The organism is Pseudomonas fluorescens, from assembly GCF_902497785.1.
GTDB classification, from domain to species: domain Bacteria; phylum Pseudomonadota; class Gammaproteobacteria; order Pseudomonadales; family Pseudomonadaceae; genus Aquipseudomonas; species Aquipseudomonas fluorescens_BO.
Genome location: NZ_CABVHK010000005.1, coordinates 1 through 113,387 on the forward strand (window position 1 = coordinate 1; position 113,387 = coordinate 113,387).

The 113,387-nt window shown below is 59.9% G+C and carries 107 protein-coding genes and 2 pseudogenes (1 of these 109 running past the window's edge); 39 read left to right on the top strand and 70 right to left on the bottom strand.

From position 1 onward, the window contains the following. Positions 1-26 precede the first annotated feature (26 nt). Together F8N62_RS08620 and F8N62_RS08625 are read left to right on the top strand one after the other, a co-directional pair. Positions 27-728 (top strand): response regulator transcription factor, encoded by a 702-nt coding sequence (locus F8N62_RS08620; RefSeq protein WP_084321554.1) that lies wholly within the window; start codon positions 27-29, stop codon positions 726-728. Positions 729-732: 4 nt separating this feature from the next. Further along, positions 733-2,034, top strand: a complete 1,302-nt coding sequence (locus F8N62_RS08625) for an ATP-binding protein (protein WP_150710558.1) — start codon at positions 733-735, stop codon at positions 2,032-2,034. A 115-nt stretch (positions 2,035-2,149) separates the two neighbouring features. Here F8N62_RS08625 and F8N62_RS31495 read toward each other — a convergent pair whose 3' ends face one another. From F8N62_RS31495 to F8N62_RS08650, 5 genes are all read right to left on the bottom strand, one after another. After that, positions 2,150-2,356, bottom strand: a complete 207-nt coding sequence (locus F8N62_RS31495; protein ID WP_191632364.1) for a hypothetical protein — start codon at positions 2,354-2,356, stop codon at positions 2,150-2,152. Between the two features lie 236 nt (positions 2,357-2,592). Then, complete coding sequence (locus F8N62_RS08635; protein WP_150710560.1) at positions 2,593-3,546, bottom strand: D-2-hydroxyacid dehydrogenase family protein; 954 nt, start codon at positions 3,544-3,546, stop codon at positions 2,593-2,595. A 13-nt stretch (positions 3,547-3,559) separates the two neighbouring features. Beyond that, entirely contained in the window at positions 3,560-4,582 is a 1,023-nt protein-coding gene (locus tag F8N62_RS08640) for an alpha/beta fold hydrolase (RefSeq protein WP_150710561.1), read from the bottom strand. 85 nt (positions 4,583-4,667) lie between these two features. Beyond that, positions 4,668-5,102, bottom strand: a complete 435-nt coding sequence (locus tag F8N62_RS08645; protein WP_150710562.1) for a YqaA family protein — start codon at positions 5,100-5,102, stop codon at positions 4,668-4,670. Next, positions 5,102-5,548, bottom strand: coding sequence for a DUF411 domain-containing protein (locus tag F8N62_RS08650; protein WP_150710563.1), 447 nt, complete (start codon positions 5,546-5,548; stop codon positions 5,102-5,104). Before F8N62_RS08650 ends, F8N62_RS08645 begins: the two co-directional genes overlap by 1 nt. Before the next feature lie 389 nt (positions 5,549-5,937). Between F8N62_RS08650 and F8N62_RS08655 the strand changes: the two genes are divergently transcribed. Then, positions 5,938-6,126: a hypothetical protein gene (locus F8N62_RS08655; protein ID WP_150710564.1), complete on the top strand. Its 189-nt coding sequence runs from the start codon at positions 5,938-5,940 to the stop codon at positions 6,124-6,126. An 18-nt stretch (positions 6,127-6,144) separates the two neighbouring features. On the opposite strand, the gene F8N62_RS08660 is transcribed toward F8N62_RS08655, so the two are convergent. Continuing rightward, positions 6,145-6,516, bottom strand: coding sequence for a fe2+ zn2+ uptake regulation protein (locus F8N62_RS08660; protein WP_150710565.1), 372 nt, complete (start codon positions 6,514-6,516; stop codon positions 6,145-6,147). A gap of 313 nt (positions 6,517-6,829) precedes the next feature. On the opposite strand from F8N62_RS08660, the gene F8N62_RS08665 reads away from it, so the two are divergent. Then, on the top strand, positions 6,830-9,175 hold the full coding sequence (locus F8N62_RS08665; RefSeq protein WP_150710566.1) for an acylase: 2,346 nt from the start codon (positions 6,830-6,832) through the stop codon (positions 9,173-9,175). Positions 9,176-9,223: 48 nt separating this feature from the next. Here the strand turns inward: F8N62_RS08665 and F8N62_RS08670 are convergent, their stop codons facing one another. Then, entirely contained in the window at positions 9,224-10,225 is a 1,002-nt protein-coding gene (locus tag F8N62_RS08670; protein WP_150710567.1) for a FecR family protein, read from the bottom strand. 142 nt (positions 10,226-10,367) lie between these two features. Further along, complete coding sequence (locus F8N62_RS08675) at positions 10,368-15,191, bottom strand: dermonecrotic toxin domain-containing protein (protein ID WP_150710568.1); 4,824 nt, start codon at positions 15,189-15,191, stop codon at positions 10,368-10,370. Positions 15,192-15,409: 218 nt separating this feature from the next. Here F8N62_RS08675 and F8N62_RS08680 point away from each other — a divergent pair, with 218 nt between their 5' ends. After that, complete coding sequence (locus tag F8N62_RS08680) at positions 15,410-16,450, top strand: Ldh family oxidoreductase (RefSeq protein ID WP_150710569.1); 1,041 nt, start codon at positions 15,410-15,412, stop codon at positions 16,448-16,450. Between the two features lie 152 nt (positions 16,451-16,602). Here F8N62_RS08680 and F8N62_RS08690 read toward each other — a convergent pair whose 3' ends face one another. Next, the gene (locus tag F8N62_RS08690; RefSeq protein ID WP_064677549.1) at positions 16,603-16,920 is read right to left on the bottom strand and encodes a DUF883 family protein; all 318 of its coding nucleotides are present in this window, start codon (positions 16,918-16,920) and stop codon (positions 16,603-16,605) included. Between the two features lie 164 nt (positions 16,921-17,084). Between F8N62_RS08690 and F8N62_RS08695 the strand changes: the two genes are divergently transcribed. Continuing rightward, on the top strand, positions 17,085-17,336 hold the full coding sequence (locus F8N62_RS08695) for a hypothetical protein (RefSeq protein ID WP_150710570.1): 252 nt from the start codon (positions 17,085-17,087) through the stop codon (positions 17,334-17,336). A gap of 9 nt (positions 17,337-17,345) precedes the next feature. Here the strand turns inward: F8N62_RS08695 and F8N62_RS08700 are convergent, their stop codons facing one another. Beyond that, complete coding sequence (locus tag F8N62_RS08700) at positions 17,346-18,254, bottom strand: LysR family transcriptional regulator (RefSeq protein ID WP_150710571.1); 909 nt, start codon at positions 18,252-18,254, stop codon at positions 17,346-17,348. An 84-nt stretch (positions 18,255-18,338) separates the two neighbouring features. Between F8N62_RS08700 and F8N62_RS08705 the strand changes: the two genes are divergently transcribed. Next, positions 18,339-19,262 carry a carbon-nitrogen hydrolase family protein gene (locus F8N62_RS08705; protein WP_150710572.1) on the top strand — a complete coding sequence of 308 codons (924 nt, stop codon included), beginning with the start codon at positions 18,339-18,341 and terminating at the stop codon, positions 19,260-19,262. A gap of 164 nt (positions 19,263-19,426) precedes the next feature. Here the strand turns inward: F8N62_RS08705 and F8N62_RS08710 are convergent, their stop codons facing one another. The 3 genes from F8N62_RS08710 to F8N62_RS08720 all read right to left on the bottom strand — a co-directional run bounded on the left by F8N62_RS08710 (position 19,427) and on the right by F8N62_RS08720 (position 22,497). After that, positions 19,427-19,900, bottom strand: a complete 474-nt coding sequence (locus tag F8N62_RS08710) for an LEA type 2 family protein (protein ID WP_150710573.1) — start codon at positions 19,898-19,900, stop codon at positions 19,427-19,429. A 59-nt stretch (positions 19,901-19,959) separates the two neighbouring features. Next, complete coding sequence (locus tag F8N62_RS08715; protein ID WP_150710574.1) at positions 19,960-21,432, bottom strand: nucleobase:cation symporter-2 family protein; 1,473 nt, start codon at positions 21,430-21,432, stop codon at positions 19,960-19,962. A 171-nt stretch (positions 21,433-21,603) separates the two neighbouring features. Next, positions 21,604-22,497: a LysR family transcriptional regulator gene (locus F8N62_RS08720; RefSeq protein ID WP_150710575.1), complete on the bottom strand. Its 894-nt coding sequence runs from the start codon at positions 22,495-22,497 to the stop codon at positions 21,604-21,606. A gap of 101 nt (positions 22,498-22,598) precedes the next feature. Here F8N62_RS08720 and F8N62_RS08725 point away from each other — a divergent pair, with 101 nt between their 5' ends. Both F8N62_RS08725 and speB read left to right on the top strand, forming a co-directional pair. Further along, entirely contained in the window at positions 22,599-23,690 is a 1,092-nt protein-coding gene (locus F8N62_RS08725; protein ID WP_150710576.1) for a polyamine ABC transporter substrate-binding protein, read from the top strand. A gap of 21 nt (positions 23,691-23,711) precedes the next feature. Beyond that, on the top strand, positions 23,712-24,671 hold the full coding sequence (speB, locus tag F8N62_RS08730) for an agmatinase (protein ID WP_150710577.1): 960 nt from the start codon (positions 23,712-23,714) through the stop codon (positions 24,669-24,671). A 185-nt stretch (positions 24,672-24,856) separates the two neighbouring features. On the opposite strand, the gene F8N62_RS08735 is transcribed toward speB, so the two are convergent. Continuing rightward, entirely contained in the window at positions 24,857-25,909 is a 1,053-nt protein-coding gene (locus F8N62_RS08735) for an aldo/keto reductase (protein ID WP_150710578.1), read from the bottom strand. 149 nt (positions 25,910-26,058) lie between these two features. Here F8N62_RS08735 and zapE point away from each other — a divergent pair, with 149 nt between their 5' ends. Continuing rightward, positions 26,059-27,177, top strand: a complete 1,119-nt coding sequence (gene zapE, locus F8N62_RS08740) for a cell division protein ZapE (protein ID WP_150710579.1) — start codon at positions 26,059-26,061, stop codon at positions 27,175-27,177. A 16-nt stretch (positions 27,178-27,193) separates the two neighbouring features. Further along, on the top strand, positions 27,194-27,775 hold the full coding sequence (locus F8N62_RS08745) for a DinB family protein (RefSeq protein WP_150710580.1): 582 nt from the start codon (positions 27,194-27,196) through the stop codon (positions 27,773-27,775). A gap of 155 nt (positions 27,776-27,930) precedes the next feature. Here the strand turns inward: F8N62_RS08745 and F8N62_RS08750 are convergent, their stop codons facing one another. The 3 genes from F8N62_RS08750 to F8N62_RS08760 form a co-directional block, all read right to left on the bottom strand. Beyond that, the gene (locus tag F8N62_RS08750) at positions 27,931-28,131 is read right to left on the bottom strand and encodes a hypothetical protein (protein WP_150710581.1); all 201 of its coding nucleotides are present in this window, start codon (positions 28,129-28,131) and stop codon (positions 27,931-27,933) included. A 158-nt stretch (positions 28,132-28,289) separates the two neighbouring features. Continuing rightward, positions 28,290-30,035, bottom strand: a complete 1,746-nt coding sequence (locus F8N62_RS08755; protein WP_150710582.1) for a phosphoethanolamine transferase CptA — start codon at positions 30,033-30,035, stop codon at positions 28,290-28,292. Between the two features lie 197 nt (positions 30,036-30,232). Further along, the gene (locus F8N62_RS08760; protein WP_008029917.1) at positions 30,233-30,415 is read right to left on the bottom strand and encodes a DUF6026 family protein; all 183 of its coding nucleotides are present in this window, start codon (positions 30,413-30,415) and stop codon (positions 30,233-30,235) included. A 270-nt stretch (positions 30,416-30,685) separates the two neighbouring features. On the opposite strand from F8N62_RS08760, the gene gnd reads away from it, so the two are divergent. From gnd to F8N62_RS08775, 3 genes are read left to right on the top strand one after another with little or no spacing between them, the layout of a single operon-like run. Beyond that, positions 30,686-31,666 (top strand): phosphogluconate dehydrogenase (NAD(+)-dependent, decarboxylating), encoded by a 981-nt coding sequence (gene gnd / locus F8N62_RS08765; protein ID WP_150710583.1) that lies wholly within the window; start codon positions 30,686-30,688, stop codon positions 31,664-31,666. Further along, positions 31,663-33,186 carry a glucose-6-phosphate dehydrogenase gene (gene zwf / locus F8N62_RS08770; protein ID WP_150710584.1) on the top strand — a complete coding sequence of 508 codons (1,524 nt, stop codon included), beginning with the start codon at positions 31,663-31,665 and terminating at the stop codon, positions 33,184-33,186. Before gnd ends, zwf begins: the two co-directional genes overlap by 4 nt. Next, positions 33,183-34,004 carry an HAD family hydrolase gene (locus F8N62_RS08775; RefSeq protein WP_150710585.1) on the top strand — a complete coding sequence of 274 codons (822 nt, stop codon included), beginning with the start codon at positions 33,183-33,185 and terminating at the stop codon, positions 34,002-34,004. Before zwf ends, F8N62_RS08775 begins: the two co-directional genes overlap by 4 nt. A gap of 108 nt (positions 34,005-34,112) precedes the next feature. Here F8N62_RS08775 and nhaB read toward each other — a convergent pair whose 3' ends face one another. From nhaB to F8N62_RS08790, 3 genes are all read right to left on the bottom strand, one after another. Next, positions 34,113-35,615: a sodium/proton antiporter NhaB gene (gene nhaB / locus F8N62_RS08780; protein WP_150710586.1), complete on the bottom strand. Its 1,503-nt coding sequence runs from the start codon at positions 35,613-35,615 to the stop codon at positions 34,113-34,115. A 79-nt stretch (positions 35,616-35,694) separates the two neighbouring features. Then, positions 35,695-36,978, bottom strand: a complete 1,284-nt coding sequence (locus tag F8N62_RS08785) for a hypothetical protein (RefSeq protein ID WP_150710587.1) — start codon at positions 36,976-36,978, stop codon at positions 35,695-35,697. Positions 36,979-37,253: 275 nt separating this feature from the next. Then, complete coding sequence (locus tag F8N62_RS08790) at positions 37,254-37,520, bottom strand: hypothetical protein (RefSeq protein ID WP_150710588.1); 267 nt, start codon at positions 37,518-37,520, stop codon at positions 37,254-37,256. A 344-nt stretch (positions 37,521-37,864) separates the two neighbouring features. Here F8N62_RS08790 and F8N62_RS08795 point away from each other — a divergent pair, with 344 nt between their 5' ends. After that, entirely contained in the window at positions 37,865-39,190 is a 1,326-nt protein-coding gene (locus F8N62_RS08795) for a sigma-54 dependent transcriptional regulator (protein WP_150710589.1), read from the top strand. Positions 39,191-39,353: 163 nt separating this feature from the next. Here F8N62_RS08795 and F8N62_RS08800 read toward each other — a convergent pair whose 3' ends face one another. From F8N62_RS08800 to F8N62_RS08840, 9 genes are all read right to left on the bottom strand, one after another. Continuing rightward, entirely contained in the window at positions 39,354-40,634 is a 1,281-nt protein-coding gene (locus tag F8N62_RS08800) for a transporter (protein ID WP_150710590.1), read from the bottom strand. Positions 40,635-40,680: 46 nt separating this feature from the next. Further along, positions 40,681-41,427 (bottom strand): hypothetical protein, encoded by a 747-nt coding sequence (locus F8N62_RS08805; RefSeq protein ID WP_150710591.1) that lies wholly within the window; start codon positions 41,425-41,427, stop codon positions 40,681-40,683. Positions 41,428-41,460: 33 nt separating this feature from the next. After that, positions 41,461-42,144, bottom strand: a complete 684-nt coding sequence (locus F8N62_RS08810) for a C39 family peptidase (RefSeq protein ID WP_150710592.1) — start codon at positions 42,142-42,144, stop codon at positions 41,461-41,463. A gap of 62 nt (positions 42,145-42,206) precedes the next feature. Next, positions 42,207-43,670, bottom strand: coding sequence for a heme utilization protein (locus tag F8N62_RS08815; protein WP_150710593.1), 1,464 nt, complete (start codon positions 43,668-43,670; stop codon positions 42,207-42,209). A gap of 51 nt (positions 43,671-43,721) precedes the next feature. Continuing rightward, the gene (locus tag F8N62_RS08820; protein WP_150710594.1) at positions 43,722-44,294 is read right to left on the bottom strand and encodes an adhesin; all 573 of its coding nucleotides are present in this window, start codon (positions 44,292-44,294) and stop codon (positions 43,722-43,724) included. Between the two features lies 1 nt (position 44,295). Then, on the bottom strand, positions 44,296-44,733 hold the full coding sequence (locus tag F8N62_RS08825; protein WP_150710836.1) for a hypothetical protein: 438 nt from the start codon (positions 44,731-44,733) through the stop codon (positions 44,296-44,298). Between the two features lie 333 nt (positions 44,734-45,066). Then, positions 45,067-45,591 (bottom strand): AAA family ATPase, encoded by a 525-nt coding sequence (locus tag F8N62_RS08830; protein WP_150710595.1) that lies wholly within the window; start codon positions 45,589-45,591, stop codon positions 45,067-45,069. Continuing rightward, a complete protein-coding gene (gene pnuC / locus F8N62_RS08835) occupies positions 45,588-46,151 on the bottom strand; it encodes a nicotinamide riboside transporter PnuC (protein WP_150710596.1) in 564 nt (187 codons plus the stop codon). The genes F8N62_RS08830 and pnuC overlap by 4 nt, the downstream gene beginning before the upstream one ends. Before the next feature lie 141 nt (positions 46,152-46,292). After that, positions 46,293-47,927, bottom strand: coding sequence for a methyl-accepting chemotaxis protein (locus F8N62_RS08840; RefSeq protein ID WP_150710597.1), 1,635 nt, complete (start codon positions 47,925-47,927; stop codon positions 46,293-46,295). Positions 47,928-48,221: 294 nt separating this feature from the next. Here F8N62_RS08840 and F8N62_RS08845 point away from each other — a divergent pair, with 294 nt between their 5' ends. Then, a complete protein-coding gene (locus F8N62_RS08845; protein WP_150710598.1) occupies positions 48,222-49,052 on the top strand; it encodes an undecaprenyl-diphosphate phosphatase in 831 nt (276 codons plus the stop codon). Then, complete coding sequence (locus F8N62_RS08850; protein WP_150710599.1) at positions 49,049-49,477, top strand: DUF1294 domain-containing protein; 429 nt, start codon at positions 49,049-49,051, stop codon at positions 49,475-49,477. The genes F8N62_RS08845 and F8N62_RS08850 overlap by 4 nt, the downstream gene beginning before the upstream one ends. On the opposite strand, the gene F8N62_RS08855 is transcribed toward F8N62_RS08850, so the two are convergent. Further along, positions 49,474-49,833 carry an MmcQ/YjbR family DNA-binding protein gene (locus F8N62_RS08855; RefSeq protein ID WP_150710600.1) on the bottom strand — a complete coding sequence of 120 codons (360 nt, stop codon included), beginning with the start codon at positions 49,831-49,833 and terminating at the stop codon, positions 49,474-49,476. The two genes, F8N62_RS08850 and F8N62_RS08855, sit on opposite strands and share 4 nt — an antisense overlap. Beyond that, entirely contained in the window at positions 49,830-50,738 is a 909-nt protein-coding gene (locus tag F8N62_RS08860) for a LysR substrate-binding domain-containing protein (protein ID WP_150710601.1), read from the bottom strand. The genes F8N62_RS08855 and F8N62_RS08860 overlap by 4 nt, the downstream gene beginning before the upstream one ends. A 130-nt stretch (positions 50,739-50,868) precedes the next feature. Here F8N62_RS08860 and F8N62_RS08865 point away from each other — a divergent pair, with 130 nt between their 5' ends. Then, positions 50,869-51,480, top strand: coding sequence for an FMN-dependent NADH-azoreductase (locus F8N62_RS08865; RefSeq protein ID WP_150710602.1), 612 nt, complete (start codon positions 50,869-50,871; stop codon positions 51,478-51,480). 256 nt (positions 51,481-51,736) lie between these two features. Next, entirely contained in the window at positions 51,737-52,774 is a 1,038-nt protein-coding gene (locus F8N62_RS08870) for an alpha/beta hydrolase family protein (RefSeq protein WP_150710603.1), read from the top strand. A gap of 101 nt (positions 52,775-52,875) precedes the next feature. Here the strand turns inward: F8N62_RS08870 and F8N62_RS08875 are convergent, their stop codons facing one another. Beyond that, positions 52,876-54,063, bottom strand: a complete 1,188-nt coding sequence (locus F8N62_RS08875) for an MFS transporter (protein WP_150710604.1) — start codon at positions 54,061-54,063, stop codon at positions 52,876-52,878. Between the two features lie 213 nt (positions 54,064-54,276). Beyond that, on the bottom strand, positions 54,277-55,866 hold the full coding sequence (locus tag F8N62_RS08880) for an ABC-F family ATPase (RefSeq protein ID WP_150710605.1): 1,590 nt from the start codon (positions 55,864-55,866) through the stop codon (positions 54,277-54,279). A 414-nt stretch (positions 55,867-56,280) separates the two neighbouring features. Between F8N62_RS08880 and lpxO the strand changes: the two genes are divergently transcribed. Next, on the top strand, positions 56,281-57,180 hold the full coding sequence (gene lpxO, locus F8N62_RS08885) for a lipid A hydroxylase LpxO (RefSeq protein ID WP_150710606.1): 900 nt from the start codon (positions 56,281-56,283) through the stop codon (positions 57,178-57,180). A 144-nt stretch (positions 57,181-57,324) separates the two neighbouring features. On the opposite strand, the gene F8N62_RS08890 is transcribed toward lpxO, so the two are convergent. Next, positions 57,325-58,197, bottom strand: a complete 873-nt coding sequence (locus F8N62_RS08890; RefSeq protein ID WP_150710607.1) for a Ku protein — start codon at positions 58,195-58,197, stop codon at positions 57,325-57,327. 185 nt (positions 58,198-58,382) lie between these two features. Between F8N62_RS08890 and F8N62_RS08895 the strand changes: the two genes are divergently transcribed. Beyond that, a complete protein-coding gene (locus F8N62_RS08895) occupies positions 58,383-58,739 on the top strand; it encodes a hypothetical protein (protein WP_150710608.1) in 357 nt (118 codons plus the stop codon). Positions 58,740-58,790: 51 nt separating this feature from the next. Beyond that, positions 58,791-59,936, top strand: coding sequence for a PQQ-dependent sugar dehydrogenase (locus F8N62_RS08900; RefSeq protein WP_150710609.1), 1,146 nt, complete (start codon positions 58,791-58,793; stop codon positions 59,934-59,936). A 99-nt stretch (positions 59,937-60,035) separates the two neighbouring features. Here F8N62_RS08900 and F8N62_RS08905 read toward each other — a convergent pair whose 3' ends face one another. After that, positions 60,036-60,353, bottom strand: coding sequence for a DUF2834 domain-containing protein (locus F8N62_RS08905; RefSeq protein ID WP_150710610.1), 318 nt, complete (start codon positions 60,351-60,353; stop codon positions 60,036-60,038). 341 nt (positions 60,354-60,694) lie between these two features. Here F8N62_RS08905 and ilvA point away from each other — a divergent pair. From ilvA to F8N62_RS08940, 7 genes and pseudogenes are all read left to right on the top strand, one after another. Next, positions 60,695-61,696, top strand: a pseudogene (gene ilvA, locus F8N62_RS08910) (threonine ammonia-lyase, biosynthetic); the annotation flags it as partial. A gap of 217 nt (positions 61,697-61,913) precedes the next feature. Beyond that, a complete protein-coding gene (locus F8N62_RS08915) occupies positions 61,914-63,416 on the top strand; it encodes an aldehyde dehydrogenase family protein (protein WP_150710612.1) in 1,503 nt (500 codons plus the stop codon). Between the two features lie 344 nt (positions 63,417-63,760). Next, positions 63,761-64,057 (top strand): helix-turn-helix domain-containing protein, encoded by a 297-nt coding sequence (locus F8N62_RS08920; RefSeq protein WP_150710613.1) that lies wholly within the window; start codon positions 63,761-63,763, stop codon positions 64,055-64,057. Between the two features lie 364 nt (positions 64,058-64,421). Next, positions 64,422-65,051: a glutathione S-transferase family protein gene (locus tag F8N62_RS08925; protein WP_150710614.1), complete on the top strand. Its 630-nt coding sequence runs from the start codon at positions 64,422-64,424 to the stop codon at positions 65,049-65,051. A 129-nt stretch (positions 65,052-65,180) separates the two neighbouring features. Then, complete coding sequence (locus F8N62_RS08930; RefSeq protein ID WP_150710615.1) at positions 65,181-66,101, top strand: LysR family transcriptional regulator; 921 nt, start codon at positions 65,181-65,183, stop codon at positions 66,099-66,101. Beyond that, positions 66,101-67,012: a LysR family transcriptional regulator gene (locus tag F8N62_RS08935; protein WP_150710616.1), complete on the top strand. Its 912-nt coding sequence runs from the start codon at positions 66,101-66,103 to the stop codon at positions 67,010-67,012. Before F8N62_RS08930 ends, F8N62_RS08935 begins: the two co-directional genes overlap by 1 nt. 119 nt (positions 67,013-67,131) lie before the next feature. Beyond that, positions 67,132-69,201, top strand: a complete 2,070-nt coding sequence (locus F8N62_RS08940) for a pyridoxamine 5'-phosphate oxidase family protein (protein ID WP_150710617.1) — start codon at positions 67,132-67,134, stop codon at positions 69,199-69,201. Positions 69,202-69,225: 24 nt separating this feature from the next. On the opposite strand, the gene F8N62_RS08945 is transcribed toward F8N62_RS08940, so the two are convergent. The 5 genes from F8N62_RS08945 to F8N62_RS08965 form a co-directional block, all read right to left on the bottom strand. Continuing rightward, a complete protein-coding gene (locus tag F8N62_RS08945; protein ID WP_150710618.1) occupies positions 69,226-69,528 on the bottom strand; it encodes a hypothetical protein in 303 nt (100 codons plus the stop codon). Positions 69,529-69,649: 121 nt separating this feature from the next. After that, positions 69,650-69,979: a hypothetical protein gene (locus F8N62_RS08950; RefSeq protein WP_150710619.1), complete on the bottom strand. Its 330-nt coding sequence runs from the start codon at positions 69,977-69,979 to the stop codon at positions 69,650-69,652. 520 nt (positions 69,980-70,499) lie between these two features. Continuing rightward, positions 70,500-71,003 carry a GNAT family N-acetyltransferase gene (locus tag F8N62_RS08955; RefSeq protein ID WP_150710620.1) on the bottom strand — a complete coding sequence of 168 codons (504 nt, stop codon included), beginning with the start codon at positions 71,001-71,003 and terminating at the stop codon, positions 70,500-70,502. Between the two features lie 31 nt (positions 71,004-71,034). Beyond that, on the bottom strand, positions 71,035-71,664 hold the full coding sequence (locus tag F8N62_RS08960) for a glutathione S-transferase family protein (RefSeq protein WP_150710621.1): 630 nt from the start codon (positions 71,662-71,664) through the stop codon (positions 71,035-71,037). Positions 71,665-71,743: 79 nt separating this feature from the next. After that, positions 71,744-73,693, bottom strand: coding sequence for a DNA topoisomerase III (locus F8N62_RS08965; RefSeq protein ID WP_150710622.1), 1,950 nt, complete (start codon positions 73,691-73,693; stop codon positions 71,744-71,746). A gap of 266 nt (positions 73,694-73,959) precedes the next feature. On the opposite strand from F8N62_RS08965, the gene F8N62_RS08970 reads away from it, so the two are divergent. Then, positions 73,960-74,328 carry a DUF427 domain-containing protein gene (locus F8N62_RS08970; protein ID WP_150710623.1) on the top strand — a complete coding sequence of 123 codons (369 nt, stop codon included), beginning with the start codon at positions 73,960-73,962 and terminating at the stop codon, positions 74,326-74,328. A 49-nt stretch (positions 74,329-74,377) separates the two neighbouring features. Here F8N62_RS08970 and lldD read toward each other — a convergent pair whose 3' ends face one another. From lldD to F8N62_RS08985, 3 genes are all read right to left on the bottom strand, one after another. After that, the gene (gene lldD / locus F8N62_RS08975; protein WP_150710624.1) at positions 74,378-75,520 is read right to left on the bottom strand and encodes an FMN-dependent L-lactate dehydrogenase LldD; all 1,143 of its coding nucleotides are present in this window, start codon (positions 75,518-75,520) and stop codon (positions 74,378-74,380) included. Between the two features lie 195 nt (positions 75,521-75,715). After that, the gene (locus tag F8N62_RS08980) at positions 75,716-77,338 is read right to left on the bottom strand and encodes an MFS transporter (protein WP_150710625.1); all 1,623 of its coding nucleotides are present in this window, start codon (positions 77,336-77,338) and stop codon (positions 75,716-75,718) included. A gap of 229 nt (positions 77,339-77,567) precedes the next feature. Beyond that, positions 77,568-79,214 carry a GMC family oxidoreductase gene (locus F8N62_RS08985; protein WP_150710626.1) on the bottom strand — a complete coding sequence of 549 codons (1,647 nt, stop codon included), beginning with the start codon at positions 79,212-79,214 and terminating at the stop codon, positions 77,568-77,570. Positions 79,215-79,335: 121 nt separating this feature from the next. On the opposite strand from F8N62_RS08985, the gene F8N62_RS08990 reads away from it, so the two are divergent. Further along, positions 79,336-80,232 carry a LysR family transcriptional regulator gene (locus F8N62_RS08990; protein ID WP_150710627.1) on the top strand — a complete coding sequence of 299 codons (897 nt, stop codon included), beginning with the start codon at positions 79,336-79,338 and terminating at the stop codon, positions 80,230-80,232. Positions 80,233-80,332: 100 nt separating this feature from the next. Here F8N62_RS08990 and F8N62_RS08995 read toward each other — a convergent pair whose 3' ends face one another. After that, positions 80,333-81,433: a DNA alkylation repair protein gene (locus tag F8N62_RS08995; protein ID WP_150710628.1), complete on the bottom strand. Its 1,101-nt coding sequence runs from the start codon at positions 81,431-81,433 to the stop codon at positions 80,333-80,335. 157 nt (positions 81,434-81,590) lie between these two features. Next, positions 81,591-83,399, bottom strand: coding sequence for a monovalent cation:proton antiporter-2 (CPA2) family protein (locus F8N62_RS09000; RefSeq protein WP_150710629.1), 1,809 nt, complete (start codon positions 83,397-83,399; stop codon positions 81,591-81,593). Between the two features lie 187 nt (positions 83,400-83,586). Here F8N62_RS09000 and F8N62_RS09005 point away from each other — a divergent pair, with 187 nt between their 5' ends. Further along, positions 83,587-83,892 carry an RcnB family protein gene (locus F8N62_RS09005; protein WP_150710630.1) on the top strand — a complete coding sequence of 102 codons (306 nt, stop codon included), beginning with the start codon at positions 83,587-83,589 and terminating at the stop codon, positions 83,890-83,892. A gap of 39 nt (positions 83,893-83,931) precedes the next feature. On the opposite strand, the gene F8N62_RS09010 is transcribed toward F8N62_RS09005, so the two are convergent. Together F8N62_RS09010 and F8N62_RS09015 are read right to left on the bottom strand one after the other, a co-directional pair. Then, positions 83,932-84,255 carry a protealysin inhibitor emfourin gene (locus F8N62_RS09010; protein WP_150710631.1) on the bottom strand — a complete coding sequence of 108 codons (324 nt, stop codon included), beginning with the start codon at positions 84,253-84,255 and terminating at the stop codon, positions 83,932-83,934. Beyond that, complete coding sequence (locus F8N62_RS09015) at positions 84,252-85,316, bottom strand: M4 family metallopeptidase (protein WP_150710632.1); 1,065 nt, start codon at positions 85,314-85,316, stop codon at positions 84,252-84,254. The genes F8N62_RS09010 and F8N62_RS09015 overlap by 4 nt, the downstream gene beginning before the upstream one ends. A gap of 144 nt (positions 85,317-85,460) precedes the next feature. On the opposite strand from F8N62_RS09015, the gene F8N62_RS09020 reads away from it, so the two are divergent. Next, on the top strand, positions 85,461-85,799 hold the full coding sequence (locus tag F8N62_RS09020; RefSeq protein WP_150710633.1) for an FKBP-type peptidyl-prolyl cis-trans isomerase: 339 nt from the start codon (positions 85,461-85,463) through the stop codon (positions 85,797-85,799). Between the two features lie 94 nt (positions 85,800-85,893). On the opposite strand, the gene F8N62_RS09025 is transcribed toward F8N62_RS09020, so the two are convergent. Both F8N62_RS09025 and F8N62_RS09030 read right to left on the bottom strand, forming a co-directional pair. Next, positions 85,894-86,229, bottom strand: a complete 336-nt coding sequence (locus tag F8N62_RS09025; RefSeq protein ID WP_150710634.1) for a hypothetical protein — start codon at positions 86,227-86,229, stop codon at positions 85,894-85,896. Next, a complete protein-coding gene (locus F8N62_RS09030; RefSeq protein WP_150710635.1) occupies positions 86,226-87,467 on the bottom strand; it encodes an S-type pyocin domain-containing protein in 1,242 nt (413 codons plus the stop codon). Before F8N62_RS09030 ends, F8N62_RS09025 begins: the two co-directional genes overlap by 4 nt. Before the next feature lie 113 nt (positions 87,468-87,580). Here F8N62_RS09030 and F8N62_RS31830 point away from each other — a divergent pair. After that, positions 87,581-87,721 (top strand): annotated as a pseudogene (locus F8N62_RS31830) (FKBP-type peptidyl-prolyl cis-trans isomerase); the annotation flags it as partial. Between the two features lie 19 nt (positions 87,722-87,740). Here F8N62_RS31830 and F8N62_RS09035 read toward each other — a convergent pair. Both F8N62_RS09035 and F8N62_RS09040 read right to left on the bottom strand, forming a co-directional pair. Then, entirely contained in the window at positions 87,741-88,484 is a 744-nt protein-coding gene (locus F8N62_RS09035; RefSeq protein ID WP_150710636.1) for an SDR family NAD(P)-dependent oxidoreductase, read from the bottom strand. A gap of 222 nt (positions 88,485-88,706) precedes the next feature. Beyond that, positions 88,707-89,738 carry a D-cysteine desulfhydrase family protein gene (locus tag F8N62_RS09040; protein WP_150710637.1) on the bottom strand — a complete coding sequence of 344 codons (1,032 nt, stop codon included), beginning with the start codon at positions 89,736-89,738 and terminating at the stop codon, positions 88,707-88,709. Positions 89,739-90,019: 281 nt separating this feature from the next. Between F8N62_RS09040 and F8N62_RS09045 the strand changes: the two genes are divergently transcribed. Both F8N62_RS09045 and F8N62_RS09050 read left to right on the top strand, forming a co-directional pair. Next, positions 90,020-91,240, top strand: coding sequence for a putative DNA modification/repair radical SAM protein (locus F8N62_RS09045; RefSeq protein WP_150710638.1), 1,221 nt, complete (start codon positions 90,020-90,022; stop codon positions 91,238-91,240). Next, a complete protein-coding gene (locus F8N62_RS09050) occupies positions 91,237-92,079 on the top strand; it encodes a TIGR03915 family putative DNA repair protein (protein ID WP_150710639.1) in 843 nt (280 codons plus the stop codon). The genes F8N62_RS09045 and F8N62_RS09050 overlap by 4 nt, the downstream gene beginning before the upstream one ends. A 54-nt stretch (positions 92,080-92,133) precedes the next feature. On the opposite strand, the gene F8N62_RS09055 is transcribed toward F8N62_RS09050, so the two are convergent. From F8N62_RS09055 to F8N62_RS09075, 5 genes are all read right to left on the bottom strand, one after another. Beyond that, on the bottom strand, positions 92,134-93,153 hold the full coding sequence (locus F8N62_RS09055) for a branched-chain amino acid aminotransferase (RefSeq protein WP_150710640.1): 1,020 nt from the start codon (positions 93,151-93,153) through the stop codon (positions 92,134-92,136). A 187-nt stretch (positions 93,154-93,340) separates the two neighbouring features. Beyond that, positions 93,341-94,723 carry a dihydrolipoyl dehydrogenase gene (gene lpdA, locus F8N62_RS09060; protein ID WP_150710641.1) on the bottom strand — a complete coding sequence of 461 codons (1,383 nt, stop codon included), beginning with the start codon at positions 94,721-94,723 and terminating at the stop codon, positions 93,341-93,343. A 16-nt stretch (positions 94,724-94,739) separates the two neighbouring features. Next, positions 94,740-96,014, bottom strand: a complete 1,275-nt coding sequence (locus F8N62_RS09065) for a dihydrolipoamide acetyltransferase family protein (RefSeq protein ID WP_150710642.1) — start codon at positions 96,012-96,014, stop codon at positions 94,740-94,742. Then, on the bottom strand, positions 96,015-97,073 hold the full coding sequence (locus F8N62_RS09070) for an alpha-ketoacid dehydrogenase subunit beta (RefSeq protein ID WP_150710643.1): 1,059 nt from the start codon (positions 97,071-97,073) through the stop codon (positions 96,015-96,017). A gap of 1 nt (position 97,074) precedes the next feature. Beyond that, complete coding sequence (locus tag F8N62_RS09075; RefSeq protein ID WP_150710644.1) at positions 97,075-98,310, bottom strand: 3-methyl-2-oxobutanoate dehydrogenase (2-methylpropanoyl-transferring) subunit alpha; 1,236 nt, start codon at positions 98,308-98,310, stop codon at positions 97,075-97,077. 186 nt (positions 98,311-98,496) lie between these two features. On the opposite strand from F8N62_RS09075, the gene bkdR reads away from it, so the two are divergent. Then, entirely contained in the window at positions 98,497-98,985 is a 489-nt protein-coding gene (gene bkdR, locus F8N62_RS09080; RefSeq protein ID WP_150710645.1) for a Bkd operon transcriptional regulator BkdR, read from the top strand. A gap of 89 nt (positions 98,986-99,074) precedes the next feature. Here the strand turns inward: bkdR and F8N62_RS09085 are convergent, their stop codons facing one another. Beyond that, positions 99,075-99,938 (bottom strand): MBL fold metallo-hydrolase, encoded by an 864-nt coding sequence (locus tag F8N62_RS09085; RefSeq protein ID WP_150710646.1) that lies wholly within the window; start codon positions 99,936-99,938, stop codon positions 99,075-99,077. A 162-nt stretch (positions 99,939-100,100) separates the two neighbouring features. Between F8N62_RS09085 and F8N62_RS09090 the strand changes: the two genes are divergently transcribed. Beyond that, positions 100,101-100,901, top strand: coding sequence for a sulfite exporter TauE/SafE family protein (locus F8N62_RS09090; protein WP_150710647.1), 801 nt, complete (start codon positions 100,101-100,103; stop codon positions 100,899-100,901). Between the two features lie 3 nt (positions 100,902-100,904). Here F8N62_RS09090 and F8N62_RS09095 read toward each other — a convergent pair whose 3' ends face one another. From F8N62_RS09095 to copC, 9 genes are all read right to left on the bottom strand, one after another. Next, positions 100,905-101,768 (bottom strand): aldose 1-epimerase, encoded by an 864-nt coding sequence (locus F8N62_RS09095; RefSeq protein WP_150710648.1) that lies wholly within the window; start codon positions 101,766-101,768, stop codon positions 100,905-100,907. A 111-nt stretch (positions 101,769-101,879) separates the two neighbouring features. Continuing rightward, positions 101,880-103,160: a TRAP transporter large permease gene (locus tag F8N62_RS09100; protein WP_150710649.1), complete on the bottom strand. Its 1,281-nt coding sequence runs from the start codon at positions 103,158-103,160 to the stop codon at positions 101,880-101,882. Next, the gene (locus tag F8N62_RS09105; RefSeq protein WP_150710650.1) at positions 103,161-103,688 is read right to left on the bottom strand and encodes a TRAP transporter small permease; all 528 of its coding nucleotides are present in this window, start codon (positions 103,686-103,688) and stop codon (positions 103,161-103,163) included. Positions 103,689-103,766: 78 nt separating this feature from the next. Beyond that, positions 103,767-104,738 carry a TRAP transporter substrate-binding protein gene (locus tag F8N62_RS09110; protein WP_150710651.1) on the bottom strand — a complete coding sequence of 324 codons (972 nt, stop codon included), beginning with the start codon at positions 104,736-104,738 and terminating at the stop codon, positions 103,767-103,769. 72 nt (positions 104,739-104,810) lie between these two features. Next, entirely contained in the window at positions 104,811-105,698 is an 888-nt protein-coding gene (locus tag F8N62_RS09115; protein WP_150710652.1) for an SMP-30/gluconolactonase/LRE family protein, read from the bottom strand. Positions 105,699-105,751: 53 nt separating this feature from the next. Further along, the gene (locus F8N62_RS09120) at positions 105,752-106,570 is read right to left on the bottom strand and encodes an NAD-dependent epimerase/dehydratase family protein (protein WP_150710653.1); all 819 of its coding nucleotides are present in this window, start codon (positions 106,568-106,570) and stop codon (positions 105,752-105,754) included. 258 nt (positions 106,571-106,828) lie between these two features. Next, positions 106,829-108,127 carry an OprD family porin gene (locus tag F8N62_RS09125; protein ID WP_150710654.1) on the bottom strand — a complete coding sequence of 433 codons (1,299 nt, stop codon included), beginning with the start codon at positions 108,125-108,127 and terminating at the stop codon, positions 106,829-106,831. A gap of 317 nt (positions 108,128-108,444) precedes the next feature. Then, complete coding sequence (copD, locus tag F8N62_RS09130; RefSeq protein WP_150710655.1) at positions 108,445-109,302, bottom strand: copper homeostasis membrane protein CopD; 858 nt, start codon at positions 109,300-109,302, stop codon at positions 108,445-108,447. Positions 109,303-109,305: 3 nt separating this feature from the next. Continuing rightward, positions 109,306-109,671 carry a copper homeostasis periplasmic binding protein CopC gene (copC, locus tag F8N62_RS09135; RefSeq protein WP_150710656.1) on the bottom strand — a complete coding sequence of 122 codons (366 nt, stop codon included), beginning with the start codon at positions 109,669-109,671 and terminating at the stop codon, positions 109,306-109,308. 129 nt (positions 109,672-109,800) lie between these two features. Here copC and F8N62_RS09140 point away from each other — a divergent pair, with 129 nt between their 5' ends. Continuing rightward, the gene (locus F8N62_RS09140) at positions 109,801-110,421 is read left to right on the top strand and encodes a TetR/AcrR family transcriptional regulator (protein WP_150710657.1); all 621 of its coding nucleotides are present in this window, start codon (positions 109,801-109,803) and stop codon (positions 110,419-110,421) included. A gap of 29 nt (positions 110,422-110,450) precedes the next feature. Here the strand turns inward: F8N62_RS09140 and F8N62_RS09145 are convergent, their stop codons facing one another. The 4 genes from F8N62_RS09145 to F8N62_RS09160 form a co-directional block, all read right to left on the bottom strand. Next, positions 110,451-110,927: a hypothetical protein gene (locus tag F8N62_RS09145; protein ID WP_150710658.1), complete on the bottom strand. Its 477-nt coding sequence runs from the start codon at positions 110,925-110,927 to the stop codon at positions 110,451-110,453. 121 nt (positions 110,928-111,048) lie between these two features. Continuing rightward, positions 111,049-111,381: a hypothetical protein gene (locus tag F8N62_RS09150; RefSeq protein ID WP_150710659.1), complete on the bottom strand. Its 333-nt coding sequence runs from the start codon at positions 111,379-111,381 to the stop codon at positions 111,049-111,051. 207 nt (positions 111,382-111,588) lie between these two features. Beyond that, positions 111,589-112,863: an NAD-dependent dihydropyrimidine dehydrogenase subunit PreA gene (gene preA / locus F8N62_RS09155; protein WP_150710660.1), complete on the bottom strand. Its 1,275-nt coding sequence runs from the start codon at positions 112,861-112,863 to the stop codon at positions 111,589-111,591. After that, positions 112,864-113,387, bottom strand: the 3' portion of a protein-coding gene (locus tag F8N62_RS09160; protein ID WP_150710661.1) for an NAD(P)-dependent oxidoreductase. 844 nt of this gene lie beyond the right edge of the window; 524 of the gene's 1,368 nt are visible here — the last part of the coding sequence; its start codon lies beyond the right edge, outside the window; the stop codon is at positions 112,864-112,866.

Consider the following 113,387-nt stretch of genomic DNA (forward strand, 5'->3'; position numbering starts at 1 on the left):
CGCCATCGCACTTTCTGGACACCTCCATGCCCAACATCCTCCTGGTCGAAGACGACACCGCGCTCTCCGAGCTGATTGCCAGCTACCTGGAACGCAACGGCTATAGCGTCAGCGTGATCAGCCGTGGCGACCACGTGCGTGAGCGGGCGCGGGTCAATCCGCCGGACCTGGTGATCCTCGACCTGATGTTGCCCGGGCTCGACGGCCTGCAAGTCTGCCGCTTGCTGCGCGCCGATTCGGCGACGCTGCCGATCCTGATGCTCACCGCCCGCGACGACAGTCACGACCAGGTCCTGGGCCTGGAAATGGGCGCCGATGACTACGTCACCAAACCCTGCGAACCCCGCGTGCTGCTGGCCCGCGTGCGCACGCTGTTGCGCCGCAGCAGCCTCAGCGAACCGCAGACCGCCAACGACCGCATCCTCATGGGCAACCTGTGCATCGACCTGTCCGAGCGCACCGTGACCTGGCGCGAGCAGTTGGTCGAGCTGTCCAGCGGCGAATACAACTTGCTGGTGGTGCTCGCGCGGCATGCCGGTGAAGTGTTGAGCCGCGACCAGATCCTGCAGCGCCTGCGCGGCATCGAATTCAACGGCACCGACCGCTCGGTGGACGTGGCGATTTCCAAGTTGCGGCGCAAATTCGACGACCACGCCGGCGAGGCGCGCAAGATCAAGACTGTGTGGGGCAAGGGTTACCTGTTCAGCCGTTCCGAGTGGGAATGCTGAGGTCATGTTCAGGATCCTCTTCCGCCTGTACCTGGTGACGATCGTCTCCTACAGCGCGGCCATTTACCTGGTGCCGGACGTGGTGATCAGAATCTTCCACGAGCGGTTCACCACCTACAATCTCGATTACTCCCGGGGTCTGCGGAACCTTGTCGTCAAACAGTTTCACGCCGTGCCCGAAGCGCAGTGGCCGGCGCTGGCGATTGAGCTGGACAAGGCGTTCGACCCGCTGCATATCGTTCTCAGCCGCAATGACGACGCCGGCTTGACCGCGAACGAACAGCAGCGTTTGCAGCGCGGCGAAGACGTTGTGCGCATCGGCGACTGGGGCGGCCACACGTTGTCGGTGGCGCCGCTGAACGCGCAGTCCGTGGTGCAAATGGTCGTGCCGCCGGACCCGCTGGACGTCAATTTGTTGTACTGGAGCATCAACGTGCTGATCGGCGCGACCATGCTCGCGTGCCTGTTGTTGTGGCTGCGCCCGCACTGGCGCGACCTGGAACGTCTCAAAGGCACGGCAGAACGCTTCGGCAGGGGGCACTTGAGCGAGCGCACCGAAATCCCCGCGAACTCCAACATCGGCAGCCTGGCCAACGTCTTTGACACCATGGCCGGCGACATCGAGAACCTGCTCAACCAGCAGCGCGATTTGCTCAACGCCGTTTCCCACGAACTGCGCACGCCGCTCACGCGCCTGGATTTCGGCCTGGCCCTGGCGCTGTCCGACGACTTGCCCGCCGCGAGCCGCGAGCGTTTGCAAGGTCTGGTCGCGCACATTCGCGAACTGGACGAGCTGGTGCTGGAGTTGCTGTCCTACAGTCGGTTGCAAAACCCGGCGCGGGTGCCGGAGCAGGTCGAGGTGTCGCTGGATGAATTCATCGACAGCATCCTGGGCAGCGTCGATGAAGAACTGAACTCCCCGGAGATCGTCATCGATGTGCTGCTGCACGGCCAACTCGAACGCTTCAGCCTCGACCCGCGCCTGACTGCCCGCGCGATCCAGAACCTGCTGCGCAACGCGATGCGTTATTGCGAGAAGCGCATTCAGATTGGCGTGCAGGTGTGTGCGAAGGGGTGTGAAATCTGGGTCGATGACGATGGTATCGGCATCCCGGATGACGAGCGCGAGCGGATTTTCGAGCCGTTTTATCGGCTGGATCGCAGCCGAGACCGGGCCACGGGCGGGTTTGGCCTGGGGCTGGCGATCAGTCGTCGCGCACTGGAAGCCCAGGGCGGCACGCTCACGGTCGAACCGTCACCGCTGGGCGGCGCGCGGTTCCGGTTGTGGCTGCCGACCCCGAATTAAGATCACCTGTGGCGAGGGAGCTTGCTCCCGCTCGGCTGCGAAGCAGTCGTGATTCTCCGGGGCCGCTTCGCAGCCAGCGGGAGCAAGCTCCCTCGCCACAGGAGCGCTGTTGCAGCTAGCGTATTTGTTCGATGCGCTCAGTGATCGGCTCCAGACGGCTGGTTTGCATGACGCATCGCTGCGATTTGCTGTCCCAGACATGGCCTTTGGGGCAGTTGGGTTTGGCCGGTTCTTCTTTCTCATCGCTGGCCAATGCGAAGGAACTCGATAACGCGACGGCGAGCAGCAGCGGCGCGGTAAAAACAGCAAGACGGCTATTCATGGCGATGCTCCGGAGAGTGGGTACATTTCTCGGCTGATCAAGATTGGGACAGCGGTTCGGCTGGAAAAGTCGAATGGCTTTGAAGGCGGGCGAGCATGGTTCTGTGGGAGCGAGCCTGCTCGCGAAAAACTTCTGGAGAACGTGTTCTTTCAGACAGCACGCGTCATCGTTGTCGTCCTTCGCGAGCAGGCTCGCTCCCACATGGATCGGCGTCCGGTTTTGCATTTCACCATTGATCAGCCTAACAATCGGACCGGTTCTCCGTCTGACCACGCCCGAATGTCCTCAATCATCTGCGAAAAGAATTGATGATAGTTCTGCTGGCTGACATAGCCGACATGCGGGGTCGCCAGTACGTTCTCCAGCGTGCGGAACGGGTGATGAGCCGGCAGGGGTTCCTGGTCGAACACGTCCAGCGCCGCGCCGGCCAGGCGTTGTTTTTGCAGCGCCTTGATTAGCGCCGCTTCGTCGACAATCGGCCCGCGCGCGGTGTTGACCAGCAACGCCGTCGGCTTCATCCAGCCCAGCGCCTCGGCGTCGACCAGCCCACGGCTGCGGTCGCTGAGCACCAGGTGCACGGAGAGCACGTCGGCCTGCTCGAACAACTGCTGTTTGCTGACGCAGGTCACCCCGACTGCGGCGGCGCGTTCGGCGGTCAGGTTTTCGCTCCAGGCGATCACCCGCATGCCGAACACCTGGCCGAACTGTGCGACCCGTTGGCCGATGCTGCCCAAACCGAGAATCGCCAGGGTCTTGCCATGCAGGTCGCCGCCCAGCCCTTGTTGCCATTTCCCTGCACGCAAGGCATTGGCTTCGGCGACAAGGTTGCGCGTCGCGGCCATGATCAGCGCCCAGGTCAGTTCCGGTGCGGCGTGCTTGTAACTGTCGGTGCCGCTGACGTGAATCCCTAGCGCCGCTGCGGCTTTGAGGTCCAGTGCCGCGTTGCGCATGCCGCCCGTGACCAGCAATTTGAGTGTCGGCAGCCGGCGCAACAAGTCTTCGTCGAACCGGGTGCGCTCGCGCATCACGCAAATCACTTCAAACGCGGCGAAGCGTTGTGCCAGCGTGTCGTTATCGGCAGGGTAGTCATGGACAAAATGCACCTGACCAATGTCGTCCAGCACCGACCAATCCACCACATCCCGCGCGACATCCTGCCAATCATCGATTACTGCGATCTGCAACGTCATCAGCCTTACCTCATCAACGAACAGGATGGTTTGTGTTCAGCCAGGCGAGCAGGGCCTGGTGGAATTTGTCCGGTTCCTCCATTTGCGGCGCGTGGCCCATGCCGGGGAACTCCACCAGCGTCGACTGTGGAATCAGTTTGGCGACGTCCTTGCCCAATACCTCGTAGTGGCCGATTTTGGCCTTCACTTCAGGCGAGGCAATGTCCTTGCCAATGGCGGTCGTGTCGGAGGTGCCGATCAGCAGCAGCGTCGGCATCTTCAGGTCCTTGAACTCGTAATACACCGGTTGCGTGAAGATCATGTCGTAGATCAGCGCCGAGTTCCACGCGACCTGGGTTTTGCCCGGGCCTTTGCTCAGGCCGGCGAGCATGTCCACCCAGCGATCGAATTCGGGTTTCCAGCGGCCGCCGTAATAGGTGTTGCGTTCATAGTCGCGAATGCCTTGCGCGGTAACTTTCAGCTCGCGTTCATACCATTGGTCCACGGTGCGATAGGGCACGCCGAGGGCTTTCCAGTCTTCGAGGCCGATAGGGTTGACCAAGGCCAGTTGTTCAACCTGCTCCGGGTATTGCAGGGCATAGCGGGTGGCGAGCATGCCGCCGGTGGAATGCCCGAGCAGCGTCGCTTTCTGGATGCCGAGGGCTTTGAGCAGTTGTTGGGTGTTGCTGGCCAGTTGCTGGAAGCTGTACTGATAGCTCTCCGGTTTGCTCGAGGTGCAGAAGCCGATCTGGTCCGGGGCGATGACCCGGTAACCGGCGTCGCTCAAGGCTTTGATCGAGGTGTCCCAGGTGGCGCCGCAGAAATTCTTGCCGTGCATCAACACGACGCTGCGCCCGTTGGCCTTGCCGTTCGCCGCGACGTCCATGTAGCCCATCTCCAGGGATTTTCCCTGGGATTCAAAGGCAAAGTGTTTAACCGTGTAGGGATATTCGAAGCCTTGCAACTGCGGCCCGTATTCCGGACCGTCGGCAGCGATGACGGGCAGGGCAGCGGTCAGCAGCAGGCTGGGCAGCCAGCGGGAGAGTGCGAGGGGCATGGGTAGACTCCAGAGGAAATCGGCCGATGCTGGATCGGCTTGATTAGGACGACATTAAACACAGGCAATGGCAGCGAGTGATGGTTCAACCCATCCAGCCCAGGGTTGCCAGCGCCAACACGCCATAGCGGGCGCCCTTGGCCAGGGTCACGATCAGCAGAAAGCGCCCGAGCGGCTCACGCATCACGCCGGCCACCAGCGTCAGCGGATCGCCGATCACGGGCAGCCAACTCAGCAACAGTGACCAATGACCGTAGCGCTGATAATGAACCCGGGCTTTTTCGAGGTGGGTCGGGCTGACCGGAAACCAGCGCCTGTCGCGAAAACGTTCGATGCCACGCCCCAGCCACCAGTTCAGCAGCGAGCCGAGGACATTGCCCAGGGTGGCGACCGCCAACAGCGACCACAGCCAGTACCTGTCGCTGAGCAACAACCCCACCAGTAGCGCCTCCGACTGCAACGGCAGCAGTGTCGCCGCCCCGAACGCGGCGAAGAACAGCCCGATGTAGGCACCCGGCATCAATGGGCAGGGTAGTCCGCCACCACCACGTCAGTGCCGTCTTTTTTCAGGCCGATCACCTGATAGGCATCGCTCATGCCATCCATTTCCATGCCCGGCGACCCCATGGGCATGCCGGGGGCGGCTACGCCCAACAGGTCGCTGCGTTTGCTCAGGGCCAGCACCTGATCGGCCGGGACGTGACCTTCGACGAACTTGCCGTTGATCAACCCGGTGTGGCACGACGCCAGACGCGGCGGCACACCGTGCGCTTGCTTGAAGGCGCTCATGTCGGTTTCGACGTGATCTGCCACCTTGAAACCGTTGGCTTCGAGGTGGCTGATCCATTTTTTGCAGCAACCGCAGTTGGCGTCGCGGTGGACCTCGATCGGGATCAGGTCGGCGGCCTGGGTCAGGGAAGAGATGAACAGGGCGCTCAGGGCGATCAGACGCAGGTGGGTTCGCATGGGGGATCTCGTCTTGGATTGCGGGCAAAAAAAGCATTCTGACGAGTTTAGCCAATGACGAGGCGGGAGAGTGTTTCGAAGTGATACAGCAACCGCTGCATCATTCTGGTGAGTGAAATTCAATCGGACTGAATCCACTGTGGTGAGGGGATTCACTGTGGTGAGGGGATTTATCCCCGTTCGGCTGCGAAGCAGTCGTGCTTCCTGGGCCTGCTGCGCAGTCCAGCGGGGATAAATCCCCTCACCACAGGTGCGCCTCAAAAAATCAGCGGGCTTTGAAGATGAGAGCCAAAACGCTTCTGCGGCTGTAACATGACACCCCGTTTGCAGCGCCCCTCCCCGAAAAACCGTAGGGGCCACGTTCAGGTTTATGTTTAAGGAAAAGGGCAATGACCCAGTCGCAACGTTTGAAATATTCGATCCTGATCTCCCTCGTGGTACTGGGGATCATGTTTGGCCTGTCGTATTTGCAGAACACCGGGGTCATCAGCGAAAAAGTGTTCCAGTACATCGCCATTGGCGTGGCGGTGCTCGTGGTGGTGATCAATGGCGTGATGCGCCGCAAGGTCAAGCCCTGAACGACGCGCCAGCTCAGGTCATTCGCCGTGCAATGCGGCGAACGCCTGGGGGTGCAAGCGGTAGCTTTTATCCGGGTTCAGCGTGATCACGCCTTCGCTGCACAAGCGTTTCAACACTTCGCGCACGCTGAGGAAGGACAGGGGAATATCCAGGTCCAGCAGGTGACTGTGCACGCCGCGCACGCCGAGGCTGCGGTCGCTTTCGGCGGCGGTCAGCAAGGCGTCGATGACTTTCAGGCGGATCAGGCTGGTGCGCAGGCCGAAGCTCTTGAGCAAAAAGCGGATCCGTTCGTTACCGTGACGCTCGGTCCGTTGGTTGAACATGCCCGAGCCCATCGAGGTGCCCAGTGCTGCAGTGCTACCGTCCGTTGGCAGTTGCGAGTTGTACATTGCAAAAACTCCTTTTCAGAGCCTGAACCGGAAAATGTAATGGGTGCTCTTACCCAATAAGACGTACGAGCGACTCAAATCATGAAGGCCCGGATGTAGAAATTTTGTCACCAGCGCGTCAGAAACCCGTAAAAGCCCCGCCTCAGCGCACTCCAGCGCACTAAATTTTTTTGATCAATTTCGTTCCTTGTGGGAGCGAGCCTGCTCGCGAAAAACGCCAACGATGACGCGTATATCCTGGATGAACGCGTCATCGTTGACGTTTATCGCGAGCAAGCTCGCTCCTACAGTTCTATTCGACTCTGGAGCGAGCGTGATTAATACCAGGCAGTTAACCCGTTTGAGCCTTGCTGGCGTGCTGGTGGGTTTGAGTCTTGCGGCAAACGCGCGCAGCCAGCCGGATCAAGCGACGGCCGATATCCGCCGGACCAGCTTCGGCGTGCCGCACATTCGCGCCGAAAACGAGCGCGGCCTCGGCTACGGCATCGGCTACGCCTACGCTCAGGACAATCTGTGCCTGCTGGCCAATGAGATCACCACGGTGAACGGCGAACGTTCGCGCTATTTCGGTCCGGAGCAGTTCACGGTCGAGGAGCGGCAGAACCAGGTCAGCGACGTGTTTTTCAACTGGCTGAACACGCCGCAGGCGGTCTCGACTTTCTGGCAGGCGCAGACCCCGGAAGTTCGCGACCTGATCAATGGCTACGTGGCGGGTTACAACCGGGCGCTGACCGAGCGCCGCGCGCAAGGTTTGCCGCAACAATGCCAGGGCGAGTGGGTGCGCGACATCACGGCTGAGGATCTGGTCAAGCTGACGCGTCGCCTGCTGGTCGAAGGCGGCGTCGGTCAGTTTGCCGAAGCGCTGGCCGGCGCCACGCCGCCACAACCTGTCGCGTGGAACTCGCACGCCCCGGCCGCCTTCCGGCTCGCCGACACGCGCAGGCAACGCTTCGCCCTGGATCGCGGCAGCAACGCGGTGGCCGTGGGCAGCGAGCGTTCGTTCAATGGCCGGGGCATGTTGCTGGCCAACCCGCATTTTCCGTGGGTCGGCGGGATGCGGTTCTATCAGATGCACCTGACCATTCCCGGCAAGCTGGACGTGATGGGCGCAGCGTTGCCCGGTCTGCCGATGATCAACATCGGCTTCAACCAGCATCTGGCCTGGACCCACACCGTGGACTCGTCGAGACATTTCACCCTGTATCGCCTGCAACTCGATCCGAAGGATCCGACCCGCTACCTGCTCGACGGCAAGTCCCTGCCGATGACCCGGCAGACTGTGACGGTGAACGTGAAGCAACCGGATGGTCAGATCCGGGCGGTGTCCCACGTGATTTATAGCTCGCCGTTCGGCCCGATCGTGCAGTGGCCGGGCAAACTCGACTGGGATAATCAATTCGCCTATAGCTTGCGTGACGCCAACCTCGAAAACGACCGGGTGCTGCAACAGTGGTATGCGATGAACCGGGCGGGCAGCCTCAAGGAATTGCAGGCATCGGTGCATGACATTCAGGGCATCCCGTGGGTCAACACCGTGGCGGCGGACGATCAGGGGCAGACGTTGTACATGAACCTGTCGGTGGTGCCGAACGTCAGTGCCGCCAAGTTGGAAAAATGCAGCGATCCGCGCGCCGGCGTGCAGATGATCGTGCTCGACGGTTCCAACAGCGCCTGTGCCTGGGACATCGATCCGACAGCGGCACAAAAAGGCATCTACGCGTCCGGCCAATTGCCGCAACTGTTGCGCAAGGACTTCGTGCAGCACTCCAACGATTCGGCGTGGATGGCCAACCCGGCGCAACCGCTCACCGGCTTCTCGCCGCTGATCAGCCAGGACGGCCAACCGCTGGGCCTGCGTTCACGTTTTGCCCTGGAGCGCCTGAGTGTCCTGAGCAAAGCCGGGCCGATTACGCCGGCGGACTTGCAACGGATGGTCATGGACGATCAGGTGTTTCAGGCGGGTCTGGTGATGCCGGACCTGTTGCAATTCTGCGCAGAAAACCTCGATGCCGATGCACCGACGCTTGCGCCGCTGTGCGCCAGCCTCAAAACCTGGGATCGCAGCGCGAATCTGCACAGCGGTCTGGGCTTCGTGCATTTCCAGAACGTGATGGAAGCGTTGCAGGATATGCCGGACGTCTGGCGCGTGCCGTTTGATTCAAAAGATCCGCAGCACACGCCGCGCGGGCTGGCGATTGATCGTCCGGACGTGGCCAAGGCGTTGCGTGAAGCGATGCTGGCGTCAGTGGACGTGGTCCACAAATCCGGGCTCAAGGACGACAGTCGCTGGGGCGATATTCAGGTGGTCAGCAGCGGTGGCCGGCAGACGCCGATTCATGGCGGGCCGGGCACGCTAGGGGTGTACAACGCGATTCAGAGCGTGCCGAGATCCGACGGCAAACGCGAAGTGGTGAGCGGCACCAGTTACTTGCAAGTGGTGACCTTCGACGACAAGGGTCCGCAGGCCAAGGGGCTGTTGGCGTTTTCGCTGTCCAGCGACCCGGCGTCGAAATACGCCAATGACCAGACCCTGGCCTTTTCGAATAAACAGCTGAGTGTGTTGCCGTTCACTGAGCAGCAGATCAAAGCTGATCCGCACTATCAGGCGCAGATGATCCGCGAGCAGGACGAAAAGGCCGGGAAGGTGGCCAGACAGTAAAATGTTTAATGATTGAAGAAGGCCGCTCCCCGCAAGGGTGGCGGCCTTTCAGCTTTTAGGGGTTTGTTGCGGGATGGAGTTGAGGACCGGGTTGCCCTCCTTGTTGCGCGTCAGGTAAACCGGTAGCACCCGGGGCAGCGTCGCCACCAGTTTGTTCAGTTCCTTGATGTTGTAGATGCCACCCAGGCGGATCGCGCCGGTGCCGTGGTCGGCCACCATCACCGGATTGCTCAGGTAGCGATTGATCAAGGGCAGGGCGTCGGACAACGCCAGGTCATCCAGCACCAGTTTGCCGTGGCGCCAGGCCAGCGAACTGTCGTTGGCGTAGGTCTGGCTGATTTGCGGGGTGAAGTCGCCCTGTTTGTAACGCGCCTGCATCGACGGCTCGAGGCGCAGACCGTCGCCCGGCAAATCGTCGTTACTGGTGACCAGCACCGAACCTTCGATGAGGTTCACACGTACCTGATCCTCATACATCCAGACGTTGAATTTGGTCCCGGTGACGCGGATCCTGCCGTCCGCCGCCTTGACGACAAACGGGTGAGTGACGTCGTGACGGACACTGAAGAAGGCCTCGCCCTTGTCCAGCGTCACCCGGCGCTGATCCTTGTAGTTGGTAAAAGTCAGCTCGGTGCCCAGGTTCAGTTCGACCTGGCTGCCGTCGCTTAATGTCACTTGGCGAGTTGAGTTACCGGCCTCGAAATGCTCGTAGCCATTGGGCAGCCAGCCCAGGTTCCAGCCGCTGTAGGCCGCCATCGGCAAGGCCAGGGCGCAAACGGCGGCGGCAATGCCGAACGTGCGCCAAGGGGTTGCAGGCCTGGCGCGGACGAGGGGGGCGGGCGTTTCCAGGCGGGGCAGATCTTCGGCAACGTCCCAGATCTCCTGCATTGCTTCGTACTCGAAGGCGTGCAGAGGATCAGCGTTGAGCCACTGCTCGAAGGCTTGCCGCTCCTGCGCTGTGCAGTCGGAGGCGTGCAAACGCATGCACCAGTGCGCAGCGGCATCGGTGATGGCGTCATATTCGGCTTGCGAGAGCGGGTCGTTGGTCATTGACTCATCCTGATTTCCCGCATTCTAACCTTCGGAGGAAGTGACGAAAACAGCAGTCATGGCATTTACCCATCAAACAGCTGTTTATTTTTCCGGACGGTGTGTGGAAAACAACGCGCAGACCCGAGGCCTGCGCATTTATTCAAGTGTTCGAGGATGACGCCAGGACAACCGGATCCAGGTGTCGTCCTATTTCACAGATCAGAAACGCCACCGAATCGGCATTGCGCGTAATGACTTTGGTTCGAATGGCGGGGTTCACGGGGTCCAGAAAGGCGGTCCTCGCGTCAGCTAATGTGGTGGCGCCGGTCAATTCAAGGATGGCCTCGCTAAGGTGTTCCGCGCCATATATCTGGTCCACGTCGAGCCACTCGTTCCCGGCGTCGTCCCACCGCGCAAACAGCTCCTGCGCAGGCGTCAGGAGCGATAAGGCCTCACGCTGAAAATTCAGTTGCTCAGCTCTGACCCGCGCCCCGAATGGCGTTATGGAACTGACCAGATCAATGAAGGGCCGCCTCGATTCAAGCGATGCGATGTCCAGGCTCTCTGCATAGCTGTGCGCGAATTCGTGGATGAGAGTGGCCGCCCGACTATGACTGCCGACATTGAAGGAGGCGGTCAGAATCGGCAGGTAGTGCTCGAGTTGGTGGTCGAAAAAATCTTCGGTGAAATGCACGTTCCTGCGATTGTCTTCGTCGAGGACGAACGCAATGATGCCGGACTCGGCATCGCGGTTTCTCCCCACGATAAAGCGGTCGGAGTCTAACAATTCATCGGCCGGGTCCGCCAAGGCGTTGCACACGGGGAGAATGACCTTTCGCAGTTCTGCCAGAAGGGCTTCATCGACCCTATCGACACCGAAAAACTGGCGCAAAAAGGTGTCCACTCGTGTGCCGGGGGCCCCTTGGCCGAGTTGCACCAGGTTGTGCAGGCAGTTGGCCGCGTACTCGCGCGCCTGAGAAATGGATTGTTCGATCATCAAGGCTCGAAACGGGAAAAGCGCGCGGATCTGCTGCATGCCCCTGGCTTCGATGTTGATCACCCAGCGGCTTCGGGTGTGGTAGAGGTACTGATTGCGCAGGTTCGACATGGCTCTGGCGTAATGCACGGTGTGCACGTCGGGGTCGAGAATCAATTGTCGCGAGGGTGTGCTCAGCAATGACGGCCCGTTTTTCTGGCCGTTGCGGATATGCCACACCGCACCGGGTTTGGCGACCGGATAGACCTTGCCTGCAATCGGTGCGTAGCGTGTTTTGCTGGCTTCATGAAGATAAGTGCCATTAGTGGCGTGCTTTTTCAGGTCTGCCAGTGCCACGGTTGTCGATTCGAAGCGTTGCAGCGACGTGCGCGTCGGCTCGGTCGGCCGCACGTCAGACCATTGCGGGTTGACCACGGGCGTCGCAACGGGCTCCGCCTCGGCAGCGGCCTCCTCGGGCAGCGATGAAGCCTCCAGCGACAGTCTGCCCAGCGTCACCATTTGCGCACCGCCGGCAATGAAAGAGCGCAAGGCGCGCTTCCAGTGATGATCCTGCAGGGCTTCGGCGGAGTCTTCGAAGTCTTTGAACGCTTGCCACAGAAACCGGCCATAGGCGAGTTTACCGGGCAAGAGCCCGGAGACCACTTTGATGCCGGCGCTGAACAGCCACTTGATGGCCTCCCAATCCGGTTGATGGCCGGTTTTGTCCTGACTGCCGAGCATTCGCGGGATCAGGGTGGTGTTGTCACTGAACAGCCGCGACAGGAGATTGCCGCCAATCTCGGTGCTCCCCAGGGTGATTTCACTGATCTTGCCCACGCTGGATTTGAGCAGATTGCTGAAGGTCGCCTGTTCGTTTTCCGGCAAACGGCGAATGACCAGGTCCTGCAACGCTCCGGGTGTGTTGATGGCCGCGACCAGGCTGGCCTCATCGGCGAACTCGCTGAAGATCGCGCCGCTATGGTAGGGCGCATAAAGTACGTGCGAGCCCTGTTTGCCGGCTCCCGGGCTGATCAGGTACAAGCCCGAGGCCTGAACGGCGGCAGCACCATCGGTTTTGATCAGTTCAAGCGGCCTGGCGATGGCGTGGGCGCCTGCCAGCGTGGCGCGGGCGAGGGCGTCAGGCATGTCCAGGACTTGTGTGATCAAGTCGAATGCCCCGTCCGACAGGTGCTGCTGCAACTTCAGGGCATGGGCGTGTTGCAACAGTTGCCACGGCAGTTGGCGAACGAACAGTAACTTGCGCGCAGCGGCATCAGTGCCCGACAGCGCCTCGGCGACCTTCTTGCCGAAGTCCTGCTGAATGTTCAGCGACAGTAAAAGCTGCCTGACGGCGGCCTGGGTCAGCTCCTCCGGCAGCGCTTTAGTGGTACTGGAAGCGATCTTGAATCCGGTGCCTTGCGCGATGTTCACATGGTTCAGGGCGAAACGGGTCAGGCTTTGCGCCGGTCCGGCCAGGGTGAGATTGGGTGTGATCTCGATCGAATCGGGGTCTATGGTCGTCCCCGGGAATCGGGCGGTCAGCAACGCCTTGAGTTTTTCACGAACGAAATCCTCGAGCGTTTGCAGGCCATGCAGATAGTCCTTGTCGTGGGTGACGCTGTTTCGGTATTGCTCGAGCAATTCGATGTGCAGCTGCTGTTCTTCTACGGCTGCCATGCCCAGCCACGCGGGCAGGGATTGCTGGTGGTTGATGGCCTTAGCGATCCAGCTGGCTCTGCGCAAATTGGTGTCGGTGATCGATTGCGTGAGCCGTGTCAGGGCCTTGTCCAGTTGACCGGCTTTCAACTTGAGCGAGCGCAGGTGCTCGCAACGAGCCAGCAACAGGTCGATGGTTGATTGCGCGAGGTGCTGCAACACATTGCCTTCGATCAATTGCAGGCGGTTGAGCGAGTAGCGCCGGTGAAGTTTGCGCTGGGTCGGGGTCAGGTTCGCCAGCAGCACCAGGCGTTGGTCAGGGTCGATCAGGCGCAGGTTCAACTGTTGCCGGGCCACGGCGACTGTCGCAAAGACTTCCAGCCCGGTCGCCGGCGTCCACAGAATCGCCCGCCCGGAATGCTGGACGTCGAACCCGCCACGTTCGGTCAACAACAGGCAGTTGGCCAACGGCAGGGACTGCGTTTCGCCGGAACAGTCGAGTACCAGCGAGTAGGCGTCCGGGTAGAAGCCCCTGACGGCCAGCCGGTTCTTGCGATCCGCTTTGTCCGGATTGAATACCGCATCGACAATCTGCCAGTCGACGTTTCTCAATGAACCGCTGAGTTCCCGCAGGCTGGCCTCGCCCCGCAGGCCAACGGAAAAGGCATGAGCCAATGTCGCTTTTCGTTGTTCCAGATAAGTCCGCTGTACCGCCTGAGTCGTGACCGGTGGCGCTGTGAACTCGCTGCGCAGGGGCAGTTCAACCGCGCTGAACGTCTTCACGTAACCCGCGGCGGTATCCGCCAGCACCATGGACGGGTGTTTGCCCGATAGCACCGGCCGGGTACTCCAGCGCCCTTGCACATCAATCGTCAGCAACGTTTCGCCAATCAGCGAGCGGATGTCCGTTGCCTTGTCGAAAAACGCATGGATGTCCACGGCACCATCGCTGAAACGGAAGATCTGCAAGGCGTATTCGAGGTTTTGCTGTTGTTTGCCGATGATCGCTTCGAAGAGTGTCTTGAACACCGAACCGCTGACCACTGCGCCAGACACGTGTGGCTCCTGAAAACCGATGAAGCGATCGCGTTCCTCCAGGCTCATGAGGTCGTAAAGCTCATCGTCATGACCGGCCTCGGTGGATTTTTGCTCCAGCGTGTCTTTCAGGTCCTGGTAGTCACTCAGAACCTGTAACCCTTGGGCGGGGGTGTAGAGAAAGGCATTGGCGCTGTCCTGGCTGATCATCAGTGAGCCGGCGAGTTCAACATAGTTGGGCTCATACACCCACAGGCGAATGGTTTCGACGGTCAATGCCGGGGAGGTCGCCTTTGCGGGGTCTATGAGTGAGTGCAAGGCGCGGCTCTGTTGCGCAGTGATAATCCCCGACTCACGCTTGAGTAACAGTTCTGCCCGCGCCTTTTCGCGGATGGCCCGGGCGAAGAATGCCCGGCGCGTGGCACCGTCGACGCTCGCTTCATTCCAGAAACTCTGCAGTTGCGCGTCAATCCGGCCGGGCAAATTGTCAGCAGCGGTTTTAATCGCGCTTTCCCAGGTTTTCTGGTCGGCGGTCGGCGATGTCCTTTGCGGGTGTGCAAACTCCGGGCGCTGTCCGGTCGGCCAACCCTTATGGCGGTAATACGTGAGCAGCGCCTGGCTCAAGGACATGGATTCGAGCCAGTGTCGGGCGCCGGGCTTGTTTGGGTCAGCCGCGCTGTTCGCTGTTTCGGCATACAGACCAACCCGGGTTTTACGCTGATCCAGCGCTGGAAAAGCGGCTGCGAGCAAGCCCTCAAGTACCGTGTCGAGCATCGCCGTCAGGGTTGGCAGTTTTTGCAATTCATCAACCATGGCCTGATTGTTGAGGCGCTGATTGAGCGTGATAACCGCGCGCTGATCGTCGAACACATCGCCTTCGATCGTCTCGAAGGTCACCGTGACGTCGGAGGCCGCTGCCAGGGTTTTGCGCACAGACAGCGAGAGCAAGGCCACCGAGTCGTCATCCTCGCCGGCGTTGTCGAGTTGGCGTTTGATCACTTCGGACAACGCCGCGCGACTGGCGTATTTTTTGATGCCAGCGTAGGGCGTGTAAAAAATCAGTCCCTTGTCGTCCGGAGTCTCGCTCAGCAGGAAGCAGCCTGCCAGCGCAAAGGACAAGGCGCCCGTGCCGATGAGAATTCTCTCGGCGAGCATCGGCGGACTCTGCTGGTTGCGCCGGGTGTGACTGGCCAGTTTCACGTGCTCGAGCCATTCAAAATCCTTACGCGTCAGCCCATGGGTTTGACCAAGCTCAGTCCATAGTCCGGGAGCATTCAGGGCCTGGGGGAAAAACAGCGCAGCGGTGGGTGTCGACATTGTTGAATCTCGTGCTGGGCGCGACCGGGCGCGCCGGAAAATTGAGACTCGAGACTAAGTGCCCCTGGAGCGTCGACGGTGGTAGATAGTTAACGCACGGGTTGCCGGTGACTGTGCGCGCAGGTTTACCGAATAGTTGACAGGCTGCCGCTCGCGCGTGGTTAATCAGCGGTCTTCGTACGCTGTTGCCCCCTCCAATAATTAGTCTGGAGCTTCAGATGTCTGCGCCACTCGATTCCGCGTCTCCTGTTGTCTCGCAAAACCTGTCCCTCGCTGAGTTGACGGCCTTGCTTGAGAAGATTTTCCTGCGCCACGGCACTTCGTCCACCGTCGCTCGGGTGCTGGCCGAAAACTGCGCCGGTGCCGAGCGCGACGGTGCTCACAGTCATGGTGTGTTTCGAATACCCGGTTATGTGTCGACGCTCAAAAGCGGCTGGGTCAATGGCCAGGCGGTGCCGGTGGTCGAGGACGTGGCGTCGGGGTTCGTGCGGGTCGATGCCGGCAATGGTTTTGCGCAACCGGCCCTGGCAGCTGCACGCGCCTTGCTGGTGGAAAAAGCTCGCAGCGCCGGGATCGCGGTGCTGGCAATCCGCAATTCCCATCATTTCGCGGCACTCTGGCCGGACGTCGAGCCCTTCGCCTATGAAGGGCTGGTGGCGTTGAGCGTGGTCAACAGCATGACCTGTGTGGTGCCGCATGGCGCCGATCGGCCGCTGTTCGGCACCAACCCGATTGCCTTCGCCGCGCCGCGGGCCGACGGCGATCCGATTGTCTTCGACCTGGCCACCAGCGCCATCGCCCATGGCGATGTGCAGATCGCCGCGCGCAAGGGTGAACGCTTGCCCCCAGGCATGGGTGTGGACAGCCTCGGCCAGCCGACCCAGGACCCGAAAGCGATTCTGGAAGGTGGCGCACTGCTGCCGTTTGGCGGACACAAGGGGTCGGCGTTGTCGATGATGGTGGAACTGTTGGCGGCCGCGTTGACCGGCGGCCATTTCTCCTTCGAGTTCGACTGGTCGAACCATCCGGGCGCCAGGACGCCGTGGACCGGGCAATTGTTGATCGTCATCGACCCGAGCAAATCGGCGGGGCAGAGCTTTGCCGAGCGCAGTCAGGAATTGGTGCGGCAAATGCACGGTGTAGGGCTGAAGCGATTGCCGGGTGATCGACGGCATGCTCAACGGAAAAAGTCCGCGGCGGGGGGGATTGAGCTGGAAGCGGAAACGTTGGCGAGTTTGCGGGAACTGGCGGGGGACTAACGGTCGACAATGGATCCTGTGGGAGCGAGCTTGCTCGCGATGACGGTGGATCAGTCCATACTGATGTTGGCTGATAAAACGCCATCGCGAGCAAGCTCGCTCCCACAGGGGTTTGCATTCAGCTGACAGGAATCAGCTCGTTGCCGAGCGGTTTAGCGCCGACCCAGCAACAACCCCACCACCAAACCAAACCCGGCGGAAATCGCCACGGTTTGCCACGGATGACCACCGATGTAGGTTTCCGTGGCTTCCACGGCGGGGAGGGTGCGGTCTCGTACGCTGGTCACCGAATCCCGTGCCTGCTGGAGCTTCTGGGCGATTTGCCCGCGCAGGGTGTCCGCTTCCTCACCGACCAGTGAGGCACTGCTTTTAAGCAGTTTTTCCGATTCTTCTATCAAAGCCTGTAGTTCGCTGAAGGCCTGATCCTTGATTTGGTCTTCGGCGACTTGTGCGGCGGTTTTCCGGGCCATGGGTTACTCCTTGCAGGTGAATAAGCAGTGAACAATGGAGTCTGCGGCGGCTGAAAAAGTTGCAGCGATTTTGCCCGCAGACGTCACCCTGTAGAAAAATCCAGCGCAGGACATTTCTTCCTACAGTGTAAGATGGCGCCAATTTACGCAGCAGGAAAATCCACATGAGCTTCAACCTGGCCGACAAACCCCTCGCCGAGCGCGCGGCACTTGAAGATGAAAAATCCCGTCTGTTCGAGCTCTGGCAAAACAACCTGGGCAAAGCCAAGGGCGAAGCCGCACGGTTGTTCGGCGAGCGCGCCAAGCGCAAGGGCAAATGGGCCGAGTGGGTCCGGTCCGAACTCGATGCCATGTCGCCACCGGAATTCGCGAACATGGTGCGCAGTGAAGTCAATCGGTTGATGGCCGCCAAATAACACGCGACGTCACACAAAACACGCGGCAATCGCCTCACGCACTTTCAACACCACCGGTTCGAGTTGCGTGCTGGTGCGCCAGCCCAGTTCGATCGGGTATCGCGGCAACGCCAGGGGGCAGGGCAGCAGCGCCAGACCACAGAGCGCTGCGATGCTCTGGGCGGCATGCGCCGGAATGGTCGCCACGGCCTGGCTGCCCTTGAGCAGATGCGGCAACGCCGCGAAGTGCGTGGTCGAGGCGCATACCCGCCGGCTTAAACCCAGCGCCGCCAAACCTTCGTCGGTGATCCCGATGAAGCCGCCCGATGACACCAGAATATGGTCGCGGGCGACGAACTCGTCGAGGCTGATGGTTTGCTGCCCCTCGGCCAGACTCAGCGGATCCACCAGGCACAAATAGGCGCCTTCCCCCAACACCTGACGACTGAGCAAGCGCTCGGCAAACCCACCGGCCGTAATCGCCAGGTCGATGCTGCGTTCCATCAACGCCTGCGCGACGACCTGGCTGTGGGTCTGGCGGAAGATCAACCGCAGCTTCGGCGCACAACGGGCGATTTCGTCGATCAAACGACGTCCGTAGGCGATTTCGAAGTCATCCGACAAACCGACCGTGACCGAGCGGCCCTCGTAGTGGTGGGCGGCCGGATCGACCATCGCCAGGCTCTGCCGGCATTTGTTCAGCGCGTCGCTGACCACCGGTTTCAACTGATTGGCCTTGAGTGTCGGCGCAAGCCCTCGGCCGGTGCGCACGAACAGCTGATCGCCGTACACCTCGCGCAGGCGGCGCAACGCCGCGCTGACCGCCGATTGCGTCACCCCCAGACGCAGTGCCGCACGGCTGGCGCTGGACTCTTCGTGCAGGGCTTCAAAGACTTTGAGCAGGTTGAGATCAACCGCAGCGATATTCATTTGGTTCATATCATTCAGCAGCGTAAGGGGCTTTATTCATGATCCGGTGCCGCTGGAGAATGAGCAACCCCCGACGTGAATGGAGTGACCGTGATGCCCAAGTCAATCGTTGCAGCGCTGCAAATCGGTGCTTTGCCCGGCGGCAAGGCCGAGACCCTGGAACAGATTCTTTCTTACGAAAACGCCATTGTGGAATCCGCCGCAGCGTTGGTGGTGATGCCCGAAGCCGTGCTCGGCGGCTATCCGAAAGGTGAGGGTTTCGGCACTCAACTGGGTTATCGGCTGCCGGAAGGGCGTGAAGCGTTTGCCCGATATTTCGCCAACGCCATTGACGTGCCCGGCGTGGAAACCGACGCCTTGGCCGGGCTGTCGGCGCGTACGGGAGCGAACCTGGTGATCGGTGTGATCGAGCGTGCCGGCAGCACCTTGTATTGCACCGCGCTGTATTTCGATCCGCAGGCCGGACTGGTCGCCAGGCATCGCAAACTGATGCCGACCGGTACCGAGCGACTGATTTGGGGCAAGGGGGATGGTTCGACGCTGCCGGTGATCGACAGCCAGGTCGGGCGAATCGGCGCCGTGGTGTGCTGGGAAAACATGATGCCGCTGCTGCGCACAGCGATGTACGCCAAGGGTGTGGAAATCTGGTGTGCGCCGACGGTGGACGAGCGCGAGATGTGGCAGGTGAGCATGCGTCACATCGCCCATGAAGGACGCTGCTTTGTGGTCAGCGCCTGTCAGGTTCAGGATTCACCGCAAGCGCTGGGCGTGGAGATTGCCAACTGGCCAGCGCAGCGACCGCTGATCTCTGGCGGCAGTGTCATCGTCGGGCCGATGGGCGACATTCTGGCCGGACCGCTGCGTGACACCGCAGGTTTGCTCACGGCCGAGATCGACACCGACGACCTGATCCGCGCACGTTACGACTTCGACGTCGTCGGCCACTACGCGCGTGCGGACGTGTTCGAATTGAGCGTCGACGAACGCGCCAAACCCGGCGTGCGTTTCAACACATAACCCACAACGTGGCAGTGAGCCAATGTGGCGAGGGGATTTATCCCCGTTCGGCTGCGAAGCAGTCGTAAAACCATTGTGTGCGGTACACCTATACAACACGGTTTCCGAGCTTGGGGCCGCTTCGCAGCCGAACGGGGATAAATCCCCTCGCCACAAAGGTTTACTCACCAAGTACCCGTCACGGTCCCCGGCAAACTGAGCTTGCCACTGTCGGTGAATCGCATCGTGCCGAACAAGCCTCCCGCAAGTTTTCCGCGCAAGACATAAGGCAGGTTGTTCAGGGTCTGGGTCTGGCTCAGGCCGAATGTCTGGCGCAATACCGAGAACGCCGAAACGCTCACGGGAACGGTCAGCACCGTCTCGGAGAAGCGCGCAATCGAGCCCGACTGGTCGCTGACGCCGGCGGCGAGGGGCTGGCCGTTGACTTCCAGGTCCACGGCCACGCCGTTGTAGTCGATCGCATTTTCATTGGGGTTCTGCACGCGGATTTTCACCGCGAAACGCACTTCCATGTCCTGGCTTTGCAGCGGTTCGAAACCGACCACGTTGATGTTCAGCGGATCGCGATTGGGCAGCAGGGCGCAGGCGCTCAGGGACAGCAACAGCAGGGAAAGGACAACGGCGTGGACACTGCGCATGAACGGGCTCTCGTGTAGAAAAAAGGCTGAACCGACGGCGGCTCAGCCTTCGAGCCTGACTATCGGTTCAACTGTGCGACCGCCTCCGGCCGGGCGGGTTCACCTTTGGCCGGGACATCCGGGTTTTCCATGACCTGCAGGATCGAGGCTTCCGGATCGAAATCGTCTTCCTCCAGCTCGATGAATTCTTCGGGCAGGAAGATGTTCAGCACGATAGCGCACAACGCACCGACGGTGATCGGCGATTCAAAGATGTTGTGCAACGCTGTCGGCAACTCGCGCAACACCTCCGGCACCGCCGCGACGCCCAGGCCCATGCCAAGGGAAATCGCCACGATCAGCATGTTGCGCCGGTGCAGGCCGGCCTCGGCGAGAATCTTGATCCCGGCCACCGCAACGGTGCCGAACATCACCAGTTCGGCGCCACCGAGCACCGGCTTGGGCATCAGTTGCAGCACCGCGCCAATCATCGGGAACAACCCCAGTACCACCAGCAGGCCGGCGATGAAAAATGCCACGTAACGGCTGGCCACGCCGGTCAGTTGGATCACCCCGTTGTTCTGCGCGAAGGTGACCATCGGCATGCTGTTGAACACGGCGGCCATGGCCGAATTGAGGCCGTCGGCGAGCAAGCCGGACTTGATCCGCCGGATGTAGATCGGGCCTTTGACCGGCTGCCGGGAAATCATCGAGTTGGCGGTCAGGTCACCCGCAGCTTCCAGCGGCGACACCAGGAAGATCACTGCCACCGGCACGAATGCCACCCAGTCGAAGTTGAAACCGTATTTGAACGGCACCGGCACGCTCATCAGCGGCACGTCAGGCATGCTGCTGAAATCCACGTGGCCCATTAGCCAGGCAACGACGTAGCCCAAAGTCAGGCCGATGACGATGGCGCCAAGACGCAGGAACGGCACGTCCACCCGGTTCAGCACGACGATGGTGCCCAACACCAATGCCGCCAGCGCCAGGTGACTGGCGGCGCCAAGGTCGGGCGCGCCAAAACCGCCGGCGATGTCGGTCATCGCCACTTTGATCAGCGACAGGCCCATCAACGTGATGATGGTTCCGGTCACTACTGGCGTGATCAGCATTCGCAGCTTGCCGATGAATTGGCTCAGCACCACTTCGATGAACGCGGCGAAGAAACACACACCGAAGATCGTCGAAAGAATCTCATCGGTCCCGCCGCCGCGGGCCTTGACCATGAACCCGGCGCTGAGGATCACGCTGATAAATGAAAAGCTGGTGCCTTGCAGGCACAGCAGGCCGGAGCCGATCGGGCCGAACCGTCGCGCCTGAACGAAAGTGCCCAGCCCCGAAACGAACAGCGCCATGCTGATCAGATAGGGTATTTCACTTTGCAAGCCAAGGGCGCTGCCCATGATCAGGGTCGGGGTGATGATGCCGACGAAACTGGCGAGTACATGCTGCAATGCGGCGAAGACGGTGGCGGTCAGGTGCGGGCGGTCGTCGAGGCCGTAGATCAGGTCGCTGTGGCGCGGGGCAGGGGCTTTTTCAGAGGCGGTCATGGTGGTTTGCGTGCCGATTGGCGAGCCGGGTCAGAAAATGGAGGCGCAGGATGCCAGAACGCTCCGGCCACAGCAAAAGGAACAGGGTCAAAAGATCGCAGCCTTCGGCAGCTCCTACACCGAATCCCTGTAGGAGCTGCCGACGGCTGCGATCTTTTGATCTTTCAACCCTCAGGCGAACGCCGCAAGCAGATCCTGTTCAAACGCTTTCTGCGCATCCCCCGGCACCTGCGCACGATGGCGGGCTAGATGGAACGCCACGTCAAAACTCAGATCCGGTCGCTGCACCGCCCGCAACAAGCCCTTGTCTTCCCAGCTGCGTGCAAAGTGGCTGGGTAAATACCCGACATGCTTGCCGGACAGAATGAAGGCGAGGGTGCCTTCGACCTGTTCGGCCCGCGCCGAGCACTTCTTCCCCTGAAACGGCTCGTCGCTGCGCAGAAAACGGTAGGGATGATCCACCCGGTCGCACGCTTGCAGTGCGTGGTCGTCCGGTGCCTCATCGGTAAACAGCGGATGCCCGGGGGCGCAGTACAAATGCTGGGTTTCACTGAACAACTGGCGGTAGTCAAAAGCGCTTTGTACTTGTGAGAAATAGCCGATCGCCAGGTCCAGGCGCTGTTGCAACAGCAAGCGCTCCATTTCACCGGGCATGGCGCTCATCAGTTCGATACGCACCGATTCGTCGCGCTCGCGAAACCGCCGAATCGCGTCCGCCACCCGTTGCAGCACCGATTGGTCCAGCGCCTCGGACAAACCCAAACGCACCTCGCCGATCAAGCGGCCGGCCACGCCGTTGGATTGATGACGGAACGCTTCGATGGACTCGAACAGCCCGCGCGTCGCGATCAGCAGCTGTTCGCCCTTCGGGGTGATCTTGAACCCCCCTTTGCCGCGACTGCACAAACGATAGCCGAGCCGGGTTTCGAGCCGGGCCATTTGCTGGCTGATGCTCGACTGGCTCAGGCCCAGCTCACCCTGGGCCGCGCTGAAACCACCGCACTCCACCACGCTGACGAACAGACGCAACAGTTGCAGATCCACATCGTGAAGCTGGCCGAGCATCAAACATTACTCCGCAATAAAGTCAGGATAATTGACTTGGTATTTTTGCAATGTATCCGACGACGCATGCTGCAGCCACTTCCTCTGGTCAGGTGTTCGTCATGGGTCCCTCGTTCAAGCTGTGTTTACCCGCACTGTTCCTTGCCATGGCGCTGTCCGCCCAGGCCGAGGATAACGTCGTCAACCTCTACAGCTGGGCTGATTACGTCGCGCCGCAAACCCTGCAGCGCTTCGAGCAGGAAACCGGCATTCACGTGCGCTACGACACGTTCGATTCGTCGGAAGTGCTCGAAACCAAGTTACTCACCGGCGGCAGCGGTTATGACGTGGTGGTGCCATCGTCCAGCGTTCTGGCGCGGGGTTTGGCGGCGGGCGCGTTGAAGGCGATTCCCCGCGAAGGGCTCAAGGGGTACGCCAACCTCGATCCGGATTTGCTGGAGAAACTGGCTGCGGTCGATCCCGGCAATCGCTACGGCGTGCCGTATACCTGGGGCACTCTGGGATTGGGGATGAATGTTGAAGCAGTGAAACAGCGTCTGCCGAACGTGCCACTCAACAGCCTCGATCTGCTGTTCAAACCGCAATACGCCAGCCAGCTGAAAGACTGTGGCATTGCGATACTCGATTCGCCGCAAGAAGTCATCGGCCTGGCGCTGCACTATCTGGGTAAAGATCCCTACAGCACGGACAAGGCTGATCTGACAGCCGCTGAAGCCTTGTTGCGTCAGTTGCAGCCGAATGTGCTGTACGTCGCCACCGGGCGGCAGATCAGCGATCTGGCCAATGGCAGTGTATGCCTGGCATTGACCTACAACGGTGACGCGAGCATGGCCGCCGATCAGGCGCGCAAGGCCAACAAGCCCTATGAAGTGGCTTACCGGATTCCGCAGGAGGGTACGCTGGTCTGGCAGGACAATCTGGCGATCCCCAAGGATGCGCCGCACCCCGAAGCCGCCCGTGCCTTTATCGAATTCATGTTGCGCCCCGAGTCGGTCGCGGCGCTGACCAATACGCTGTTCTTTGCCACGGCCAACCAGGCGGCGACATCGCTGGTGGATGAGGCGGTGCGCACCGATCCGGACATTTACCCGCTCGCCGAGGTGCGCGCAAGGCTGTATGCCGACCGCAGCATGAGCCTCAAGGACATGCGTCAGCGCACCCGCTTGTGGACCGCTTTCCGTAGCCGCCAGTAAATCATCAAGAAGGAGCACCTGATGGACGTCCCTGTGCAAAACGATCAGGCCATGACCCGCGACAGCCTCTATGGAACTGCCGCGGAAAGTACCTACGCCGGTATCACCAGTTTCATGCGTCGTCGCTACAGCCGTGACTTGCGTGGCGTCGATGTCGTGGTCAGCGGCGTACCGTTCGACACCGCCACCAGCAACCGCCCCGGCGCGCGATTCGGACCGCGAGGCATCCGTGCGGCGTCGACCGGGATTGCCTGGGAACGGCACTGGCCGTGGACGTTCGACCCGTTCGACCATCTGGCGGTGATCGACTACGGCGATTGCGCCTTTGATTACGGCGCGCCGCATTCGGTGCCCGAAAGCATCGAAGCCCACGCCGAGCACATTCTGAATGCCGGTTGCGCGATGCTGACGTTCGGCGGCGATCACTTCATTAGCTACCCGCTGCTCAAAGCCCATGCGCGCAAACATGGCGCGCTGTCGCTGATCCACTTCGACGCGCACAGCGACACCTGGCCGGACGAAGAGGGCAAGCGGGTCGATCACGGCACCATGTTCTGGCACGCGGCCAAAGAAGGTCTGGTCGATCCGGCGCGTTCGGTACAGATTGGCTTGCGCACCACCAATGATGATCATCAGGGTTTTGAAGTACTGGATGCGCGGCACGTGCATCGCCGTGGCGTGGATGCGATTGTCGAAGCCATCCGGGCGCGGGTCGGCGACAACCCGGTGTACCTGACGTTCGACATCGACTGCCTCGATCCGGCGTTCGCCCCGGGCACCGGAACGCCGGTGTGCGGCGGCTTGAGCACGGTGCAGGCGCTGGAAATCCTCGGCGGGTTGCGCGGGATCAACCTGGTGGGCATGGACGTAGTGGAAGTGGCGCCGGCCTATGACAGCGCGGACATAACCTCACTGGCGGCGGCGACATTGGCGATGGAAATGCTGTGTTTGTTTGCGGCTAAACACAAGGTCGACCAGTAACACCGACCCATGTGGGAGCGAGCCATTGTGGTGAGGGGATTTATCCCCGTTCGGCTGCGAAGCAGTCGCAAAATCAGTGGGTTCGTTCTATCTGACGCACCCTGATTACAGAATCTGGGGCCGCTACGCGACCCAACGGGGATAAATCCCCTCACCACAAGGCTCGCTCCCACATTTGATCTTTGTCAGGCGACGGGGATTATCGGCAGGTCGAGGGTTACGCCGCCGCTAAACCGGGCAAACGACCCGCTGATCGATTCATGCGGCACACCTTTTGGCACGTCGCTGATCTCATCAAGGCGCGACACCTGTTCCTCACTCAACTGCACATTCAACGCCCCGAGCGTGGCATCCAGCTGCTCACGAGTGCGCGAACCCAGAATCGGGATCAGCGCCGTTGTCGAGCGTCGGGCTTTTTCCCGCAGCCAGGCGATGGCCACGTGCGTCGGGCTGGCGTTCAGCTCTGCCGCTACGGCGAGCAGGGTGTCGAGCAGGGCGGTTTCACGGGCACTTTTCTCGGCGTGGACCAGCATGCCCAGTTTGGCGGCGCGGTTGTTCTCGTCGCCGGAGCGGTACTTGCTGGTGAGAAACCCGCCACCCAATGGCGACCATAAGGTGGCGGCCAATCCCAACGCTTCAGCCATCGGCAGTTGCTCACGTTCGGCGGTGCGTTCGGCGAGGCTGTATTCAGCCTGAATCGCGGCGATCGGCGCGTAGCCGCGAACCTCGGCGAGCAAGTCGGCACGGGCGATGCGCCATGCCGGGAAATTCGACAGCCCGGCGTAATGAATCTTGCCGGCGCGCACCAGGTCATCAAAACCGCGCAGGATCTCTTCCATTGGCGTCACACCGTCACTCATGTGCGCCCAGAACAGGTCGATGTGATCAGTCTTGAGCCGGGTCAGGCTTTCCTCTACGGCGCGGACCATGTTCTTGCGGTTGTTGCCGGTGTGGGAAATACCGTCGGCGGGCGTAGTCCCCAGGGTGTATTTGGTGGCGATAACCAGACGATCGCGCTCAGCAGCGATAAATTCGCTGAGCATGACTTCCGACTGGCCGCCCTGGTACCCGTTGGCGGTATCGATGAAATTGCCACCGGCCTCAAGGTAACCATCGAAAATGCGTTTGGCTTCATCGCGCTCGGCGCCGTGGCCCCAGCCCGTGCCGAAATTGCCGGCGCCCAGCGCCAGTTCCGAGACGCGCAAGCCGGTTTTTCGGCCGAAAACTTTGTAATGCATGGGTCGACTCCTGAGGAATGGGGCTGCGATTCGAATATAGATTCTCTACAACATGTATTTAATATGATGCGAGTAATATATGCCGTCAAGGCGCTTTTTCATCCGCCGCGAAAGGGCCGACCGTCGGTCTGCGTGCCATACTGCCGCGCATGAATGTCGACTCCCCCCTAAGCGCCTGGCAGCACGCCATCGAACACAAGGGCTTCGTCCAGGACGAAGCGCAGGAACACGCTGTCTGGGCGCTGCAAAAATGCTATGAAGCGCTGCACGCAGGCCATGCGCCGGTGACGGGCGTTTACCTGTGGGGCCCGGTCGGGCGCGGCAAGACCTGGTTGATGGACCAGTTTTACCAAAGCCTGCAAGTCCCGGCGCGGCGCCAGCACTTTCATCATTTCATGGGTTGGGTGCATCAGCGTTCGTTTCAGCTGACCGGTACCCCGGACCCGCTGAAAGCGCTGGCACGCGAGTTGAGCGAAGAGGTGCGGGTGCTGTGTTTCGACGAACTGTTCGTCAACGACATCGGCGACGCGATCATTCTCGGCCGCCTGTTTCAGGTGATGTTCGATCAGGGCGTGGTGGTGGTCTGCACCTCTAACCAACCGCCGGATCAGCTGTACGCCGATGGCTTCAACCGCGACCGTTTCGTGCCGGCCATCGAGGCGATCAAGCGGCACATGCAGGTGATCGCGGTGGATGGCAGCGAAGATCATCGGTTGCATCCCGGTGCCGGTTTGCAACGCTATTGGGTCGCGGCCTCCGGGCAGCAGAGTGCGTTGAGTGAAGTGTTCAAGGCGTTGACCGTCGGACAACCGGTTTCCACTGCGCCGGTCAAGGTCGGCCACCGAACGCTGAATGTGGTTCAGGCCAGCGCCGACGTGCTCTGGTGCCGGTACGCCGACCTTTGCGAACAACCCTTCGCCGCCATGGATTTCATGGCCCTGTGTGACACCTTCAAGGCTATTCTGTTGAGTGACGTGCCCAACCTCAGCGCGCAGAAACGCGCCGGACGCATCGCCCGTGGCACTGAAGACGGTGTTGAACGGGTTGTGGCAGGTGACCGCGAATTGCCGCAGTTGTCCGTCCACGATGATGGCGTGCGGCGTTTCATTGCCCTGGTCGACGAATGCTACGACCGCAAGGTGCCGCTTTATCTGGAGGCCCAGGTGCCAATGGAATCGCTCTACACCGAGGGCTACCTGGAATTCCCGTTCCGCCGCACCCTCAGCCGGTTACAGGAAATGCAGCTGGAGCGCTTCGCCGACGCGTGATCAAGGAGCCGCGAACATGAATCAGCCGCTGTCTCATCATCTGCTGACCATGGCCTATCAGAACGCCTGGGCCAACCATCGGCTGGCCAACGCCTGGGGCCGTTTAAGTGCCGAAGACCTGACGGCGCCACGGGTCAGTTTCTTTCCCAGCCTGCGCGCGACCCTCAATCATATTCTGACCTGCGACTGGTTCTACGTGGATGCGCTGGAGCGTGAGTTGCGCGGGGATGCGCCACACACCGATTGTTATCAGTTTTTCGCTGAAGACGAACCGTGCACCGCCGCGGCGGATCTGCAGCGTGAACAGGTTCAGGTGGACCGCCGTCTGATTGCCTACTGCGAGCAAATGCGCGACGCAGACTTGGGCAAGATCGTGACGATTGCCCGGGACATCCCGCAGCACGACAGTCGATTACGCCTGCTTTCGCACTTGTTCGAACACCAGATCCATCATCGCGGGCAGGTGCACGGGATGCTCAGCGCAACGTCGATCGCGCCGCCGCAACTGGACGAGTTTTTCTGCGCCGGAGAGGCGGGGTTGAGGGCGGCGGATTTTGCTGAGCTGGGGTGGACCGAGGCGTTGATTTGGGGGCATTGAAGAGCGAAAGATCGCAGCCTTCGGCAGCTCCTACAGGGGGGCGGCGTTCCAAATGTAGGAGCTGCCGCAGGCTCGGGCCGCGTTCGGACGATCTTTTGATTTGCCCCCTGTAGGAGCAGCTTGTCGACGCTCCTACAGTGGGTGAATCACCCCCGTCAGCGCTTGTAATGCTCGGTCATTTGCGCCGTTTGGTCGTCCGGAACCCGGACCTCGGCGGTTTGCTGACTTTGATTCTCCTGTTGGCTGAGCCGCAAGCTTTCGTAGTAATAACGCATGCGTTCTGCACCGCCTTCGGCGAGTGCGCCGGCCGAGACAAATGTCATCAGGCCAGCAATGAGCAAGGGTGTACGTTTCATGGTTCGCCTCCCATAACGGATATCGGGTGCCTTCCATCCATGAAGCAATGTTGCGAGAACATTATCTGCCGATTCCGTTAAATGGGAATTACCGCGCCTGAGCTCCCGACCAAGCACATGAGCCAAGAAAAAGAGGCCTGAATCGGCCCCTTGAATGTTTACTGTTGCACGACTTGCGCCGTGTCTGACTTCACCTTGGGTTTGATCAGGCTGAAGTCGATCAGCGCCTTTTGCTCGCGCTCATACGGATTGCCGATCATCAAAGGCCGCGGTTTGAAGCTGTCGCTGACCAGGCTTTTGCTGTGATCGAGTTCATCAAAACTCAGGCCCGCCATGTCGGCCCAGGTATGAATCAGGTGCGAGCTGCTGTACGGCCGCCCCAGATCGCCGGCAAAGCTCCAGTCATGGCTTTGTCGCCATTTCGGTGATGCCCAGGCCATGAAGGGAATGGTGTACATCGGGGCCGTCGGCTTGGCTTCGTTGCGGCCCAGGGTGCTATGGCCGGAAGAGTCGAAGACGTCTTCGCCGTGGTCGGAGAGGTACAGCAAAAAGCCATTCGGGTCGGTCTTGGCGTAGTCCTTGATCAGGCTCGAGACCACGAAATCGTTGTACAGCACCGCGTTGTCATAGCTGTTGTACGTGGGCAACTGATCGTCACGCACGCCGTCCGGCACGCCCTTGCGGTCCTTGAACTTGTCGAACGTCGAAGGGTAGCGGTACTGGTAACTCATGTGCGTGCCGAGCAGGTGCACGACGATCAATTTGCGTGGCGCCGCGTCGGTCAGGGCCTTGTTGAACGGCTCGATCACATCGCCGTCGTATTGGGCGGCGTTCTGGTTGCGGTTGTTGTTCAGGTACACCTGCTCGTCGGCCTGCTCGGAGAAGGTCGTGAGCATGGTGTTGCGCTTGGTCATGGTCTGCTGGTTGGTGATCCAGAAGGTCTTGTAGCCGGCCTGTTTCATCATGCTGACCAACGACGGAGTGGACAGGTACAGGTCCGGATTTTCTTCGTCGGCGAAGGTCAGCACTTGCTGCAGCGCCTCGATGGTGTAGGGGCGCGGGGTGATGACGTTGTCGAAAACCGCCAGTTGATCCTTGAGTTTGTCCAGTTCCGGCGTGGTTTCGCGCGGGTAACCGTAAAGGCTCATGCGCTGGCGGTTGGTGGATTCACCAATGACAAGCACCAGCGTGGCCGGTTGATTGGCCATCGCATCCTTGAGGTTATGCAGCGGTGGAATCTTGCTCGCGCTGTCGAGCATGTCCTGCATACCAGCCAACGTGTCGAGGTAGCGGTGATAGGCCACGGCCATCTGCCAGGGCACCGCAGGCTCGATGCGGGTTTCGAATTTCTCGAAGCCGGCGGCAAGACTGCCCATGCGCACGGTCTGTTTGATCATCGGATAGCCGATCACCGCCACCAGGATCGCCGTCGCCGCCACTAGCGCGCGGCCGCGGGGCATGTACACCGGGCGCAAGCGAGTCCACAGGAAATAGGCGAACAAGGTGTGAGCGAGGAATGCCGCGACCATCCACCAGGCGAAGTATTGGGTCATGTACTCGCCGGCTTCAGATATGTTCGACTCGAACATGATGAAGATGACGCTCTGGGAAAATTCCTGTTGATAGATGAAGAAATAACCCAGGCTCGCCATGGAGCAGGCCCACAGCACCACGCCGATCACCGCGGCCAACACACGGGTCTGCCGTGGGAACAGCAGCATCGGCGCCAGCCAGATCGCGCTCATTACGAACGCCTGACGGAACCCGGAGAAACCGGAAGTGCCCGTCAACTGGATCAGCAGTTGGGTGATACCGGAAAAGTACCAGAAGAACAGGAAGAGCCAGAGAAACCCTGCCCAATCAAAACCTTGCGCAGTCGAACTGCTGCGTTTGAACCAAGCCATTGCGCGCTCCAGCGAGATCACTTTTCAGCGTCGGGACCGGAAATCGCCGACGAACGGGCACCGCGCGAAGACCGGGCGGCCGTAAGGAGCCGGAGTATCAACAAGGCGGTGTGAAAGTTTTGTGAGCTGATATTGCAGGAGAATCGCGAAGGCGTATCGGAAACAGCGCGGCGCCGTTTCCGATTCAGGCGAGGGGGTCAGGCGTGGGGTGCACGCAGGGTGACAGGCATCGGCTGAGCCTGGATTCCTTGCGTCAGGAGGCGTAATTGCTCGACTTCCTGCTTCAGCTGGTCGCGCTCGTCTTTCAACTGGCGCAATTCATCGCGACGGATCGTGACGTAAAGGGTTTGTGCTGGCCGTGCTGCTTGTACTGTGCCCATTGCTCACCTCGCAAATGGCTGTCTCAACTGTAAATCCGCCCCGACATCGGTGCTTATTTACTATCGGCGCCAATTTTGATTTCTTTTGCCCCTGAAGGGAACTTTTTTATTTTTGATGGTCGTTGTGTCTTCGGCACGATTCCAGACGTTATCAGTCTGGATCGGGCACAATGCCCGGAAACTTCACGCCAACGCTCTGGACTAACCCACATTAGTCGCGTTGGGCTATAACCTTTGACACACTTTATTTGTAGTAGGGAGCATCAGCACATGCAACTCGGGATTATTGGACTGGGCCGCATGGGCGGCAATATTGCGCGGCGCCTGATGCTCAATGGGCACACCACCGTTGTTTACGACCGCAATACCGCCTTCGTCGATAACCTGGCCGCCGAGGGCGCCAAAGGCGTTATCGACCTGCCGGCACTGGTCTCGGGCCTGGCCAAGCCACGAGCGGTCTGGGTCATGCTGCCGGCCGGCGCACCGACCGAAGACACCATCGACACCCTGAGCAACCTGCTCGAGCCCGGCGATACCATCATCGACGGCGGCAACACCTTCTATAAGGACGACATCCGCCGGGCCAAAACCCTGTCGGAAAAAGGCCTGCACTACATCGACGTCGGCACCTCCGGCGGCGTCTGGGGCCTGGAACGCGGCTACTGCATGATGATCGGCGGCGAAGCCGAGGTGGTTAAACGCCTTGATCCGCTGTTCGAAAGCCTGGCCCCGGGCATCGGCGACATTCCTCGTACCAAAGACCGCAAGTCGGACGATGACCGTGCCGAGCGCGGCTACATTCACGCCGGTCCAGCGGGCTCTGGCCACTTCGTCAAGATGATCCACAACGGCATTGAATACGGAATGATGCAGGCCTTCGCCGAAGGCTTCGACATCCTCAAGACCAAGGCCAGCGAAAACCTGCCGGAAGACCAGCGCTTCGACCTCAACGTGGGCGACATCGCCGAAGTCTGGCGTCGTGGCAGCGTGGTGTCTTCGTGGCTGCTCGACCTGACCGCCGACGCGTTGGCCAGCGACCCGAAACTCGAGGGTTACTCCGGCTCCGTGGCTGACAGCGGTGAAGGTCGCTGGACCATCGAAGCCGCCATGGAACAATCGGTGCCCGTACCGGTGCTGTCGAACTCGCTGTTCTCGCGCTACCGTTCGCGCGGGCAGGGCACCTTTGGCGACAAAATTCTCTCGGCCCAGCGCTTCGGCTTCGGCGGCCACGTGGAGACTGCGAAAAAATGACCGGACTGATCCGCAATAAATCCAAGGCAGAACCCGCGCCACCGACCACGCTGTTCCTGTTCGGTGCCCATGGTGACCTGGTCAAGCGTCTGTTGATGCCGGCGCTGTACAACCTGAGTCACGACGGTCTGCTTGGGGATGGACTGCGGATCATCGGCGTTGACCACAACGCCATTACCGACGAAGCGTTTGCGCAGAAGCTCGAAGATTTCATTCGCGGCGAAGTGGCGAGCAAGGTCGGCAAGGGCGATCAAGCCCTGGATCCGGTGCTGTGGGCCAAATTGGCGAAGGGCATCAGCTACGTCCAGGGCGACTTCCTGGACGACAGCACTTATCAGGCGCTGGCGGCGAAAATCGCCGCCAGCGGAACCGGCAATGCGGTGTTCTACCTGGCCACCGCGCCACGTTTTTTCAGCGAAGTGGTGCGTCGTCTCGGCGCCGCCGGTTTGCTGCAAGAGACGCCGGACGCCTTCAGAAGGGTGGTCATCGAAAAACCCTTCGGTTCCGATCTGCACACCGCCCAAGCCTTGAACGGTTGCCTGCTCAAGGTCATGACGGAAAACCAGATTTACCGGATCGATCACTATCTGGGCAAGGAAACCGTGCAGAACATTCTGATCAGCCGGTTTTCCAACAGCCTGTTTGAAGCGTTCTGGAACAACCACTACATCGACCACGTGCAGATCACCGCCGCCGAAACCGTCGGCGTGGAAACCCGTGGCAGTTTTTACGAGCACACCGGCGCCCTGCGGGACATGGTGCCCAATCACCTGTTCCAGCTGTTGGCGATGGTGGCCATGGAACCGCCAGCCGCTTTTGGCGCCGATGCGGTTCGCGGCGAAAAAGCCAAAGTCGTTGGCGCGATTCGTCCCTGGTCAGTCGAGGAGGCGCGGGCCAACTCGGTGCGCGGCCAGTACGCGGCTGGTGAGGTGGGCGGCAAGCTGTTGCCGGGTTATCGCGAGGAAAACAACGTTTCGCCCGACAGCACCACCGAAACCTACGTCGCGCTCAAAGTCATGATCGACAACTGGCGCTGGGTCGGCGTGCCGTTCTACCTGCGCACCGGCAAGCGCATGAGCGTGCGCGACACCGAGATCGTCATCTGCTTCAAACCGGCGCCTTATGCGCAGTTCCGCGATACCGAGGTCGATGAGCTGCAGCCGACCTATCTGCGGATCCAGATTCAGCCCAATGAAGGCATGTGGTTCGACCTGCTGGCCAAGCGCCCGGGTCCGGCGTTGAAAATGGCCAATATCGAATTGGGTTTTGCCTACAAGGATTTCTTTGAAATGCAGCCGTCCACCGGCTACGAAACCCTGATCTACGATTGCCTGACCGGCGATCAGACGCTGTTCCAGCGCGCCGACAATATCGAGAACGGCTGGCGCGCCGTGCAACCGTTCCTCGACGCCTGGCAGCAGGACGCGAGCGTCCAGAGTTACGCGGCGGGTGACGACGGGCCGAAGGCGGCCGAAGATTTGCTGACTCGCGACGGCCGCGTCTGGCATGGCCTCGGATGAGTGAGGCAACGCAACAGCCGATCCGGTTTCTGCTCAGTGACATGGACGGCACCTTGCTGCTGCCCGATCACAGCCTCAGCCAGCGCACCATCGAGGCCGTGCGTTCATTGCGCGAGGCGGGCGTGTTGTTCAGCCTGGCCACCGGTCGCCCGCCCAAAGCCATGTTGCAGCAGATCGAGGCCCTGGGTGTCGACCTGCCGACGGCGGCGTTCAACGGCGGCACGATCGTCAACCCGGATGGCAGTTTGCTGGTTGCGCATTACTTGCCAGCAACGGCTGCGTTGATCGCCCTGGCGTTGTTTGCCGACAGGCCGGATGTCGAAGTCTGGGTATTCAGCGGCGGCGACTGGCTGCTGAAAGACCCGAACGGGCCGATGGTGCCGAGGGAGCAACATGGCCTGGGGTACCCGCCGGTGGTGGTGGAGAGTTTCGAGCCGTATCTGCAACGCATCGACAAAATCGTCGCGACCAGTCACAACACCGACTTGCTGATCGAGCTGGAAGCGCTGTTGCTGCCCAAAGTCGAGGGCCAGGCGCAGGTGTCGCGTTCGCAACCGGTGTATCTGGACGTGACTGCGATGCAGGCGAACAAGGGCGACGCACTGGCGACACTGGCCGGATTCCTCGGTGTGCCGCTGGAGCAGACTGCCGCGATGGGGGATGGTGGCAACGACCCGGCGATGTTTCATCGCGCGGGCTTGTCGATTGCCATGGGTCAGGCGGAGGAAGCGGTGAAGCGCCAGGCCGATGTGGTGACCGGGGCCAACACCGAAGACGGCGCGGCTCAGGCGATCGAGCGGTACATCCTGAAACGCTAATCCCACCGTAGGAGCTGCCGAAGGCTGCGATCTTTTGCTCTTCGGTGGCTCATCAAAGAGAAGAGCAAAAGATCGCAGCCTTCGGCAGCTCCTACAGGGGGCCGGGGTTTACAGCCAATAGCTCACGGCATACCACCCCAGCACACCCATCACCACCGTATACGGCAACGCCATCCACACCATTCGCCCATATGACAGGCGAATCAGCGGCGCAATCGCCGACGTAAGCAGAAACAGAAACGCGGCCTGACCATTCGGTGTCGCCACGCTTGGCAGGTTGGTGCCGGTGTTGATTGCAATCGCCAGCGTCTCGAAATGCTCACGGCTCATGTGGCCTGAGACGAAGGCCTGTTTGACTTCCGTGATGTAAATAGTCGCGACGAACACGTTGTCGCTGATCGCCGACAGCAAACCGTTGGCGATGAACAACATGCCCGGTTGTTGCTCCACCGGCAGGGCCAGCACCCACTGGATCAGGGGCGTGAACAACTGCTGATCGTGAATCACCGCCACTACCGCAAAAAACACCACCAGTAACGCGGTGAACGGCATGGCGTCCTTGAAGGCGCTGCCCAGACGGTGCTCGTCGGTGATGCCGGTAAACGCGGTGATCAGCACGATCACCATCAAGCCGATCAGGCCCACTTCCGCCACGTGAAACGCCAGGCAACCAATCAGAATCAGCGCGGCCAGCCCCTGAACGATCAACGCCGCGCGTTGCCGCGAGGTGCGCTCGAAGTTGTCTTCGGCAGCGTAATTGGCCAGCACGGTACGCACGTTGTCCGGCAGCAGCGTGCCGTAACCGAACCAGCGCAGTTTCTCCAGCAACACACAGGTCACCAGACCCGCCACCAGCACCGGCAGCGAAACCGGCGCGACTTTCAAAAAGAACTCCAAAAAGTGCCAGCCCATTTCATGGCCGATCAACAGGTTTTGCGGCTCGCCCACCAGCGTGCACACGCCGCCCAGTGCGGTACCTACGGCGCCATGCATCAACAGGCTGCGCAGAAAGGCGCGGAACTGCTCGAGGTCATCGTGATGGAGTTTGGGCAGCTGCTGGTCATCGCTCAATTCGCTGTCCTTACGCGGGTCGTTGCCCGAGGCGACCCGGTGATACACCGAATAGAACCCCACGGCTGAACTGATGATCACCGCGGTCACGGTCAAGGCATCGAGAAAGGCCGAAAGAAACGCCGACAGAAAGCAGAACATCAGCGAGAGCATCGCTTTGGAGCGGACCCCGAGCAGCAAGCGCGAGAACAGAAACAGCAACAGGTCTTTCATGAAGTAGATGCCGGCCACCATGAACATCAGCAGCAGTATCACCGGAAAGTTGTGCACCAATTCGTCATACAGCGCTTGCGGCGTCGTCAACTTCAGCAACAGCGCCTCGACCAGCAGCAACCCACCCGGCATCAGCGGATAACACTTGAGCGCCATCGCCAGGGTAAAGATGAACTCCAGCACCAGCAGCCAGCCGGCCGCTACGGGACCCACGGTCCACAACACCAGCGCATTGAGAATCAGGAAGCCGACAATGCACGCCTTGTACCAGCGCGGGGAGTGCCCGAGAAAGTTGTGCGCAAACGCCTGGGCCATTGAACCGGACATTGGCTACTCCTTGTATTAAGAAGCGCGCAAGTTGCCGTAAGCCGAAGGGAAGATCAAGTGTAGGAAACGTCAGAGTGGTTTATCCCAGATACCGTGCGACGATTGCCCGGTAGTTGCCATCCAGCGAATAACCTCCTACGACGATGTTGCCATCGTCCTGCACGGCCACCGACGTCGCGGTGTCGAGGCTGCGACCCAGACGCGTGCGGACCCAACCGACGCCATTGCCGAACGCGTGATCGGGCTGTCCATCCGGCGTGTATCGGGCCAGCAGGAAGTCAGCTTCAACGCCCCCGATGGTGGCGCCAAAGGTCAGTACGCTGCCGTCTGCAAGTCGCTGAGCGGCGGTCCACTGAGAACCGCCGATTTCCAGCAACTGCGGCTGGCCACCGTTGCAATGAATGTCCGGACGACCGTTACTGTGGACCTTCAGCGCCATGCACTGCATCGGGTCGCGGCTGCTGCCGAAACACAGCACATCGCCATTGTTTTGCTGAACAATTTGGCTGACCTGCGCGTTGCGCCCCTGGGCCGTGAAACTCATGAAGCCGTCCAGGGCAAAACTGTCGTCGCGGCGGCCGTCACTGTGATAGCGCGCTAGCAAGCCTTCTTCAGGGAAATTGATCGAGCCACCGACCAGAATCCGGCCGTCGCGTTGCACCAGCAGACTGCTGAGCCAGGTGTTCATCAGCAGGTGCCGGACCAGCACGAAGCCGCGACCGTTGAAGCTGCAGTCCAGCGCTCCGTCGGCGTTGAGTCGGATCACCAGGCCGACGTGATCGCCCAGGACAAATTGATGATTGGCCAGCAGCAGGATTTGCCCGTTTGGCTGAACGCAGACATCACAGGCTTCGGCACCGGGGACGCCGGGGGGTAGCCAGGTGTCGCGGACGCCGTGGGAAAGATTACCCGGCAGGCGTACGACGCAGCGTCCGTTGTCCGCGAAGGATTGAACCGGCTGACCGTCTTGGTCAAAGAGTGCGAGGGCGGGCAGTGAACTCTGCGGGTTTTCGTACTGCAGGCCGGCCAGCAAAATGCGTCCATCGGCCAGGATCACTACTTTGCCCGCCATAGCCTCGAAGCCCGGTTCGAACTGACCGATGACGCTGCCTTGGTGACCGAATGTCAGATCCGCCGAGCCGTCTTCGAGCAAGCGAGCCAGGCCAAATCGACTCCCGCCCGGGGTGCCGACCTTCGCAGCGACGAGCAGTCTACCCTGTGAATCAACGGCGACCCCGTTAGCCATGCTGGAAATACTGCCGGCGAAATACACCTGGATTTTGCCGTTGCCGGCAAAGGCAGTGTCGAGCGTTCCGGCGTCATTGCGCGTTAGGGGTGAGGGTGGGGCGATCTGGATTGACATGCACGCTTCTCCTTGCGAGTCGTCTTTATCCAGGAGTGGGCTGGCGACTGGGAGATATTCAATCCCTGAATGGAAGGATGCACAACTGACAGAACTAACAGGCGGAGGGTCGCTTTGTGCCAGAACATTGTCTTTTCGAACCACTGATAAGCCAGCCAAATAATCGGCCCTGTGAAATTCGAATAAGGAGTGTCATGCGTATTGTTGGCCTAAAGACCCACTAACTAACGCTGAAGAAAGGGGGCGGATTACCGGGCGGTAATCCGCAAAACGCATTAGTGCGGCATTGTCCAGGATTGCAACTGATAACCTTCCTGGCTCAGCTCTTTTCGGGCTTCTTCCAGAACATGTTCAAGTTGCGCAGGATCGGTGTAGGCACTGCTGGGGATTTGTTTGCGGCCTATACGTGTGTTGGTGCGATCGATAACGGTCAGGCTGAGTTCACCGTTACCGTCCTGTGGAGCCCAGGCCACGCATTGGAACGGCTGGAATGCGCGGTCGGCAATCAAAAGAGCTTCGTTGATACGGAGCGGGGCGTTCATCGGGGTCTTCTCTCTGTTTGCCCAATCAAGTGATGTGCCGTCGGTTGGGCTTACCGTTCGGCTGGTTACTTGTACTGATGCCCGCAACCGGGGATTGGGTCACATACAATTAGAAGAAATTTCATTTTTATTTTCCGATTCACGCTTTCCCCCATGCATTGAAAGCTGCATGAAAGGTTTGACTCGTTAGGTAACTAACAAACCTCTCTCTTATAACTACTTGTCCTTGATTCCTATAGTCAATCGATACAAGCCAGTGTCAAATTCTTGCTAATGTTACAGCCAGGTCTGCCAAATGACTGTTTTTAATAATATTTCCTATAATTTGGCGCCAAGGAACAGTCATGAACGATGCGCCTGCTTTACGTCGCCTGCTGGTCGTGGATCCCTGCGATGACTGCCACCGTTTGCTGCCCGGTTTGCGTTCTGTTGGGTGGGATGTCGATAGCTGTACGCTGGAAAATGCCGGCGACCGGACCTGTGATGTCGGCCTGCTGCGTTTGCAGCCTTTCCACCTGGAGCGCCCGGATGCCGTCAAAGAGCTGATCAGTCGCAGTGGCACCGAGTGGATCGCCGTACTCAATCAGGAAGTCCTGCGGCTGCAGAATGTCGGCGACTTTGTCTGCGAATGGTTTTTCGATTTCCATACGTTGCCGTTTGACGTCGCCCGGGTGCAAGTCACGCTGGGTCGCGCGTTCGGCATGGCGCGTTTGCGCGGTCAGGGCACGGTTCACATCGATCAGCCCGAACATGAGTTGCTTGGCGACAGCAAGCCGATTCGTGAACTGCGCAAACTGCTGAGCAAACTGGCGCCCACCGAATCGCCGGTATTGATTCGCGGCGAAAGCGGTACGGGTAAAGAACTGGTCGCTCGCACACTCCATCGGCAATCCCAGCGCCACAGCAAACCCTTTGTCGCGATCAATTGCGGCGCGATCCCCGAACACTTGATTCAGTCGGAGTTGTTCGGCCACGAGAAGGGTGCCTTTACGGGTGCCCATCAACGCAAAGTCGGGCGGATCGAAGCGGCCAATGGCGGAACGCTGTTTCTTGACGAGATCGGCGATCTGCCTCTGGAGTTGCAGGCCAATCTGTTGCGGTTCCTCCAGGAAAAACACATCGAGCGCGTGGGCGGCAGTCAGCCGATTCCGGTGGATGTGCGGGTATTGGCGGCGACCCACGTTGATCTCGAGGCGGCCATCGAAAAGAAACGCTTTCGCGAAGATTTGTATTACCGCCTCAACGTGCTGCAAGTGGTCACTGCACCCCTGCGCGAGCGTCATGGCGATTTGTCGATGCTGGCCAACCATTTTTCCCACTTCTACAGCCATGAAACCGGCCGTCGCCCGCGCAGCTTCAGCGAAGACGCGTTGATCGCCATGGGCAAGCATGACTGGCCGGGTAATGTGCGCGAACTGGCCAATCGGGTCCGCCGCGGTCTGGTGTTGGCCGAAGGGCGGCAGATCGAAGCGCGTGACCTGGGGTTGATCAGCCAGCATGCGATCGCCACGCCGATGGGCACCCTTGAAGACTACAAAACCCGCGCCGAGCGCCAGGCATTGTGCGACGTGTTGAACCGGCACAGCGACAATCTGAGCGTCGCCGCCCGTGTGCTGGGCGTGTCGCGGCCAACGTTTTACCGATTGCTGCACAAGCATCAGATCCGCTGAAGATCGTCCGAACGCGGCCCGAGCCTTCGGCAGCTCCTACCGGATATGCATTCCAAGGTAGGAGCTGCCGAAGGCTGCGATCTTTTGATCTTTTGATCTTTTGATCTTTTGATCTTCAAACGAAGAAAAGCCCCGTTGCGAAACGGGGCTTTTTGGTTGTGGATCAGAAGTAGTACGGGAATTTCAAACTGAAGGAGAAGTCTGGCGCGTCGTCGGTCAGGCCGATGGCCAGGTTGGGCACGATCGTCAGGTTGTCGCTGGCGGCCAGGGTCATGCCGATGTTGAAGTTGGCAGCGTTGTAATCGCTGTTGGAAATCGACTGCCAATCGCCCCCGTCAGGCCTGATCTTGCTCTTGCGGGCGAACTGATCGGAGAACGAGAACGACATACTCATCTTCTCGTTCAAGGCGAATGCAATGCCGGCGCCGATCTGCCAGGAATCGCCCAGTTTCACGTCGCCTTTCACCTTGGAGTCGACCTGAGGGCTGATGTCGCTGAAAGAATCTTGCACGTTGTAGGTGTACGACAGGCTGCCGAACAGCACGGCCGGGTCGAAGGACTTGACCAGCGAGAGGCCCGGGGTGATCGACCAGACACCGTTGCCGGTCGGCAAGTCCTCGGGGACCGCGAGGTTGTCGTTGTTCGGATCTTCGATCAGCTTGATGCCGTAGGGGTCGTCTCCGGTCGGTGCCTTGACGCGCAGTGTCGCGACCGCGTCGGGCAGGTTGGCCGACTCATCCAGAAACTTGTAGGCAACGCCAACGTTGACATCGCCAATGGTTGGGTCGCGGGTCACGGTTGCGTCCGACGTCACCGGGCCTGCACCACCGGCGCCACCGGAAGAGTACGTCGATTCGCGATAAACCACGGGGACGTTAATGTCGAACTGCCAACGTTGTGCCACGTTGTAGCGGGCCGTCAGGTCCAGGGTCCAGTTGTCGGCCTTGATCCGGTCGAGGTTGATGTTGCCGAGAAAAATCGAATCCAGTGCCAGGAAGCCATTGAGGGTGAGTGCACGGGTGTCGTAGTGCGTGTAGGTCAGGCCGGTTTCGACGCTGAACTTGCCGCCACCGAAGAAGCCGCTGGCTTCGTCATACAGGTTGGAAACGCTTTGCGCGGGTTCCGAATCGTCCTTGAGCGATTGGCCGTACGAACTGCCTGAGGTTCCCGGCGCACCAGCGGCCACCGCCTGGCCACCCCTGGGCGTTTCGGCGGGGGATTTGGTCAGGCGTTTGGGTGCAGGGGTCACCGGTGTTTCTTCGACTTGGCGAACGCGTTGCTCGAGTACCATCAACGCGTTCTGTTGTGCTTCGTAACGCTGTTTCAACTCCATGAGTTCTTGTTTTAGTGCTTCGACCTGGGGGTCCGGTGCTGCGTATGACAATGTGGCCGGGGCCAGGCTACTCAAACAGACGAAAGCTCTGAACGTTAAAGATCGGTGCATGGGTTAGCCGTCCCTTCTGACTACATATGATGAGACTGAGCGTAGATCAGAATCCGAGAGCGCGAAGACCTTTGAGCTGGTCCAGATTGCCGTTCAGTGCCCCGCCTGTCGGCACGTTGTCACGCATCACGACATTGAGCGACGTGATGTTGCGGACCTGGTTGCCACCGCCGAGCAGCGTCGTATTCTGCATCAGTCCACCCTGAGCCAGGCGTTGCACGGTACTGCCCTGGTTGTTGTTGGCCATTATGTTGAGCTGCACACCACTCCCGGTCGAGGAAACGCTCAGCGAGCCCGCGTCATTGGAGCCGAACAGCGTCGAGCCTGCGGCCAATGCCTGGCCCTGCTGTTGTGTGACTGACGCTTCGTTACCCCTGGTGACGTTGATATCAACGTTGTTGTAGGCCGTGTTGTTGTCGCCGGCAGCCCGCACGACTTGCGTCACACCTTCGGTGCTATTGAGGCCGCTGCCGCCAGCGACGATGCCGGTGCCGTTGCTTGACGAGCGCGCCGAGCCAGTGCCTTTTTCGTCGACCATCGACACATAGAACTGTGGCTTGATCGTTGATTGTTGAATTTGCATCGAGGAAGTGGCACCGATCACGTCACCGTTGGCATTTTGCCAAGTGCTGGACATGACGACGCCGAAACTGATGATGCGGCCCGGCATCACGTAGCGGCCTCGCAGGTTCGCCAGTTCATGGTCCTTCAGTTCGATCGGTATGAATGTCTGTGCCTGGGTCGGCAGGCTGGCGGCCAGACAAACTACGGCCAGCCACATTGGAGTCTTCATTGAATGCTCCCGGAGCGTCATGCTCCCTTTTTATTAGAAGAAGTCGCTTCGGAGGAATCCATATTCCAACAATTCTGAGTCTTGCACCGAATTGAAGGCGTTGATGCGCTTCCTGGCGGTCAGAGGCATGGGCGGGTCGAGCAACGCATTGGTTTTGTCGTAGCCCTGGCCGATGACGGCGAAAATGATGCCGTTCCAGCCTTTGACAAAATCTTCAACTTTGTAGCGCTTGTGGCCGAGTACCGGATCGCCGATATAGACCCAGCCGTCATGGACTCTTTGCATGACGACAAAATGCTTGTAGCCACGGATGTCCAGGAGCACTACCACCGGAATTCTGATCTCGCTCAACGTCTCAGGCGCTACCCGGTAACCGCGGGCCCGCATGCCGAGACTTTCCACGTAACGCTTCATGTCGAGCATGGAGAAGCCCTGAACGCGCACAAGATCCTGATCGGAGTGTGCCAGCATGCCTTCGATGATCATTTCTTCATTCACGTCCAGCCAATAGGCCTGGCGCAAAATGGTTGCCAGCGCCGCGGCGCCGCAACTGAAATCGGTTTTCTGTTGCACCAGGTCGGCAAACTTGCGTTCGCGTACGCTCTGGATCGGCTTGTAGATCACCGCGCCGCCCGGCAGGACGGAAAGCGGCATTTGTGCGGCCTCGCTCACACTGGCCACGCACATCAAGAATGCCAAGGCGATGATAATGCGCATGATGGGACCCCCTCTGGTGGTGCTGAAAAAGGCCCCCGTAAGGGGGCCTCCAGAGACAGCCATTAGAACGACTGGTTGGAAATGGCCAACGAGTTGCTTTGTTGGTTGCCCACGCCAGCCGCTACGTTGACGCCGAGGTTGCCACTGCCGCCATTCACCGAACCGCTCAGGGTTGCAGTGTTGGTTACAGGGTTAGCCCAGCCAGTTGGGGTCAGCACTTGATAAGAGTAGGTGTTGCTCAAATCATAAGAGCTGCTTTCGCTGTAGCTTTTGGCTTTGTCATACGCAGATTCGGACGACTTGCTGCCCGATTTATCGTACGAGGACGCGGTCGATTTTTCGTACGAACTATCGAACGCTTTCTCGAACGACGAATCGCGCGACTTGTCGTACGAAGATTCGTGCGATTTGTCGTACGAGGAGTCGCGCGTTACGTCGAACGAGGATTCGTGCGATCTGTCGAACGATTTGTCTACCGCTACGTCAAGCGTTGCATCAACCGATGCGTTAAGCGATGCCTCGGAGCTGCTGCTGCGGGTGCGATCGCCAAAGCCAAAATTGACGGTAGAGGAATTGGAAGCCGCCGCTTCCGCGTCCAGAGTAGCGCCCAGGGAAGCAGTCAACGAAGAACTCGAAGAACCGCTCGCAGCGCTGCTGTTGGAACCGCTCGCAGCACTGCTGTTGGAACCGCTTGCAGCACTGCTGTTGGAACCGCTTGCGGCGCTGCTGTTGGAACCGCTTACATCAATGCTCAAAGAGCCGCTGGAATCAGAGCTCCTGGAACCGGCCGCAGCCCAGGCCGAAGAAGCGCTTTGACTGCCGCTGGCTTCGAAGGACTTCTCAAAATTGGCACTACCGCTAGCGGTTTTGGTCACCGTAATGGTATCCACGCGGTAGGTCCGGTCAGCGGCGTTATTCACGATCAGGCCAGGACCGCTTTGATTGGCGGAGGCGGTGGCTCGTGCGTTACCCAGCGGGGCATTGGTGTTGGCAATGGCCATGGTATTTTTCTGCTGGTTCAGGTCGCCGCCAGCGATGTTGATACCCATATTGCCGCTGGCGCCGCTGCCGGATCCGCTCATCACGGCAGAGTTGGTGACGCCATAATTGTTGACGCGGTTATCGTTGCTGGTTTGCCGGACGTCAGCGGTGGCAGTGGCCGTGCCGAACACAAAGCTGTTATCGATCGCGGCGTTGTCGGAAGCAGCGTTGGCGATGGCGGCGGCGTTATCTTGCTGGTTGCCGTTACCGGCCGCCACGTTGATGCCGACGTTGCCGCTCGAGCCTCCACCCGAACTACTCATCTCGGCTGAGTTTTCTACCCCTTCATTCAAGATGCGATTGCCGGTACTGCTTTGTCTGTCGTTAGCAACTGCAGTGGCGCTGATAGGGACCATTCTTGCAGGTGGGGTTTGGTTGCCTCCATTGTGGTTGCCACGCCGATCGTTTTGCTCAGCCTGTACAGCAACAGCCATGACCGCAGCAATTGCGAAAACCAGAGGCTTTAGTGCCATCGAAGGTTTCATGGTGATTCTCCGTACTTATTTTAGGTTAAGTGTTGTATCTACCTGTTTGGGTCAATCCGCGACCCGGATGCTCAGGGTGTTAGCCATTCGGTTTCCCACCCCTGCACTCTGATTCAACTGAATTACCCCACGGCTACCGGTGAAAGCCTGGTCACTGGTAGTGACCTGGCGATGGCCTGGTGCAGAAGCAGTCGGATCGGAGTTGTTGAGCAGCGCCACGTTCTGTTGCATGAGGACGCTGTCGTCGATGCTTTGCGGCTGAGCACTGATGCTGATTCGCAGTGCGTTGGCTTGCTGGTTGCTGGCGCCCGAGCTCTGGTTCACACCCAGTACCCCGTTGCCATTGCTGAATGAATCGCCCTGAATGCTGGAGCGGGCGTCGATCGCGGGGTCGACAGAGGAACGCAACCGTTGGCGAATCTCTGTGGTCGCGCTGGCGCCCTGGCCAATGGCGATGGCACGGGCGTTAGCCTGTTGCTGAAAATCGCCGGCCGCCTGGTTGACCCCGAGGTTGCCTTGGTACTGCATGCCCGAATTGTCGATTTCGGCATTGTTGATGACGGGTGGCTGGGCAAAGGTGGATGCACTGCAAAACATGGCGAGAATCAGCAGCGAACGATTCATCTTAACGGTCTCCCGTTATGATTTTCAGAGCACCCAGGCCTTGCTGGATGTTGGAATTGACCATGTTGGCAATGCCGCTGCCGCCATTGCCCGAACGTCCGGCAGGGAGGTTGGAAAGCTGGGTCTGGTTGGTGATATTGCCGCCCAGGTTGGTGTTGTTTTGCGAGACCAGGCGGGAGATACCGGCGCCGCTGGCGACGTTGGCGAAGTCGCCGTCGCTCAACTCGTTCGTTTGGCCGAGAACATATTTCGACGGATTGGCATTGGCGGTCGTTGGGTTGGGGTCGGGCATGACCGGCGGCTGCACTGCGTTGCGAACCTGGACATCACGTTTGATGATAATGATGCCGTTTTCAGCCTGTACCGGCGGACTGACCATCGAGCCCAGTGCGCCTCCGATCAACAGGAGGCTAAAGATGCATTGATCAAATTTCCCCACGGCGGCAATTCCTTCTGTAAGTGAAACGCTGGCCCTTATCAGCAGTGCGAGGGAAGAGAGCAGAAGGTGTGCCGGTTTTTGATTTTGTTTTAAAAACAGTGGGTTGGCGTTAGTTGTCGATGTTGTCAAGAATATGTTGTAACGGCGTTGAGACACAGCTACGCAAAAATGCGAGCCATGCTGGCGGCAAATGCTTGTCGAGGGGGCTGACGGCAGGCTGTATCAGCGACTTAACATTTTCTTTCGGGCGCGCTCGGGCCGCTTTAGCTCGGGGGCTTTCACAGGTGGGGGTGTTTCAGGAACGGACATAGGTGGCAGGGTGCAATCACCCTGTCACGATTCAAGTAAGCGCTTTACAGCGTCAAATGCCGCATCCCTGCGCTGGTTCCAGTCTCCTTGCAGCACCTGATACGGTTGGCGGTGCAGGTCAAGCCATTGACGGCTCTCCTGGAAAAACGCCAGGCGTTCTGCCAGCTGCGGTTGGCAACGCTGTCCATCGTCATGCCACGCCACAGTTTCCGGGCTCAACAGCAAATGCAGGTCGTAGTGCCGTTCCAGCAACGCTTGCTCGATCCAGGGCGGGCAGGCGCCAAACAACGTGCGACTCCAGAGGATATTGCTCAAAAGATGCGTATCAAGAATCAGCAATGACGGTTGCTTGGCGCGTGCTTCGTCTTCCCAGGTCAGCTGGCCAACTGCTATAGGCGTAATGTCGTCGTAGCAGGGTAGTCGGGCTTCAGAATCAATGAAGTGCCGAACGTACTCTGCGACCAATATGCCGCCAAAATTGGCGTTAATCTCGCTCGAAAGCCAGCTCTTGCCGCTGGATTCCGGACCGGTGAGCACCAAGACTTTCATGTGCGCAACGCCGGGTCGGCCCGCCATTCGCGCCAACCGTGCACGGCCAATAGCAGGAACAGCCCGTAGAGCACGGCGGTCAGGTACAACCCCTTGTAGAGAAACAGCCCGACAAACACCACGTCAACGGCGATCCACAGCGGCCAGCATTGCACCCGTTTTTGCGCCATCCATAACTGCGCTACCAGGCTGAAGCCCGTCAGTGCAGCATCGAGCCAGGGTTGCGCGGCGTCGGTCCAATGGGCCATGGCCGCGCCGAGCAACAGACCACCGAGCGCGCCGAGGCCCAGGCCAATCGCCACGGATTGCCCATCGAGCCGGCTGACCTTCCGACCCTGTTGCGCGTCCCCGGCGCGCGTCCACTGCCGCCAGCCATAGATTTGCAGGCCGGCGTAGATCAGTTGCAGCAGCACGTCCGAATACAGCTTCACCTCGAAAAAGATCCAGCTATAGAGAAGCACCATGACCAGGCCGATCGGCCAGCACCACGGGTTCTGTTTGACCGTCAACCAGACGGCAATGACGCCGAGGGTGGCGGCAAACAGTTCAAGCCCGGACATGGAGGTTCCTGCGAAGACGAAGAGGGGGAGCGATTGTAACGGGAAGGCGAGGATTTTGAAGATCAAAGATCGCAGCCTGCGGCAGCTCCTACAAGACTATGCGCTCAACGTAGGAGCTGCCGCAGGCTGCGATCTTTTCGGTTACACCCGAAACTGTTTGAGCAGCCCGTTCAACTGTTCGCTCAATCCCTTGAGCCGCACGCTGGCCACGCTCGACTGTTCTGCCGCCAGTGCGGTGCTGTGGGACAAACCGGCGGCCTGGGTGACGTTCTGGTTGATGTCTTCGACTACGTGCGCCTGTTGCAGGGTGGCGCTGGCGATGGAAGCGTTCAGGCCGTTGAGGTTGCGCAGGGCCTGGCCGATGGCATTCAGGCTTGCACCGGCGAGGCCCGCCTGTTCGATGGTCAGTTGCGACGCACGGCTGCTGTCGCCAATCACCTTGACCGCCGCTTCGGAGTGGCTTTGCAGGCGTTCGATCATCGACTGGATTTCGGCGGTGGATTTCTGCGTGCGCTGGGCCAGCAGTCGAACTTCATCTGCCACCACGGCAAAACCGCGGCCTTGCTCGCCGGCACGGGCGGCTTCGATGGCGGCGTTGAGGGCCAGCAGGTTGGTTTGTTCGGCGATGGAACGGATCACTTCAAGCACGCTGCCGATCTGGTTGCTTTCAGCCGCCAGTGTGCGGATGACCTCCACGGCCTGATCAATCGTCGACGACAGCTTGTCGATCTGTTGCAGGCTGCTATCGATGTTGACCTGGCCCTGTTGCGCCTGAGACTCGGCATCGCGCATTTCACTCGCCGCGTGTTCGGCATTCTTCGCCACGTCCTGCACGCCATACGTCACTTCGTTGATTGCCGTGGCCACCAGTTCCATCTGCTGGGATTGCTGCTGGCTGCGTTGTTGGGCCTGAACGGCGTCGTTGCCCAGTTCGCTGGACGACTGGCCGAGGGCGCTGGCGGAGACCTGCAATTCACTGATCACTTGCCGCAGCTTGGCAGTAAAGGCGTTGAAGTGCCGCGCCAGTTGCGTGACTTCATCCTGGCCGTGGGTATCGAGGCTGCGGGTCAGATCGCTCTCGCCGCTGGCGATGTTGGCCATTGCGCTCACGGTTTCCTGGAGCGGGCGGACGATACTGCGGGCAATCAGGATCACCAGCAGCGCCATGATCGCGGCAATCACCAGACCCACCACCGACGCCTTCCACACCTGGGCCATGAATTCGGCCTGCATGTCGTCGATGTACACGCCCGAACCAATCACCCAGCCCCAAGGCTCGAACAGTTTGACGTAGGAGGTTTTTTCCACCGGATCGCTTGCGCCCGGTTTCGGCCAGCGATAGTCGATCGGACCGGCGCCCTTGGCCTTGGCGAGGGCCACCATTTCGTTGAACACCGCAAACCCGTCCGGGTCGCGGATCGCCGAGAGGTTCTGGCCATCGAGTTTCGGGTTGGCCGGGTGCATGATCATCACCGGCGTCAGGTCGTTGATCCAGAAATAGTCGTTCTGGTCATAGCGCAGCCCGCGAACGGCGGTCAGCGCCTGTTTCTGCGCGGCCTCGCGCGTCAGCGTGCCGGCGGTTTCGAGGCCGTGGTAGTAGTTCAGAATACCGCTGGCGGTCTGCACCACGTGCTGGGTTTTCTGCGCCTTGGCGTTATACAGATCTTCGTGAATCTGCTTGAGCATCAACACACCCAACGTCAGCAGCATCAGGACGGCGACGATCAATATGAGCCACAGGCGGCGGCTGATCGACATATTGCGCAAGCTGTTCATAACGCTGTCACTCCGATTCTTCTTCTTGTAATAAACGACCGCCAGCATCCAGCCACCCTGTGCCAGTCGGGCGTATCCGAGCGAAGTCCAATAACGTGGCAGCGTTATTCAGACTTGTCTGATAGGATTTCGGCCCCGCGCGGAAAAACCTGAATCCAAGTTGATTTTTCACGAAATTCCTACGGTTTCGTCTGGATTCTGTGCGCGCGGCGCTTTAGCTGCGCTGATCGCAGTCAATGTTTTGCATAAAATTTTAACGGGGCATGCCGTGGCGCATCGCTTCTTGGGGGATTGATGGATCTTTGGACCGCGGTGCAGGCTTTGATACTTGGGATTGTCGAAGGGCTGACGGAGTTTTTGCCCATTTCCAGTACCGGGCACCAGATCATTGTGGCCGACTTGCTCAACTTCGGTGGCGAGCGGGCAATGGCCTTCAACATTATTATCCAGCTCGGCGCGATACTCGCGGTGGTCTGGGAATTTCGCCGCAAGATCTTCGAGGTGGTGGTTGGCTTGCCGACGCAGCCGAGCGCTCGCCGCTTTACCGCCAACCTGCTGATCGCGTTTCTGCCGGCGGTGGTCTTGGGGGTGATTTTTGCCGATCTGATTCACGAGTATCTGTTCAACCCGATCACCGTCGCCACCGCGCTGGTGGTGGGGGGCGTAGTGATGTTGTGGGCCGAGCGCCGCCAGCATGAAGTGCATGCTGAAACCGTGGACGAAATGACCTGGAAAGACGCGTTGAAAGTCGGCTTCGCCCAATGCCTGGCGATGATTCCGGGCACTTCGCGTTCAGGCTCGACGATCATCGGCGGCTTGCTGTTCGGACTGTCGCGCAAAACGGCCACCGAGTTTTCGTTCTTCCTGGCGATGCCGACCATGGTCGGTGCGGCGGTTTACTCGGGCTACAAATATCGCGACCTGTTCGTGCCGGCTGACTTTCCGGTGTTTGCCATCGGCTTCGTCACCGCGTTCATCTTCGCGATGATTGCTGTTCGAGGCTTGCTCAAGTTCATTGCCAGCCACAGCTATGCAGCATTCGCCTGGTATCGCATCGCGTTTGGTCTGGTAATTCTCGCCACGTGGCAGTTCGGCTGGGTGGACTGGACCGCGGTCAAGTCATGAATGAGATCCGCGCCCGCAACCCTTCCGGGCGCAGCTCCGCAGGGCCGGTGCAGAACCCACGGTGGAAACTGCTGGTGTTCGCGATGGTGTGCGCGCTGCCGCTGACGGGCTCGGTGTCGTTCTGGTTGCGCGGCATTTCGCTGGTTCCGCTGGCGGCCTACGGCATCGTCAGCGTGCTGGCGTTCTTCCTTTATTGGAGCGACAAGCGCAAGGCTCAAACGGATCGCTGGCGCACCCCCGAGAACGTGCTGCACGCCGTGGAGCTTGCCGGCGGCTGGCCCGGTGCGTTGATCGCCCAGCAGGTGTTCAGGCACAAGACGCGTAAAATCTCGTTCCAGTTGCTGTTCTGGATGATCGTGCTGCTGCATCAGGTGTTCTGGATCGATCAACTGTTCCTCGGCGCCAACCTGCTGGCCTTGTTTTAGAGCAGCAGACCGACCTGGGTACGCTTGGGCAACTTGCTCACCACCAGTTGATGGGAACGTTGCAGCAAGCCTTGCAGTTCTTCGGCGCCCAGCGGGTAGGGCGTGGCCATGATGATCCACTGGGCCCGCGCCAGATACGGCGCCGGGTGAATGCCCGGACGGTCGCAATGGCCGAGAAACAGGTCCTTGTCGACCTTGAATGCCAGGGAGTCGCCCCGCAGGTTCTGCAGGGCGAACATCTTGTTCCCGGCAATCGAAAATACCCGCACGCCACCCCATTTATAGTCTTCCCGCGCCCCCGGCAGGGCGAGGCAGAATTGCGCGACATCCGCTTCGCTCATGCGTCCAGCCTTCATATCAGTCGGTCCCCACAGGCGTTGAATGATTCGATCAAATGGTCGAGCCAGGCGCGCACGGCCGGCATCACCCCGCGCCGATGAGGGTAGACCGCTTGCAGCCAGCCGCCCGGCAGGGACCAGTTCGGAAGCAGCTCCACCAGCGCGCCGCTTTCCAGTTCCTGCTCGCAGTACATCATCGGCAGCATGGTAAAGCCCTGGCCCGCCAGCGTGCAGGCTCGGCGGACGATGAAGTCGTCGATCCCCAGCCGGGCTTCAAGCGCTAGCTCAAAACTTTTGCCCTGTTGATCGAGCATGCGGATGTGCACCATGCGATCGGCTTCAAGGGCGCCGAGCACGGGCAAACCCTTGAGGTCCTCGGGATGATTGATCGCCCGACCGCGCAGGAACTCGGGACTCGCCACCAGCAGCATCTGCGCCTGACGCAGGCGGCGGGTCACCAGCAATGGGTCCTCATCCCCCGGCTCTCGCACGCGCAGCGCGACGTCGACGCCCTCGGTCACCAGATCGACCCGGCGGTTGAGCAGCATCACTTCCAATTGCACTTGAGGGTATTTTTCGAGAAAGCGACTGATCACCCCCGGCAGCATTTCATGGGCCAGGCCGACGGGCGCGGACACGCGCAAGCGTCCGCGAGGTTCGCTGGACATGCTGGCCACGGCTTCGTCGGCCATCTCGGCTTCGAGCAGCATGGCCTGACAATGCCGTAAGTAGCGTTCACCGACAGCGGTCAGTTTCAACTGGCGGGTGGTGCGCTGCAGTAACCGCGCGCCCAGGCGTTCTTCCAGTTCGGCGATGCGTCGCGATAATCGTGACTTGGGAATCCCCAGCAAGCGCCCGGCCGCCGCGAAACCACCGGCTTCGACCACTTTGGCGAAATAGTAAAGGTCATTGAGGTCTTGCATGGTCGCTGGCTCGATTGTCCTGTCAGTGAGACGAACTATCGCATTGTTGCGGTCTAATCAGCTATTGGATTCGTCTGTAGGATTGTTCCCATCAGATCGCCCGGTGGCGATCCTCACTTGGAGAAACCACATGAAACTGCTGCATATCGATTCGAGCATTCTGGGTGACAACTCGGCTTCCCGTCAGCTGAGCAGCGAAGTGGTTGCAGCCTGGCAAGCCGCCGAGCCAACCGCCGTGGTGACCTACCGCGACCTCGCCAGCGATGCCATCAGCCACTTTTCCGCCACGACCCTGGTGGCCGCTGGCACGACCGCTGAACTGCGTAACGCCGCGCAACAGCACGAAGCCGAGCTCAGCGCATCGACGCTGGCCGAATTCCTCGCCGCCGACGCCATTGTGATCGCAGCACCGATGTACAACTTCACCATCCCGACCCAACTCAAGGCCTGGATCGACCGCATCGCCGTTGCCGGCCAGACCTTCCGCTACACCGAAGCCGGACCTGAAGGCCTGTGCGGCGGCAAAAAAGTCGTGATTGTTTCGACGTCCGGCGGTCTGCATGCCGGTCAGGCGAGCGGTGTGGCGCACGAAGAGTACTTGAAACTGCTGTTCGGCTTCATCGGTATCACCGACCTCGAATTCGTCCGCGCCGAGGGCCTGGCGTACGGTGACGAAGTGCGCAGCAACGCCATGAGCGCTGCTCGCACGCAGATCAGCGAGCAACTGTTCGCTGCTGCGTAAGGCTTTCGTAAAGGTGTAAAACAGCTCAGGCAACACCAAAAAAACTCTGTATTCTGATCACGCAAGTGGCAGATGCGGAGTTTTTTGTTTCTGGTCATTGCGAAATCATTGATGTTGTGGCCCAGGTTATGCAGTCGAGGGTTAACGTCCCCGTTCTGTAACGACCTTGGTGAGCGCAATTGCGGGCACAAGGTCGCTTCCTCGATGTTTGATGGAGAACGGGCTTTCCGGTCAAGTGACAAAGGTGGGGCCGCCTATGGTGCGTCTTTGTGCAACGCTGCTGATTTGCCTGCTCGGCAGCCTGAATTCAGTGCACGCCGCGCCTGCGCCACATCCGCACTGGAGCGTCGGTTTCCATGAGATGAGTTTTCTCGATCCGCTGGATTTGCAGCCGATGCGCGCCATCGCGTTCTATCCCTCCAGCGATCGGGAACACTCCAGCACACTTGAGGGCTACACCGTCGAAGCGGGCGAAGATACCCGCGTTGCCATCGGTCGCTTCCCGATGCTGATGTTGTCCCACGGCAACACCGGAACCCCGCTGGCCCTGCACGACCTGGCCACGTCGCTGGCGCGCAAAGGGTTTGTGGTGGTGGCGGTGATCCATCCCGGCGACAACTCCAAAGACCACAGCCGTCTCGGCACCTTGAGCAACCTCTACGGCCGGCCGATCCAGATTTCCGAAGCGATCACCGCGACCTTGGGCGACCACATGCTGGCGCCGTTCGTGAACGCCGATCAGGTTGGCGTGATCGGTTATTCGGCAGGCGGGGAGACCGCGTTGATTCTGTCGGGCGCGACGCCGGACCTGGATCGACTGCGCCGCTACTGCCAGGAACGCCCGGACGACCGCGATGCCTGCAACACCCAGGGTGAGTTGATTGTTGACCGCGATGACTTGCAGCCGGTGGCGGACCCACGGGTTCACGCGCTGCTGCTGATGGCGCCGTTGAGCCTGAAATTCGGCCGTCATACCTTGGCCGACGTGCACGTGCCGGTGCTGCTCTACAGCGGTGACGGCGACAAGCTGGTGGCCTTCGACAAAAATGCCGCCGCGCTGGCGCGCAAACTGCCCATCGCCCCGGACTTCAAATTACTGGCGGGGGCAGGGCACTTCGTGTTCATGGCGCCGTGCAACGAAGAGCAGATCATCGCCATGCCGGCGTTGTGCACCGATGCCGACGGTGTCGATCGCGAAGACATCCACCGCAACATGATTTCCGAGGCCGGGCGGTTCTTCTCCCATGCACTGGGCAAACCGACCCGCGCCGGCATGCAAACCGCCGATCAGTAACCACCACAAATTCCCCGTAGGAGCTGCCGAAGGCTGCGATCTTTTGATCCTGATCTTGAATTAGATCAAAAGATCGCAGCCTTCGGCAGCTCCTACGGGCGTCAGGTGATTGCGCGGCGTTTCAGCAACAGGGTCAAACCGAGCCCGGTCACCGACAGCATCGCCGCACTGAAGAAAATCCACGAATACCCCAAATTCAACGCCACCGCGCCCATCAACGGCCCGGCAATCGCCAGCGCCAGATCGAAGAACACCGCGTAGGCACTCAACCCGGCACCGCGACTGGAGGCAGGCACTTGTTTGATGGCTTCAACCCCCAGCGACGGGTACACCAGCGACAGCCCGAACCCGGCCAGGCCGGCGCCGAGCAGGGCGTAACCGGTCGAAGGCGCGAGCCACAGCAACACCAAGCCGACTGTTTCAATACTCATGCAGACAATCGCCGAGGTGAATCCACCGAACCGGCTGATGCTCGAAATAAACAGCAGCCGCGCCAGGATGAAACACACCCCGAACACCGTCAGGCAATACGCGGCGCCGGCCCAGCCACGACTGACGTAATACAGGGTAATAAAGGTGGTCAGCGTGCCGTAACCGATCGACGCCAGGCTCAGGCTCGCGCCGAAAGGCGCAATGCGCCCGAACACTGCCCAGAACGGCAAACGCTCGCCGCGCACCACCGGCACCGAGGGTTTGTTACGGATCAGCAGCAAGGCCAGCGCAGCCAGCAGCGTCAACGCGATACCCAGGCTGGCAAAGCCATACTCAGCCACCATCACCACGCCCAGCGGCGCACCGATAGCGATGGCGCCGTAGGAGGCGATGCCATTCCAGGAAATCGAGCGCGCGGTGTGTTCGGCACCGACCTGGCCCATGCACCAACTGATGGTGCCGACGCCGATCAAGCCTTGGGCGATCCCCAGCAACAGGCGGCCGGCGATCAGGATCAACAAACTCGTCAACGGAAAGCTTTGCAGCAGGGTGGATATAAAGGTCAGCACGCCGCTCAACACAATGCCCGACAACCCGTAAACAATCGCGCGCTTGGTGCCGATGTTGTCGGACATACGTCCGGCCATCGGGCGGCTGAGCAGGGTAGCGAGGTACTGCGAGCCAATGGTCAGCCCCGCAACCACCGCGCTGAACCCGAGTTGTTCGTGGACATAGCCTGGCAACACCGCAATCGGCAGACCGATGCAGAGAAAGGCAATAAAGGTATAGAAAACGATGGAGACGATCTGCAGGGTGATCGCCGTGGAGCTTTGCGGTGGCAGTTGCTGCGCAGACATGAGGGCTCGTTCGCGGGCGGCGGGAGAGAGTTGCATCATGGCGCGGGTGTGGAATAAATGAAAGCAGGCTAACGATCAAAACATCGCAGCCTTCGGCAGCTCCTACAATGATATGCGTACCCTCGTAGGAGCTGCCGAAGGCTGCGATCTCTTGATATTCAGCCAAAAAAAAGCCCCGTCACCAGGACAGGGCTTTTCATTTATAGCGTTTGTTTAGAACACCACACCCTGACTACGCAGGTAGTCATCATAAGTCCCGCTGAAGTCGATCACGCCGCTCGGGCTCAACTCGATAATGCGCGTGGCCAGCGACGAGACGAACTCACGGTCGTGGCTGACGAAGATCAGCGTGCCCGGATAGTTTTCCAGCGCCAGATTCAGTGCTTCGATGGATTCCATGTCCAAGTGGTTGGTCGGTTCGTCCATGATCAGCACGTTCGGCTTTTGCAGGATCAGCTTGCCGAACAGCATGCGACCTTGCTCACCACCGGAGATAACCTTCACCGACTTGAGGATCTCGTCGTTGGAGAACAGCATGCGGCCGAGGGTCCCGCGTACCACTTGCTCGCCGCCCTGGGTCCACTGGCCCATCCAGTCGAACAGGTTGCAGTCGTCTTCGAAATCATGCGCGTGGTCCTGGGCGTAGTAGCCCAGTTCCGCGGCGTCGGTCCACTTCACGGTGCCGGCATCCGGGGTCAGTTCGTTGACCAGGGTGCGCAGCAGGGTGGTTTTACCGATACCGTTCGGGCCGATGATCGCCACGCGCTCGCCGGCTTCAACCTGGAAGCTGAAGTCCTTGAACAGCGGCTTGCCGTCGAAGCCTTTGGCCATGCGATCGACGATGACCGCCTGACGGTGCAGCTTCTTGGTTTGTTCGAAACGGATGAACGGGCTCACACGGCTCGAAGGCTTGACCTCGGCCAATTGGATCTTGTCGATCGCCTTGGCGCGGGAAGTGGCCTGCTTGGCTTTCGAGGCGTTGGCCGAGAAGCGGCTGACGAACGATTGCAGCTCGGAAATTTGTGCTTTCTTCTTGGCGTTGTCCGACAGCAGTTGCTCGCGGGACTGGGTCGCCACGGTCATGTACTCGTCGTAGTTGCCCGGGAACAGGCGCAGCTCGCCGTAATCCAGGTCAGCCATGTGTGTGCACACGCTGTTCAGGAAGTGACGGTCGTGAGAGATGATGATCATCAGGCTGGAGCGCTGGGTCAGAATGTTTTCCAGCCAGCGGATGGTGTTGATGTCCAGGTGGTTGGTCGGTTCGTCGAGCAACAGCACTTCAGGATCGGAGAACAGTGCCTGCGCCAGCAATACGCGCAGTTTCCAGCCCGGGGACACTTCGCTCATCGGGCCAAAGTGCTGCTCGATGCCGATACCCAGGCCCAGCAACAATTCACCGGCGCGGGATTCGGCGGTGTAGCCGTCCATTTCGGCGAACTCGGTTTCCAGCTCGGCAACGGCCATGCCGTCTTCTTCGGTCATTTCCGGCAGCGAGTAGATACGGTCGCGCTCTGCTTTAACCTTCCACAGCTCTTCGTGACCCATGATCACGGTGTCGATCACGGTGAATTCTTCGTAGGCGAACTGGTCCTGGCGCAATTTACCCAGACGCACGTTCGGCTCGAGCATGACCTGGCCGCCGGACGGCTCGAGGTCGCCACCGAGGATTTTCATGAAGGTCGACTTGCCGCAGCCGTTGGCGCCGATCAGGCCGTAGCGGTTGCCCGCGCCGAATTTGACCGAAACGTTTTCGAATAGCGGCTTGGCGCCGAACTGCATCGTGATGTTAGCTGTAGAGATCAAAGGTTTTTCCTGCGAAGCATTCAGAGTAGCTAGGGTTGCGGCAGTACCGATTCAGTACCCGTTTCCGGTATTCAAACCACGGGAAATGCATCCCGGTCAGAAGCGGAAGGTCCATCTGGCAATAAGTGGACAGCAGCATATGGAGCGCTTGGCCCGAGTCAAAGTGCGCTGAGGCGGGGTTCATTCCCGTCATCAACCAAGGGGGGCGCGTAATGTTTGGCGGCGATTGTACTGGTCTGGCTCTTTAAACGATAGGGCGTTGAGGCCGCGCGGGTGCTTTGGCGGTACCGACGGACAGATTTTCACATTTGTTAGCTAACTATTTGTTACAAATCGTGGCTAAAATGCCATCTTTCAGCCTCATGCCGACAGGCACGGACGCAATTTGTTCACTTCTGACGTGTGACGATTTCCGTGAAACTCATCATTGCCGCTATTTATGTTGTCTCCATTGCGTACGTTCACCTGCGCGGTCGCGTGCGCCACAAACTGGGCCGCCAACTGAGTGATCACTCGTCGTTTCTGGCGCCGATCAATTGCTTCCTTTATCTGTTCTCGAAAATCCCCAACAAACCGTACCTCGACCCGGCCGATTTCCCGGACCTGAGCCCGTTGCAGGCGCATTGGCAGGAAATCCGCGAAGAGGGCCACAACCTGCTGCGCACGGGCGAGATCAAGCGCTCGAACCAGTACGACGACGTGGGTTTCAATTCATTCTTCAAGACCGGCTGGAAGCGCTTCTATTTGAAGTGGTACGGCGACAGCCATCCTTCAGCGATGAAACTCTGCCCACGTACCACCGAGCTGGTGCAAAGCATCGGCTCAATCAAAGCCGCGATGTTCGCCGAACTGCCGCCAGGTTCCAAACTGGTGCGGCACCGCGATCCGTATGCCGGCTCCTACCGTTATCACTTGGGTCTGGATACGCCAAACGACGCGGGCTGCTACATCAATGTCGATGGCGAGAACTACCACTGGCGTGACGGTGAAGCCGTGGTCTTCGACGAAACCTTCATTCATTACGCGCAAAACACCACCGATCAAAACCGCATTATTTTGTTCTGCGACATCGAGCGGCCGATGAAGTATCGCTGGGCGGCAGCGTTCAATGCCTGGTTCAGCCGTAACGTAATGTCGGCGGCGGGCGCGCCTAATGATGTGGGGGACAAGACCGGTGGGATCAATCGGCTGTTTGCCCGGATCTACAAGATTCGCCTGCGCGGGAAGGCGCTGAAGAAGCGCAATCGCACACTTTACTACCTGGAGAAGTGGGCGATTTTTGCCGGGTTGTTGGCGTTTTTTGTCTGGATCTGATTTCCGTGTCGCCCGCTATGATGCCTTCGCGGGCAAGCCCGCTCCCACAGTGTTCGGTTGTGCTCACAAAGATTGCATAAGCCGCAAAACCTGTGGGAGCGGGCTTGCCCGCGATGAGGCCATCGAGTTCACTGCACATTTTGATCAACCACTCGACCGCTTGCTCGTTTTCTTGGCCGCCGCCGGTTTTTCCGCCGCTTTCGCCTTGGCCGCAGGCTTCGCTCCAACCTTGCCCCCCAAACTGCGTTTAAGCAACTCGGTCAAATCGATCACATCCGCCGTTTTGCGCTCTTCCTCGCCCGTCGCCGATTCCACGTCCTCGATCTTGCCTTCGTTGGCCTTCTTCTCGACCAGCGCCATGATCTTGTCTTCGAAACTGTCGCGGTAATCCTCGGGGCTCCAGTCGGCGCTCATGTCCTGCACCAGCCGCTTGGCCATGTCCAATTCGCCCTTGGCCAGCTCGGGTTTGGTCACTTCGCTGCCTAACTCCAGCGTGTCGAGGCTGCGCACTTCCGCCGGCCAGCGCAGCATCACCAAGACCATCGCCGACTCCAGCGGCATTAGCGCAGCCAGATGCTGACGGGTGTGCAGCACGACGTGGGCGAGGGCGACCTTATTGGTTTTACTGAGGGTTTCGCGCAATAACGCATACACCTTGCCGCCGCGTTTATCGGGCGCCAGGTAGTACGGCGTGTCGATGTTTTGCAACGGGATCTGTTCACTGTCGACAAACGCGAAGATGTCGATGGTTTGCGTGGACAGCGGGTGCGCCGATTTGATTTCCTCCTCGCTGAGCACCACGTAGCGACCTTTTTCGTGTTGCACACCTTTGACGATGTGTTCCTTTGTCACTTCCTTGCCGGTGACCTTGTTGACGCGTTTGTAACCCACCGGGTCCATGCTGCGGCTGTCGAGCCAGTCGAAGTCCACGCCTTGGGAAGACGTCGCCGAGACCAGCGCCACAGGAATATGCACCAGCCCGAAACTTATTGCGCCTTTCCAGATTGCCCGTGCCATGGTCGTCTACTCGCGAGTGATGATCAGGTGACCCGTGGCCCGGCGCAAAAGTTTCAGCGGCGTGCAGCCCGGGCCGACTGCGGGCTCAACTTCGTGTTACATCTTGCCGGGGAGGTTTTGGTTAACAAATCCGAACCCTGGGCGTAGCGTGCTATCGAACGCTTATCCACGGAGAGAGGCTGCCCATGAACCGATTTGTGTTTGGCGTCACCGCGTTGGCATTGAGTGGCGTACTGGGCAACCTGGCCCAGGCCGACGTCGCCGTGCCATCCATGCCATTGCTGGTGGCCCAGAGCCCCACGGGTAACAGCAGCAACCCTTACAACAGCCCGATTCGCCGGGCCAACCCCAACAGCATGCAAGGCACACAACCGAGCGCGCCGGTCATTCGCGGGCCGAACACTGTGCCGGTTCCGCGGCCGCCGACCCTCGACAACGGTGGTATTGGCAACCGCTATCCTCAAGACCGGACAGCACCCGCGACCCCACCCAAATTCATCCCCAATCCGCCCCATCGTGACGCGGACACCCCCACCCGTTGAGCGGCGGGACTTACAACCTGCTTGCCATTCAGACGACAAAAGGAATCGTGCATGTTGCGTAAAACCCTGTTGGCCACCCTGTGTGCCAGCGCACTGATCAGCGCACCCGTTTTTGCGGCGCCCGTCCAGGAACTCAAGAGCGAGCAGGGCACTCTGGAGGTCACATCGATCGTCAAGGGGCTGGACCATCCCTGGGCCCTGGCATTTCTGCCGGATCAGCAAGGCATTCTGGTGACCGAACGGCCCGGCAACCTGCGCGTGGTCAGCGTCGATGGCAAGCTCTCGGCGCCCATCGGTGGCGTACCAAAAGTCTGGGCCAAGAGTCAGGGCGGCTTACTTGATGTGGTGCTGTCGCCCGACTTCAAACAGGATCGCACGGTGTACCTGTCGTACGCCGAAGGCGGTGGCGCGGGTGACAAGGCCGGCACGGCGGTCGGTCGGGGTCAGCTGTCGGAAGACCTGACAACGCTGAAGAATTTCAAAGTGATTTTTCGTCAGGAGCCGAAGCTTTCGGTCGGCAATCACTTCGGTTCGCGGCTGGTGTTCGACCGCGACGGTTATCTGTTCATCACCCTAGGCGAGAACAACGACCGGGAGACCGCCCAGGATCTCGACAAGTTGCAAGGCAAGGTCGTGCGCATCTACCCGGACGGCAAGGTGCCTGACGACAACCCCTTTGTCGGCCAGGCCGGCGTGCGCCCGGAAATCTGGTCCTACGGCCAGCGTAACCCGCAAGGCGCGGCGCTTAATCCGTGGACCGGCGTACTCTGGGAGAACGAACACGGCCCGCTGGGGGGCGATGAAATCAACATCATCGAACGTGGCAAGAACTACGGCTGGCCGCTGGCAACCCACGGCATCAACTACTCCGGCCTGCCGATTCCGGAAGCCAAGGGCAAAACCGCCGAAGGCGCTGTAGCGCCGCACCATGTCTGGGAAAAATCCCCCGGCCTGAGCGGCATGGCGTTCTACGATTCGGACCGCTTCAAGCCGTGGCAACACAGTGTGTTCATCGGTGCGTTGGTGACTCAGGAGCTGATTCGTCTGCAGTTCGATGGCGACAGAGTGGTTCACGAGGAGCGGTTGATGGGCGAACTCGACAAACGCATTCGCGATGTGCGGCAGGGGCCGGACGGGTATTTGTATGTGCTCACGGATGAGGATGATGGCGAGCTGTACAAGATTGGTTTGAAGTAAGGCATCGCGGGCAAGCCCGCTCCCACAAGGTTCGTGTCGTTCGCGAGTATTGCATTCGACATCAATACTGTGGGAGCGGGCTTGCCCGCGATGGCGATCTCAAGAACGCAATTTTCGGTCCTGCAAACCCCGCACCACCAGATACAACAACGGCCCAACCGACACAAAAATCGCGGTAATCAACAGATAAGGCACCACCGATAATGCGGACCGCCCGCGTTTGCGCGCGTCCGTATACATCCACACCCCCGCCAGCGTCGCCAGCAGATACAGATCAATCACCACCTGCGCCGTATCCGGTCGCGACATGAGGCTGATGCCGAAATCAATCAACGACTGTTCCGCCTGCAGCATCACCGCAACGGTGTAGCCGCCAAAGGCGAGCAGGGCGATCAGGGGCAGGGCGACAGACTTCATGTTTCCTTCCTTGGGACAATGAACGGGATTCAGAGACTACCGAAGCCACCGTCAATTGGCCATTGACTTGCCGTGCATGCCCGGCTAATTTCCAGCCATGACTTCCACCGTATTGCGCTGCCAGCCAAGCATTATTACCGCCATTCCTTATTTGGCGGGCTAGCTCACGACTGCAGCACCCAACCCGCCCTAGAGGCGGGTTTTTACTTTCTGTCTCCCGGGTTTGAACCACCGCACGGTCGACGCAGGAGCTGGCGCAGGCTGCGATCTTTCGCTTTTAGAAATCAAAAGATCGCAGCCTTCGGCAGCACCTGCGCTGACCGCGTACACAGGAGACGACCATGAACAGCACGCCCGCCCAGCAGACCTTGCTTGAGCTCTACGTCAAAAAGATCCTCGCAGCGCCCGTGTATGAGCTGGCAGTGCGTACACCGTTGCAAGCGGCGCCGGGGCTGTCCGAAGCCTTGGGCAATCGCATCCTGCTCAAGCGTGAAGACCTGCAGCCGACCTTTTCCTTCAAGATCCGGGGTGCCTACAACAAGCTCGTGCAACTGAGCGACACGCAAAAGGCTTGCGGTGTCATCACGGCCTCGGCCGGCAATCATGCGCAAGGCGTGGCGCTGGCTGCACGGGAGCTGGGGATTGACGCGACCATCGTCATGCCCGCCACAACGCCGGAATTGAAAGTGCATGGGGTGCGCAGTCGGGGCGCCAATGCCGTATTGCATGGCGACAGTTTTCCGTTTGCCCTGGAATACGCCTTGGACCTGGCCGCGCAAACCGGTCGCACATTCGTCTCACCCTTCGACGATCCGCAGGTCATCGCCGGGCAGGGCACCGTTGCCATGGAAATCCTGCGTCAGCACCAGGGGCCGCTGGATGCGATTTTCGTCCCGGTGGGCGGCGGTGGCCTGATCGCGGGCATCGCGGCCTATGTCAAATACCTGCGTCCGGAAGTGCGTATCATCGGTGTCGAGTCGGAACACTCCGCGTGCCTGCTGGCTGCCTTGCAGGCGGGGGAGCGTGTCGTCCTGCCCAACGTCGGTACATTTGCCGATGGCGTCGCCGTCGCTCAGATCGGTGCGTATGGTTTTGAAGTGTGCCGATTCTGCGTCGATGAAGTGCTGACCGTCAGCAACGACGAACTCTGCGCCGCGATCAAGAACATCTACGACGATACCCGCTCGATCACTGAACCTTCTGGCGCACTGGCGGTGGCGGGGATCAAAAAATATGTGGCACACACCGGCGCTCGCGGGCAGACGCTGATCGCCATCGACTCCGGTGCCAACATCAACTTCGACAGCTTGCGCCACGTCGCCGAGCGCGCCGCGTTGAGCGACGCCTTGGCATGAGCACGCGCCGCAGACGAAGCAATCAACCCACCCACTGTGTGGGAGCCTGCTGGCGAATGAGGACTCACCTTCACCATTGATACTGGCTGACACAGCTTCGCGAGCAGGCTCGCTCCCACAGGGCGAAACCATTAGCAGCCCTAATGACGCTCCAGATATTTTCCTATACATTTTCCAGCCGCCCCTTGCATGGTGAAACCGCTTCATGTCCCTCACGCTCGAACGTCTAGTCGCTGGCACGCCGATCCCTTTCGCTGGTAACCGCGTCAGCGTGGTCAGCCCCGAACTGGCCTTGCGCTTTCAGCCCGGTGACCACCTGCTGGTGGAGCAGGTCAGTGGTGAGTTGTTGCTGATTCCAGTGGCGGACCAGCACGCGGCCGCTGTTGCAATCGAACGCGCCGACGCGGCGTTCAAGGCGATGTCCGGGGTGTCGGATCAGGCGATCAGCGCGTTCTTCGACCTGTTTGCCCAGCGTCTTGAAGATCAGGCGTGCTGGGACTTGATCGAGGCGGCCAACCTCGCCGACATCGAGTGGGCACGGTCCCGTGGCCGCTCGACCACGCGGTTGCTCGCCGATGAACGCATGCGCCGCGACATGATTGTCGGTCTGCGCGCCTGGCGCGACGCCCCGGCCACCCGCGGCAAAGTGGTCAGTTGCATCGAGCATGACGGTTGGAAAGTCGAGCAAGTGATTTCGCCGCTGGGCATTGTCGCCTTCGTTTTCGAAGGCCGGCCTAACGTCTTCGCCGACGCTGCGGGCGTATTGCGCACCGGCAACACTGCGGTGCTGCGCATTGGCAGCGATGCCTTGGGCACCGCGCAAGCCATCGTCACACACGCGTTGAACCCGGCGTTGAGTGAGGCGGGATTGCCGGTGGGCGCCGTGTCGCTGGTGGAAAGCGTCAACCACGCCGCCGGTTGGGCGATGTTCGCGGACCGACGCCTATCGCTGGCGGTGGCCCGTGGTTCGGGCCGCGCCGTCAGTCAGTTGGGCAGCATCGCGCAACAGGCCGGCACCGCCGTCAGCCTGCACGGCACCGGTGGCGCCTGGCTGATCGCCGACAAGGACGCCGACGCCACGCGCTTTGCCGCTGTGGTGCGCAATTCACTGGACCGCAAAGTCTGCAACACCCTGAACGTCTGCCTGATTCACCGTGATCGCGCCGCCGAACTGGTGCCGCTGTTTCTGCACGCCTTGCAACAGGCCGGCACCGCACGGGAAGAGGGCTGCAAATTGCACATCGTCGAGGGCAGTGAAAAGCATGTGCCCCACGAGTGGCGTAACGCGACGGTCGAAGTCTGCCGCGCCGACGGCTACCAGACTGAAGCCCGCGTCGAACCGCTGCCAGAGGATCAGCTGGGCCGCGAGTGGGAGTGGGAAGAAACCCCGGAAGTCAGCCTGATGATCGTTGACGATCTGGACAGCGCCATCACCTTGTTCAATCGCTACAGCCCGCAGTTCACCGTATCGCTGATCAGTGAAGCAGCCGAAGCGCATGAGCGTTTGTACAACGCGGTTAACGCGCCTTTTGTTGGCAACGGGATCACCCGCTGGGTCGATGGACAATACGCGCTGAACAAGCCGGAACTGGGTCTTTCGAACTGGGAGAGCGGTCGCCTGTTCGCCCGCAGCGCGATACTCTCCGGTGATGGCGTGTTCACCATTCGCAGCCGCATGACCCAGACCGATCTGTCGGTTAAACGTTAAGCTACCTTTAAAGCTGACCGAAGCGGCCCGTAGGAGCTGCCGAAGGCTGCGATCTTTTGATCCTTGGCGGCCTCAAGATTGCCAAAGATCAAAAGATCGTCCGAACGCGGCCCCACCCTTCGGCAGCTCCTACGGGCGACCGAAGACACGTGACATTCGAGGTAACATTGAACGCACGCCCCGAAATGCCCGGGCGTGCGTTTTGTGTTTCAGCTCTGCGTTTTTCTCAACCTGCGGTACGCATGATCATTTTCGACTATCATTTACTGGTCAAATATGACCAATTATCTAGTAGTTGTCTGAATAGCGGGTCAAATATGACCAGTAACAGGTTGGAGAAAGCCATGTCGCTCATGCATTTTTTATACTCGCCTGGGGAAATCGCACGCGCACTGGGAAAGAACGCCGAATCATTACGGTTATCCAGAAACCTTTCTCGCAAAACCCTGGCTGAGCAATCCGGCGTGTCTGAATCCTCCATCAAACGCTTCGAGCATTCAGGCTCGATTTCTCTGGAATCCATGATTCTTCTGGCGACGGCACTCGATGAACTCACCCCGGTGATGAATCTTTTCAAGCCGTCACATCCAGGCTCAATCGATGAGCTGAAAAACCTCAAGCGCAAACGAGGCACCCGATGAATCCGCCCGTCCCCAGGTTCAAGCCTACTGAATCGCTCAGCTGACCAGTGCACTGACGAAAAGCGCGGTCGAGGTTGAGAAGATGGCGAGGCTGATGATCTTCAATGCGGTGGCTGCGCTCGATGCTTTGAAAATCCCCAAGTCCGCAGGCGAGGCCATTCACCGCGTGCTCAGTGATACACGGGTGCGTTTCGAAGATAGCTGAACGCAAGGTCGTGCTGACAGTGGCAACCACTGTGACCATTACACCCAGTGAAATGCTGGATTGTAAAAGCTGGGCATTCCGCAGATTGCGGGAGGGGTGGAACATGGCGCCGTCGACGCGATTACCGGGTCGAACCCTCATCACCCTGTGGAGTACGTCATGTCTCAGCACGCGATCAAACTGTACCGTCACCCGCTGTCCGGCCATGCCCATCGGGTCGAGCTGATGCTGTCCCTGCTGGGGCTGCCCACCGAACTGGTGTTTGTCGATCTGATGAAAGGGGCGCACAAAACTCCTGAATTTCTCGCCCTCAACAGCTTTGGTCAGGTTCCGGTCATTGATGACAACGGCACGGTGCTGGCGGACTCGAATGCGATTCTGGCGTACCTGGCCGCCAAGTATGGCAACGGCCAATGGCTGCCGACCGATCCGGTTGCGCTGGCACGGGTGCAGCGCTGGCTGTCGGTGGCGGCGGGTCAGATCAATTCGGGGCCGGCCACCGCGCGGTTGATCACGGTGTTTGGCGCCGGTTACGACGCCGATGAGGCGATCAAGCGTTCCCATGAGTTGCTGCAGGTCATTGAACAGCAGCTGAGCCAGAGCGCGTTTCTGGCCGGTGAGGCACCGACCATCGCTGACGTCGCGGCGTACACCTATGTTGCCCATGCACCGGAAGGCAATGTGTCCCTGGCCGACTATCCTAAGGTCCGCGCCTGGCTTGCCAGCATCGAAGCGCTGCCGCGTTTCGTCGGTATGCAACGCACCGCGACAGGCCTGCAACAGGCTTGATTGAAACCCCTGAAGCTTATCGGGCATTGGCCCGATGAGCGCAGGGCGACAATACTGTGCGAGGACTTCGGTGCGCATCCTCGCCGCGCCGGGAGTCGTCGAGGTTCTTTGATCATCACAGGGGCGTCCATGGATCGCTTTCAAGAAATGCTGATCTTTCTGGCCGTGGCCGAGGAAGAAGGGTTTGCCGCCGCGGCCCGGCGCCTGAACATTTCGCCTCCCAGTGTGACCCGCGCCATCGCCGCGATGGAAGAGCGGATCGGTACGCAACTGTTGTCACGCACCACCCGCAGCTTGCACCTCAGCGAAGCGGGGCAACGCTATCTCGAGGATTGCCGGCGAATTCTCGGTGAAGTCGAAGAGGCGGAAGAAGCGGCCGCCGGCAGCTATTCCATACCGTGCGGGCATTTGACGGTAACGGCGTCGGTGCTGTTCGGCGAGTTGTTCGTGGCGCCAATCCTGGTCGACTATCTGGACCGCTTTCCCTCGGTGTACCTCAACGCTTTGCTGGTCGATCGGGTGGTGAACATGGCCGACGAAGGCATCGATGTGGCGATCCGCATCGGTCATCTGCACGAGAGCGGTCTGCACGGCATCAAGGTCGGCGAGGTGCGTCAGGTCATCTGTGGCGCACCGGCGTACTTCGAGCGGCACGGCAGGCCGCAACATCCGGCGGAGTTGAGCGACGCCAACATCGTCATGTCGTCGGCCAGCCATCTGCTCAGCGATTGGCAGTTTGTGCACGACGGCAACGCGCTGGGTTTTCGCTATGACCCACGCCTGGTCGTGACGTCGAACGCCGCCGCAATCAACATTGCGTGCCTGGGCTGGGGGATAACGCGCGTGCTGTCTTACCAGGTCGCCGGCCACGTCGAAGCGGGTGAGCTGGAAGTGGTCCTCCAAGCGTTCGAGCCGCCCGCGCTGCCCATCCAGGTGGTGTACCCGAAGAGCAACCGGGTGCCGGCCAAGGTCCGGACATTTGTCGATTTCCTCAGCGAGCGGCTGGCCATGGACCCCGCACTCAAAGCTGTCGTCAAGGCCCGGTCCTGATGGACCGCTACCACGAAATGCTGATGTTCGAAGCGCTGTCGGAGCGCCCGAGCCTCGCGTCGGCAGCCCGGCGCCTGAATGTCTCGGGCCCCACGGTGATCCGTGCCATCGCCCGACTGGAAGCACGCCTGGGCGTGCCCTTGTTGCTGCGCAGCACCCGCGGCGTGGCGTTGACCGACGCGGGCGCGGGGTTCATGGCTGACTGTACGCGCATCCTGCGGGCGGTCGATGAGGCCGAGGCGTCGGCCAAGGGCCTGCATGTCCAGGCCCGGGGCAACTTGTCGGTCGCAATGCCGCTGCTTTTCAGTCGCTACGTCATGACGCCCTTGTTGACGCATTACCTGGACCTGTATCCCGACGTCAGGCTGTTCGCGCAATACCATGACCGCCTTCCAAACCTGAATGAGGAGGGCATCGATGTGGCGGTGCTGGTGGGCGACTTGCCCAGCTCGTCGTTGATCGCCCGCCCCGTGGGGCACGTGCGCTACATCGTCTGCGGCAGTCCCGGCTACCTTGCCCGCCACGGTGAGCCCTGCGCGCTGGAGGATTTGAAAGGTCATCGGCTGGTCGCTACCCAAGCGAATCGGGACAAGGTCCAGTGGGATTTTCAACAACATGGAGAATTGCGCAGCATCAAGGTGCGTTCACGGCTCAGCTGCGCCACGGTTCAGGCGGCCATCGATGCGACGGCCCACGGTTCGGGTTTGACCCGCTGCCTGAGTTATCCGTTGTACGGTTACCTGGACAGCGGGCGGCTGCGTCGGATCTTGCAGCCCTACGAGGTGCCGGCGCTGCCGGTACACGTGGTGTATCGCGAAGGGCGCAAGGCGTCGATGCGCGTGCGCAGCTTTGTCGATTTCATCGTCGATGCGCTGCGCGAGCACCCGGCATTGCGGCTGGACGCGCCGTGAAGCAATGCTCGGCATTTCATCGGGTGAAACGCTGGATTGTGTTTTCTGGTCATTCTCTCGTCGGCCGTTACAACCGAGGATGAGCGCCACGTCGATATTCGGACAACGCAGAGGTTGTCATGAATCAATCAGAAGAACCGGGTGTATCGCCCTGGCACGCGGGCGAACGGCAGTTGCAGGAAACCGTTGGCGTAGCCGAGCGCATGGAGGTGTTCGGGCGCAAGGTGGTGCGCGATTACCTTCCCGACCAGCATCGACTGTTCTACGAGCAGTTGCCGTATCTGCTGTTGGGGGTCGTCGATGACCACGGTGTGCCGTGGGCGACGCTGATCGAGGGCCCGCCCGGTTTTGTCCATTCCCCCGATCCCCGGACATTGCAACTGGAGCGCCTGCCCGCCGAGGGCGATCCTGCCAGGGAGGCGTTCAGGGAAGGGGCGCCGGTAGGGTTGCTGGGGATCGACCTGAAAACCCGCCGTCGCAACCGAATGAATGGCCACCTGCATGCCGTCTCGAGCGGCTTTTCTATTTCCGTCGAACACGCCTTTGGAAATTGCCCCCAGTACATTCAGTTGCGCGCGCTCGATCCTGTTTCGGTGGGCGGCACGTCGTCGACCGTGGCCGTCGAACGTTTGACCGATCTCGACGAGGCTGCACGAGCCGTGATTGGCGCCGCCGATACGTTCTTCATTGCCAGCTACGTCGACCCCGACAACAACCCGGCCCAACGTGCGGTGGATGTTTCGCACCGTGGCGGTAACCGTGGCTTTGTCCGGGTCGAAGGCAACGTGCTGACCATTCCGGACTTCGCCGGTAACCTGCATTTCAATACCTTGGGCAATCTGTTGCTCAACCCGCGGGCGGGCCTGCTGTTCGTGGATTTCGCTTCGGGCGATCTGTTGCAGGTCGCCGGGCGCACCGAGATTATTCTCGACGGGCCGCAAATCGCTGCGTTCCAGGGCGCCGAACGGCTGTGGAAGTTGACCGTGGAGCAGGTCGTCCGGCGCGCCGCCGTGCTGTCCGTGCGGTGGCAGTTCGAAGGGTTTTCGCCCAACAGTCTGTTGACCGGCAGCTGGCAGCAGGCCGAGGGTCGCCTGCAGGCTGATGCACTGCGCGATCAATGGCGGCCACTGCGGGTCGCGCGCATCGTTGAAGAAAGCCAGAGCATTCGTTCTTTCTACCTGGAGCCTGCCGATGGCGCGGGTTTGCCACGTTTCGAGGCGGGGCAGCATCTGCCGGTGCGCTTCTGTTTGAGCGAGGGCGATGCGCCGTTAGTGCGCACTTACAGCCTGTCGAGCGCGCCTTCGGATGATTTCATGCGCATCAGCGTCAAGCGCGACGGACGCGTTTCGACGCATTTGCACGAGCGCATCCGAGAGGGTGATTTGATCGAGGCGCGGGCGCCGCAGGGACGCTTCACGGTGAACCCGGACGAGCGCCGGCCACTGGTGCTGCTGGCGGCGGGCGTCGGGGTGACGCCGTTGCTGTCGATGTTGCGCGAGGTAATCTACGAAGGTGAACGTATCCGGCGCACACGGCCGACCTGGTTTATTCAGAGTGCCCGCAGCCTGGCCGATCTGGGCTTTCGTGACGAGTTATATGAACTGGCCAGCCGCGCCAAGGACTCGGTGCGGGCCCTGCGTCTGCTCAGTCAACCAGAGGAGCACGCCCGTGAAGGCGAAGATTTCGAGTTGGCGGGGCGAGTCGACGTGCAGCTGCTCAAGGGCTTGTTGCCGCTGGATGACTACGATTTTTACCTGTGCGGCCCCGGGGCGTTCACCCAGGCTTTGTACGATGGCTTGCGCGCCTTGCGCATCGGTGATGACCGGATTCATGCGGAAACATTCGGCCCCTCGACGCTGGCCCGTTTACGCGACGAATTGACCCCGGCCCGTGAGCAAGTGCCCGCCGCGCAGATCCCGGTGAAGGTGGTGTTCGCCGCCTCGGCCAAGGAAGCCCGCTGGGAACCCGGCGGCGCCAGTTTGCTGGAACTGGCGGAAAGCCGTGGCTTGAATCCGGATTTCAGTTGCCGGGGCGGTTCGTGCGGTACGTGCCGCACGCGGCTGGTCAGCGGGCAGGTGCATTACCTGAACATGCCCGCCGAGTTGCCGGCGCAAGGGGAAGTGCTGATTTGCTGCGCGGTGCCGGCTCAAAGTGCCGAGGGCGATGGGCCGTTGGTGCTGGACCTCTAGCGCCGCACCGTTCACGCGGCGACTTCAGTCATCCACTGACTGGCACACGCCATTGGGCGCTTTGCCGGTAGAGGACACGGCCACCGAGTCGTCATCGGCGAGGACGATCGAAAGCGTGATGCCGGACCCCTTGGCTTCGAAGCGGCGATCATTGATGGCTTTGGTTTCGGCTTCCTTGCTGTTGATCAGCACCGGCCCATCCTGATCCGCCTGGACTAGAAATTTGCCGGGGCATTCCACCGCGAATGACGGAACCCCCTCGACGCTGTTCGCCTGAGCAGCACTTGTCACCATCAGCAACAGCATTAACTTCAGATTGATTTTCATCGCAAGCCTCCAGAGACCAACTGCGGATAGGCTAACGATAGCTGTGTTTTTTTTACCCGTGCGACAAACAAAAAAAAGCCCCGCTCGTCAGTCGAGCGGGGCCTTTCTTGCAGTGGAATTATCAGTAGAACCGGTCAATCACCCGAACTTCATTCTGGTTCTGCAACGAGGCCCAGGCCTGTTTCAGCGTTTGCAGAACATTACCGATGAAGTCCTTGTCGGCCGCGGCTTTCTTGCCGACATAGCCTTGGCCGCGACGGTACATCTTCATTCGGGCCAGCAGGTTCTGGTTGTTCTGGTCGAACTCGGCTTCATGGGCATGCGGCGACAGGCAGTCGATATGCACCTGGCCCGACTTGCTGATCCACAGAATATGGCTGTCGTGGCTGTCTTTCTGTGCCGCGAACATGCGAGCCAGTTCATCGATGGTGGGTTGATTGTTCAGATTCATAATAAAGCCCCTTGACCATTTGGTGATCTTTCAAAGTTGATTCGCTAATACAGGTAGCCCATCGGTTAGTTGATCCCTGGCACCGAAACCAGGACGTCAGCGATCAGCCGTCGAAGTGACGGGGTCTCGCGTCTGTTGCATGTAGTCGTGTTGAATAACTGCTACGCAATAGCGTCACAACGAAGAGAAGCAGCGAAAACCTTCAGGCCACTACCGACGTTTTCAAGGTCGGCCACAAGCTTCATGAGGATTGATCGCCAGCGCTTCTCGTCCTTGTACTGGACGTTCGGGCCAGGTCAGCTTCTTCAATCTGCCTTGTGGGCAGCGTGTATCCGGGAAAAACAGCTCGGCGGTCAGACGAGCTTGCTCAAACATGTTGCCTTACTCCCGATCGGGGAGATGTCTGCATCATGCAAGGGCAAATCGGAGGCGTCAACGGTTTTGTAGTGATTATTTTCACGCACTACATATTGTCGGACAAAGCTGTTTGGAATGAAAAACTGAAACCGGAAAGCACCCCTCAGGACGAGGGGGCCGGGCTTTGGAAACGATAAAACGTGCAGGGATAACCGTCCACCGGACGTTGCTGCACAGTGAAAGCATCAGCGCAGAGGTCAGGCATGACCCGCGCCCAGAACGACCGTGCAGGCTGGTTCGCGTCGATGTGGAAAACCTGCCATTGACCAGGGTGCCGGCTCAAGAGAGTGGACACGACAAACCTCGCGACGCCTTGGCCACGAAAGCGTCGGCCAATGAACAGATAGCCGATGTTGTACTGCGCGCCAGGCAGATGGGTGCGGTCATCCACCGTCACGAAACCGGCCAGTTGCGCATCGACCTTGATCAGGTATGGGCGCGTGGCCGGGTTTCGCCAATAATCCTCCAGTGACTGGATATTGAAGAAACCATGCCCATCGAGTTTCAGGGGCAGCCACTCACTGAAGTCGTGCAGGTAGAACTGCATCAGGTTTTCAATCGTTTCCAGTTCGTCGCGCTGGGCGGCGTGCAGTTCTATCGACGGCATGCGGGCTGGCTCCCGTTCAGGGCGGCATCAGTCAGTGGGGCGCAAAGTCATATTGTCCGCCTTTCTTCAAGGCGGCTTGATAGGCCGGACGCGCCTGAAAACGCTCGACCCACGCCGTAATATGAGGATAGTTGGCGAGCTTGCCCTGGGCCCGGGCGATTTCGCCGATAAAGCTCATCTGAACATCAGCCGCACTGAACTCATTACCCAGCAAGTAATCGGACTGGCTCAATGCCGTGTCCAGGTAACCAAGGTAGTTGGCCACTTCCGAATTGATCCGCGGGTGCAGCGGCGCGCCGGCATCACCCAGACGCCCGACGTAGAGATTCAGCATCAGCGGCAACATGGCCGAGCCTTCGGCGAAATGCAGCCACTGCACGTAGTCGTCGTAAGCTGGCGTGGCCGGATCAGGTTGAAGGCGCCCCTCGCCATGACGGCGAATCAGGTAGTCGATGATCGCGGCTGATTCAATCAACTTCTGGGTGCCGTCTTCAATGACCGGCGATTTGCCCAAGGCATTAACCGCCTTCAATTCCGGCGGTGCCAGATTGGTCTTCGGGTCGCGCTGATAGCGTTTCAATTCGTAGGGGATGGCCAGTTCTTCCAGTAGCCAGAGGATGCGCTGGGAACGGGAGTTGTTCAGGTGATGCACGATAATCATGGTCGATGCCTTATTCAGAATACGGGACTATTGCCGGGCTTGAAGAACACTAGACCATCGCGGTCGACCCGGAGTGCCATCAAGCTTTGCTCGCGGGTTTCGCTGTGCGTTTGGCCCCGGTCGAAGGTTTGCGCTTGGCGGGTTTGCGCTTGTTTTTCCACGGCGTGGCAGCGCGTCCGGCGGGGCTTGCCGGCCCGCTGATGGTCAGGCTCAGCCCGGCGCAGCGCGCCACCTGTTTGCTCATCCACGCGGCTTGCTTGGTGACGAATTCCTCAAGGCTCATTTCGCCGCTTTGCACCATGTCCAGCGCCTGTTCCCAGATCGCCGTGGTGCCGGGGTCCGCAATGGCGCGGGGCACCGCGTCGATCAGACTGAAAGCCGCCGGTGTCGCTGCCAGCGCCTTGCCGTTCTTGATCAGGTAGCCACGATCCAGCAGGCCCTGGATGATCGAGGCGCGGGTGGCTTCGGTGCCGATTCCGGTGGTGTCCTTGAGTTTCTGTTTGAGCAGTGGGTCTTCCACCAGTTTGGCGACGTTCTTCATCGCCTTGATCAAATCGCCTTCGGTGAACGGCTTGGGTGGCTGCGTCCAAAGGTCCTTGAGCTTTACGTCGGCGACTGCGCAATCACGTCCTTGCGCCAATGTCGGCAGGGTTTGCGGCGCCGGTGTTTCGCGGCCCCTGGCCGGGGCGAGGGCTTCGGGCAGGGCACGTTTCCAGCCAGGCTCGATGATCTGCTTGCCGACGGCCCGCAAGGACTCGCCGCCACAGTCGAAATCGGCCTGGGTCCGGTCGTATTCATGATTGGGTAGAAACTGCGCCAGATAGCGCGCGCGGATCAGGGTGTAGACCGCACGCTGCTTGCCTGCCAGTCGATCAAGGTTCTTCGCTGCGGCAGTGGGGATGATGCCGTGGTGTGCGCTGACTTTGGCGTCGTTCCACGCCCGAGAGCGCCGTTGCGGTTGCAGATGGTCCTGCAAGGCGTTCAAGGCCGGATCGGCCTGCCTCAACGCCGCCAGAATTACCGGCGCTTCACTGTGCTGGCTCACGGGCAAATAGCCGCAGTCGCTGCGTGGGTAGGTGATGACCTTGTAGGTTTCGTAAAGCGCCTGGGCAATATCCAGGGTTTCCTGGGCGCCGAGTCCGAGTTTTTTCGAGCAGACTTCCTGCAAGGTGCCCAGATCGAAGGGCAACGGCGCCACTTCACGCAGGCGCTCGGTGCGCAGTTTGACCACGCGGGCATTCGCCGCGCTGCCAATGGCGGCCGCTGCCTGTTGCGCCAGCGCCTGATTGAGGCAGCGATCCTGATCGTCACACGCATCGGATGCCGCACGCCACTGCGCGGTGAACGCAGTGCCGTCGTGCAACAGTTGCACGTCGATGGCCCAGAACGCGACCGGGACAAAATCGGCAATGCTGCGGTCGCGATCCACCACCAGACGCAGGGTCGGCGTTTGCACCCGACCGACCGGCAAGACGCCCTGATAACCCGACTGCCGTCCGAGCAGCGTGAACAATCGGCTCATGTTCATCCCGATCAGCCAGTCGGCGCGCGAGCGACCCAAGGCCGAGTGATAAAGGCTGAACGTCTCCGCTCCCGGTTTGAGGGCGGCCAGCGCCTTGCGGATCGACGCATCGTCCAGCGCCGACAGCCACAGCCGCTGGATCGGCCCGCGATAGCGACAATGCTCCACCAGTTCCCGGGCGATCATCTCACCCTCACGGTCGGCATCGGTCGCGATTACCAGCTCATCGGCTTCGCCAAGCAGGCGCTTGACCGCTTTGTACTGACTGGCCGTACGCGGTTTGACGGTCATCTTCCATTTGTCCGGAATGATCGGCAGATCAGCCAGCACCCAGCGCTTGTAACGCGCGTCATAGGCATCCGGCGGCGCGGTTTCCAGCAGATGGCCGATGCACCAGGTCACCGTGACGTCCGTTCCCAGCCAGCAGCCGTCGCCGCGACGCCGGGCGCCGAGCACGGCCGCAATGTCTTTGGCCTGGGAAGGTTTTTCACAGAGGTACAACCGCATAACCACCATCGTCCATCAACTGCCGGAGGTGCACAGAATGGCGGGTGATCAGCGATGGGGCAATCATTATCTGTATGGATGTACAGCAAAGCTGTTGCGTTTGTTTGCCGCAGGCAAATGTGTCCGTCTGGCTGTGAAGCGGTCGTGATCGGAGAATTTGGGTTATACCTGAACTACCGTTGTCTCAAGTTTTGCGGCGGCTGCGCGATCCATCGCGGGCAAGCCACGCTCCCACAGGTCTATCACCGTCCCGAGGAACGCATGCCATGAAGAGCTCTGGTCCCAGTCCTGTTATCACCATCGCCGAGCAACCCGGCTGCCTGCTGGTGAAGTTCCACGGTATTCAGGTGGCCGCGTCCACGCGCGCACTGGTGTTGCTGGAGGCCAATTATCCTCCGGTGTATTACGTCCCCCGCGACGACATCGCCGAAGAGTATTTTGCCCGCACCGATCACACGAGCTATTGCCCCTACAAGGGTGATGCGAGCTACTTCAGTCTGCAGATCCCGGGGCATGAGGGCGCGAATGCGGTGTGGAGCTATGAAGACCCGAAGGTCTCGGTGGCCCAGATCAAGAAATACGTGGCGTTTTATCCCGATCAAGTCACGTTCGAGCTGCTCAAGGACGTCGAATGATTGAAAACGCCCGGCATGGACAGGACGGTTTCTCCCGTCACCGTTCAATTCAACGAAGCGCCTGGACCAGCGTCGATTCGTCAATCTGATCAATCGACGTCACCCCGGTCAACGTCATCGCCACGCGCATTTCCCTGGCGAAAATATCCAGCATGTTTTCCACCCCACGCTGACCATCGGCGGCCAGTGCATAGGCCATGGAGCGCCCGAGCAATACGCCTTTCGCGCCCAACGCCAGCATGCGCACGACATCCAGCCCCGAGCGGATGCCCGAGTCGACGAGCACCGTCAGGTCATTGCCCACCGCTTGCATGATTGGCGGCAAGGCCGTGGCGGTAGAAAGCACGCCGTCGAGCTGTCGGCCGCCGTGGTTCGACACCACGATACCGTCGGCGCCGAAGCTGACCGCGTCCCGGGCATCCTGAGGATCGAGGATGCCTTTGATGATCATCGGGCCTTTCCAGAATTCACGAATCCACTCCAGGTCACTCCAGCTGATCGACGGGTCGAAGTTGTTCGCCAGCCAGCCCATGTAGTCTTCGAGGGTGACGGCTTTGCCGAGGTACTTCGAGATATTGCCCAGGTCGTGGGGGCGACCCATGAGGCCAACGTTAAAGGCCCAGTCCGGTCGGGTCATGGCCTGCAACATCCGCCGCGACGAGGCAAAAGGACCGGACATGCCCGAGTGCGCATCGCGGTAGCGGGCGCCGGGGGTGGGCATGTCGACGGTAAACACCAGGTTCTTGACCCCGGCAGCCTTGGCTCGCTCCAGTGCATTTTTCATGAAGCCGCGGTCTTTCAGCACATAGAGCTGAAACCAGATCGATTGCTGGCTTTGCGCGGCGACTTCTTCGATCGAGCACACCGAGACGGTGGACAGGCACAGGGGGATGCCTTTGTTTTGCGCAGCCTTGACCGCCTGGACTTCACCTCGACGGGCGAACATGCCGGTCAGGCCCACGGGCGCCAGGATGATCGGCATCGTCAGGGGCTGGTCGAAGAGGGTGGTTTGCAGGCTCAGGGTTTCGACGTTTTTCAGAATGCGCTGACGCAGGCTGATGCCCGTCAGGTCGGCGCTGTTGGCCCTGAGCGTGTGCTCGGCATAGGCACCACCGTCGATGTAATCAAACAGGAAGCGGGGAAGTTTGCGACGCGCTGCCTCGCGATAGTCAGATGCGGATGAAATGATCATGGTGCCTCGGTCTGTGGAATGGCGGGGCTGCCGATGTCGTTGAGCTTACCTGTGGTGAGGGGATTTATCCCCGTTGGCCTGCGCAGCAGGCTCAATCCAGCCACCTCGGAGTGAGAGTTGGCTGGATTGGGGCGGCTTCGCCACCCAGCGGGAGCAAGCTCCCTCGCCACAGGGGCCACAGGGGTTGCGATGGGCTCAGTTCTTATCGAGGTCCACGTTCTTGGTCTCACGCAAACAGATCATCCCCACCACCAGGCTCACCCCGGTAATCAGCACCGGATACCACAGCCCATAGAAAATGTCCCCGGTGTACACCACCAGCGCAAACGACACTGTCGGCAGAAAACCACCAAACCAGCCATTACCAATGTGATAGGGCAGGGACATCGAGGTGTAGCGGATGCGCGTCGGGAACAGCTCGACCATCAGCGCCGCCAGCGGGCCGTAGCACATGGCGGAAATGATGATCAACGCGACGATCAGCGCCACAATCATCGGCTTGTTGATCTGCTGGGTGTCGGCTTGCGACGGATACCCGGCCAGGGTCACGGCGCCACGCAAGGCGGCTTCGTCGTAGCCATCGATTTTCACTTCGCCGACGCTGACCTGCACGCCGCTGCCAGCGGGTGCGGCTTCGCTGGCGTAAGGCAAGCCCTGCTTCACCAGAAAGGTTTTGACCTTGTCGCACGGGCTGTCAAATTTCGCCTTGCCGACCGGATCGAACTGGAAAGTGCAGGTGGCGGGATCGGCCAACACGGTGATCGGCGCCTGACGACTGGCCTGGTCGATGGCCGGGTTGGCGTAGTGGGCCAGGGTCTTGAAAATCGGAAAGTACAACGCGGTGGCCAGCAACAGCCCGATCATCAACACCGGTTTGCGCCCGACCTTGTCCGACAGCCAGCCGAAGAAAATGAAGAACGGCGCCCCGATCATCACGCTGACGATCAACAGGCTGTTAGCCAGCGCCGGGTCCATTTTCAGGAATTGCGTGAGGAAAAACAGCACATAAAACTGCGCCGCATAAAACGTCACCGCTTGCCCGGCGTTGATGCTGAACAACGCAATCAACACCACTTTGAGGTTGTCCCATTTACCGAAGGAATCGCGCAGTGGCGACTTGCTGATTTTGCCTTCCTCTTTCATTTTCACGAACGCAGGCGACTCGTGCAGGCTCAAACGAATCCAGGTCGAGATGCCCAGCAGCACGATGGAAAACAGGAAAGGAATTCGCCAGCCCCAGACTTCAAACTGGTCGCCGGTGAAGTAGCGGCAACCGAGCACCACGAGCAACGACAGCAGCAGGCCGAGGGTGGCGGTGGACTGAATCCAGCTGGTGTGGAAGCCGCGTTTGCCTATCGGTGCATGTTCTGCGACATAGGTCGCGGCACCGCCGTATTCACCGCCCAGGGCCAGCCCCTGAAGCATGCGCAGCACGACGAGAATGATCGGCGCAGCAATGCCGATGCTGGCGTAGGTCGGGAGCAAGCCGACGCAGAACGTCGCCACGCCCATGAGCACGATGGTCGCGAGAAACGTGTACTTACGCCCGATCATGTCCCCCAACCGGCCGAACACCAGCGCGCCGAAGGGCCGCACGATGAACCCGGCGGCAAACGCCATCAGGGCGAAGATGAACGCGGTCGTGTCGTTGACGCCGGCGAAAAACTGCTTGCTGATCACGGCCGCGAGCGCACCGTAGAGAAAAAAGTCGTACCACTCGAACACCGTCCCGAGGGACGACGCGAAAATGACTTTGCGGGTATCACGGCCAGCGTCGACGCTGCGCGTGATGTCCAGAGGCTGAACATGTTCTGACATATCGGTATCCCTCACAGTGATTGTTTTTGTTGTTCCACTGTCGGCGCCGGCCTTGTGGGCTGGCGCCGCACCTGTCAATTCGACGCTACCTGCGTCGATCTTGCTGATTCACCCGATCCCGGTAGGAACTGCCGCAGGCTGCGATCTTTTGATCTTGATTCTCTGGCGCCCCCAAGGACGCTAAAAGATCGCAGGCTTCGCCAGCTCCTACATTGACCGCGTTCGGTATTCAGACGTTGGTGGCCAGCTCCTTTTGTTGAGTGATGGTGCCAACACTGGGTTCCAGAATCAGTTGCGCCGCTTTCTCGGCAATCATCAGCGTAGGCGAACACGTGTTGCCCGAGGTGATGCGCGGCATGATCGAGGCGTCGGCGATGCGTAAACCGGGGATGCCGTGCACTTTCAGTTCAGCATCGGCCACCGCATCCGCGTCGTTGCCCATGCGGCACGTGCCCACCGGATGGAAAATCGTCGTGCCAATGCGCGCGGCGGCTTCGTGTAATTGTTCTTCGCTCTGCAAACTGTCGCCGGGCAGGTATTCCACCGGTTTGAAGGCTTGCAGGGCGGGCGCGCAAATGATTCGCCGAGTCAGCCGGATAGCGTCGGCCGCGATCTTCAAGTCTTGCGGATGGCTCAAGTAATTGGGTTGAATCAGCGGCGCTTCCTGCGGGTTGGTCGAGCGAATCTCGATGCGGCCACGGCTTTGCGGGCGCAGATCGCAGACCGATGCGGTGAAGGCGGGGAAGGCGTGCAGCGGCTCGCCAAAACGTTCCAGCGACAAGGGCTGCACGTGATATTCGAGATTGGCCGAAGTCTGCTCCGGCCCCGACCGGGCGAACGCTCCGAGCTGACTCGGCGCCATCGACAATGGGCCGCTGCGGTCATACAGGTAACGCAGGCCCATGCCCATTTTGCCCCACACGCTGCCGGCGATCTGGTTCAGGGTGCGCGCGTTTTCCAGTTTGTAGATCAGCCGCAATTGCAGGTGATCCTGCAGATTGCCGCCCACGCCGGGCAGCTCATGGGCCACGCCGATCCCCAGTTTTTCCAGCAGCGGGCGAGGGCCGATGCCGGAGCGTTGCAGGATGGTCGGCGAGCCGACGGCGCCGGCGCAGAGGACGATTTCCTTGCGCGCGTTGAAGGTTTTCGCCTGACCTTGCCAGCGGGTGCTGACCGCCGAGGCACGGCCGTTTTCCAATACCACACGGTCGACTTCAACATCCGTCAGCACGGTCAGATTGGGCCGATGGCGCACCGGTTTGAGAAACGCCTTGGCCGCGTTCCAGCGAATCCCGGCCTTCTGATTGACCTGGAAATAGCCGCAGCCTTCGTTGTCGCCCTGATTGAAGTCATCGATGCTGGCGATGCCGCTTTGCTCGGCGGCGCTGCGGAACGCATCAAGAATCGGCCACGACAGCCGCTGACGTTCGATCCGCCACTCGCCGGCGGCACCGTGAAATTCCGAGTCGCCGGCAAAGTGATTTTCGCTTTTCTTGAACAGCGGCAGCACATCGTCCCAGCGCCAGCCGGGATTGCCGTCGGCGGCCCAGCCGTCATAGTCGCCGGCCTGGCCGCGCATGTAGATCATGCCGTTGATCGAGGAGCAGCCGCCGAGCACCTTGCCCCGCGGGTAACTCAGGGCGCGACCTTGCAGGCCGGGTTGCGCTTCGGTCTTGAAGCACCAGTCGGTGCGCGGGTTGCCGATGCAGAACAGATAACCCACGGGGATATGAATCCAGGCGTAGTTATCGCGGCCGCCGGCTTCGAGCAGCAACACGCGGTGTTGCGGGTTCGCCGACAGTCGATTGGCCAGCAAACAACCGGCCGGCCCGGCCCCGACCACGATGTAGTCGTATTCATCATGTGAAGTCTGCATCCCTGACCTCGTCGTGTTGTTCTTGTTGTCGGTCATCCTAGTTGTTAGCTTTCGTTTAAAGAATGTTAGTTTTTGCGCAGCCGCTGTGCGTTTTTAAACAGCCCAGACCTAAGGACGATTGATGTTCGACTGGAATGACCTACGGTTTTTTCTTGAATTGCAGCGCAGCGGCCGATTGCTCACTGCGGCCCGCCGTCTGAACACCACCCATGCCACGGTGGCCCGGCACATCGAGGCCATCGAAAAGAGCCTCGGCACGGCGCTGTTTGTCCAGCATGCCCAGGGTTACGAATTGACGCCGGCGGGGGAGGCGCTGCTCAAGCACGCCGAAGCGATGGAAAACGTCGCGCTGCTGGCAGAAGAGGAGATCACCCAATCGACGGCGCCGCTGGGAAAAATTCGCGTCGGCGTGACCGAAGGCCTGGGCGTCATGTTTCTCGCCAGCCGCATGAATGGGTTGTTTGAGCGCTATCCGGGGCTGGAAGTGGAACTGGTGGCGGTGCCGCGCTTCGTCAGCATTCTTAACCGTGAAGCGGAAATCAGCATTCACCTGGAGCGCCCGGCCGCTGACATGCTGGTCACGCGCAAACTCACCGACTATCGCCTGGCGCTTTATGCCAGCCAGGCCTATCTCGACAAGGCGCCACCGCTGCGCAGCCGCGAAGACCTCGGACGTCATGCCTGGATCGGTTACGTCGACGACTTGCTGTTCAGCCAGGAATTGATGTTCCTCAACAGCTTCTGCCGCAACCCGCAGGTGGTCTTCCACAGCACCAGCGTCATTGCCCAGCAACAGGCGGCGCGTTCAGGGCTGGGGATCGCGGTGCTGCCGTGCTACATGGCCAGCGCCGATCCGCAGTTGGTGCCGCTGTTGCCGGAGGAAAGCCTCCAGCGCAGCTACTGGATCAGCACCCGCCGCGAGCTGCACAAATCCGTGCGGCTGCGGGTGTTGTGGGATTACGTGGTGGAGTTGTGTGAACTTAACCAAGGTCTCTTGCTCGGTCCCAACCCCTCGTAGGAGCTGCCGCAGGTTCGGGCCGCGTTCGGACGATCTTTTGATCTTAAAAAACAAAATCAAAAGATCGCAGCCTTCGGCAGCTCCTACATGGGGTTGTGTTTCAGGGGAGGATTTCGAAGCCTGTGCTGGCCAGTCGTTCGCCGTTGACCATGATGTGCACCGCATGTTTGCCCGCGTAGTGCCGGCGAGTGGTGAGTTCCTTGATGTGCTGTCCACGGGCAACGAACGCAACAGCGTTGCCCGGCAACGTCAGCGCCTTGAGCTTGAACACCTTCGCCGAGGTGCTGCCGTTGGCCTTGACGTAGTCTATGGCGTAGTCGATCACCAGTCGCTGACTGTCCTCGACCGTGGATTTGACGCTGAAGGACAAGGTGATTTTCTCCCCCAGCCCGATCACGGCCGGTTCGACCTTCACCTCCATGATCTCGACCTCGGGCTTGCCGCCCGCGCCGATGATTGCCAGTGCCCGGGGATGGCCCTGTTTGATCAGGCTGCGCAGAGCATGTCTGGCGATCCACGCCGTGTGTTTGTGCTCCAGCGACCAGCCTTCGATCACGTCCAGCACCCAGTCGGGATGGTCCTTGGTGATGTCGTTGAGGTGGTTGGCCACGGACTTGCGCACATAGAGGCTGTCGTCGGCCTTGAGGTTGTCGATAATCGCGGCGGCGAGTGTCGGGTCAGACTGGATCTGTTCCAGCCGAAATGACCACGGCAGTCGCGGCCGGCAGCCTTCGCTGGCCAGCCGCCGGACGTGTTCGTTTTCGTCTAGCGACCAGTCGTGCATCACCGCCAATGTGCGCTTGAAGTCACTGCGCAGGAAATGGCGTATCGCGAATTCAGCGGAACCGAAAGTGGTGAAGTATTTGAGCGCGTCCATCGACTGTTCGAACGCATGGCCGCCGTAGGTCGCGACGTAATGCGGCAACGAGATGCTGACAAACCCGCTGTTCAGTCGGGGGGCGAGGGCGCGCAGAGCTTCAAGCGATTGCTCAAAACTTAGCGGCAGCACGGTGTGCAGGCACTCGCTGACCCGGGCCATGCGTTGCATGATCGACAAGTCAGCGAGCCCTTCATTAGCCATTTTCAGAAAGGCCTTGGCGTTGAATTCGGGATAGACCGCGGTCATCTCGGTGGCGATGTGCTGGAGGCGTGCGGGGTTGAAGATTTCCTTCAGGGCCGGGGCGGGTTGCTCGGTAGGCATTGTGGATTCCTTTGAAATCGTTAAGTGTCCAGCGACATCGCGTTATCGTTCATCGCAAGCAAGCTCGCTCCCACAGGATTTATGTTTGCCACAATATTTGGCACGACACCGGACCGGTGGGAGTGAGCTTGCTCGCGAAGAGGCCCTTAATTTCAACCTAGTTCTTCCTGGCTTCCTCTTCCAACTGATCCGACTCAAACAGTTTCGCCAGTTCCCCCCGGGCTTCCTGCGCAGTTTGCAGCACCTTCGCCGCATCGTCATACACCGCGTGCTGCGCTTCCAGCACCTGTTCATCGTGATGCTTGAAGCGTTTGATCCGCGCATCCGCCTGAGCCTGGGTCAGCCCCAGCCCGATCAGCGTGCGCCGGCTCATTTCCAGGCTGGAATAATAGGTTTCACGAATCGCCTCGGCGCCCAGGTCCACCAATCGGTGCACATGCTGACGGTTGCGGGCGCGGGCGATGATTTTGATGTGCGGATACAACCGGTGCACCACCTCGGCGGTCTTGATGTTGGTGTCCGGATCATCGGTGGCGATGATGAAGTATTCCGCCTGCTCGACCTTGGCCGCGCTGAGGATTTCCGGGCGCATCGGGTCGCCGTAGAACACCGGCACACCGCCGAAACTGCGCGACAGTTCGATGGTTTCCACCGAGGTGTCGAGGGCGACGAACTTGATGTTCTGCGCGCGCAGGATACGCGCGACGATCTGCCCCATCCGGCCCATGCCGGCAATCACCACGCGCGGTTCGTCGGTGTCGATCTCACGGAATTTTTCCGGCACCACCACCGGCTGCACCTTGGGGCTGACCAGTCGCGCACAGAGCAGCAGCAACAGCGGTGTCACCGCCATGGACAGGGTAATCGTCAGCACCAACAGGTCGTACAGGCGCGGCTCGAACAATCCCTGATCGCGGCCAATCTTGAACACCACAAACGCAAACTCACCTCCGGCCGCCAGTACGATGCCGAGCCGAATCGCGCTGACTTTGCCCAGCCCACCGGCCAATCGTCCCACCACAAACAGCAAGGGCAGCTTGATCGCGATCAGCAACAGGGTCAGCCCCAGTACCGCGATCGGCGCACTCAGCAGCAAACTCAGGTTCGCGCCCATGCCGACGCTGATGAAAAACAGGCCCAGCAGCAAACCCTTGAACGGTTCGATCTGCGCCTCCAGTTCGTGACGATACTCGGAGTCCGCCAGCAGCAAACCGGCGAGAAATGCGCCCAGCGCCATGGACACGCCCACCAGGTCCATCAACCACGCCGTGCCGATCACCACCAGCAACGCAGTGGCGGTGGAGACTTCCGGCAGGCCGCTACGGGCCACCACGCGGAACACCGGTCGCAGCAGATAACGTCCACCGATCACCACCACTGCGATGCTGCCCAGCACCCGCAAGCCGTGGTTCACATCTTCGGCCGCGCTGGTGGTGTGATCGCCGCCTGCCAGCAGCGGCACCATGGCGATCAGCGGGATCGCGGCGATGTCCTGAAACAACAGAATCGCGAACGCCAGTCGCCCGTGGGGACTGGTCAGCTCCTTGCGCTCGGCGAGGCTTTGCAGGCCAAACGCGGTAGACGACAAGGCCAGGCCCAGCCCCAGCACAATCGCACTGTTCAGTGGCTGGCCAAACGCGAACAACGCCACCACGCCAATCAACGACCCGGTCAGCAGCACCTGCGCCAGCCCTACGCCAAACACCGATCTGCGCATCACCCACAAGCGTCGTGGCGACAGCTCCAGACCAATGATGAACAGCAGCAACACCACGCCCAGTTCGGAAATATGACTGACGCTTTGCGGGTTGCCGATCAGGCCCAACACCGACGGCCCGATGATCACGCCAGCGAACAGATAGCCCAGCACCGCCCCCAGTTGCAGGCGCTTGGCCAAAGGAACGGTGAGCACCGCCGCGAACAGGAACACGACGGCGGCTTGCAACAGGTTGCCTTCATGGGGCATGGGGAAACTCCAGAACTCGGTACGGCGGGGGGGCACAAGGATAAAGGCTGCGACGGCAGGCGTCAGCCAGTTCGACAATGATTGTAGGAATGGCGCGTCGTTGGGCACTTCACTCGCAACAATAAGGAATGTTTCCTGACCCTCGCAGTCGGAGTTCAGTTACCACGACATCACTGGAGGTTTACCCATGAACAGCAAGACCCTAATTGCCAGCCTCGCCCTCGTCGCAGGCATTGCCGGTATCAGCCCGATCGTACAAGCCGCTGAACCGCAAAAAACCGTCCAGCCCGGCGTCAACAACACCCGCGAACTGGTGGTCGGCGACCGTGCTCCAGATGTTTACCAGCGCAGCGAGAAGGCGATTGCCAACTGGAAAGCCAAGGGCCTCAAAGCGCCAGAGAAAGAGGCGCAATGGGTGCAGATCAATGACAAGTACATGATGGTGATGATCACCAACGGGACGATCATGGATATCACACCGGTGAAGCGGTAACGCAGCCCTCAGGTGATCCGCTGTGACTGCCCATCCGGTTTAAAGCACTTCACCCTTGTCCCATAGATGCACCAATTCCCCCGGTGCCTGGTCCTCAGGCACCTTCAGTACCATCTGGTCGTCCTGCTCATTCAGGCGGAAGCGCACTTCGATTTTATAGAAGCGCTGATCCCCCTGACCGGAGGCATCACTGTTGAGTGGCAGACAACCTTCCAGCAGCGTGCAAATACGGCTGCGCTGATCGATATCGCATTGCGCGAATTCGATTTCGCGAGGGCGGGTCAAGGCGTGGATGGCTGCGAAGCCGCCTTGGCGGGAGAGCCGGACGACAGCTTCATCGCCCAATGTCGGAAGGGTTTTCATGATCGCTCCTGATTCAGTTTGATGCCCACCTCGGCCCACCCGTGTTTGACCGCCCGGGCCGCATCGGGGCCGAAGCGGGTTCGTGCGTGGTCAAGGGTCAGTTGCGCGAAATCCACGAATGACGCGTCGCCGCCCAGGCGCTGGTCGCACAGCGTGTCATACCAGATACGCCCGGCTTTTTCCCAGGCGAACCCGCCCAGGCCTTGGGCCACGAGGTAAAACGCGCGGTTGGGAATGCCGGAATTGATGTGCACGCCGCCGTTGTCTTCCTCAGTGATGACGAATTTGCGCATGTGATCCGGTTGGGGATCCTTGCCCAGCAGCGGGTCGTCGTACGCCGTGCCCGGATGGGCCATCGAACGCAGGCCAATGCCCTTGATACGCGGCGTAAGCAGGTCGGCGCCGATCAGCCAGTCCGCTTCTGCGGCGGTCTGGCCCAGTACGTATTGCTTGATCAATACCCCGAACACGTCGGAGATCGATTCATTCAATGCCCCGGACTGGTTGGCATAGATCAGCCCGGCTTCGCTTTCGATGATGCCATGAGTCAGCTCGTGCCCGATCACATCCAGCGAGCGGGTGAAGCGCTCGAAGATCTCGCCGTCACCGTCCCCGAAGACCATTTGCGCACCGTTCCAGAACGCGTTTTCGTACGCCTGGCCGTAATGCACGCTGCCGACCAGCGCAAAGCCCTGATTGTCGATAGAGTCGCGACCCAGCACTTTCCAGAAGAAATCATAACTGGCGCCCAGCGCATCGTAGGCCTCGTCCACCGCCGGATCGCCCGTCGCGGGTTGGCCTTCAAGGCGCGCGGGCATTCCCGGCAGGAGCATTTTGCCTTGCGCGTCATGAATGCTGCGCTGGGCCTGGCCGGGTTCGGTGGAGGGGGGCAGGATCGTCGCGGCGGCGGAACGCACCGGCGAACCCGGCACGTGCCGAAGCGTGCGCACGTGGCTCAAGGTCTCCATCGCATGAGAGCGCTGACGCTCGGAACCGTGGGCGATGATTCGATTGAGAATATAGGGCGGAATGAAGCTGCACAGTCGTTGTGGGTCGGTCATCAGAGCGTCCTTTCCCGAATACGAGGTTGATACTTATGTGAGCAGGCCTTGGGCGCGTCGGTTCCATGGATTGCCTTCAGCGGCGAATTCTGCGAAAACCTTCGTCCGCGCCCCGGACCCGGGCAACAGTAAAAGAGTAGAAACATGAACGACGAACTGCAAATCATCGACATCGCCCACGGCGAGGGCAAAGCCGCCGTCAAAGGCGCACTGATTACCACCCAGTATCGCGGCTGGCTGGAAGACGGCACCGAGTTCGATTCTTCCTACAGCCGTGGCAAACCTTTCCAGTGCGTGATTGGCACCGGACGAGTGATCAAAGGGTGGGATCAGGGGATTATCGGGATGCAAGTCGGCGGCAAGCGCAAATTGCTGGTGCCGGCGCACCTGGCCTACGGCGAACGCACGATGGGCAAGATCACGCCGAATTCAAATCTTGTTTTCGAGATCGAGTTGCTGGAGGTGCTGACGCGGGATGACTGATTTGTCGGGTATAGGCTGATATGGCGAACCCCGCCATCTCTGTGAGGACAAACAGTGGGGTATGGGGGGTAATTTCTGGTGTTGATTTAACGAGTCATGTGAACATCTCAATATCGTCGAGCGTGTCAGCAACTGTTGCTTCCAGTGCAGGGAATTTTCCTTTTACGGAATCAAGAGCGGGCATCACGGCTTGCATTTTCAGCTCACCGAATCTGCGGGCTACGTGGCCGAGAGCGGTGACTGCTGCCGCAGCGACCGACTGAGTCCCACTCTCGAGATGGTTCAAGCAAATGGTTTGGGCCCAGTCGCTATCTTGCTCATTTAAACCGATGGAAATCAGCGCGGTAACAATGTTCTTTTCTATGCCGCTATCAAACAGGCTGACTGCTTCGTCATGGCTAATCGACGGATCGTGATAGATAAGGCTCACTGTTTAGCTCCTAAGATATTTCCCTTGGTGTCAGTTATTTTTGCCTTGATCAATGCGTTCTTCATATCTTGATGGAGTTTATTCCAGGCTCTGACATGTCCGTGGTAGTCGTCCCCTCCCGTATGATCGAAGACCACAAACTCGTTGGTTTTGGAATCGATACCAATCCTGCGTTCCGATGTAGGTTTTACCTGTACCGAATTATCTAAAGCTTCCTGGCCATTCTCGGGACCCTTGCTTTTCACTGGCGTATCTGTCTTTCCATGGTAACTGGCAGCATCGAATCGCAGGGAAATGACAATGTAAAGAGGCTTTATGCCGGAATCAGCCGGAAAGATAAGGATGAAGTCCTTGTACTCAGGCGGGTAGATCGGGTTGACAATGACGGTATCTGCCTTGTCAGTAGGCGGATAAATCCAGATGTGCGGGGCTTGGGGGGCACTTTCTAGCGGTGGGGTTCCCGACGTGCTGGCCGGGTCAACGGACGGCGTCCATATCAACGTGGTGCCGTTGCCGAAGTCAGCCACTTGTCGGGAGCCCTGAGCTACGAACTGCACTACAGGAACCATTTCCCAATCACTGCGCTTCTGGGTGTTGTATCCGTATCCCTTCAAGGTGCCATCAGCCTGCTGTTCGACGTGAAGTCGGACACGTGTGCGACCTTCTTTAAGCGATTTCAGCTGTGCCTCGGTGTAAAGGGAGCTGTCTCCCAGACTTGATGGCCAGAGCAGTGCGACCATTCCTACCAGGAAACCCGCAGCAACTCCTGCCGTTGCAGCGCTTGCACCCGCAGTAGCACTTGCGCCGGAGCCCGCCCCGGCAGTCCCGCCCAAGAGAAGCGTTCCGAAGCCCGCAGGTAATACGCTACCGCTGATTTTTTTGAGTGGTGTATTTCCCGCTGTATCCTTTTCTCTACCACCCAGGAGCAAGAATTTTCCGTAATCGGCCAGCTTCCCGACAGGAACAAACCCGCTTGGGTTTTCGTAGTTGATTACTCCTTCCGGGAGGTCGCAGCTTTTGGCGAACACGCAACCCATGGAGTCAGGGTGGTTCTGTCGTTGAGTGGATTCTGGTAATCGGTTTTCATACTCTCGTTGCCGGGCCAACATATCATCGTATTTTTTCTGTTCGTCAGCGCGCTTCAGCAGTTCTTTGGGGGTCATGTAGCGACTGGTGATGTGGTGTCCGTCTCCTGAAGGCGGATTTTGAACCCGAGGGATGCCAGCTTTACTCGCCATGAGCTTCCTTGTTCAATATTTTGAAGACGATGCGGACGCTATATCAAAGAGTTTTTTATTGATGTAGGACGGTTCTGAAGATCGAGGTGTCGTTACAAATGGCTATGAATCACGGGATGCGGGCCTGCGGTAGACGCAGGTGGCGAATCCTGGTTCATCTGGGGGCCAGCCAACGCACGATGGGCAAGATCACGCCGAATTCGAATCTGATTTTCGAGATTGAATTGCTGGAGATGCTGACGCGGGATGAGTGATCGCCGCGCCAGTCAGGTTTCATCGCACTGAGTAGCCACTGTCGACGATCCAGTCCTGCCCGTACACGTTGCGAGCGCCGCGACTGAGCTGGAACAGGATCACGTCTGCCACCGCACCGGCTTCGAGGAATTTTCCATCGAGCAGCCTCGCATTGACGGCGTTGGCGACCTCGCCCAGTTCTTCAGTTTTAAGTCCCAGTGTCGACCAGATCGGCGTGGCAGTAGGGCCGGGCGAGACGGTGTTGATGCGAATGCCCAAGGGGGCCAGCTCAACCGCCAGGGTGCGCGCATGGGCAATCAATGCGGCTTTGGAGGCGATATAGGCGGCCAGTCCGGGAAAGGTCAATTCGGCGAGGAATGTGCCGATGAACACCACGGAAGCGGAATCAGCCAGATGGCTGCGCAGGCACCCCAAGGTGTTCAGCGCCGCTGCGCCGTTCACCGCCCATTGCCGGTCGAAGGCTGACACATCAAGGCCCTCGGCCAATTGCGCGATGCCCGCATTGGGTACGACGAAATGCACCTGCCCCAAGGTGGCGGCGCGATCAGCCAATCGTGCCAGATCCTCTGGGCGGGTCACATCGCCCGCGACCCAGGCCAACTGGTCGTTGAAGCGTTCCGCCAGTGCCCCCAGTCCGCCGAGCTGGCGTGACATCCCCAAAACGCGAGCGCCCTGTTCCAGCAGCCGTTCGGTGACGGCCAGGCCGATGCCGGAGCTGGCACCGGTGACAACGGCCAGGCGATTGTGAAATTCATTGTGCATGCAGCAATCCTTTTACTCATGGGCAGCCTGTTGCGTTGTTTGTGCGTTCGCAGGCTTTTCGAGCGCGCGAGAACATTTTCAAGAAACGGGCCAACACGCAGAGCCCCGTCGGGCGCGGGGCGAGTAAAGGATGTTGTTATTGTGACTCGATGCTCTGGGAGTCTTAATGACTGCAAATAGAGTCATTACGACTTGTTCGAGTGTTCTGGGATTGACCGGAGGCTAAGCCTGGAAGGTTTCCCGATAGGCATATAACCCAGGCGTTCCGCCCGTCATCACAAACAGTAGGTTGGCACCTTCACGGAAACGCCGTTGTTGGAGATCGGCCAGCAGGCCCGCAAATGCTTTACCTGAGTAAACCGGGTCGATCAGCAGGCCTTCGGCGCGAGCCATCAAACGTACCGCGTCTTGCATGGCTTGGGTCGGCAGACCGTAACCTGCGCCCAGCTGACTGCCGTCAATGACGATCTCATGGGCCTGAACGATGGCGTTGCTGCCCAGTAACGTCAGTGTGTCCTGGGTCAATGTCCGGGTGCGGGCGGCGGACGAGTCCCGATCCGATAACACCGAGTAGGCCTTGACGATCGACGTGCCGCGCTCCAGCAACTCAAAGCCAGCCGCGAGCCCGGCGTGGGTGCCGGCGCTGCCGTTGGGCACCACGACCTGGTTGAAGATCAGGCCGAGGCCAGACTCTTGTTGCGCGATTTCCGCTGCGCAGCGTGCATAGCCGAGACTGCCGAGCGGCGTTGAACCGCCCATGGGAATCACCATGACCTTGCGTCCCGATTCCCGCAGTTGTGCCGCACGAGCCTCGGCCCGGGCGAGTGAGTCGGTGCCTGCTGCAAGCACCTCGAGCGTTGCGCCGAACAATTGGTCGAGCAACACATTGCCGTTGAGTTCGTAATCAACGTCGGCCTTGGGCACCGAGCGCGTCAGAATCAATTCGCAATCGATGCCCAGGCGAGCGCAGACGGCGGCGGTCAGGCGCGCATGGTTGGACTGGAGGCCGCCGACGGTAATGACCGTGTCAACAGCCTCCTGCTGCGCCGCGCCGAGATGAAATTCGAGTTTGCGCAGTTTGTTGCCGCCACCGCCCAGCAACATGTGATCGTCGCGCTTGAGAAACAGGCGAATGCCTTGCGACTCAAGGCCCAGCAGCTGTTCGAGGCGCTCGGCGCGCTGAATGGGCGTGGGGCCTTGCAACAGGTCTGCCCTGGGGAAAGCGCTGAGAGCCGTGTCAAATTGGGTTTGCATCGATGACGCCTCACTGACTTTTATCAGCATGACTCTAGGGAGAAAGCCACCGCGGATAAACCCGCGACGAGGCATTACACCTTTAACACTGTGTAACTAATACGGGAGTTCGGCGATTTAAAAGATCGCAGCCTGAGGCAGCTCCTACCGGAGGAACCCATACGGCGTAGGAGCTGGCGCAGCCTGCGATCTTGTTGTTCACCCGACCAAGGGTCAGTTGACGCCTTGTGCCAGCGGGATCGACTCTATACTGTATATCCACACAGTATAAGGTTCATGCCATGGAACTCATCGACAAGCTCAGCATTCTCGCCGACGCCGCCAAATACGACGCGTCCTGCGCCAGCAGTGGCGCGCCCAAGCGCAGCTCCGAGGGCAAGAGCGGATTGGGTTCGACCAATGGCATGGGCATCTGCCACAGCTACACACCGGACGGGCGTTGCGTTTCGCTGCTGAAAATCCTGCTGACCAACTTCTGTCTTTACGACTGCCAGTATTGTGTCAACCGCCGTTCCAGTGATGTCCCGCGCGCACGTTTCACGCCGGAAGAAGTGGTCACGCTGACGATGGATTTCTACCGCCGCAACTGCGTCAGCGGGCTGTTTCTCAGTTCCGGCATCATCCGCTCGGCCGACTACACCATGGAGCAGTTGATCCGCGTCGCGAAACTGCTGCGCGAAGACCATGAGTTTCGCGGGTACATCCACCTCAAGACCATCCCCGAAGCCGATCCGGCGCTGATCGAGGAAGCGGGGCGTTACGCCGATCGGTTGAGCGTCAACATCGAGTTGCCCACCGACGCCAGCCTCCAGACCCTGGCGCCGGAGAAACAGCTGGGCTCGATCAAACAAGCGATGCAGACCATCTACACCGGCGAACAAACCGTTCTCAACGAACCCCGTGCACCTAAATTCGCCCCCGCCGGGCAGAGCACGCAAATGATCGTCGGTGCCGATGACACCGACGACAGCACCATTCTTCACAGTGCCCAGGCGTTGTACGGCAACTTTCGCTTGCGTCGGGTGTACTACTCGGCGTTCAGTCCGATCCCGAACAGCCCGAAGAGTGTGCCCTTGGCCGCGCCGCCGCTGATGCGCGAGCATCGCTTGTATCAGGCGGATTTCCTGTTGCGCAGCTACGGTTTCACCGCTGGCGAACTGTTCAAGGGGCCCGGGCACCTGGCGTTGGACATCGACCCGAAACTGGCCTGGGCGCTGGAAAATCGCGAAGTCTTTCCGCTGGACCTCAATCGTGCCGATGCTTCGTTGATTTCGCGCATTCCCGGGATTGGTCTGCGCACCACCGAACGTTTGGTAGAACTGCGCCAACAGCGTCGGATTCGCTACGAAGACCTCGCGCGAATGCGCTGCGTACTGGCCAAGGCCAAACCGTTTTTCATCACCAGTGACTACCATCCGCAGCAGGCCGAGGTCACCAGTCATCTGCTGTACCAGCAATTGCGCGACCGGCCGCAACCGCAGCAAATGGGGTTGTGGGGATGATCACGCTGGATTGCGACGACCTGTTCGACCTCTGGCGGCAGCAGGCGCGCTGGCTGCTGAGTCATGAGGTTGATCCCAGTCGGGTGAGTTGGGCCAGTGAAGGCGTGACCGATCTGTTTGCCAGCGATGAGTCGCTGCCGGAGGCGCAAGGGCCCTTTCAGGCGCGAATCCCACGGATGTTGCTCGACACCCTTGAGCGCGCCGCCCGTTATCGCGGGGACCAGCGTTGGAGTTTGTTATACGAAGTGCTGTGGCGCGTCAGTCATGGAGATCGCACTGCGATGATGGCGGGCGATCAACTTGGCAGTGAATTCAATAGAAGAATCAAACAGATACAGCGTGAATCTCATCATCTACATGCATTCGTGCGGTTTGTCGCTCTGCCGGAAAACGAAGGGCCGCACTATGTTGCCTGGCATGAACCGGCCCACGACATTCTGCACAGTGCCAGTGAACACTTCATCGGTCGTATGGGCCAACATCGCTGGTTGATTGCTACGCCCCGGGACGGGGTTTACTTCGATGGCGAGCAGTTGATCCACCATCGTCAGTGCCCGGTTGAGTGGCAGCAACTGGCGCAAAACGTCGATGATCCGCACGGTGACATGTGGTTGACCTATTACAGCCACATCTTCAATCCGGCACGGCTTAATCCGAAGGTCATGCAGGGCCATTTACCGGCGCGATTCTGGAAAAACCTGCCTGAAGGCGCATTGATTCCGGGGTTGATCACTCAAGCGCGGACCGGCAAGCAACAGGACGGTCAGGCCAGCGGGATCAAGGGCAGGGGTGGCAAGCGTATCGCACTGAGCGACACTGAACGCGGTCAAGGCTCATAAAAAAGCCCCGCATCGCCAAGGCGATGGGGGGCTTTCGATGCAGCGCAGGTCAGGTCAGACCTTGACGATCCAGCCTGCTGGCGCTTCGATCTCGCCAGTCTGTACGCCCGTCAGCTCTTTGTAGAGCTTCTGGGTGACCGGGCCGACTTCGGTTTCGCTGTGGAACACATGCAGGTGGTCGTTATAGCTGATGCCACCGATTGGGGTGATCACGGCTGCGGTACCGCAAGCGCCGGCTTCCTTGAAGTCGGACAGCTTGTCGATGAACACGTCACCTTCAACCACTTCCAGGCCCAGACGCGACTTGGCCAGTTCGATCAATGACAGGCGGGTGATGCCTGGCAGTACCGACGGCGAGTTCGGGGTCACAAACTTGTTGTCATGGGTGATCCCGAAGAAGTTGGCCGAACCGACTTCCTCGATTTTGGTGTGGGTCATCGGGTCCAGGTAAATGCAATCGGCAAAGTGCGCCTTCTTGGCCTGGGAACCTGGCATCAGGCTGGCGGCGTAGTTGCCACCGACCTTGGCCGCGCCGGTGCCTTGTGGTGCGGCACGGTCGTAGCTGGAAATCAGGAAGTTGTGCGGGGTCAGGCCGCCCTTGAAGTAGGCGCCGACCGGGATGCAGAAGATCGAGAAGATGAACTCGGGGGCGGTGCGCACACCGATGTTGTCACCCACGCCGATCACGAACGGTCGCAGGTACAGCGCGCCGCCGGTGCCGTAAGGCGGGATGAAACGCTCGTTGGCGCGGACTACGTCCTTGCAGGCTTCGATGAACTGCTCGGTGGACACCTGTGGCATCAGCAGGCGAGCGCAGCTGCGTTGCATACGTGCGGCGTTCTGGTCCGGACGGAACAGGTTGATCGAACCGTCCTTGCAACGATAGGCCTTCAGGCCTTCAAAGCATTGCTGACCATAGTGAAGAGCAGTCGAGCCTTCGCTGATGTGCAGCACGTTGTCTTCGGTCAGGGTGCCTTTGTCCCACTCGCCATTGCGATAGTGCGAGAGATAGCGCTTGTCTGTCTTGATGTAATCAAAACCCAGCTTGTCCCAATTGATGCTTTCGTTACTCATGACACCCTCTATCACTGAACAACCGCCGAAACGGTTCAAGGCTTCTGACGTTTTTTGGATGGGGACAACAATACTTCATTCCAGGGCTGTTTCGCAGTGCAATCAAGCTAAAAGATCGCAGCCTGCGGCAGCTCCTGTTGTTGCGTACGGCCTGTAGGAGCTGCCGAAGGCTGCGATCCTTTGATCTTCACAGATGCAACGCATGCCCCAGAGCACGCGACGCCGCTTCCTGCACCGCTTCACCCAGCGTTGGATGCGCATGAATGGTGCCAGCGATGTCTTCCAGTCGAGCGCCCATTTCCAGGCTCTGGCCAAACGCGGTCGACAACTCCGAAACGCCCACGCCCACCGCCTGCCAACCGACAATCAGATGATTGTCCCGACGAGCGACGACCCGCACGAAACCGCTTTTGGACTCCAGCGTCATCGCCCGGCCATTCGCCGCGAACGGGAAGCTCGAAACGATGCAGTCCAGACCCGCCGCCTTGACCTCATCCGGGGTCTTGCCAACCACCACCAGTTCCGGGTCGGTAAAGCACACGGCGGCAATTGCGGTCGGGTTGAATTCACGGGTTTTGCCGCTGATCAACTCCGCCACCATCTCACCCTGAGCCATGGCCCGGTGCGCGAGCATCGGTTCGCCGCTCAAGTCACCGATGGCGTAGACGTTGCGCATGCTGGTCTGGCAGCGGTTATCGATCCTGATCGACGAACCGTTCATGTCCAGATTCAGTGCTTCAAGGTTCCAGCCCTGGCTATTTGGCTTGCGACCGACGGCCACCAGTACTTGATCGGTTTCCAGGTTCAAGGTATCGCCGTTGGGATCAGCAACTTGCAAGGTATTGCTCGAAGAATCAAAGCCTTGGACGCTGTGCTTCAAGTAAAGCTTCACCCCCAGCTTTTTCAATTCATCGTGTACAGGTTGAGTCAGTTCAGCGTCATAGGCTGGCAGGATGCGATCCTGCGCCTCAACTACGCTGACCTCGGCGCCGAGTTTGCGATAGGCAATCCCCAGCTCCAGACCGATATAACCACCTCCGACGACTACCAGACGTTTCGGCACCGATGTCGGCGCCAGCGCCTCGGTGGAAGAGATGATCGGCCCGCCAATTGGCAGCATTGGCAGGTTCACGCTCTTCGAACCGGTGGCGAGCACCAGGTGGTCGCACTGAATACGCGTGTCGCCGACTTCAACGGTTTTGCCGTCGATGACCTTGGCCCAGCCCTCAATCACCTGGACTTTGTTCTTTTTCAGCAATGCCGCGACGCCGGTGGTCAGGCGATCAACGATGCCATCCTTCCACTCGACGCTTTTGCTGACATCCAGAACCGGTGCGGAAACGCTGATGCCCAGCGCTGAGTGCTCGTTGTGGTGCCGGGTCTGGTGGAGCTGTTCGGCGACATGAATCAATGCTTTGGACGGAATGCAGCCGATGTTCAGGCAGGTACCGCCCAGTGATTCGCCTTCCACCAAAATGGTCGAAATGCCCAACTGGCCGGCACGAATTGCCGTCACGTAACCGCCGGGTCCGCCGCCGATGATCAGCAGCGTGGTGTTTAGAGTTTGCATTGAGGCCCCACTAAAATCAGTCCACAAACAAGGTGGCGGGTTGTTCGAGCAAGCCACGAATGGCCTGGATGAATTGTGCCGCGTCCATGCCATCGACCACGCGGTGATCGAAGGAACTGGAGAGGTTCATCATCTTGCGAATCACGATTTGCCCTTTGACGACCATCGGGCGTTCGACGATTTTGTTGACGCCGACGATGGCCACTTCCGGCAGGTTCAACACCGGCGTACTGACGATGCCGCCCAACGCGCCGAGGCTGGTCAGGGTGATGCTCGATCCGGACAGTTCGTCGCGGCTGGCCTTGCCGTTACGCGCTGCGTTGGCCAATCGGGAGATTTCGCCAGCGTTGTCCCACAGGCTGCGGGCTTCGGCGTGCCGCACTACCGGCACCATCAAGCCGATGTCGGCCTGGGTGGCGATGCCTACATGCACCGCGCCGAGGCGGGTGATGACTTGGGCTTCATCGTCGTAACGGGCGTTGATCTGCGGGAAGTCGCGCAGGGCAACGACCAGCGCACGGACCAGAAAGGGCAGCAACGTCAGCTTGCCGCGCGTCGCGCCGTATTTTTCGTTGAGGTGCGCGCGCAATTCTTCCACGGCAGTGACGTCGATTTCTTCGACGTAACTGAAGTGGGCTGCGCGCTGGGTGGCGTCCTGCATACGTTGCGCAATCTTGCGACGCATGCCGATGACCGGGATCTGTTCTTCGTCATTGCGTTGGGCGTAAGCGGCAGGGGTGGCGGTCGAGGTGTTCGACTGACCTTGTGCCAGATAAGTGTCGAGGTCTTCATGGAGCACGCGACCGGCAGGGCCGGTGCCACGCACCAGACGCAGTTGAATGCCGAGGTCCAGCGCATGTTTGCGCACGGCCGGCGAGGCCAGTGGACGTTCATCGGCCTCGCGCGCCACCATCGGGCCTTGGCATACAGCAGTTCGAGGCGCTGCAGCAGGGGCAGGTTTGCTTTCGGCAACCGCTTCGGCTTTCGGCGCCGCAGCTTCTTTCACAGCCACGGCCACAGGCTGCGCCGACTCTTTAACGTTGCCCGTGCCTTCGACTTCAATGCTGATCAGAATGCTGCCCACTGCCATGACTTCGCCGGGCACGCCGCCCAGCGAAATCACCTTGCCGTGCACCGGCGAAGGGATGTCGACCATCGCCTTGTCGGTCATCACATCGGCCAGCACCTGATCTTCGACGACCAGGTCACCGACCTTGACGTGCCACACCGACAATTCAACTTCCGCGATGCCTTCACCAATGTCCGGCATTTTAATAACGTGCGTGCCCATTCAGACCTCCATAACCCGATGCAAAGCCGCGCCCACACGGGACGGACCAGGGAAATACGCCCATTCTTGCGCGTGCGGGTAGGGGGTGTCCCAACCGGTGACGCGCTCAATCGGCGCTTCCAGGTAATGGAAGCAGTGCTCCTGGACCAACGCCGCCAGTTCGGCGCCGAAGCCACAGGTGCGCGTCGCTTCGTGAACGATCACGCAACGGCCGGTTTTCTTCACCGAGTTGACGATGGTTTCCAGGTCCAGCGGCCACAGGCTGCGCAGGTCGATGACTTCCGCATCGATCCCGGTTTCTTCAGCCGCGACTTGCGACACATAGACCGTGGTGCCGTAGGTCAGGATGGTCACAGCCTTGCCGGGGCGGGTGATGGCGGCGACATCCAGCGGCACCGTGTAGTAACCGTCCGGGACTTGTGCAGAAGGGTGTTTCGACCACGGCGTCACCGGGCGGTCGTGGTGGCCATCGAACGGGCCGTTGTACAGACGTTTTGGCTCGAGGAAGATCACCGGGTCATCGTTTTCAATCGAAGCGATCAGCAAGCCTTTGGCGTCGTACGGGTTGGACGGCATCACCGTGCGCAAGCCGCAAACCTGAGTGAACATCGCCTCGATACTCTGACTGTGGGTCTGGCCGCCGTAGATGCCGCCGCCGCATGGCATGCGCAGGGTCATCGGCGCAGTGAATTCGCCCGCCGAGCGATAACGCAGGCGAGCGGCTTCGGAAATGATCTGGTCAGACGCCGGGTACACGTAGTCGGCGAACTGAATCTCGGCCACCGGGCGCAAACCGTAAGCGCCCATGCCCACGGCGACCCCGACGATGCCGCTTTCGGAGATCGGCGCGTCGAACACGCGGGAAGTGCCGTACTTGTTCTGCAGGCCTTCGGTGCAACGGAACACGCCGCCGAAATAGCCGACGTCCTGACCGAACACTACGACGTTGTCGTCACGTTCAAGCATCACATCCATGGCCGAGCGCAGGGCCTGGATCATGGTCATGGTGGTTGTGGTCATGGCGGTTTCCAACTCGATATTGTTGTTGTGATCGTTCATGTCAGATCCCCAACTCTTGACGCTGGCGCTTCAAGTGCTCCGGCATCTCTTTATAGACGTCTTCGAACATGGTCGCGGCGCTTGGAATCTGACCGCCAGCGAGGGTGCCGTATTGCTCGGCTTCTTTCTGCGCGGCAATCACTTCGGCTTCCAGTTCGGCGCTGACCGCAGCGTGTTCCTCTTCGGACCAGTGGCCGATTTTCACCAGGTGCTGCTTGAGGCGTGCAATCGGGTCGCCCAACGGGAAGTAGCTCCAGTCGTCGGCAGGACGGTATTTCGAAGGATCATCGGAGGTGGAATGCGGGCCCGCGCGGTAGGTGACCCATTCGAGCATGGTCGGGCCAAGGTTGCGGCGGGCGCGTTCGGCGGCCCAGGCAGAGGCGGCATACACGGCGACAAAATCGTTGCCGTCGACCCGCAGGGATGCAATGCCGCAACCGACGCCACGACCGGCGAAGGTGGTGGCTTCACCACCGGCAATCGCCTGGAACGTCGAGATCGCCCACTGGTTGTTGACCACGTTGAGGATCACCGGTGCACGGTAAACGTGGGCGAAGGTGAGGGCGGTGTGGAAGTCGGACTCAGCGGTGGCGCCGTCGCCGATCCACGCCGAGGCGATTTTGGTGTCGCCCTTGATCGCCGAGGCCATGCCCCAGCCCACGCCTTGTACGAATTGGGTGGCGAGGTTGCCGGAAATGGTGAAGAAGCCGGATTCCTTGACCGAATACATGATCGGCAGCTGTCGGCCCTTGAGCGGATCGCGCTCGTTGGACAGCAACTGGCAGATCAGGCCCACCAGCGGCACTTCGCGTGCCATCAGGATGCTTTGCTGGCGATACGTCGGGAAACACATGTCGTCGATGTTCAAGGCCAGGGCCTGAGCGCTGCCGATGGCTTCTTCGCCAAGGCTTTGCATGTAGAACGACATTTTTTTCTGACGCTGGGCGACAACCATGCGGTTGTCGAAGATCCGCGTCTTGAGCATGGCGCGCATGCCTTTACGCAGGATCTCGACCGGGACGCCTTCGGCCCACGGACCGAGGGCATTGCCCTCGTCGTCGAGCACGCGAATCAGGCCTTTGGCCAGGTCGGCCGTGTCGGCGGGTTCTACGTCAATGGCGGGTTTGCGCACCGTACCGGCGTCGGTCAGACGCAGGTAGGAAAAGTCGGTTTTGCAGCCTGGGCGGCCCGAGGGTTCGGGGACGTGCAGACGCAGCGGTTCATACGCTTGGTTCATGGCTTCTACGCTCGATCTTGTGAATTTCTTGTAGTGAGCTGACCGTCTTCCCACGTGTAATGGAAATCTTGTCCTACAAACATCATAGGCCGGGCGCAGGAGAATATTTATCTGTGTTTCATTGCGCCCAAGATCATTTGAGGATAAAAAATCTGCATAAACACAAAAAACAGGTGGTTTTGTCTCATGCGTAAACTCGACCGTACCGATATCGGCATTCTCAACAGCCTTCAGGAGAACGCGCGTATCACCAACGCCGACCTCGCACGCTCGGTCAACCTGTCGCCGACGCCGTGCTTCAATCGGGTCAAGGCGATGGAAGAATTGGGCCTGATCCGTGAGCAAGTGACGCTGCTGGATGCCGATTTGCTGGGGCTGCACGTCAACGTGTTTATTCACGTGAGCCTGGAGAAACAGGTGGAAGAGGCGTTGCAGCATTTCGAAGAGGCGATCTCGGACCGCCCGGAGGTGATGGAGTGTTATCTGATGGCGGGGGATCCGGATTATTTGATCCGGGTGCTGGTGCCGACCATTCAGTCGCTGGAACGCTTCATGATGGATTTCCTCACCAAGGTTCCTGGCGTGGCCAATATCCGCTCGAGCTTTGCGCTGAAGCAGGTGCGCTATAAAACAGCGCTGCCATTGCCGGCGAATGGACTGACTCTGGCGAGTTGAAGATCAAAAGATCGCAGCCTTCGGCAGCTCCTACGGGGTGCACGCAATCAAATATGTAGGAGCTGGCGAAGCCTGCGATCTTTTGACGTTCAGAGTTTGTTCAGGGGGATTTTCAGGTAAGTCACGCCATTATCTTCCGCCGGGGGCAAATTCCCCGCGCGCACATTCACCTGAATCGCCGGCAACAACAGCGTCGGCATGCCCAAACCGGCATCGCGTTCGGTGCGCATTGCCACGAACCCGGCTTCATCGATGCCGTCATGAACGTGGATGTTACTTTTACGCTGCTCGCCCACGGTGCTCTGGCACTCGGTTTCCCGACCTTCGGGCGGATAGTCGTGGCAGACGAAAAGACGCACGCTCGCCGGAAACGCCAGCAGCTTGCGGATCGAGGCAAACAGCTGACTGGCATTGCCGCCGGGAAAGTCGCAACGGGCGGTACCCACGTCCGGCATGAACAGCGTATCGCCGACCAGAATCATGTCACTGTCGACCAGATAGGCCATGTCCGCCGGCGTATGTCCGGGCACGTGCAGCGCCGTTGCCTTGAGGTTGCCGATCATGAACGATTCGTCCGGCGCGAACAGATGATCGAACTGCGAACCGTCCACGGCAAATTCCGGCTCAAGGTTGAACAGCCCCTTGAACACCCCCTGAACTTTGCTGATCGACTGACCAATCGCAATCTTGCCGCCCAGCTTCTGGCGCAGGTACGGCGCGGCGGACAGATGATCGGCGTGGGCGTGGGTTTCCAGCAGCCATTGCACGCGCAACTGATGTTTTTCAACGAAGGCGATGATTTTGTCCGCCTGAAGGTGCGCGGTACGCCCGGCAGCCGGGTCGTAGTCGAGCACCGGGTCGACGATCGCACATTGTCCGCCATCGGCTTCGTAGATCACGTAACTGTAGGTCGACGAGGCGGGGTCGAGGAAGGCTTTAATCAAGGCAGGCATGGTGGCCGATTCTTTTGGGACAGACGTTCAGGGTAGTGTCATTTTCCCTGCGCTGACCAGCCCCACCACAATTCAAATGATGAAAAAAGCTGTGCGGGCTCTATCCTGTCAGTCATCGATACCGGGCGTTCCCGGCTTGTTCTCACGGATCATGAGCGTTTTATGTTGCTGGCAAGTTTTTTGGGTGTGGTCATGGGGCTGGTTCTCGGATTGACCGGTGCCGGTGGTGGCATTCTTGCGGTGCCGGCCCTGGTGCTGGGGTTGGGGTTGACCATGACTCAGGCGGCCCCGGTCGCTTTGTTCGCGGTCGGCAGTGCGGCAGCGGTCGGCGCGATTGACGGTCTGCGCCACGGCCTGGTGCGCTATCGCGCGGCAATGCTGATTGCCCTGTTGGGGGCGATGTTCTCGCCGGTGGGCATTTACGTCGCCCATCAGTTGCCGGAAAAAATCCTGATGATCCTGTTCAGCCTGCTGATGGTCATGGTGGCCTGGCGGATGCTGCGCCGCGAGCGCCAGGACGCAGGGCCGAGCGACCACGGCCACGCCAGCTGGGGCCAGAAAAACTGCATGCTCGATCAACAGACCGGGCGCTTTTCCTGGACCGCCAAATGCACCGCCACCCTGGCGGCGCTCGGCGCGGTGACTGGTGTGGTCTCCGGCTTGCTCGGCGTGGGCGGCGGGTTCTTGATCGTCCCGGCGTTCAAGCAACTGACCGATGTGCAAATGCGCGGAATCGTCGCGACTTCGTTGATGGTGATCAGCCTGATCTCCGCCATCGGTGTGATCGGCGCGTTTCAAGCCGGGGTGACTATCGACCGTTTGGGCGCGGCGTTTATCGTCGCCAGCGTCGCCGGCATGGTCATTGGGCGAAAGGTGAGCGCCAAGGTCCCGGCGCGTGCGTTGCAGATTGGATTTGCAGGTGTGTGCCTGATGGTCGCGGTGTCCATGCTGTTGCAGGCTTGACGCTTACATCGGCCGATATTGCAAACTGAATCCCAGCTCAGTGGACTGACCTTGTTCCAGTAACACCAGTCCAGGGCGGCCGGGCAAGTGATGCGCATTGACCGGATGGCTCACCGGTTCGACGCAGAAAAACGCCAGGCCGACCGGGCAGTAGAGCAAGTAGTAATCGCTGCCGCTGGCCTGGCATTCCAGTTCATAGCCGAGGTCGGGTTGCTGGATCAGACAGTGGCCATCCCACTCGCAGAAACCATTGTCGACCAGCGTGTCGGGCAACGCCTTGAGCTGCTGGAAATCCCATTCCGTGGGCAACGCATCGAGTCGTGTCGGCAGTTTGGACGCGTCGCTCAGCCAGACCTGCGCGGCTGTTGCCTGTAATTGCGTGCCAGCGGTGCGCGGCAGATACGGATGAAGCCCCAGACCATGCCACGCGGCACATTCGGCCAGATGGGTGACGTGTAATTCGATGCTCAGTTTCCCAGCGCTCAGATGGAAACGCTGACGGGCGCGATAAGCAAACGGCGTGATGCTGTCGAGTTGCAGGATGACTTCATCCGGCGCCTGCGAAATCACCTGCCACGGCTGCTGCCAGGCGCTGCCGTGAATGGGCAAGGGATCGGTGAGGCTGTTGGGCTCAAGCGCGAGCCAGCCGTCCGGGCGGTCGAAACCGCCGTCGGAAATGCGGTTGGACCACGGCACCAGGGGGAAGCAGCCGAGCTTGCCCGGCAGCCCCATGTTCAGCGCGTGGGCATCGTTGTGGCGCAACAGCGGCTGGCCCGTGCTGCGTACGGTCCAGTTGACGATGCTGCCGCCGAGTTCGGGGGCGAGGGTGAGGTGGGTGAATTCGTCTTCGAGTTCGAGAAGGATCATGGTTTTTGTCTTGCGTTGAAGAGTTGAAAAGATCGCAGCCTGCGGCAGCTCCTACGCGGTTGTCCGCCCTTCAATGTAGGAGCTGCCGCAGGCTGCGATCTTTTTAGCGGTTTACAACACCAGATGCGGCAACCACAGCGACAGTGCCGGAATGTAGGTCACGGCCATCAGTACCAGGAACAGCACGCCATAGAACGGCAGCAGCGCCTTAACGGTTTTCTCGATACTGACTTTACCCACGGCCGACCCCACAAACAGTACCGCGCCCACCGGCGGTGTGATCAATCCAATCCCCAGGTTCACCAGCATGATCATGCCGAACTGCACCGGGTCCACGCCGATGCCCAGAATCACTGGCATCAGAATCGGCGTCAGAATCAGAATCAGCGGCGCCATGTCCATCACGGTGCCGAGCAACAGCAGCATGACGTTGATGCACATCAGGATCACGTAACGGTTGTCCGACAGGGTCAGGAACATCGTGGTGATTTTTGCCGGGATCTGCATCAGCGTCATGATGTAGCCGAAGCTCGCCGCGAAGCCGATCAGGATCATCACAATCGAAATCGTGCGCACTGTGCGGTGCATCAATTTCGGCAGTTCGCTCCACTTGTAGTCGCGGTAGATAAACATGGTCACGAAGAACGACCAGAGCACCGCAATCGCCGCCGACTCAGTCGCGGTGAAAATGCCCGAGAGAATCCCGCCGAGGATGATGACCATCGCCATCAGACCCCACATGGCTTCGCCGCAGATCTTCAGCGCCTGGCGCATCGGAATGACTTCGCCCTTGGGGTAGTTGCGCTTTTTCGCGAAGATCAGGCACAGCACCATCAGGCATGCGCTCATCAACAGGCCCGGGACAACGCCGGCCATGAACAGCGAGGCAATCGACACCGTGCCGCCCGCAGCCAGCGAGTAGAGCACCGAGTTGTGGCTCGGCGGGGTCAGCAGCGCTTGTACCGAGCCGCTGACGGTCACCGCAGTGGCGAACTCCCGTGGATAGCCACGGCGTTCCATTTCCGGAATCAGCACCGAACCCACCGAAGCGGTGTCCGCCACCGACGAGCCGGAGATCGCGCCGAAGAAGGTCGAGGCCATGATGTTGACCAGCGACAGCCCGCCGCGCACAAAACCGACCAGCACACCGGCAAACGCCACGAGCCGGCGGGACATGCCGCCCTCGGCCATGATCGCGCCTGCCAGGACGAAGAACGGAATCGCCAGCAGGGAGAATTTGTTCACGCCGCCGGCGACCTGAATCATCAGCGCCTGGAACGGGATATCGATCCACCACGCCCCGATCAGTGCGGCAAAGCCCAATGCGTAGGCGACCGGCATGCCGATCAGGATCAAAGCGATAAAACTGCCCAGCAGAATCAGAGCGTCCATTTATGCGGCACCTTCGCTTTCTTCAACCAGGTCGAAACGCACGACCCGACGGTTGCTCTGGTCACCGAGCAAGAGTTTTTCCAGGACAAAAATCAACGTCAGCACGCCACCAATCGGGATCGGCATGTACGTGATGCCGACGCGCAAGGTGGGCAGGGCGCTCATGAACTGGTTCCAGGTCGACATGCACAGTTTGGTGCCCCAGATCGCCATGAACAGGCAAATGGTCGCCATCAACAACTGGGAAACAATGCTCATGGTCTTGCGCATTTCAGGCGCCATGCGGTCGGTGAGCATCGCCACCGCCATGTGCGCGCCGGCGCGATAACTGGCGGCCGCGCCGATGAAGGTGAACACCATCATCAGCAAAATTGCAGTGGGCTCCGGCCAGCTCGAGCCGGTGCCGAGGACGTAACGGGCGAACACGCCCCAAGGGATGATCAGGGAAATAGCCAGGACTGACAGGCCGGCCACCCAGATGCAGGTCATGTAGATCCTGTCGTTGATACGTAGCAGCAGATTCTTCATCGGGTTCCACCGTAACCGGGCGCGCGCTGACGTACACCAACGTCAGCGGCGCCGGGCCTTTCTTGAATGCAGGGAGGGTTACTGAACGGCTTCGATGCGCTTGATCAAATCGGCATAAGGTGCGCCGTACTTCGCGCGAATGTCGGCCGTGGCGTCATAGAAAGGCTTCTTGTCGACGGCAATGAACTCGACGCCCGCCGCCTTGAGTTTTGCTTCACTGCTGGCGGATTTTGCATCCCACAAGGTGCGTTCCTGAGCTTGTGCAGCCTTGGCGGTTTTCTTCACCAGCGTCTGCTGCTCGGGGGTGAGTTTTTCCCAGGTGATTTTCGACATCACGATCGGCTCAGGCAGGATCAGGTGACCGGTCAGGCTGTAGAACTTGGCGTTCTGATAGTGGTTGTGCTCCAGCATGGTCGGCGGATTGTTTTCCGCGCCGTCGATCACGCCCGTCTGCAACGCACTGAAGATTTCGCCGGTGTCCATCGCGATGCCGTTGCCGCCCATGGCGTTGATGGTCTCGATGAACATCGGGTTGCCTTGCACGCGAATTTTCATGCCTTTGAGGTCGGCCAGGCTGCGCACCGGTTTCTTGGTGTAGAGGTTGCGCGTGCCGCCGTCCATCCAGGCCAAGGCCACCAGGCCGAATTCGGAGTCGGTGATCCTGTCGAGGATGGCGTCGCCGACGTCACCGTCGATGACGGCGCGCATGTGCGCCTGGTCGCGGAAGATGAACGGCATGTTGAACACGTTCACGTCCGGCACCACGGGCCCGACAATGCCGAGGCTGACGCGTGCCATCTGGATCGCGCCGACCTGCATCTGCTCGATCACTTCCTTTTCCGAACCGAGCACGCCGCCGGCGAACATTTTGACGGTCAGTGCGCCGTTGCTGTCGGCCGTCAGGGTCTTGCCCATTTGTTCTTCCGCCACCACGGTCGGGTAACCGGCGGGGTGGATGTCGGCGATTTTCAGTTCCAGTGCGTGCGCGACGCTGCTGAGCGTGAAGGCCAGCGGGAGTGCAGCGGCGAGCAAGGTGCGTTTGAAGTCCATGAGGTTGTCTCCAGTGTTGTTATTTTTTTTGTATTCATTCAAGGCGCAGCGGTGCAGCAGGAGCGGTTGCAGCTAGTGGTTGAAGAGAGGTTCCGGTAACCCTTTGACGCCGGGGGTGAGGGCGAAAACGCCGCCGGCCAGCGACTGTTCATCCTGGTCGTCACCGGGGCGGATCGAGGTCACGAACAGCGTGTCCAGCCGACTGCCACCGAAGGCGCACATGGTGGGTTTTTTCACCGGCACTTCCAGGGAACGATCGAGACGGCCATCCGGGGTGAAACGGTGAATCAGCCCGGCGTCGTTGGCGCAAATCCAGTAGCAACCGTCGGCGTCTACGGCGGCGCCGTCGGGGCGGCCGGGGAATTGATTCATGTCGACAAACAGCCGCCGGTTGGACGGCGTGCCGCTGTCGATGTCGTAATCGAAGGCCCAGATCTGTTGAATCAACGGGTGCGAGTCAGACAGGTACATCGTCCGCCCGTCCGGGCTGAAGCCCAGGCCATTGGGCACGATGAATCCCGAGAGTTGCGCGTCGACAGGCCCGTGTTGCCCGGCGTTGTAGCGATAGAGCGTGCCCTCGGCCGCGTTGGCGCCCATGTTGAGCACCATGCTGCCGGCCCAGAAGCGCCCCTGACGGTCGCAGCGACCATCGTTCAGGCGCATGTCGCTGCGGGCATGTTCGACGCGGGCCAGCAGTTCGCTGTCGAGGCTGCCGTCGTTGTGCGGCTGAAGGCGGAAAAATCCGCTTTCCATCCCGGCCACCCAGCTGCCGTCGCGATGGCGTGCGATGCAGGCGAGCATCTCCGGCGCGGTCCAGGCCGCAACATGGCCGGTTTCGGCGCTCCAGCGTTGCAGGCCCCCGGCGGGAATATCCACCCAGTACAGGGCGTTTTCCTCGGGGACCCAGACCGGGCTTTCACCGACCGCGTTACGGGCATCGACAATCAATTCGGCTTGCATGGCAACTCATTCCCTTGGTTTTTGTTGTGGGGATCAAGTGAAAACGCGGTGACTCAATCGCCAAACGGCCCGGCCGCGACAAACGCACCGCCCTGATACACCATCGCCGGGTCATCCGCGGCGGGCATCGGCTGGGCTTCGACTTTGTCGCGGAACACTTCAGAAGTGTCCTTGGGCACATAACCCAGGGCGGTGGCGTAGCGGTTGTCCCACCAGACGTTCTTGTTGTCGGAGGCGCCGTAGACCACGGTGTGGCCGACGTTCGGCGCGTACAGGGAACGTTCGATCAATTGGGTCAGGTCGCCGAAGCTCAGCCAGGTGCTCATCATTCGACGGTTTTGCGGTTCCGGGAACGAAGAGCCGATGCGAATGCTCACGGTCTCGATGCCGTAGCGGTCGAAGTAGAACGTGGCCATGTCTTCGCCGTAGGACTTGGACAAACCGTAGTAACTGTCGGGGCGGCGAGGGGAGTGCGCGTCGATCACTTCATCCTGTTTGTAGAAACCGATGACGTGGTTGGAGCTGGCGAAAATCACCCGCTTGACGCCATGACGGCGCGCTGCTTCGTAGATATGGAACACGCCGCAGATGTTGGCGCCGAGGATGTCTTCGAATGAGTGCTCTGTGGAAACGCCACCGAAGTGCAGGATCGCGTCCACGCCTTCAACCAGTTGATGCACGGCTTGTTTGTCGGCGAGGTCGCAGGTCACGACTTCTTCGCGATCATCAATGGCCGGCGCAATGTTGGCGATGTCCGACAGGCGAATCACGTTGGCGTAAGGGCGCAGGCTTTCGCGCAGCACTTTACCGAGGCCACCGGCGGCACCGGTCAGCAGCAGGCGATTGAAAGGGGCTTGGGAAGTGGCGGTCATGAAAATTCCTGGGCGCGAAATTATTGTTGTTGAATTCGTTGTAGGTTGTCGTACGACTGTGCGGAAGTATCGTAAGGGTTTCCGGGTCTTGTCAACGCGACTTTGGTGGAAAATGACGGAGGGTTACTTTGCACGAAGCAATCTCCACTTGTGGGAGCGAGCCTGCTCGCGATGGAGTGTCAGCTAAGACACTGTCGACTGACACACCATCGCGAGCAGGCTCACTCCCACAGTAAAGTGCGGCCGGTAGCGGGCGCCTTACAACAACGAAATCGGGTAGCTGATGAAGATGCGGTTTTCATCGAACTCGTTGTTGCTGAAGTCCTTGCGGATGGTTGCGTTGCGCCATTTCACGTTGAGGTTTTTCAGCGCGCCGCTCTGTACGGTGTAGGCCAGTTCCGATTCACGGCCCCATTCCTTGCCGTCGGTGATGGCGCCGGTATGCACGTTGTCGCCGCTGATGTAGCGGTTCATCAGTGTCAGGCCGGGAATGCCGAGCGCGACGAAGTTGTAGTCGTGACGCAGCTGCCAGGATTTTTCCTTGGCGTTGTCGTAGCTGGAGTTGTAACTGTCGTTGGCCAGGGTGCCGCCGCTGGTGCCGTTGACGCGCATCCAGACGTCATCGCCGCTGAGTTTTTGCAGGCCGACATAGAAGGTGTTGCCGCCGTATTTGGCCGAGAGCATGGCAAAGGCGGTTTTGTTGTCGAGATCGCCGGCGAAGGCGCTGCCGTCTTCCTTGCCGATGAAGTAGCCGAGGTTGGCGCCGAGGGTCCAGTCACCGATGGGCTGGCTGTGGCTCAGGTTGAAATACTGTTGTTGGTAGATGTCGGAAAGCTCCGCGTACCAGACGCCGACCTGAGTGCGTTTTTCATTAAACGCATATTCGCCGCCGCCGAAGTTGAAGCGGTCAGATTTGAACGCCGTTTTGCCGTTCATGAACATGTCTTCCATGCTCGCGTCGTTGCGCGGGCTGTTCTGGCGGAACTGACCGCCGTAAAGCGTCAGGCCGCTGATCTCGTTGGAGGTGACCTGGCCGCCACGGAAAGTTTGCGGCAGCGAGCGACCGTCGTCCGAGCGCAGGACCGGCAGCACCGGCATCCATTCGCCGACCTTCAATTCGGTTTTCGAGATTTTGCCTTTGAGCGCCACGCCCATGCGGCCGAAGTTATCGGCAGGGCGGCCGTCGTCGTGGATCGGCAGCAGTTGCGTGCCGCCAGTGCCTTTGCCGCCGTCGAGCTTCTGCGAGTACAGGCCCAGCACATCCACACCGAATCCGACCGGGCCCGGGGTGAAGCCGGACCTGGCGTCGAGGATGAAACTTTGCGTCCACTCTTCGGCCTTGCCCTGAGGGTAGGTCGGGTTGGTGTAGTTGCGATTGAAGTAGGCGTTGCGCAGGTTCAGCGTGGCTTTGGCGTCATCGACAAAACCTTCGGCGTGGCTGGCGCCGGGCATGGCGAGGATGGCCAGGCTGCTGCAACCGATCAGGCTCAGGGTGTGACGGCGCTTGAACGTGGGACGAGGGGTGCAGACGGAGGAATTGCAGACGAGTTTGCTCACTGTGACGCTCCCTTGGTTCTCTTGTTTTTATAATCGTCATACGTCGTCGTACAACATTGGGGGCGATTATTTGCGAGTGTTTCAGGGATTGTCAATCAGAAGTTATACGATGACTGCCGCGTGAAGTGGTTCATTATGGGAGCGAGCCTCTGTGGCGAGGGGATTTATCCCCGTAGGGCCGCGAAGCGACCCCAAAAATTGAGCCTGAATTGCTGGATTGGATTCGATTGGCGACTGCTACGCAGCCGAACGGGGTGGTGCGGCATTCCGATAAATCCCCTCACCACAAAGGCTCGCTCCCACAGGGGGACGGGTTTTCAGCTTGGAAGCATCGGGGGCAGGGTACCCAGGAGGGAGACCGCGGCCACTGCGCCGATGCCCAGCAGCCATTCCAGGATCACGCTGGTTTTCAACGTGGCAAGACGCGCCTCGCAATCCTTGATCCTCAGCCGATTGAACAGCGCCAATCCCAGCATCAACGCCACCAACAGGGCCTTGATCAACAAAATCAAGGCAAACCCGGACAACAGCGGCGTTGGCCAGAATTGCCCGGTCAACACGCGGACATTGATCATGCCGGTCACCACCAATCCCGCCACCAGCGCATAACCGACCCCGCTGAAACGCTGCAAAATCGCGCGGACAGGGGCGTGATCCGGTTGGCGCAGGATCATCACCAACAGCATCAATCCACCGAGCCAGGCGCCGACGCAGGTCAGGTGAATGATTTGATTGAAGATCAGCAGTTGGCCGCTCAGACCGTCGAGCATCGCGCCATGGCCGACCGGTGCCAGCGTTGCCAGCAACAGCCCGCCCAGGGTCAGGCGCAAGATCTGGCTATGGCGCAGCGGCGTCAGCAACACGATCAACAGCAAGCCGTTGAGCAGCAAGTGCCAGCGCCAGACCTGGCCGAAGAATGTGTTGCTCAGCACCAGGCGCAAGGTCGACGGATCAAGCGCCGCCTCGGAAGCGCCGGCCATGCTCGCGGTGATCAGCAGCAACCAGCCAATGCCGCTGACCAGCGCGACCGCAGTGAGCCAGCGGCTGGTGCGCGCCAGAGGTTGGTCCAGCAATGCCTCGCGACCCAACAGCAGGGGCCTGAACACCCAGATCCCGAACAGCATCAGCACCAGGGTGAAATGCAGGAAGCGGCACAACACCATCGCGCTCGTCATGAATTACTGGCCAACCTTGAAGCTATAGGCACCTTCGCTTTTGTGAGTGTCCACCGACACGGCATGCCATTCGACCTTGTAGGACCCCGCTGCCAAAGGTGCAGCAGGCGTCACGATCAAGGTCTTTTTGTCGCTGCCTTCGGTGGCCAGGCTTTTCACCGGGACGTTGGCGCCATCCTTGGTGATCATGACTTTGGTGAACGTCGCTTCAACGCCTTCGGAAAACACCAGACGCAACTCCGCGGGTGCACTCACCGTGCTGTCAGCCGCCGGGGTCTGTTCTTTCAGGTGGGCGTGGGCCAGTACCGAGGACGCGCCCAGTAGTGAGCCGAGCAGGGCGACGGTGGTCAGGGGTTTCTTGAAAAGCATCGTGGATACCTCAGAGGCAGGTTCGAAGAAGCGCACAGTTTACCCGCGCGAAAGAAGTTTGGTACTCGCCTGTCGCCGCGGCATAGAGCGGATGCTAGTCTTGGGCAACGCTGGTGTCAGGGAGCCCTCATGGGCAATCACAAGATCGGGATTCGCCGCAGTAACGTCGAGAAAATCCTGCTGGGGGCCGAAAAGGTCTTCGCCGAAAAAGGCTTCGGCGGCACCGCCATGGCGGACATCGCCGCCGAGGTGCAACTGCCGCGCTCCAATCTGCATTACTACTTCAGCACCAAGACCGAACTCTACAGCGCGGTGCTGTTCGATCTGCTGGAAGTGTGGAAGCAGGACGCGCTGTGCTTCGAGATGTTCGACGACCCGCGCGTGGTACTCAGCAGCTACATCCGCGCGAAGATGAACCACTCCCGCAGCCGTCCTCACGGCTCGAAAGTCTGGGCCAACGAAATCATCCACGGCGCCCCGACACTGGGCGTGGCGCTGGACGCCAGCCTGTACGATTGGGCCAAGATGAAAGAAGCGAAAATTCGTCAGTGGGTGGACGACAAACGCATCTTGCCGGTGGAGCCTTCGAGCCTGTTGTACATGATCTGGGCATCGACCCAGCACTATGCGGACTTTGATCATCAGGTGAATATTCTGAATGATCATCAGCCGCTGTCGGATATGCAGTTTGAGCGGGCAGTGCAGACAGTGACGAGTGTGATATTGCGCGGGATCGGGTTGGAGCCTTGAATGAAAAACATGCATGTATTGTGGTTCGATTAACTGTCGCGAATCTGTAGCATGCGTTTTTTTATTTCTGTGAACGCAGCGGTATGTAATTGTAATTCGCTATAGCGGATCCTGGCGCTTATAGCCTCAAGTGTTTTTGCTGCCCCTTCTTTTGCTTGCTGGCCTAATAGAAGCCTATCGTTTTTAATTTTTTCTACAATTGTTCTAATGTTGGCGGTGTCGGGCAATTGAGTCTGCGGGTTTTTAATAATGTAATCTTTGTAGCGTGCGGATTCTTCGAGCAAATCTTTTTTTATCTGAGCCGCGGTACGCCCTCGTGGCTTTACGAATGGAGGTTGTTGGGATGCCAGTGTTGAAATTGATGCCGGTGATGAATCCGAGGCTTGGGGAGCACCCAACGATCTGGTTTCCAACGCTGCGGCGGAGCTGCGTGGAGCTTTGAATTTAGGGTTTTTGACAATTGCTGATGGCCTTGGTCGAGTGTTAGTCAGGACTTTTTTGACCATCTCCACAATGACAGTGGGGCCATTTCCCGTAGGATCAAAAAAATTAACAGGGTCCCCTTTACAATAAGCATACGGATTAAGTCCCGCGAGCTCATCGAAAGGTCCCAACTCGTCCGGGCTATTAAATTAAATTACTGTCGGTCAGATGATGGCCGTAAGCACTATAGACAATTTGCCGGGAACGGTTATATGAAAGTGCCTGCAACGGAGAGTTCGCCTGATCCGTCGCCAGTAGCGTGGTTTCACTCGCAGCCGCGTCACTTTGGTGTTGGGCCAGCGACTGAATTTCGTTGCGAAAAATCGTTCGCTGCGTCTGTCCCCCTAACTCGGTCCTCAGATTGTCGTTCTGGTAAAAACGCTGCGTTATACCGCCGTCCAGCGCCGTCTCGCCCGTTAGCCGATCCAGCGGATCGTAAAAATAGCGGCGAACTGCCTTCAATGATGAGGTGGACATGGCTACGTTCCGATGACGAACTGAGTGCCTATCAGCTTCGAATATATTCCGGGGGGCGTCTACTAGCAGAACTGATAGGTATCGCGATTGCGGTGCCCGAACTGGCCTCATCGCGGGCAAGTCCGCTCCCACAGGTTCGGTGTCGTTCACACATCTCCTGCACACCGAGAAAACTGTGCGAGCGGGCTTGCCCGCGATGTCGTCCGTTCAGACAGCTACATGATAGGGATTCCTAGGATCATGGTTCCAGTCCAGAAACGGCTTGCCATTCTCCATCGGCACCATCTCGATGCAGTCCTGCACCGGGCAGGTGATCTGGCACAAATTGCAGCCCACGCATTCATCATCGATCACTTCGTACTTGTGCGTGCCGTCCGCCTGCTTGATGCTCGCGACCGCCTGGTGCGACGTGTCTTCACAGGCAATGTGGCAACGGCCACAGCCAATGCACGCCTCCTGATCGATCTTCGCAATCACCTGATAGTTGATGTCCAGATACTTCCAGTCCGTGGTGTTGCCCACCGCGCGCCCGGAAAATTGCGAAATGCTGGCGTAACCCTGACTGTCCATCCAGCGTGACAAGCCGTCCTTCATCTCTTCGACAATCCGGAAACCGTGCAGCATCGCCGCCGTGCACACCTGCACCGAGCCACAGCCCAGCGCGATGAATTCCGCCGCGTCGCGCCAGTTGCCGATGCCACCGATACCAGAGATCGGCAGGCCATGCGTCTGTGGATCACGAGCGATTTCAGCGACCATGTTCAAGGCAATCGGCTTCACCGCCGAACCGCAGTAACCGCCATGAGTGCTCTGGCTGCCGACGGTGGGATTGGCGACCATGCGCTCCAGATTGACGCTGGTGATCGAGTTGATCGTGTTGATCAGCGACACCGCGTCGGCACCACCGCGATGGGCCGCGCGGGCCGCGACGCGGATGTCGGTGATGTTCGGCGTGAGCTTGACGATCACCGGCAGCGAGCAATACGTCTTGCACCACCGCGTGACCTGCTCGACATACTCTGGCACCTGGCCGACCGCCGCGCCCATGCCCCGTTCCGGCATGCCGTGGGGGCAACCGAAATTCAATTCGATGCCATCGGCGCCAGTGGCTTCCACCAGCGGCAGGATGTGTTTCCAGGATTCTTCGACGCAGGGCACCATCAGCGACACGATGATTGCGCGGTCCGGCCAGTCCTTTTTGACCTGGGTAATTTCTCGCAGGTTGATCTCCAGCGAACGGTCGGTAATCAGCTCGATATTGTTGAAGCCCAGCACTTCGCGATTGGCCCCGAAGTGCGCCGAGTAGCGCGACGACACGTTGACCGCCGCCGGGTCTTCACCGAGGGTTTTCCAGACCACGCCACCCCAGCCGGCCTCGAAGGCGCGGACCACGTTGTAGGCCTTGTCGGTGGGCGGTGCGGAGGCGAGCCAGAACGGGTTGGGGGATTTGATGCCGGCGAAGACAATCGAAAGATCAGCCATTTACGCAGCCTCCACATTGAGCATCAGTTGAGCGTTGATCGCCTCGGCGGCCAGTTTTCCGTGCTGCACGGCTTGCACGGTGAGGTCCTGATCGAGGCTGGTGCAGTCGCCGCCGGCATAGACGCCGGGAATGCTGGTGCGCAGGTGTTCATCCACCTCGATCCGATCACCCTGACGCTTGAGTTCCCGGGCCAGCGGGTCGGCGAGGGCGCTGCCGTCGAACGCCTGGCCGATGGCTTTGAAGATCGCGTCGGCGGCGAGTTCGAAGGTTTCGCCGGTGGTTTGCAAACGGCCTTCAATCAGATGGGTGCGAGCGAAGCGCATGCCGCGCACATGACCTAGCTCATCCAGCAAGACTTCTTCGGGTTGCGCCCAGGTCAGCAGCCGCACCTGATTGGCTTTGGCAATGTCCTGCTCGTGGTGGGTGGCGCCCATGTCCTCGACACCGCGGCGGTACACCAGATTCACGTCGCGAGCCCCGAGGCGAGCCATTTGCACGGCCATGTCGATGGCGGTGTTGCCGG

Bases quoted from the DNA above. Each gene is read 5' to 3' on its own strand.
- F8N62_RS08945 (WP_150710618.1), bottom strand. From the start codon at position 69,528: ATGAAAATCAATCTGAAGTTAATGCTGTTGCTGATGGTGACAAGTGCT.
- F8N62_RS08850 (WP_150710599.1), top strand. From the start codon at position 49,049: ATGAATGAGATCCGCGCCCGCAACCCTTCCGGGCGCAGCTCCGCAGGG.
- F8N62_RS08750 (WP_150710581.1), bottom strand. From the start codon at position 28,131: ATGAAACGTACACCCTTGCTCATTGCTGGCCTGATGACATTTGTCTCG.
- F8N62_RS08800 (WP_150710590.1), bottom strand. From the start codon at position 40,634: ATGCACCGATCTTTAACGTTCAGAGCTTTCGTCTGTTTGAGTAGCCTG.
- F8N62_RS08680 (WP_150710569.1), top strand. From the start codon at position 15,410: ATGTCTGCGCCACTCGATTCCGCGTCTCCTGTTGTCTCGCAAAACCTG.
- F8N62_RS09020 (WP_150710633.1), top strand. From the start codon at position 85,461: ATGAACGACGAACTGCAAATCATCGACATCGCCCACGGCGAGGGCAAA.
- F8N62_RS09120 (WP_150710653.1), bottom strand. From the start codon at position 106,570: ATGACCGCCACTTCCCAAGCCCCTTTCAATCGCCTGCTGCTGACCGGT.
- F8N62_RS08720 (WP_150710575.1), bottom strand. From the start codon at position 22,497: ATGCTCGGCCAGCTTCACGATGTGGATCTGCAACTGTTGCGTCTGTTC.
- F8N62_RS08635 (WP_150710560.1), bottom strand. From the start codon at position 3,546: ATGACGTTGCAGATCGCAGTAATCGATGATTGGCAGGATGTCGCGCGG.
- F8N62_RS08915 (WP_150710612.1), top strand. From the start codon at position 61,914: ATGTCCCTCACGCTCGAACGTCTAGTCGCTGGCACGCCGATCCCTTTC.
- F8N62_RS08760 (WP_008029917.1), bottom strand. From the start codon at position 30,415: ATGGGCACAGTACAAGCAGCACGGCCAGCACAAACCCTTTACGTCACG.
- F8N62_RS09010 (WP_150710631.1), bottom strand. From the start codon at position 84,255: ATGAAAACCCTTCCGACATTGGGCGATGAAGCTGTCGTCCGGCTCTCC.
- F8N62_RS08965 (WP_150710622.1), bottom strand. From the start codon at position 73,693: ATGCGGTTGTACCTCTGTGAAAAACCTTCCCAGGCCAAAGACATTGCG.
- F8N62_RS09090 (WP_150710647.1), top strand. From the start codon at position 100,101: ATGTTGCTGGCAAGTTTTTTGGGTGTGGTCATGGGGCTGGTTCTCGGA.
- F8N62_RS09150 (WP_150710659.1), bottom strand. From the start codon at position 111,381: ATGTCCACCTCATCATTGAAGGCAGTTCGCCGCTATTTTTACGATCCG.
- F8N62_RS08810 (WP_150710592.1), bottom strand. From the start codon at position 42,144: ATGCGCATTATCATCGCCTTGGCATTCTTGATGTGCGTGGCCAGTGTG.
- F8N62_RS09055 (WP_150710640.1), bottom strand. From the start codon at position 93,153: ATGAGTAACGAAAGCATCAATTGGGACAAGCTGGGTTTTGATTACATC.
- F8N62_RS09030 (WP_150710635.1), bottom strand. From the start codon at position 87,467: ATGGCGAGTAAAGCTGGCATCCCTCGGGTTCAAAATCCGCCTTCAGGA.
- F8N62_RS09105 (WP_150710650.1), bottom strand. From the start codon at position 103,688: ATGAAGAATCTGCTGCTACGTATCAACGACAGGATCTACATGACCTGC.
- F8N62_RS09050 (WP_150710639.1), top strand. From the start codon at position 91,237: ATGATCACGCTGGATTGCGACGACCTGTTCGACCTCTGGCGGCAGCAG.
- F8N62_RS08705 (WP_150710572.1), top strand. From the start codon at position 18,339: ATGCCCAAGTCAATCGTTGCAGCGCTGCAAATCGGTGCTTTGCCCGGC.
- F8N62_RS08900 (WP_150710609.1), top strand. From the start codon at position 58,791: ATGTTGCGTAAAACCCTGTTGGCCACCCTGTGTGCCAGCGCACTGATC.
- F8N62_RS08830 (WP_150710595.1), bottom strand. From the start codon at position 45,591: ATGAAAGTCTTGGTGCTCACCGGTCCGGAATCCAGCGGCAAGAGCTGG.
- F8N62_RS09000 (WP_150710629.1), bottom strand. From the start codon at position 83,399: ATGCCCCATGAAGGCAACCTGTTGCAAGCCGCCGTCGTGTTCCTGTTC.
- F8N62_RS08695 (WP_150710570.1), top strand. From the start codon at position 17,085: ATGAGCTTCAACCTGGCCGACAAACCCCTCGCCGAGCGCGCGGCACTT.
- F8N62_RS08890 (WP_150710607.1), bottom strand. From the start codon at position 58,197: ATGGCACGGGCAATCTGGAAAGGCGCAATAAGTTTCGGGCTGGTGCAT.
- F8N62_RS08710 (WP_150710573.1), bottom strand. From the start codon at position 19,900: ATGCGCAGTGTCCACGCCGTTGTCCTTTCCCTGCTGTTGCTGTCCCTG.
- F8N62_RS08940 (WP_150710617.1), top strand. From the start codon at position 67,132: ATGAATCAATCAGAAGAACCGGGTGTATCGCCCTGGCACGCGGGCGAA.
- copD (WP_150710655.1), bottom strand. From the start codon at position 109,302: ATGACGAGCGCGATGGTGTTGTGCCGCTTCCTGCATTTCACCCTGGTG.
- F8N62_RS08970 (WP_150710623.1), top strand. From the start codon at position 73,960: ATGAAGAGCTCTGGTCCCAGTCCTGTTATCACCATCGCCGAGCAACCC.
- F8N62_RS09095 (WP_150710648.1), bottom strand. From the start codon at position 101,768: ATGATCCTTCTCGAACTCGAAGACGAATTCACCCACCTCACCCTCGCC.
- F8N62_RS08655 (WP_150710564.1), top strand. From the start codon at position 5,938: ATGACCCAGTCGCAACGTTTGAAATATTCGATCCTGATCTCCCTCGTG.
- F8N62_RS08640 (WP_150710561.1), bottom strand. From the start codon at position 4,582: ATGCCCCTCGCACTCTCCCGCTGGCTGCCCAGCCTGCTGCTGACCGCT.
- F8N62_RS08745 (WP_150710580.1), top strand. From the start codon at position 27,194: ATGAATCAGCCGCTGTCTCATCATCTGCTGACCATGGCCTATCAGAAC.
- copC (WP_150710656.1), bottom strand. From the start codon at position 109,671: ATGCTTTTCAAGAAACCCCTGACCACCGTCGCCCTGCTCGGCTCACTA.
- F8N62_RS09140 (WP_150710657.1), top strand. From the start codon at position 109,801: ATGGGCAATCACAAGATCGGGATTCGCCGCAGTAACGTCGAGAAAATC.
- F8N62_RS08950 (WP_150710619.1), bottom strand. From the start codon at position 69,979: ATGAATCTGAACAATCAACCCACCATCGATGAACTGGCTCGCATGTTC.
- F8N62_RS08775 (WP_150710585.1), top strand. From the start codon at position 33,183: ATGAGTGAGGCAACGCAACAGCCGATCCGGTTTCTGCTCAGTGACATG.
- F8N62_RS08625 (WP_150710558.1), top strand. From the start codon at position 733: ATGTTCAGGATCCTCTTCCGCCTGTACCTGGTGACGATCGTCTCCTAC.
- F8N62_RS08990 (WP_150710627.1), top strand. From the start codon at position 79,336: ATGTTCGACTGGAATGACCTACGGTTTTTTCTTGAATTGCAGCGCAGC.
- F8N62_RS08925 (WP_150710614.1), top strand. From the start codon at position 64,422: ATGTCTCAGCACGCGATCAAACTGTACCGTCACCCGCTGTCCGGCCAT.
- F8N62_RS08855 (WP_150710600.1), bottom strand. From the start codon at position 49,833: ATGAAGGCTGGACGCATGAGCGAAGCGGATGTCGCGCAATTCTGCCTC.
- F8N62_RS08675 (WP_150710568.1), bottom strand. From the start codon at position 15,191: ATGTCGACACCCACCGCTGCGCTGTTTTTCCCCCAGGCCCTGAATGCT.
- F8N62_RS08905 (WP_150710610.1), bottom strand. From the start codon at position 60,353: ATGAAGTCTGTCGCCCTGCCCCTGATCGCCCTGCTCGCCTTTGGCGGC.
- F8N62_RS08985 (WP_150710626.1), bottom strand. From the start codon at position 79,214: ATGCAGACTTCACATGATGAATACGACTACATCGTGGTCGGGGCCGGG.
- F8N62_RS08795 (WP_150710589.1), top strand. From the start codon at position 37,865: ATGAACGATGCGCCTGCTTTACGTCGCCTGCTGGTCGTGGATCCCTGC.
- nhaB (WP_150710586.1), bottom strand. From the start codon at position 35,615: ATGTCCGGTTCAATGGCCCAGGCGTTTGCGCACAACTTTCTCGGGCAC.
- lpdA (WP_150710641.1), bottom strand. From the start codon at position 94,723: ATGCAAACTCTAAACACCACGCTGCTGATCATCGGCGGCGGACCCGGC.
- F8N62_RS09085 (WP_150710646.1), bottom strand. From the start codon at position 99,938: ATGCCTGCCTTGATTAAAGCCTTCCTCGACCCCGCCTCGTCGACCTAC.
- preA (WP_150710660.1), bottom strand. From the start codon at position 112,863: ATGGCTGATCTTTCGATTGTCTTCGCCGGCATCAAATCCCCCAACCCG.
- F8N62_RS09045 (WP_150710638.1), top strand. From the start codon at position 90,020: ATGGAACTCATCGACAAGCTCAGCATTCTCGCCGACGCCGCCAAATAC.
- F8N62_RS08785 (WP_150710587.1), bottom strand. From the start codon at position 36,978: ATGTCAATCCAGATCGCCCCACCCTCACCCCTAACGCGCAATGACGCC.
- F8N62_RS09035 (WP_150710636.1), bottom strand. From the start codon at position 88,484: ATGCACAATGAATTTCACAATCGCCTGGCCGTTGTCACCGGTGCCAGC.
- F8N62_RS08995 (WP_150710628.1), bottom strand. From the start codon at position 81,433: ATGCCTACCGAGCAACCCGCCCCGGCCCTGAAGGAAATCTTCAACCCC.
- F8N62_RS08875 (WP_150710604.1), bottom strand. From the start codon at position 54,063: ATGTCTGCGCAGCAACTGCCACCGCAAAGCTCCACGGCGATCACCCTG.
- F8N62_RS08690 (WP_064677549.1), bottom strand. From the start codon at position 16,920: ATGGCCCGGAAAACCGCCGCACAAGTCGCCGAAGACCAAATCAAGGAT.
- F8N62_RS09075 (WP_150710644.1), bottom strand. From the start codon at position 98,310: ATGAACCAAGCGTATGAACCGCTGCGTCTGCACGTCCCCGAACCCTCG.
- F8N62_RS08735 (WP_150710578.1), bottom strand. From the start codon at position 25,909: ATGCATTACAAAGTTTTCGGCCGAAAAACCGGCTTGCGCGTCTCGGAA.
- F8N62_RS08920 (WP_150710613.1), top strand. From the start codon at position 63,761: ATGTCGCTCATGCATTTTTTATACTCGCCTGGGGAAATCGCACGCGCA.
- F8N62_RS09005 (WP_150710630.1), top strand. From the start codon at position 83,587: ATGAACAGCAAGACCCTAATTGCCAGCCTCGCCCTCGTCGCAGGCATT.
- F8N62_RS08660 (WP_150710565.1), bottom strand. From the start codon at position 6,516: ATGTACAACTCGCAACTGCCAACGGACGGTAGCACTGCAGCACTGGGC.
- F8N62_RS08645 (WP_150710562.1), bottom strand. From the start codon at position 5,102: ATGCCGGGTGCCTACATCGGGCTGTTCTTCGCCGCGTTCGGGGCGGCG.
- F8N62_RS08715 (WP_150710574.1), bottom strand. From the start codon at position 21,432: ATGACCGCCTCTGAAAAAGCCCCTGCCCCGCGCCACAGCGACCTGATC.
- F8N62_RS08935 (WP_150710616.1), top strand. From the start codon at position 66,101: ATGGACCGCTACCACGAAATGCTGATGTTCGAAGCGCTGTCGGAGCGC.
- F8N62_RS08870 (WP_150710603.1), top strand. From the start codon at position 51,737: ATGGTGCGTCTTTGTGCAACGCTGCTGATTTGCCTGCTCGGCAGCCTG.
- F8N62_RS08960 (WP_150710621.1), bottom strand. From the start codon at position 71,664: ATGATTATCGTGCATCACCTGAACAACTCCCGTTCCCAGCGCATCCTC.
- zwf (WP_150710584.1), top strand. From the start codon at position 31,663: ATGACCGGACTGATCCGCAATAAATCCAAGGCAGAACCCGCGCCACCG.
- F8N62_RS08895 (WP_150710608.1), top strand. From the start codon at position 58,383: ATGAACCGATTTGTGTTTGGCGTCACCGCGTTGGCATTGAGTGGCGTA.
- F8N62_RS08620 (WP_084321554.1), top strand. From the start codon at position 27: ATGCCCAACATCCTCCTGGTCGAAGACGACACCGCGCTCTCCGAGCTG.
- F8N62_RS08865 (WP_150710602.1), top strand. From the start codon at position 50,869: ATGAAACTGCTGCATATCGATTCGAGCATTCTGGGTGACAACTCGGCT.
- F8N62_RS09015 (WP_150710632.1), bottom strand. From the start codon at position 85,316: ATGACCGACCCACAACGACTGTGCAGCTTCATTCCGCCCTATATTCTC.
- F8N62_RS08815 (WP_150710593.1), bottom strand. From the start codon at position 43,670: ATGAAACCTTCGATGGCACTAAAGCCTCTGGTTTTCGCAATTGCTGCG.
- zapE (WP_150710579.1), top strand. From the start codon at position 26,059: ATGAATGTCGACTCCCCCCTAAGCGCCTGGCAGCACGCCATCGAACAC.
- F8N62_RS08980 (WP_150710625.1), bottom strand. From the start codon at position 77,338: ATGTCAGAACATGTTCAGCCTCTGGACATCACGCGCAGCGTCGACGCT.
- F8N62_RS08955 (WP_150710620.1), bottom strand. From the start codon at position 71,003: ATGCCGTCGATAGAACTGCACGCCGCCCAGCGCGACGAACTGGAAACG.
- F8N62_RS09145 (WP_150710658.1), bottom strand. From the start codon at position 110,927: ATGGTCAAAAAAGTCCTGACTAACACTCGACCAAGGCCATCAGCAATT.
- F8N62_RS08650 (WP_150710563.1), bottom strand. From the start codon at position 5,548: ATGCGAACCCACCTGCGTCTGATCGCCCTGAGCGCCCTGTTCATCTCT.
- F8N62_RS08725 (WP_150710576.1), top strand. From the start codon at position 22,599: ATGGGTCCCTCGTTCAAGCTGTGTTTACCCGCACTGTTCCTTGCCATG.
- F8N62_RS31495 (WP_191632364.1), bottom strand. From the start codon at position 2,356: ATGAATAGCCGTCTTGCTGTTTTTACCGCGCCGCTGCTGCTCGCCGTC.
- F8N62_RS09115 (WP_150710652.1), bottom strand. From the start codon at position 105,698: ATGCAAGCCGAATTGATTGTCGATGCCCGTAACGCGGTCGGTGAAAGC.
- F8N62_RS09070 (WP_150710643.1), bottom strand. From the start codon at position 97,073: ATGAACGATCACAACAACAATATCGAGTTGGAAACCGCCATGACCACA.
- F8N62_RS08930 (WP_150710615.1), top strand. From the start codon at position 65,181: ATGGATCGCTTTCAAGAAATGCTGATCTTTCTGGCCGTGGCCGAGGAA.
- F8N62_RS08840 (WP_150710597.1), bottom strand. From the start codon at position 47,927: ATGAACAGCTTGCGCAATATGTCGATCAGCCGCCGCCTGTGGCTCATA.
- F8N62_RS08860 (WP_150710601.1), bottom strand. From the start codon at position 50,738: ATGCAAGACCTCAATGACCTTTACTATTTCGCCAAAGTGGTCGAAGCC.
- F8N62_RS08820 (WP_150710594.1), bottom strand. From the start codon at position 44,294: ATGAATCGTTCGCTGCTGATTCTCGCCATGTTTTGCAGTGCATCCACC.
- F8N62_RS08805 (WP_150710591.1), bottom strand. From the start codon at position 41,427: ATGAAGACTCCAATGTGGCTGGCCGTAGTTTGTCTGGCCGCCAGCCTG.
- F8N62_RS09110 (WP_150710651.1), bottom strand. From the start codon at position 104,738: ATGGACTTCAAACGCACCTTGCTCGCCGCTGCACTCCCGCTGGCCTTC.
- F8N62_RS09040 (WP_150710637.1), bottom strand. From the start codon at position 89,738: ATGCAAACCCAATTTGACACGGCTCTCAGCGCTTTCCCCAGGGCAGAC.
- F8N62_RS08670 (WP_150710567.1), bottom strand. From the start codon at position 10,225: ATGACCAACGACCCGCTCTCGCAAGCCGAATATGACGCCATCACCGAT.
- gnd (WP_150710583.1), top strand. From the start codon at position 30,686: ATGCAACTCGGGATTATTGGACTGGGCCGCATGGGCGGCAATATTGCG.
- F8N62_RS08845 (WP_150710598.1), top strand. From the start codon at position 48,222: ATGGATCTTTGGACCGCGGTGCAGGCTTTGATACTTGGGATTGTCGAA.
- F8N62_RS09100 (WP_150710649.1), bottom strand. From the start codon at position 103,160: ATGGACGCTCTGATTCTGCTGGGCAGTTTTATCGCTTTGATCCTGATC.
- bkdR (WP_150710645.1), top strand. From the start codon at position 98,497: ATGCGTAAACTCGACCGTACCGATATCGGCATTCTCAACAGCCTTCAG.
- F8N62_RS08790 (WP_150710588.1), bottom strand. From the start codon at position 37,520: ATGAACGCCCCGCTCCGTATCAACGAAGCTCTTTTGATTGCCGACCGC.
- lldD (WP_150710624.1), bottom strand. From the start codon at position 75,520: ATGATCATTTCATCCGCATCTGACTATCGCGAGGCAGCGCGTCGCAAA.
- pnuC (WP_150710596.1), bottom strand. From the start codon at position 46,151: ATGTCCGGGCTTGAACTGTTTGCCGCCACCCTCGGCGTCATTGCCGTC.
- speB (WP_150710577.1), top strand. From the start codon at position 23,712: ATGGACGTCCCTGTGCAAAACGATCAGGCCATGACCCGCGACAGCCTC.
- F8N62_RS09065 (WP_150710642.1), bottom strand. From the start codon at position 96,014: ATGGGCACGCACGTTATTAAAATGCCGGACATTGGTGAAGGCATCGCG.
- F8N62_RS08755 (WP_150710582.1), bottom strand. From the start codon at position 30,035: ATGGCTTGGTTCAAACGCAGCAGTTCGACTGCGCAAGGTTTTGATTGG.
- F8N62_RS08700 (WP_150710571.1), bottom strand. From the start codon at position 18,254: ATGAACCAAATGAATATCGCTGCGGTTGATCTCAACCTGCTCAAAGTC.